The following is a 115,343-nucleotide window of genomic DNA, read 5'->3' as shown; positions in this document are numbered from 1 at the left end:
GCGAGGAGGCGGACCGTCCCCGCCAGGCAGGGGCGCCGGCGCATGGACATGATGGAGGCCACCGTCACCGACGGCACCGGCCGCCTGCACCTGACCTTCTTCAACCGGGGCTCGTACCACCAGAACGCGCTCGTCCCCGGGCGGCTGGCCATGTTCTCCGGGCGGGTGTCCACCTTCAAGGGCCGCCGCCAGCTCGACCACCCCCAGTACGAGCTCCTCGACGAGGAGGGCGACACGGAGGAGCGGGCCCAGGCCTACGCCGACGAGCTCATCCCCGTGTACCCGGCGGTCAAGGGCCTGGACTCCACGACGATCGCGCGCACGGTCGCCACCGTCCTCGCCGACGTCGACAGCCTCCCCGACCCGCTCCCCCCCGGGCTGCGCGGGAGCCGCGGGCTGCTCGGCGTCGCCGACGCGCTGCGCCGCATCCACCGGCCCGCGGAGTGGGCCGACGTCGGCGCGGCCCGGCGCCGCCTCAAGTGGGACGAGGCGTTCGTGCTCCAGCTCGCGCTCGCCCGCCGCCGCAGGCAGGCCGAGGAGCTGCCGGCCAAGCCCCGGCCCGGGGTGGACGGGGGGATCCTCGACGCCTTCGACGCACAGCTCCCGTTCACGCTCACCGACGGCCAGAGGGAGGTCGGCGAACGCCTCGCCCGGCGCCTCGACGCCTCCCACCCCATGCACTGCCTGCTCCAGGGCGACGTGGGCGCGGGCAAGACCCTGGTGGCGCTGCGCGCGATGCTCCGCGTGGTCGACTCCGGCGGCCAGGCGGTCATGCTCGCCCCCACCGAGGTCCTCGCCCAGCAGCACCACCGCTCCGTCAACGCCATGCTCGGCGCCCTCGGACGCGCCGGGCAGATCGACGGGGCCGACACCGCGACCAGGGTCGCCCTGCTCACCGGTTCCATGAACGCGGCCGCCCGCAGGGAGGCCCTGCTGGACGCCGCCTCCGGCGCCGCGGGGATCGTCGTCGGCACCCACGCCCTCCTCCAGGAGCACGTGTCCTTCGCGGACCTGGGGCTCGTGGTGGTGGACGAGCAGCACCGGTTCGGTGTGGAGCAGCGCGACGCCCTGCGGGAGAAGGCCGTGGACGGCCGTCCGCACGTGCTCGTGATGACCGCCACGCCGATCCCGCGCACCGTCGCGATGACCGTCTACGGGGACCTCGACGTGGTCGCCCTCACACAGCTGCCCTCCGGGCGGGCCCCCGTCTCCACGCACGTGGTGCCCGCCGCGGAGAAGCCGCACTTCCTGACCCGGGGCTGGGAGCGCATCAGGGAGGAGGCGGCCGAGGGCCACCAGGCCTTCGTGGTCTGTCCGAGGATCGGCGACGACGACGCCGGGGAGGCCGGCGAGGAGGTCGGCGCCGCCCCGGAGGGGGACGCCCCCGGCGGGCGCCCCCCGCTCGCCGTGCTGGAGGTGGCGGCCCGGCTCGCGGAGGGCCCGCTCTCCGGTCTGCGTGTGGAGAGTCTGCACGGCCGGATGGCCCCGGACGACAAGGACGCCGTCATGCGCCGCTTCTCCGCGGGGGAGACCGACGCGGTCGTCTCCACCACCGTCATCGAGGTCGGCGTGGACGTGCCCAACGCCACTGTGATGGTCATCATGGACGCGGACCGGTTCGGGGTCTCCCAGCTCCACCAGCTGAGGGGCCGGGTCGGGCGGGGCGGGCTGCCCGGGCTGTGCCTGCTGGTCACCGACGCGGAGGAGGGCTCGCCGGCCCGGGAGCGGCTGGCGGCCGTGGCGGCGACCACCGACGGGTTCGAGCTGTCCCGCGTGGACCTGGAGATGAGGCGCGAGGGCGACGTCCTGGGCGACTCCCAGTCGGGGGCCCGCTCCAGCCTGCGGATGCTCACCCTGCTCAAGGACGAGGAGTTGATCGGCGAGGCCCGGGAGGAGGCCACCGCCTACGTGGCCGAGGACCCCGGGCTGGAGGCCCACCCCCCGCTGGCCGAGGCCCTCGAGGCGCTCCTCCCGGAGGAGCGGGCGGAGTACCTCGACAAGACCTGACCGGGGAGGCGAGGGGCCGGGCGCGAGGCGGCCGGGGCTGTCCGGGGTTCTCCTGCCCCGGACGGGACACTCCGCTCCGCCGCGCCCCGGCCCCGTGTCCGGCGCGACCCGCCGGGCGTCCGGGCCCGCCCCCGTGGGGTTCCGGGATCCGGCTCCGCCCCGGCGGAGTCCCGGCCCCTGCGGCGCACCGGGCCCCGCCCGCCGACCCGCCCGTCCACAGGCGGGCGACGGGTCTGGCGGGCCCCGCCGACCGGCCTACCGTGGTATCAGGGGGCCGCCGGCTCCGCCCGCACCGTGCTGCCCCCGGTCGGCACCGCGGCCCGCCGCCCCCGGCCGCTACCGTGGGGGCATGACCCGCATCATCGCCGGGACGGCCCGCGGACGGCGCATCTCCGCGCCCGACGGCCGCAACACCCGCCCCACCAGCGACCGCGCCCGCGAGGCGCTGTTCTCCTCCGCCCGGTCCGACCTCGGCCCGCTCGACGGCCTCCGCGTCCTGGACCTGTACGCGGGCTCCGGGGCGATCGGCCTGGAGGCCCTGTCCCGCGGCGCCGCCCACGCGCTGCTGGTGGAGGCCGACCGCAAGGCCGCCCAGGTGATCCGGGACAACATCGCGGTGCTCGGGTTCTCCGGAGCGCGCCTGGCGTCCGACCGGGTGGAACGGGTCGTCGGCCAGGACAACCCCGGCGCGCCCTACGACCTCGTGGTGGCCGACCCGCCCTACGCCGTCACCGACGACGAGGTCGCCGGAGTCCTCGGTGACCTCGCCGGGCGCGGCTGGCTCACCCCGGACGCCCTCGTCGTCGTCGAGCGCTCCAAGCGCGGCGCCGAACCCGCGTGGCCCCCGGGGCTGGAGCTCGACCGCAGCCGCGGGTACGGGGAGGCGGTTCTCTGGTACGCCCGCCCGTCACCCTCCACCGCCCTCGACTGACGCCTGCGGCGCGGTTCCTCCAGGGCCCGTCACCCACACGCCCCCGCGCCCGCCTGCGGCGCCCCGCCCCCGGTCCCCGCGGTTCCGCGCCCCTCCCCGGTGCGTTCCCGCACACCCCCGTCCGCCCCCCACGAGCGCCTCCGGCCACGACGAGAACCGGTCGAAAGCGGGCAGAGTGTCTGTTTTCGCACATGCGGGGTAGGGGTCCCCGGGGGCGGGGGGTGAGTCCGGGGCGGTTGTCGTGCGACAAGCGCACGAGAGTCCGGACCGTGCGTGAATGCGGACACTAAGTGGGTGTTGCCCGGATTGGCGCAGGAGTGAGCCCCTACCATCGCGTTACCCGAAGGTAGTTCTTGAGAGGGGCGATCCACCGTGCGCCGTGTCGTCTGTCCGGGGTCCTTCGACCCGGTGACCTACGGTCATATCGACATCATCGGCAGGGCGGCCAAGCAGTACGACGAGGTCGTCGCCGCCGTGCTCAACAACGTCAACAAGCGCGGGCTGTTCAGCGTCCCGGAGAAGCTGGACATGCTGGAGGAGGGCACCGCGGAGTTCGACAACGTCCGGATCAGCGAGTTCGACGGCCTCCTCGTCGACTTCTGCCGCGAGAACGGCATCGAGACCATCGTGCGCAGCCTGCGCTCGGTCAGCGATTTCGACTACGAGCTCCAGATCGCCCAGATGAACTACCGCCTCTCGGGTGTGGAGACGGTGTTCATGACGGCGAACCCCCAGTACTCGTTCCTGTCCTCCAGCCTGGTGCGCGAGATCGCCCAGCACAGGGGCGACGTCTCCAGCCTGGTCACCCCCTACGTCCAGGGCCGCCTGCGGGAGAAGTACGCGAAGAGGGACTCCCAGGGCTGAGGGGCTCCGGCCCGCGGATCCGCCGCACGCGCGGGTCCCGGTCCCGCCCCGCGGCGGCGCGGACGGCGCCCGACCCTGTTCCGGAAGGCCCTGGCACAGCGCTGATCGGGGCCTGATTTGGGTGGTCGGGGACATGATAGGTAGGATCAGGGTTTGACCATGGGCGTCGCCGGTTCTCGGTGTGCGCTCGCGCTGGTCGCGGCCGTCGTCACGACGCCTTCCGCGCGCCCGGCGACCCGTCTTCTCGTGAAAGCGCGATTACCCTGTCTCGTCTAGATCCTCGCGACCCGTTCGTGGTCGACACCCGCCAGCTGGGCCGCCAGCCGGGGTCGATGCGGACCGTCAACCGCATCGTGACCGTCCCCGAGGCGTTCGCGACGGCGATGGCAGCCGTGCCCGAGGGCAGCGAGGTCGAGCTGGACCTGCGGCTGGAGGCGGTGATGGAGGGCGTCCTCGTCACCGGCACCGTGCGCGGCCAGCTCACCGCGGAGTGCTCGCGCTGCCTCGACCCCCTGTCCGACGACATGGAGGCGGGCTTCCAGGAGATGTACCGCTACCCCGGCGACGAGGACGACAAGGTCTCCGGGGCGGACGAGGACGCGGCCGACGAGGATGAGGACTACTATCTAGAGGGCGATCTGCTCGACCTCGAACCAGTGGTCCGAGACGCCGTCGTGCTGGCGCTCCCACTCTCACCGCTGTGCGGACCGGACTGCCCCGGCCTGTGCTCCGAGTGCGGGGCCAAACTCGCCGAGGTCGGCCCCGACCACGGCCACGGTGACAACGTCGACCCCCGTTGGGAGGCGCTCCGCGATCTCGCGGACGACCCCGGCGAACGATGAGCTCGTGAACCGATCGCGGACGGCGCCTGTCGGCGCCGGCGACGACCGGAGCACACCCTCCCCGCCACAGCGCGCGGGGTGACCAGATAAGCGACCTCCCGCGACCGCGCGGGGGTGACCCAGGAGGATTGAAGTGGCCGTCCCGAAGCGGAAGATGTCGCGGAGCAACACCCGGACCCGCCGTTCCCAGTGGAAGGCTTCGCGCCCGGTGCTGGTCAACTGCCCGCGCTGCCGTGACCCGAAGCAGCCCCACATCGCGTGCCCGACGTGCGGCACCTACAACAACCGCCAGGTCATCAACCCGGCCTAGGCGCGGATGACAGGCTTCGGGTCCCGGTACCCGATTCCCGACTCATCTCGGGGCGGACCCTCCACGGGTCCGCCCCGTCGTGCTTGCCGGGGCGGGGAGGCCGCCGGCGCCCTGACCGGGCGGGCGCTCGCGAGACAGCGCGGCGCCGGGGTTTGTAGAGTGATCCCAGAGACAGCGGGCACACGACGACAAGCAACAGGAACACCGAGCACCACACCAGAGATCCGGGCCCCTCGGGTTCCCGAGTTCGTGGTGGTTGCCGGGGGAGCGGACGCTCCCGCGACGGTCACCTCGTTTTCGAGCACCCCTGACGGGCCGCGGGGTCCACACCCGACTCCAGCCGTCCGCGCGCCGCTCCACGGCGCGTACGAACAGGGAAGTGAACGAGTGGCTAGCCAACTCTCCGTCTCCGAGGCCCGGGCTTTCCATCGGGCCATCGGGGTCGAGGTCGACTCGAAGATCCTGCTCCGGGCCCTGACCCACCGCTCCTACGCCTACGAGAAGGGCGGGCTGCCGACCAACGAGCGCCTGGAGTTCCTGGGCGACTCCGTCCTCGGCCTGGTGGTGACCGACACCCTCTTCCGCAAGCACCCCGACCTGCCCGAGGGGCAGCTCGCCAAGCTGCGGGCCGCCGTCGTCAACATGCGCGCGCTCGCCGACGTGGCCCGCGGCCTGGGCATCGGCGCCTACATCCGCCTCGGCCGGGGCGAGGAGGGCACCGGGGGCCGGGACAAGTCCTCGATCCTCGCCGACACCCTCGAGGCCATCATTGGCGCCGTCTACCTGGACAGGGGTCTGGACGTGGCGTCGGAGTTCGTGCACAGGCTCTTCGACCCGCTCATCGCCACCGCCTCCGGGCTGGGGGCGGGCCTGGACTGGAAGACCTCCCTCCAGGAGCTCACCGCGGCCGAGATGCTCGGCGTCCCCGAGTACCACGTGGACGAGAGCGGCCCCGACCACCAGAAGACCTTCCGGGCCACGGTCCGCGTCGCGGGGGAGAGCTACGGCCTGGGCGAGGGCCGCAGCAAGAAGGAGGCCGAGCAGCAGGCCGCCGAGTCCGCGTGGAAGGCCATCAAGGCCAGGTCCGAGGCACGGGCCGCCGAGACCGCCGGGGACAACACCTCCGGCGAGGGCCGGGGCTGAGGCGGCCATGCCCGAACTGCCCGAGGTCGAGGTCGTCCGCCGCGGACTGGCCGAACACGCGGTCGGCCGTTCCATCGGCGCCGTCGAGGTCCTGCACCCCAGGTCGGTACGGCGCCACGAGCCCGGCGCCGCCGACTTCGCCGCCCGTCTGGAGGGCCGTGTCCCCACGTCGGCACGCCGGCGCGGGAAGTACCTGTGGCTCGTCCTGGACAGCGGCGAGATGCTCCTCGCCCACCTGGGGATGAGCGGGCAGATGCTGGTCCAGCCCGCGGGCAAGCCCGACGAGCGTCACCTGCGGGTGCGCCTGCCCCTCTCGGACGGCGCCGAACTGCGCTTCGTGGACCAGCGGACCTTCGGCCACGTGATGGTGGACGTTCCCGGCGAGCGCGTCGACGTGCCGTCGTCCGTGGACCACATCGCCCTGGACCCGCTGGACCCCGCGTTCGTCCCGGAGGCGTTCGTGCGGGCGCTGCGCGCGAGGGACACCGAGGTCAAGCGGGCGCTGCTGGACCAGTCGCTCATCAGCGGCGTCGGCAACATCTACGCGGACGAGGCGCTGTGGCGGGCCGGCCTGCACTGGGCGCACTCCACGCGGGCCCTGTCGGGCGGCCGGGCGACGGAGCTGCTGGGGCACGCGCGCGACGTGATGACCGAGGCGCTGGAGGTGGGAGGGACCACCTTCGACGGCCTGTACGTCAACGTCAACGGGGAGAGCGGCTACTTCTCACGCGGGCTCAACGCCTACGGGCGGAGGGACCGGCCGTGCGGCCGCTGCGGCACGGCCATCGTGCGCGAGGCGTTCATGAACCGCTCCTCGTTCAGCTGTCCGCGCTGCCAGAAGCGGCCGCGACCGCGCTCCTGAGGGGACACGGGACCAGGGCACGGGCCCGGCGGGTGACCCGGTGGATTCCGGGAGCACTCTTGCCGTGCTCCTGACGGAGTCCTGGACGTCCCGGTGCCGGACCTTGGGCGTGTCGGTGAGAGAACTCTGTCTGTCGGGTAAGGAAGCAGGTCGGACCGTGGGGAACGAGAGCGCATCCGTGCGGATGACCGCCTGGGTGCGGGGACACGTCCAAGGAGTGGGTTTCCGCTGGTGGACGCGTGCTCGCGCCCTTGAACTGGGGTTGACCGGGGCCGCCACGAACCTCGAGGACGGCCGGGTCGAGGTGGTCGCCGAAGGCCCGAGGGATGCCTGTGAACGCCTTCTTGGCCATCTCCGGGGCGGCGGTACACCCGGTCGTGTGGACTCCGTGGTCGAACGTTGGGCTCCGGCTGGGGGCAGGTTCACCGGTTTCGTCGAGCGGTGAGTATGCTGGAGGCGTAACGCGATTCGAGCACACCGCGGAACCGCGGCGGCCCAGAGGGCTCGTGGCAAGGGTTCCGGGGGGTGTGGGGCGATCATCGTGCGGGACCCCTGGAGGCCCGCACACGCCGGCGGAGCCGGGGGTCGTCACGTTTGAATCGTGCGCCACCACGTGCCCAGATCGTCTCTCGCTGGGTTGTGGTCGTTACGTACTGTCGTAATCCAATCTTGACCGGCGGCGCGCAGAGTGAGACTCTGGAAGGCACATCGCGCAACCTTCCACCCGCGTAGAGGACAACTCCAGTTGGAAATCCCGCGGGACATCGCATGCGCAGAATCCACTGGTCACTCAGTGTGGAGGACCTACATCATGGCGAAGGCTCTGTTTGGCCACGTCGGCGGCTCCGACCCTCGGATGGTCTCGGAGATGCGGCGGCTGCAGAAGCGGGTACGCGACCTCGAGGACGAGATCAGCCGCCTTCAGGCACAGAACGACCAGCTCAACATGGCCGTCACCGATGTCGCCGCCGGCGCGACCGACCGCGAGCCCGCGCTCGCCTGACCCGCGCCACCGACGTACCGGCCGACAGGCCGACCGTTTCCGGGATGTTCCGTTCACCGGCGGGGGCGCCGAACGCGTCATCCAGGCGTCCCTGAGGAACCCGTCGGCCACCACGGTCCGGCGAGAGCCCGCACGCCGCAGATTTTCCTTTCCCTTGCGGCTTCCTTTACCGTTGTACCCGGCGGACCCTGTCACAACCCTCCGTGTCCGCCGGACATCCCCCCTCCCCCGATCCCGGCCCCGACCCAGGTCAGCGGCCGATTCCATCGGAGGACGTCGGCCGGAACCACCCCCCGCGGTCACCGCTTCGTGGCACCCTTGGATGGTCGTGCCGTGAATGGCAGGTGAGCGCCGTGGGAGGTGTGCGTGTATCTGAAGAATCTGACGCTGCGCGGCTTCAAGTCGTTCGCGTCGGCCACCACCCTGCGTTTCGAGCCCGGGATCACCTGTGTGGTCGGTCCCAACGGCTCGGGCAAGTCCAACGTCGTTGACGCGCTCTCCTGGGTGATGGGGGAACAGGGGGCCAAGTCCCTGCGCGGCGGCAAGATGGAGGACGTGATCTTCGCGGGCACCTCCACCCGCCAGGCGCTGGGCCGTGCCGAGGTCAGCCTCACCATCGACAACACCGACGGCGCCCTGCCCATCGACTACACCGAGGTCACCATCAAGCGGACCATGTTCCGCAACGGCGGCTCGGAGTACGCCATCAACGGCGACACCTGCCGCCTCCTCGACATCCAGGACCTGCTCAGCGACTCCGGCATCGGCCGCGAGATGCACGTCATCGTGGGCCAGGGGCAGCTGGACACCGTCCTGCACGCCGGCCCCGAGGAGCGCCGCGCCCTCATCGAGGAGGCGGCCGGCATCCTCAAGCACCGCAAGCGCAAAGAGAAGGCGATCCGCAAGCTCAACGCGATGCAGGGCAACCTCGACCGCGTCAACGACCTGACCGCCGAGCTGCGCCGCCAGCTCAAGCCGCTGGGCCGCCAGGCCGAGCTGGCCCGCAGGGCCGCCGTCATCCAGGCCGACCTGCGCGACGCGCGCCTGCGCCTGCTGGCCGACGACATCGTCACCCTCACCGAGCAGCTCGCCAAGGAGGAGGCCGACGAGAAGGAGGTCCTCACCCGGCGCCAGGCGGCGGAGACGGCCCTCGCCCGGACACAGGAGCGCGAGACCGAGCTGGAGGCCCAGGCCACCGCGGCCGCGCCCGCCCTCGCCCAGGCCTCCGAGACCTACCACGCGCTCTCCCGCCTCACCGAGCGGCTCGACGCCGTGCGCGGCCTCGCCGACGAGCGCCACCGCAACCTGGCCGACGTCGCGGACGAGCCCGTCCACCGCCGCGACCCCGAGGAACTGGAGACGGAGGCCGAGGAGGCCGCCGCCCAGGAGGAGGAGCTGCTCACCCGGCTGGAGGAGGCCCGCGAGGCCCTGGAGGCCACCGTCACCGAGCGGTCCGCCGCCGAGGACGCGCTGCACCGCGAGGAGAAGCGGCTGGAGGCCGCCGCCCGCGCCGCCTCCGAGCGCCGTGAGGGCCTCGTCCGCCTGTCCGCCCGGGTGGAGGGCCTGCGCGGCCGGCTGTCCTCCGACGAGGACGAGACCACGAGGCTGGAGGAGTCCGCCCGGCAGGCCGCGGAGCGCGCCCGACAGGCGCAGGCGGAGTACGAGATGGCCGCCGAGGAGTCCGCCGGGCTGGACGAGGGCGACGCCGAACTCGACTCCGCACAGGAACTGGCGGCCCGTCAGCTCTCCGCGGCCGACACCGACCTCAACCGGCTCCGCGACGCCGAGCGCACCGCCGAGGGCGAGCGTTCCGCCCTCTTCGCCCGCAAGGAGGCCCTCGAGCTGGGCCTGGCGCACAAGGACGGCGCGGGCCCCCTCCTCGACTCCGGCCTGCCCGGCATGCTGGGCGGGTTCGCCGCACTCGTCCAGGTCGACCCCGGACACGAGACCGCGGTCGCGGCGGCCTTCGGCGCGGCCGCGGGAGCCGTCGCGGTGGAGTCCCCCGACACGGCCGTCGCCGCCCTCGAACTCCTCCGGGCCCGCGACGCGGGCCGCGCGGGCGTCGTCGTCGCCGACGCCGTGCCCTCCGCGCCCCGCGAGACCTGGCCCGTACTGCCCGCCGGCGTCCGGTACGCCGTCGACGCCGTCGTGGTCCCGGACCACCTCCGGGGAGCCGTCACCGCGCTGCTCGACCGGACCGCCCTGGCCGACGACGTCCACGCGGCCCGCGCCCTCGTCGCCGCCCTGCCCGGGGTCCGGGCCGTCACCCCCGAGGGCGACCTGTTCACCGAGGCGCTGGTGCAGGGCGGCTCCGCCGGGGCGCCCAGCCTCCTGGAGGTCCAGGCCGCGGTGGACGAGGCGGGGGAGAGGTTGGAGGCGGCCACCGAGAGCGCCAAGCGGATCGCCGCCGAACTCGAGGCCAAGAAGCGCGAACGGGCCGATCTGGCCGCCCGGGCCGACGAGCTCACCGCCCGCCGCCGCCAGAGCGACCGCAAGCGCAACGAGTCCGCGCAGAGGCTGGGCAAGCTCGGCGGCCAGGCGCGTTCGGCGGAGGCGGAGTCCGAGCGCTACGCGGCCGCCGCGGCCACGTCCTCCGCCGCGAGGGACGAGAACGCCGAGAAGCTGGCGCGGCTGGAGGAGGAGCTGGCCGAGGCCGAGGAGGTGGCCGCCTCCATCGAGGAGGACGCCCCCGACGCGCAGACCCGCGACGAGCTCGCCGTCCGGGCCTCGCGGTCCCGGGCCACCGAGATGGAGCGCCGCCTGGCGGTGCGCACCGCCGAGGAGCGGGCCCGGTCGATCGCCGGGCGCGCCGAGCAGCTGCGCGCCCAGGCCTTCGAGGAGCGGCGTGCCATGGAGCGCGCCGTCGAGCGCCGGCGGGCCCGCGCCGCGCAGGCCACCGTCGCCCGGGCGGTGGCCGAGAGCGCGCGGCTGGCCCTGGAGCGGATCGCCGTGTCCCTCGCGGCCGCCGAGAACGAGCGGGCCGTCGCCGAGGCCGGGAAGGAGGCGCGCGACGGCGAGCTGAGGACCGTGCGCGCACGGGTCCGCGAGCTGTCCGTCGACCTGGAGAAGCTGACCAGCTCGGCGCACAGCGGCGAGGTGGCCCGCGCCGAACGGCGCCTGCGCCTGGAGCAGCTGGAGACCAGGGCGATGGAGGAGCTGGGCGTCGACGTGCCCACACTCGTCGCCGAGTACGGTCCGCGCGTGCCCGTGCCGCCGCCCGCCGACGCGGGCGAGGAGGCCGTGCCGCTGCCGTACGTGCGCGAGGTGCAGGCCAAGCGGGCCAAGGCCGCCGAGCGCCAGCTCAACCAGCTGGGCAAGATCAATCCGCTGGCCCTGGAGGAGTTCGCCGCCCTGGAGGAGCGGCACGCGTTCCTCAACGCGCAGCTGGAGGATCTCAAGAAGACCCGGCGCGACCTGATGGACATCGTCCAGGAGGTGGACGCCCGCGTGCAGGAGGTGTTCGCGTCCGCCTACCTGGACGTGGAGCGCGAGTTCGCGGCGATCTTCGGCCGCCTGTTCCCGGGGGGCGAGGGGCGCCTGCTCCTCACCTCGCCCGAGGACATGCTGACCACCGGCATCGAGGTCGAGGCCCGGCCGCCCGGCAAGAAGGTCAAGCGGCTGTCCCTGCTGTCCGGCGGGGAGCGGTCCCTGACCGCGGTGGCGTTCCTCGCGGCGATCTTCAAGGCGCGCCCGTCGCCGTTCTACGTGATGGACGAGGTCGAGGCGGCCCTGGACGACACCAACCTCCAGCGGCTGCTGGTGATCTTCGAGGAGCTGCGCGCCTCGTCGCAGCTGATCGTCATCACCCACCAGAAGCGCACCATGGAGGCGGCCGACGCGCTGTACGGCGTCACGATGCAGGGCGACGGCATCTCGCAGGTCATCAGCCAGAAGCTCGTGCGCCCGGCCTGAGGCCGGTTCCGGCCGCGCACCCCTCTCCGCCCGCCCGTGGCGTCCCCGCGGCCCGGGGGCGGTCGGACGGCGGTCGTCGCCGTGGTGCCCGCGTTCGTGTCCCGGCCCGGTCAGCGCCGGCGGGCCGGGGGCCGGACACGGCGGAGGCCGCCCTCCCCGGGGGGAGGACGGCCCCGTGGCGCGTGCGGGACTACCCGCGGTCGATGGTGATGACCGGGGAGGTCCAGGTCTCCCAGTGGTCCGGGTTGTCGGGGTCGCCGAGCGCCTTGAGCGCGCGGGCCTCCAGCCGGTAGGAGCCGTCCCTCACGTCGGTGATCCGGCCGTGCCTGTCCACGACAGTGCCGTCCCACGGGTAGCTGAAGAACGACGTCCTCGTCGCGCTGCGGTGCACGTAGTCCACCGACACCCCCACGTTGCGGTCGGGGTGGACGGGGCGGCCGGTGCGCTCGTCGATGACCACCATGTCGAGCCTGGTGACGTGGTGGTCGAAGTGCGCGATCACGTACGGCACGTCGGGAAGGCCGTCGACCCACTCCATCGTGTAGGAGGCGCCGTCCGGCTGGTTCTCGAACGTGCCGCCGCTGTCGCTCGCGCAGTCCAGGCCGGAGAAGGCCTCGCACTCCGTGATCCTGGTCAGCCACGGCAGGTCCGCGACCACGCCCGACCCGTCGCTGATCGGGGTCATGGCCTCGATCTCCTGGTAGTCGCCGTTGTAGGCGGCGTACGGGACCCGGTAGGTCTCCCCGCCGGTCTCGGACACGGTGACGTACCCGCCGTAGATCATCTGCTCGAAGTCCTGGGCGGGCGGGGTGACGGTGACCCGCACCTCGGCCGACCCCCCGGCGGGGACGGTCACCGAGTCGCTGTCGAAGGCCACCTCGGCGGAGCCGTCGTTGTAGCCGGGCGCGAAGGTGTCGCCGTGGGTGCCCAGGGCGGCCTCGTGGGAGAGCTCGTACGTGGCCTCCCCGTCACCGTCGTTGGTGATGGTGACCGTCTCGGTCACGGCCTCCCCGGTGGCGCCGAGGGACAGCTTGCCGGGGGTCACGGTGGTGGTGGCGAGCACGGAGCCGGGGACGTCCAGCATGCCCGCCCCCTGGCGGTGCACGTTGTCGGGGTGGCCCAGGCCGGGGTTGCCCCACCACGCCTTCGGGTCGGCGCTGTTCTGGAGGACGGTGCGCACCTCGTGCGAGTCCAGGTCGGGGCGCGCCTGCAGCAGCAGTGCGACGCCGCCCGCCACGTGCGGCGACGACATGGAGGTGCCGCTGATGGTGGCGTAGCCGCCCTGGTCCATCGGGTACGTGGAGTTGATCAGGCCGCCGGGGGCACCGATGTCCGGCTTGAGGGACAGGTCGGCGGCCAGGCCGAAGGAGCTGAAGGAGCTGATCAGCCCGCCGGTCGGGTTGGGGATGGTGATGTCCTCGCCCGTCCAGGTGAGGGTGACGGGCTCGTCGCCCTCCAGGAGCTCCAGCAGGTGGGCGCCGGCCTCGTCGGAGACACCGATCGAGAAGGCGCCCCGGTCGACGATGCCGCCGCCGGCGAACATGCCGGGCACGTTGTTGTACATGACGACGCCGGTGGCGCCGGCGTCGAGGGCCGCGTCGTACTTCTCGGCGAAGGTGCACTCGCCGCGCACCATCAGGGCAGTCCGGCCCTCCAGGTCCGCGACCTCGTCGCCCAGGGCGGTGCAGCCCCGTCCGACGTGGACGAGCTCGTCGGTGTCGCCGGAGGCGGGCGGCGGCTCGGCCGCGCCCATCTCCATGTAGGCGAGGGCCTCGCCGCTCGGGTTGGCGGTCACGGACGCGGCCTGGATGTGCGTGTTGTCGAAGGAGGCGACGCCGATCACGTCCTCGCCGAGGCCGGGGGCGCCCGCCGAGTACAGGCCGGTGGCGCCCTCGTTGCCGATGGAGGCGACGACGACCATGCCCTCGTCGACGAGGTTGTCGGAGGCGACGGCGGTCGGGTACTGGGGCCAGGAGTGCGAGGAGCCGATGCTCATGTTGAGCACGTCCATGTCGTCCGCGAGGGCCTGCTCCATGGCGGCGATCATGATGTCGGAGGTGGTGGACCCCGTGCAGCCGAACACCTTGTAGGCCCCGAACTCGACGGCGGGCGCCACACCGGTGACCCCTCCCTCGGCGCCGACGATCCCGGCGACGTGCGTGCCGTGCCCGTTGCAGTCCTGGGGGTCGTCGTCGGGGACGGGGACGGACGCGGGGTCGCCGGCGTTGAAGTCGTCGCCCACGAAGTCGTGCCCGACGACCACGCGGTCGTTGGGGAACCCGCCCCCGCCCAGGTCGGGGTGGGTGTAGTCGACGCCGGTGTCCATGATGGCCACCCGGAGCCCCTCGCCCGTCAGCCCGAGTTCGTTCTGGGCGATGTCGGACCCCGTCATGGGGAGCGCGGTGTCCAGGTCGGGGACGTTCTCGCCGGTCTCGGGGATCCGGTAGGTGAGGACGGGGTGGATGGCGCTCACGCCGGGGATCTCCCGCGCGGTGCCGACCTGTGTGTCGTCCATGCGGACGGAGAGGCCGTTCCACAGCTCGCTGAACGAGTGCCGTTCGGTGTACTCCAGGCCGTGTTCCTCGGCCTCGGCCCGGAAGTCCTCGTGCTCGCCGTCCACCGTCGCCGGGGAGGTGCCCTCGGTGGTGGGCGGGCTCTCGAGCTCGATGAACCACAGGCCGTTGGCCTGGTGGGTCAGTTCACCGTTCTCGGAGGAGGGCGCGGGATGGAGGGGGGCGAGTTCGGAGACCTCGTCGGCGTTCGCCGGTGTGGAGGCGGCGAGGCCCGCCACGAGTGTCAACCCGGCGAGCGCCGCCAGGCGTGATCGGTGGGGTACCACCTTGTCAACACATCCCTTCTCGGTGCACGCCGCTGGACACCGGGGGAGCGGAATACCCCACTAAGGACATATGTGGTGCTCAGGGGGATACGCCGCTTCATGTCCTTGTTCGTTTGATCGGCGCGCATAGCAACGAGATCATTGCCGTGTGCCATGAAAGTGTCAATGTTCGCGAAGACTCAATATGGCCACATGGTGGAGCCAAGTTGCACTAGGGGTTGATGTTTCGCGAGGGGTTCATAAACGGACATGAATTCACTTTTCCCGCGTATTGGTATAAAAGGAATTCTGGTACGGAGTTCCGTCGCCCTGCGCAGGCCCCTGTCCGTGCGGGGCAGATGCGGGGAAGACGCAGGCCGGGGCGGCCACCGGCCCGCCAGCGAGGAGCCGGGGGGACGCGAGTAGGCTGGGGACGTCGGGCCGCCTCCGGGCGGCCCGTCCGGTGTCGAAGGAGCGAAGTCCGGTACAGCGGCCCTGCGGGGCCGTCCAATCCGGCGCTGTCCCGCAACTGTGGAGCCCCGCCCCGGCGGGGACGAGCCAGGTCGCCTCCCGGCATCGACTCACCCGTCCTCGTGGGAAGGACAGGCCAGTCTCCGCCAGGACCGTGCTCCTTCCCCCGTCCCGCAAGGAGCACCGTGCGGATCGCACGCCCCTTCCCCGCCGTCCTCCTCGGAGCCGCCCTCACCCTGACCGCCTGCGGCGGCGGGGCGGAGAACGGTGAGACCGAGGCCGAGCCGACGACCGACGCCGCGCCCGCCGCCTGCGGCGCCCCCGAGGCCGATCCCGACCGTCCCACCGTGGGCGACGGCACCTTCCCCGTCACCCTCACCGGCGCCACGGGCGACGTCACCCTCGAGGAGGAGCCCCGGCGGATCGTCTCCCTGTCGCCCAGCCACACCGAGATGCTCTTCGCCATCGGCGCGGGCGACCAGGTCGAGGCCGCCGACGAGTACTCCGACTACCCGGAGGAGGCCCCCACCACGGCGCTGAGCGGCTTCGAGCCCAGCGTCGAGGCCGTCACCGAGTACGACCCGGACCTGGTCGTCCTCGCCCGCAGCGCCGAGGACACCGCCTCCCAGCTGGAGACCGTGGGCATCCCCACCCTCGTCATCGACGCCGCCCAGGACCTGGAGGACACCTACGCGCAGATCCGCCTGCTCGGGGACGCCACCGGCCGCACCGCCGAGGCCGACGCCGAGGCGGACCGGGTCGAGAGAGAGTTCAACGCGGTCGTCGAGGGCGTGTGCGACACGGCCGACGGCGCCGGGCTGACCTTCTACCAGGAGCTCGACGAGACGTCCTTCTCCGCCACCTCCGAGACCTTCGTCGGGCAGATCTACCGGTCCTTCGGGCTGGTCAACATCGCCGACGCGGCCGACGACGGCTCCGCGGGCGGGTACCCGCAGCTGTCACAGGAGTACATCGTCGAGGAGAACCCCGACATGGTCTTCCTGTCCTACGGCGACGAGTCCACGGTCGAGGACGTCGCCGGGCGCCCGGCCTTCGACACCGTCACCGCCGTGCGGAACGACGCCGTCTACCTGCTCGACGCCGACATCGCCTCCCGCTGGGGACCTCGGGTCGTCGACTTCGCCGAGCTGGTCGGCGAGGCCGTGACCGAGAACGCGGGGAACTAGCGTGAAGGGCGGTGTCGGCGTCCCCGTCGGCTGGGCGGCCGCGGGAGCGGTCGCGCTGGTCGCGGCCGGCCTCTTCGGCATCTCCGCCGGAGCGGCCTCCCTGTCGGCGGCCGACATCGTCCGGCACCTCCTCAGCCTCCTGCCGTTCGGGGTGGAGTCGCCCCTGACCGAGCGGCAGGCGGCCCTGCTCGTGGAGCTGCGCCTTCCCCGCGTGGTGATGGGCGCGATCGTCGGTGCCCTCCTGGCCACGGCGGGCGGCGCCTACCAGGGCGTGTTCCGCAACCCCCTCGCCGACCCCTTCCTCCTCGGCGCCGCCGCCGGGGCCGGGCTCGGCGCGACCCTGGTCATGGTGTTCGGGCAGGAGCTCGGCGGCTCGCCGCGCGCCCTGGTCCCCGTCGCCGCCTTCGTCGGGGCCCTGCTCGGCGTGGCGGCCGCCTACCTGCTCGGGTCCACCGCGGGGGGCGGTGGCACGGCCTCCCTCGTCCTCGCGGGCGTGGCCGTGTCGTCCTTCCTCTCCGCCGCCCAGACCCTGGTCCAGCAGATGGGCGTCGACCAGCTCCAGCGCATCTACGCCTGGCTGCTCGGCGGGCTGGGCCGCGACGGGTGGAACGACGTCCGGCTGATCGCCCCCTACGCGGTGGTCGGCCTGGCCGTCCTCCTGCTGTGCGGCTACCTGCTCGACATGCTCGCCCTCGGCGACGACAAGGCGGTCAGCCTGGGCCTGAACCCGGCGGCGGTGCGCATCGTGGTGATCGGCGCGGCGTCGCTGGCCACGGCCGCCGCGGTGTCGGTGAGCGGGCTGATCGGCTTCGTCGGGATCGTCGTCCCGCACGTGGTGCGCCGGCTGGTGGGGTCCAACTACCGGGCGATCCTGCCGGTGACCGTGCTGTTCGGCGGGGCCTTCCTCGTCCTGGTGGACATCGTGGCCAGGACCCTGGTGTCCCCGGCCGAGCTCCCCATCGGCGTGGTGACCGCTTTTCTCGGCGCGCCCTTCTTCGTTCTCATCCTGCGCACCACGCGCCACCGCAGTACCTGAGGCGCGACGGCGCGGGCACTCGCGGACACCGGCCGCGGACCCCGCGCACCGTTCGTTCCCGGCACGCCACCCGGCCGTGACGCGAACGCGTCGAACACTCTGGGAGACTGGTGCACGCTATGGACATCACCTTGATCGCCGCCATCGTCATCGCCGTCGTGCTCCTGGCCGTCGGCGGGTTCTTCCTGGTCAGGACCCAACGCCCGGTCAAGCCGGGCAAGGAGGAACCCGGACCCGAGACCACGGGGGCCGCCGGGGCGACCGCCGTCGAGGAGGACCGGGACAGGGACTCCGGAACCGTCCGCACGCCTCCCTCGCAGGCCCCGCCGGAGGCCCCGGCCGCCGAGCCCGCCGCGCCGGAGCTGGAGACCCCGCCGCCCTCCGCGGGGCGCATGGTGCGCCTGCGCGCGCGGCTGGCCCGGTCGCAGAGCTCCTTCGGGCAGGGACTGCTCAACCTCCTCTCCTCCGACACCCTGGACGACGACGCCTGGGAGGAGATCGAGGACACCCTCATCACCGCCGACATCGGCGTGGCCTCCGCCTCCCAGATCGTGGAGAGCCTGCGCACCCGCGTCAAGGTGCTCGGCAGCCGCGGCCACGACGAGGTGCGGGCGCTGCTGCGCGAGGAGCTCCTCGCGCACATCCGCACGGACGCCGACCGCACCGTGCGCACCGAACCCCACAACGGCCGCCCCGCCGTGATCATGGTGGTCGGGGTCAACGGCACCGGGAAGACCACGACCACCGGCAAGCTGGCCCGGGTCCTGGTCGGCGACGGGCGCAGCGTCGTGCTCGGCGCCGCCGACACCTTCCGCGCCGCCGCCACCGAGCAGCTCCAGACGTGGGGCAGCCGCGTGGGGGCCCCGGTCGTGCGCAAGGAGGAGGGCGCGGACCCGGCGAGCGTGGCCTTCGACGCCGTCTCGCGCGGCATCGAGGAGGGCGCCGACACGGTCATCATCGACACCGCCGGGCGCCTGCACACCAAGACCGGCCTGATGGACGAGCTGGGCAAGGTCAAGCGGGTCGTGGAGAAGAAGTCGCAGGTCGACGAGGTGCTCCTGGTCCTCGACGCGACGACCGGGCAGAACGGCCTGCGCCAGGCCCGGGTGTTCGGCGAGGTCGTGAACGTCACGGGCATCGCGCTGACCAAGCTGGACGGCACCGCCAAGGGCGGCATCATCGTGCAGGTCCAGCGCGAGCTGGGCGTGCCGGTCAAGCTGGTCGGGCTCGGGGAGGGGCCGGACGACCTGGCGCCCTTCGACCCCGAGGTCTTCGTGGACGCCATCCTGGGCTGAGGCGGCTCCCCCGTCGCCGGGGCGGATCCGCGAGCGTGGCCGGCCACCCGACCGGGTGCCCGGCCACAGCCGTGTCCACACGGCGCGAACCCGGCCGTACCCGGACACCGGCGCCGCGACGGCCCGTTTCATGCGATCGACACGCCGGTGAAACACCGAACGCCGCCTACTTGACGGCGCCGTCCTCACGGGCGTGAGATCTGACCGAGAGTGACCATTTGGTCTCCCTCGGATGATGTGACGGGGGTCGCTCTGTGCCGGTGCACGTGCGTTCGGGCGTGCTGGGGGTTCGGTTCATGGTGCGTTAACACTTCTGGCTGTCCTTTTACCCCTGCGCAACACGTCGGGTCCCGGGGAGAAACACCCCGGTCGGACAGTTGCCTGCGTGGTGATCTGCATCGGGCCCGATGATGCGCTCGCTGACCGCCGCCCTCACAGACACAATCCCCCGCCCGTCCTACGGAGGCGACGTAATGATTGACACCGGCAACACGGCGTGGCTGCTCATCAGCGCAGCGCTCGTGATGCTCATGACCCCGGGCCTGGCCTTCTTCTACGGAGGCATGTCGCGGGCCAAGAGCGTCCTGAACATGATGCTGATGAGCTTCGCGAGCATCGCGATCGTCAGCGTCCTCTGGGTCGTGGTGGGCCACTCGCTCACCTACTCCGACGGCGGTCCGCTCAACGCGTTCATCGGTGGCTTCGACTACGTCGGGCTCAGCAACCTGATCGGCGAGATCGAGCCCGCGGCCGACGGCGAGGGCGGCTACCCGCTGCTCGTCGACGCCGGCTTCCAGATGATGTTCGCGGTGATCACCGTGGCCCTCATCAGCGGCGCGATCGCGGACCGCGCCAAGTTCGGCGCCTGGATGCTGTTCGCCCCGGTCTGGGCCCTGCTCGTCTACTTCCCCGTCGCCCACTGGGTCTGGGGCGACGGCTGGATCGGCGGCCTGACCATCGGCGGCTACGAGGTCATCGACTTCGCCGGCGGCACCGCGGTCCACATCAACGCCGGCGCGGCGGCGCTGGCCCTGACCTTCGTCCTCGGCCGCCGCAAGGGCTTCGGCTCCGAGTCGATGCGTCCCCACAACCTTCCGTTCGTGCTGCTCGGCGCGGCGCTCCTGTGGTTCGGCTGGTTCGGCTTCAACGCCGGCTCCGCCTACGCCGCCAACGAGACCGCAGCCCTGGCCCTGGTCAACACGCAGGTCGCCACGGCCGCCGCCACCGGGGCCTGGATGCTCGTCGAGCGCCTGCGCTACGGCAAGGTCAGCGCCCTGGGCTTCGCCTCCGGCGCCATCGCCGGCCTGGTGGCCATCACCCCGGCCGCCGCGAACGTCACCCCCCTCGGCGCGATCGCCGTCGGCGCGCTGTCCGGCGCCGTGTGCGCCTACGCCATCAGCTGGAAGTTCAAGTTCAAGTACGACGACGCGCTCGACGTCGTGGGCATCCACATGGTCGGCGGCATCATCGGGTCGGTGGTCCTCGGACTCGTGGCCGCGGGTGTGGTCGGCGGCTCGGACGGCCTGCTCTACGGCGGTGGCATCGGCCTCCTGGCCGTCCAGGTCGTCGCGGTCGTCGGCGTCATGATCTACTCCTTCGTCGTCACCTGGGTCATCGCCAAGGTCATCGACCTCGTCGTCGGGTTCCGCATCACCGAGGAGGTCGAGACCAACGGCCTGGACCACGAGCTGCACGCCGAGTCGGCCTACGCCTTCGAGGAGCTCGACGAGATCGAGGCAGAAGCTGTCTCCCCGCCGACGCCTCCGGGCGGGGAGGCGGCCTCACCGCAGGTCAAGGCCTAGTCCTCAGCGTGGAGGCCGGAGGCCCTGCACCGTTGACGCGGTGAGGTGCCAGGGACCGGCGGGGAGAGATCCCCGTCGGTCCCGTTTCTGTTTTCTATAGTGCTTCGTGGCATATATGGGCATTCATAGGCCGGTATTGGCCGTGGCCTGCGTGTTGGTTCGGTACCCTCTGAGCGGTGCGGCTGTCATGCCGCGGGACGGGTGCGCCCGGCCGGGGACGCCGGCCGAATCACAGGTGCGTATCGGCGCCCTTCGGGCGGCGCCGGGTTGAAACCAGGCGCCGCGCATCCGCGTCCCACGCCAATGACGGGTCTCGGGCCGGTCGTCCCGCCGCCCACCCGGAAACTCACGCTGATTCGTACAGTGCCCCACAGGTCGGGGTCAGGAGGCAAGATGGCGCCGGTTAGTCACTTCAGGGGTCGCAGGGCCAGGCGCTCCGCGCTTGCCGCGACGAGCGCGATCGCCGTTCTCGGCTTGACGGCGTGCTCCATCGACCTGAGCAGCCTGCGCCCCGGCGGGGGCGAGGAGGAGCCCAGTCCCGAACCCGCCGAGCCGGTGGCCGCGGCGCCCCTCCTGGAGAGCGCGCTGGCGGACCTGGCCGCCTACCCGGCGCTCACCGCCACCGGGCAGGTCGCGGAGACCGTCGGCTCCTCCGAGGTCCGTGACGCCTCGCTCACCGTCGCCGACACCGGCGCGACGAGCGGGACCATCCGGGCCAACAGCGTCGAGGCGGACGTGCTCGCCGCCGACGGCAAGCTCTTCATCCGCGCGGTCGAGGACTTCTGGCTCGACCAGGGCGTCTTCGGTCCGGACTTCGACGACTTCAACGAGAACTGGGTGCGCTCCTCGGCGGCCCAGGCCGGGCTCAACCCCAGCACCACCCTGGCCCCGCCGGAGCTCTCCGCGACCCTGGCCGCGATCGAGCTGGACTCGGAGGAGGCCGTCGAGGAGAACCTGGACGGCACGCTCACCTACCGGATCGACCTCGCCGGCGAGCGCAACCAGGTCTGGATCAACGCGGAGACCGAGCAGGTCCAGCGCATCGCCGTCGAGGAGCTCGTCCCCGAGGGCGCCGAGACCGGCCCCCAGGTCCGGCTGGACCTGGCCGAGGCCGACACCGCAGCCGTCGAGGAGCTCTACGACGGCATCATCACCACGGCCGAGGACGACCTGACCGGGTCCCGGGACGCCCGGATCGAGGTGGGCTGGGACGGCAACCCCGAGATGAACTGCGAGGACGGGCCCAACTGCACCTGGTCGGGAACGGTGCGGGACGCGGGCGGCGACGGCAGCGGCGAGGTGACCGTCCGCATGGACGTGACCTTCACCAACGCCGACATCGGCGAGCAGACCTGCGACGACGGCGGCACCCTGGAGGCGGGCGCGACCCTGGACCTCTCGTGCAGCGCCGACTACAACATCGTCAGCTCCACCCAGCAGACCTACACCATCGACGGTGAGGCCCAGCTCTCCACCCGCGGCCTGACCGGCGGCCAGCAGGAGGAGATGCTGGCGGCCCTCGCCGAGCAGCGCGAGGCCACGCTGGCCGGCGGCGCCGCCCCCTCCGAGGAGGAGTCCGCGGAGGACGGGGGCAACTAGCGCCCCGCGCCCCCGCCGGTCCGCGGACCGGCGGCCGGGTACGGGCGCGGTGGCGGAGACAGGCGACGACAGGGAGGGCGGGGCGCACGGGCCCCGCCCTCACCCCGTTCCCGGCCCCGCGGCCTCGGACTACTGTCCGGCGGCGGTGGGCGGGTAGGCTGGGAAACCACTTACGAGACGAAGGACTGGCCAAACTCGTGTTCGAGACGCTTTCCGACCGGCTGACATCGGTCTTCTCCTCGCTGCGCGGCAAGGGGCGGCTGTCCGAGGAGGACATCAACGCGACCGCGCGGGAGATCCGTCTCGCGCTGCTCGAGGCGGACGTCGCGCTGCCGGTGGTCCGCGAGTTCATCTCGCGGATCAAGGAGCGCGCCCGCGGCGAGGAGGTCTCCAAGGCCCTCAACCCGGCGCAGCAGGTCATCAAGATCGTCAACGAGGAACTCGTCGAGATCCTCGGCGGCGAGACCCGGCAGGTGCGGTTCGCCAAGAACCCGCCCACCGTGATCATGCTCGCCGGCCTCCAGGGCGCCGGTAAGACCACCCTGGCGGGCAAGCTCGCCAAGTGGCTGTCGGCGGACCGCAACACGCCGCTGCTGGTCGCCGCCGACCTCCAGCGCCCCAACGCCGTCACCCAGCTCCAGGTGGTCGGTGAGCGCGCCGGGACCCCGGTGTTCGCTCCCGAGCCCGGCAACGGCGTGGGCGACCCGGTCGAGGTCGCCCGGGCCTCCGTCGAGCACGCGCGCCGCAACAACCACAACGTCGTCATCATCGACACCGCGGGCCGCCTCGGTGTGGACACCGAGATGATGCAGCAGGCCGCCGACATCCGCGACGCCGTCAGCCCCGACGAGATCCTCTTCGTCGTCGACGCGATGATCGGCCAGGACGCGGTCAACACCGCCCAGGCCTTCCTCGACGGCGTCGGCTACGACGCGGTCGCGCTCACCAAGCTCGACGGTGACGCCCGCGGCGGTGCGGCCCTGTCCATCCGGCACATCACGGGCCGTCCGATCATGTTCGCGTCCACCGGCGAGAAGCTGGAGGACTTCGACCTCTTCCACCCGGACCGGATGGCGTCGCGCATCCTGGACATGGGTGACGTCCTCACGCTCATCGAACAGGCGCAGCGCACGTTCGACGAGGCCGAGGTCGAGAAGATGGCCTCGACCATGGCCTCGGACGACGACTTCACGCTGGACGACTTCCTCCAGCAGATGTCGATGGTCCGCAAGCTCGGCCCGATCGGGAACCTGCTCGGCATGATGCCCGGCATGGGGCAGATGCGCGACCAGATCGACAACATCGACGACAAGGACCTGGACCGCATCCAGGCGATCATCCAGTCGATGACGCCGGGCGAGCGGGCCAACCCCAAGTCGATCAACGGCTCGCGCCGGCTGCGCATCGCCAACGGCTCGGGTACGCAGGTCAGCGACGTCAACGGCCTGGTCACCCGCTTCTTCGAGGCGCAGAAGATGATGCGCAAGATGAAGAACGGCGGGATGCCGGGCATGCCCGGGATGCCCGGGGTCGGCGGCGGCAACCGCAAGAAGGCCAAGGCCCAGGCCAAGAAGGCCAAGAAGGGCAAGCAGCGCAGCGGCAACCCGATGAAGGCCCGCCAGCAGGAGGCCGAGCGCGCGGCCGAGCGCCAGAAGCGCCAGGAGGAGGGCGGCCAGCAGATGCCGCAGCTGCCCCCGGGCCTCGGCGGAGGCGGCGGCGGGCAGCCCACGCTCCCGCCCGGTTTCGGCGGACCCAACATGCCGGACCTGTCCAACTTCAAGCTGCCCAAGCAGTAGCGGAGACCACAGGCGGCCCGTCCCCGGCGAGGGGGCGGGCCGTTCGCGTCGGCGGGGCCACGCGGGCGCCTGTGTCCTGTCCGAGGAACACGCTCGCGTCTGGCACAATGAGTAGTCGACTAACGGTGGACGGGTCAGCCCTCTAACTAACCCGCCACCCACGTCTTGCCTTGGCGGGTACTGCAACCCCACGTGGTTTCGCCGCCGGGCGCCGAACACCGTTCATCGGGAGAAGACCACTCCAGTGGCTGTCAAACTGAAGCTCAAGCGTATGGGCAAGATCCGTACGCCCCAGTACCGCATCATCGTCGCCGACGCCCGCACCAAGCGTGACGGCAAGGCGATCGAGGAGATCGGCAAGTACCACCCCAAGGAGCACCCGAGCCTCATCGAGGTCGACTCCGAGCGGGCGCAGTACTGGCTGTCCGTGGGGGCCCAGCCCTCCGACGCGGTCAAGGTCCTCCTGCGCAAGACCGGCGACTGGCAGAAGTTCAAGGGCCTTCCCGCCCCGGCTCCGCTCCAGGTCGCCGAGGCCAAGGACCCCGAGGCCAAGGAAGCCGCCTTCCAGGCCGCGCTGAAGGAGCTCGTGCTCCCCGGCGGCGAGGGCAAGACCAAGGCCAAGAAGACCGAGAAGAAGGCGGAGAAGGCGGCCGACAAGCCCGCCGAGACCGCCGAGGCCGAGAAGTCCGAGGGCGAGGCCTGACGTGCTGGAAGAGGCGCTTGAGCACCTCGTGAAGGGGATCGTTGCGAACTCCGACGACGTCCAGGTGAGAGCCAAGCGGCTCCGCAAGGGCAAAGTCCTGGAGGTCCGGGTCCATCCCGACGACCTCGGCAAGGTGATCGGTCGCAACGGCCGCACCGCCAAGGCACTCCGGACCGTGATCGGCTCCCTCGCCGGGGGCCGCTACGTCCGAGTGGACCTGCTGGACCTGCACGAAGTGCGCTGACGCGCCTCTTGGGGCGCCGACCACGACCGGTCGGCGCCCCGTAGTTGTGCCCGGGGCACCTGCCCCGGGCACAGTTTTCCCGTCTCCACGGTGGGACGGGCGGAAGGACGGAACCTCCCATGCGACTCGTTGTGGGCCGGATCGGCCGCGCGCACGGTATCCGGGGCGACGTCGCCGTCGACGTGCGGACGGACGACCCGGCGGCCCGCTTCGCCGACGGCACCGTGATGGAGACCGACCCGGCCGGAGCCGGACCGCTCACCGTCGCGTCCAGCCGTCGCCACAGCGACCGGCTGCTGGTGCGCTTCAAGGGGATCGCCGACCGCGACTCCGCCGAGGCGCTGCGCGGCACCCTGCTGTTCGTGGACTCACGGGACATCGCCCCCCTGGACGACCCCGACGAGTTCCACGACCACGAACTCATCGGCCTGGCCGCGGTGACCACCGGGGGCGAGGCCGTCGGCACGGTCGACGACGTGCTCCACCACGCCCAGGACGTCCTGGTCGTCGCCACCCCCGGCGGCGGCGAGGTGCTGGTGCCCTTCGTCGCCGCACTGGTGCCCGAGGTCGACGTGGCCGGGGGCCGGATCGTCATCGACCCGCCGCCCGGCCTGCTCGACCTCGCCGACTGAAGGGGCGCGCAGTGCGCATCGACATCATCAGCATCTTCCCCGACTACTTCGCCCCCCTGGACCTCTCCCTGATCGGGAGGGCACGCGCCTCGGGCCTCCTCGACGTGCGGGTCCACGACCTGCGCTCCTGGACGCACGACAGGCACAACACCGTGGACGACACCCCCTACGGGGGAGGCCCCGGCATGGTCATGAAGCCCGAACCCTGGGGTGAGGCGCTCGACGAGGTCGTGGCCGGGGCCCCGGCCCGCCTGATCCTGCCCACACCCAGCGGCCGCCCCTTCCGGCAGGCGGACGCCGAGCGCCTGGCGGGGGAGGAGAGGCTGGTCTTCGGGTGCGGGCGCTACGAGGGCATCGACTCCCGGGTGGCCGCGGACGCCGCCCTGCGGATGCCGGTCGAGGAGGTCAGCATCGGCGACTACGTCCTCAACGGGGGCGAGTCCGCGACGCTGGTGATGGTCGAGGCGATCACCCGCCTGCTGCCGGGTGTTCTCGGCAACACCGAGTCGGCGGTCCAGGACTCCTTCGCCTCCGGCGGCATGGAGAACCTGGTCGAGGGGCCGGTGTACACCAAGCCCGTCATGTGGCGGGACCAGGAGGTGCCGCCCGTGCTGCTGTCCGGCAACCACGGGGCCGTGGACCGCTGGCGCCGCGACCAGGCGCTCCGCAAGACCGCGCGCAACCGGCCGGACCTGGTCGGCGCCATGCCGGAGGAGGCCCTCGACCGGCGTGACCGGGAGGTCCTCGCCGAGGAGGCCGTTCGGGAAGCCACCTGACATGTGGCAAACTGGGTGGGTTCCCCCTTGGTGACCCATGGCATCCGCATGCCGGCGGCACGACGTCGGCCTCTGTGACGGTCACCGGGTGGTCCGAATGTCCAGACCCGTACGGGCCCTCGCCCGCGCAACCCTCCCCGCACCACGCCGGGGACAGGGCGCGGAGCGCTATCGATGAGGAATCGCGAGATGCACACCGCCATCCAGGAGCTCGAGAAGGCTCAGCTCCGCACCGACGTCCCCGAGTTCCGCCCGGGTGACACGCTCAACGTCCACGTCCGCGTGACGGAGGGCACCCGCACCCGTGTCCAGGTCTTCAAGGGCGTCGTCATCCGCCGTCAGGGCTCGGGCAACCGCGAGACCTTCACCATCCGCAAGGTGAGCTACGGCGTGGGCGTGGAGCGCACCTTCCCGATCCACACCCCGGCCATCGAGAAGTACGAGGTCGCCGCCCGCGGCCGCGTGCGTCGCGCCAAGCTGTACTACCTGCGCGACCTGCGCGGCAAGGCCGCCCGCATCCGCGAGCGCCGCGAGCCCGTCTCCAAGTAGGCTTCCGCTCCCTTTCGGAGCCGAACGGCCCTCTTCCCGCACGGGAGGCAGGATAGGCTTCGGCTCGATGAGCAAAGACGAGAGGGATCCCGGCGCGGACGGGGTCCAGGACGAGGATTCCGCCCGGCCCGGCCCGGAGGAGCGAAGCTCCGCCACTGGCTCCCGAGTCCCTGAGGACTCGGGAGCCAGTGGTGTCTCCGAAGTCGTTGGTCAGGAGCCGGAGGAGAAGGCGGACGCCGAGATGAGCAAGTCCCAGAGCAGTGAGAAGAAGGGGTCGTTCTGGAAGGAACTCCCCATCCTGATCGTGATCGCCGTGGTGTTGGCGTTCGTGATCAGGACCTGGGTGATGCAGGCGTTCTACATCCCCTCCACATCGATGGAGAACACGCTGCTCGTCGGCGACCGGGTGCTCGTGAACAAGGTCGTCTACCAGATCCGCGACATCGAGCGCGGCGAGGTCGTCGTCTTCAACGGCAACGGGTCGTGGGACGACCCGAACACCGTGACCGTGCCCGAGCCGACCAACCCCGTCGCCGGCGCCTTCAGCTGGGTGCAGCAGCAGTTGGGCGCCGCGCCCACGGGCAAGGAGTACATCAAGCGGGTCATCGGGCTCCCCGGCGACACCGTGGAGTGCTGCGACGAGCAGAACCGCATCCTGGTCAACGGCGTCCCCCTGGAGGAGGACGCCTACCTGTACCCGGGAAGCGTGGCCAGCCACACCGAGTTCGGCCCGGTCGAGGTGCCCGAGGGGCACCTGTGGCTGATGGGGGACCACAGGGCGATCTCCTACGACTCCCGCCTCAACCAGAACAACCCCGGTGGCGGCGCCGTCCCGATCGACCACGTGGTGGGCCGGGCGTTCGTCATCATCTGGCCGTTCAACCAGGTCGGCGGTCTGGGCGTTCCGGAGAGCTTCGAGGCCGTCGACACCGCGGCCGGGTGACGCCGTGACGGGTCCCGGTCCGAAGACGGATCGGGACCTCCGGAGGGTTCCGGTGACCGATCCGTCGAAGGAAATCTGTTCCACGGGGCCCAGAAGTCCGTTCCGTGACGCATGATGGATCTCGGAGCGTCTTGATGTCCCCCCGACGCGTGGGTCCTCCCACGCGGGGAACAACCGGGGCGGTGGCGGTGTACACGTGATGAGGAGACCGGCACACCACGACCGGAGAGTGCGACGAAAGCGAGCGCGTGGATGAGTTCTGAGGACCTGGAGAAGTACGAGGCCGAGATGGAGCTCCAGCTCTATCGCGAGTACCGGGACGTCGTCGGGCTGTTCAGCTACGTCGTGGAGACCGAGCGCAGGTTCTACCTGACCAACAACGTCGACCTCCAGCCGCGTTCGACCGAGAACGGGGAGATGTACTTCGAGGTCGTGATGGAGGACGCCTGGGTCTGGGACATGTACCGCCCGGCGCGGTTCGTCCGCAACGTGCGCGTGGTGACGTTCAAGGACGTCAACGTCGAGGAGATCCAGAAGTCCGACCTGGAGATGCCTCCCGCGGACGGCGGCCGGGGCGGTCCCGAGCTGCCCTGACCCGAACCGTGCCCCGGGCATGACCGGTCCCCGGGGCGGCTCCCCGTCGCGGCCCTCGTGCCCGGGGCAGCGGCCGGTTCGTCCACAGGAACGAACTCCCCCTGGCGCGCCGGACGGCGATCACCCACCGTTGTAACGGGAGGTGGTCGACCGTGGACAGGTGGGCCGGATACCGGAGGGCACTGGGCGGACGCGGGGAGGACCTCGCCGCGGTCTTCCTGCGGAGCGCGGGCATGCGGGTGGTGGACCGCAACTGGCGGTCGCCGTCGGGGGAGATCGACATCGTGGCCCGCGACGGACCGGTCCTGGTCGTCGCCGAGGTCAAGACCCGGACCTCCGTGCGGTACGGGCACCCCGTGGACGCCATCACACCCGACAAGCGGCGCCGTCTGCGCCGCCTCGGGAGGGCGTGGGCGGCCCGGCACCGGGTCCCGGCCGCGTCGCTGCGGGTGGACGGCGTCTGCGTCCTGATCACCGGCGGGCGCGTGTTCGTCTCCCACGAGCGGGGGATGACGTGATGACCCTCGCCCGCGCCCACTGCATCACCCTGCTGGGGGTCCAGGGGCACATCGTCGAGGTGGAGGTGCACCTGGGCGGCGGCGACCCCGGGGTGACGCTCGTGGGGCTCCCCGACGCCGCGCTGCGGGAGGCCCGGGACCGCATCCGCGCGGCCGTGGCCAACAGCGGCGAGGAGTGGCCCAGCGGTCAGATCACCATCAGCCTGTCCCCGGCCAGCCTCCCCAAGGCGGGCAGCCTCTTCGACCTCGCCATCGCCGCCGCCGTGCTGTGCGCCACGGGCGCGGTGCCGCCGGACCGCCTGGCGGGCACCGTCCTCATCGGCGAGCTCGGACTCGACGGGAGGGCGCGCCCGGTGCTCGGCGTCCTTCCGGCGATGGTCTCCGCCACCGAGCAGGGCTACCGCGGGTTCGTCGTGGCGCGCGGCAACGCGGCCGAGGCCCGCCTGGTCCCCGACGTGGAGGTGACCGCGGTGGGCAGCCTGATGGACCTGTGCCAGTGGTTGCGCGGGGCGTTCTTCCTGGAGGAGGCCGCCGGGCCGGAGGCGCCCTGTGCCCGGGAGCCGGACGACCCCGGGCCGGACCTGGCCGACGTGCTGGGCCAGCCGGTGGCGCGCCGGGCGGTGGAGGTCGCCGCGGCGGGCGGGCACAACCTCATGATGCTCGGCTCCCCGGGCACGGGCAAGAGCCTGCTCGCCGAGCGCCTGCCGACCGTCCTGCCCGGACTGCGCCCCTCCGAGGCGCTGGAGGCCACCGCCATCCACTCGGTCGCCGGGATGCTCCCCCGGGGCTCGCCCCTGGTCACCCGGCCCCCGTTCGCCGCCCCGCACCACACCTCCTCCCGGGCGTCGATCATCGGCGGGGGCAGCGGCCACCCCGGGCCGGGCTGGGTGTCCAAGGCCCACCGGGGAGTGCTGTTCGTGGACGAGGCGCCCCAGTTCGGGAGGGGGGTGCTGGACTCCCTGCGCGAGCCGCTGGAGCGGGGGGAGGTGGTGCTGGCCCGCGCCTCCTCCACGGTGACCTTCCCCGCCAGGTTCCAGCTCGTGATGGCCGCCAACCCCTGTCCCTGCGCCAGGCCGGGCAGCATGTGCACCTGCCCGCCGGGGGAGCGGCGCAGGTACTTCTCCCGGCTGTCCGGGCCGCTGCTGGACCGGATCGACCTCAAGGTCGACCTGCAACCCGTGACGAGGGCCGAGCTGCTCGCCGACCGCGCGTTCGCGGAGTCCTCCGCCGTGGTCGCCGCCAGGGTGGAGAGGGCGCGCGCCCGCGCGCTCGCACGGCTGGCGCACACGCCCTGGACCACCAACGCGGCGATCCCCGGCGCGCGGCTGCGCCGGGACTTCCCGGTCGAGCCCGCCGCGCTGCGCGTCCTCGGACGGGCCATGGACGCCGGGCAGATCAGCGCCCGCGGGGTCGACCGGGCCCTGCGGGTCGCGTGGACGCTGGCCGATCTCGCGGAGCGGGACCGCCCGGGGGAGGAGGAGACCGCCTATGCCTTCGCGCTGTGGACCGGGCGGGCATGGTGAGGCGGGGCGGCGATCCGCGCCCCGGGGTGCGGGCCGGTGCGCTCCGGAGGGGCGCAGCGGACACGGGTGGAAGGGGAGCACGGTGACCGTACGGGACTGGCAGGGGGAGGCCGACGCCCGGGCGCGGGCCTGTCTGACGGCGGTCGCGCCGCCGGGGGACCTGTGGCTGGGGGCGATGCTCGCCGAGCACGGTGCGGCCGGGGTGTGGGCGGGGCTGGTGGCGGGGGAGCCCCCGCCGTCCGTGCCGGTGGAGGAGGACGAGGACCCCGACCCGGAGGCGTGGGCCCGGCTGCGCCGCCGCTGGGACGGGTGGAGCGCGGCCGCCGCCCGGGTCGACCCCGACGGGCTGCTCGGTGAGTCCGCGGCGGCCGGGATCCGGTTCGTGGCGCCGGGCGACCCCGAGTGGCCCGGCCGGCTGGACGGCCTCGACCTCCCCGGCGGTCGCCGCTCGCACGGACTGTGGGTACGCGGCGGCGGGGACCTGCGCAACCTGTGCCTGCGCTCGGTGGCCGTGGTGGGCGCGCGCTCTGCCACGGCCTACGGCGAGCACGTGGCGGCGGAGATGGCCTACGAGCTGGCGGAGCAGGACGTGGTCGTGGTCTCCGGCGGCGCGTACGGGATCGACGGCGCCGCGCACCGGGCCGCCCACGCCAACGGGAGCACCGTGGTGGTACTGGCCTGCGGGCTGGACGTGGACTATCCGCGCGGCCACGCGGGCATGTTCGCGGACATCGCGCGGACCGGGGTGCTGGTGAGCGAGAGGCCGGTCGGCGCCACGCCCCGGGCCAAGGACTTCCTGATCCGCAACCGGCTGATCGCGGCGCTCACCCCGGGAACGGTGGTCGTGGAGGCGGGCAGGCGCAGCGGCGCGCTCAACACCGCCTCGCACGCCGTCGAACTCCACCGGGTGCTCATGGCGGTGCCCGGTCCGGTCACCTCCGCCATGTCGGTGGGCTGCCACGTCCTCCTCCGCGACTGGCAGGCGGGCTGTGTCACCTGCGCCGACGACGTCGTCGCCCAGGTCGGCGCGGTGGGGGAGCTGCCTCCGGAGAGCGGACCGGTGCGGGTCTCGGCCCACCTCGACGCGGAGAGCGCCCGGGTGCTGGAAGCGGTACCCCGGGCGGGGGCCGGTCCCGCGGTGGTCGCCGCTGCGAGCGGGACCTCCCTGGACGTCGCGATGCGCTCCCTGGGGCTGCTGGCCGCGGCGGGGCTGGTCGAACGGTGCCGGGCCGGATGGCGGCTGCCGCGCTGACGGAGGAGGCCGCGGCTCCGTGCCCCGCAGCGGGGAGAGCCTTCGACCGTAGGGGGCGGCTGCCGCGCGGGGCCTGCCGTGCGGGGCCTGTGGTGGGGACCCTCGCGCCGCACGGCCCTTCTGCGGTGTGGGGCAGCCCGCCCCACGGGCTACCCGCCGACCGGGGCCTGCCGCTCGGGGCCGCCGCCGGGCGGGGCCCCGCTGCGGCGCCGCAGCGCGGGGCGGCTCGGCGGGCGCCGAACCGGGCACGGATAGCGGGGCGCGATGGCGGGTAGGGTTCCGCCATGGCCAAACCGTACAGTGACGTCGTGCTCGCGGACGGCCCGCTGCTGTTCGTCTCCGGACAGACCCCCGAGGCCCCCGACGGGGACGTCGCCGGAGGGGTCGAGGGACAGACCCGGCAGGTCTTCCGCAACATGGAGCGCGTCCTGGCCCGCCACGGGGCGGACCTGGGACACCTGGTGAAACTCACCTACTACCTCCGCCACATCGCCGACCTCGACGAGTTCCGCAGCGCCCTGGTCGACTGCCTTCCCGGGGAGCACCGCCCGGCCGGGACCCTGGTGGAGGTGAGCGGCCTGGTCAACCCGAGGTACCTGGTGGAGATCGAGGGCGTGGCCTGCCTGCCCCGGGAGTGAGCGTGCTGGACCGCTTCGCCGCCCACCTGTCCGGTGAGCTGGGCCGCTCACCCCACACCGTGCGCGGATACCTCGCCGACCTGCGCTCCCTGCTGGCCTTCCTGGAGGAGAACGGGTACCGGGTCGAGGACCTGGACGTGCTCCTGGTGCGCGGTTGGCTGTCCCGGTCCCGCGACGCGGGGGCGAGCCGAGCCACCGTCTCCCGCCGCGTGGCGGCCGTGCGCGCCCTCACCCGGTACCTGCACCGCGAGGGGGTGCTGGCGGCCGATCCCGGCCCGCGCCTGTCCGGCCCCTCCCAGCGGCGGTCCCTGCCAGCGGTGCTGGACGAGGGGCAGGCCGCCGCGGCCCTCTCCCGGCCCCCGGGGGACGCCCCCCTCGACCTGCGCCGCCGGGCGGTGGTGGAGGTGCTGTACGCCACCGGCGTGCGGGTCGCCGAGCTGTGCGCCCTCGACCTGGCCGACGTGGACCGCGAACGCGACACGGTGCGCGTCCTGGGCAAGGGCGCGAAGGAGCGCACGGTCCCCGTGGGCGCTCCCGCGCTGGACGCCCTCGACGCGTGGCTGTCCGGCGGACGGCCGGAGATGGCCTCGGCCGCCGTCGGCGCCGCGCTGTTCGTCGGCGCGCGCGGCGGCCGGCTGGGGGTGCGCCAGGCCCGTGAGGACGTGCACGCGTACCTGCGCGCCGCCGGCGCGGACGGGGCCCCGCACGGACTGCGGCACAGCGCCGCCACGCACCTGCTCAACGGCGGGGCCGACCTGCGCAGCGTGCAGGAGTTCCTGGGCCACGCCAGCCCGCGCAGCACGCAGATCTACACGCACGTGTCCGTGGAGCGCCTGCGCGACACCTACCGCCGGGCCCACCCCCGCGCCTGAGCGGACCACCGTGTCCGCCGGCCGCACCCGCGTGCGGGCGGAGGCTGCGTCCCGGCCGTGCCCGCCCTCATCACCCCGGCGATCGCATCCGCGCGCGGGCGGAGGGCGTCGTGGTGCGCGATGCCGGCCAGGACACCGATCGGCCGCACCCGCGTGCGGGCGGAGAGCCCTCTGCCCGTCTCCGGGGCGCGCCTCCCCGGGGCCCACCGGCGGGTGCGGGACGGCTGCCGCGCTCCTTCGCCTCCGGCCGACTCGCGGGACCGCCTCCTTCCAGGGGCCCAGGGGCGCCGGCCGGTGCGAAATCCGCCACTCCGCGCCCGCCGGGCCGGGAGCGCCTCCGGGACGCGCGCCCGCGCCCGACCCGTGTCCCCGGGGCCGCACCGCCGGAGCGGAGGCGGCAGGAGTGAAGGGCGCCGGCCGCACGGGGCCACCGGGCCGGCGGGGGTCCGGCCCGGGCCGGACCGAGGGGAAGGAGCCGGACCTCGCCGAGGCCGAGCAGGCCGAGCGGGTCGAGGTAGTCGTCGCCGCGGAGCAGGCCCCAGTGCAGGCAGGGGCGGTCACGGCAGTGGGGTGGGGCGGCGGCCAGGACGCCGAGGAGGTCCCCGGCGGAGACCGGGTCGCCGCGCGCCAGGTCGGACTCCACCGGGAGGTAGGTGGTGCGGAGGTCCCCGTGGGCGACGCTGACCAGGGGTGTCCCGGCCACCGTGCCGGCGAAGCGCACCCGGCCGGAACCCGCGGCGTACACCTCCTGCCCGGGCTCGGCGGCCAGGTCCGCGCCCAGGTGCCCCGGGAGCCAGCGCTGCTCGGGAGGGTCGAAGGGGCGCAGCACCCCGGGGGCCGGGGAGAGGGGCCAGCGCCAGCCGGTGTCCCCCGCCGCGGGGGAGGCGGGCGACCACAGGAGCGAGGCGAACAGCAGCGGGAGCAGGAGGCGGGAGAGGTCCATGCCTCCAGGGTCGGGGAGGGGGACGGGGGCCGCCAGGGGCTTGCCGGCAACTGTGGACAACCCCGGCCCCGGGGCGCCGGACGGGGGCGCGGGGTCACTCGTAGGCGCAGCACAGGTCCGGTGTGTGCCCGGCTGAGGATAGAATCGTCCGTGGCCCGTCGGGCCGATCACAATACGCACGTCCACGCGCCTCCTCACGGAGGGGTCGTACCTACGGTCCACCCCGTTTCGGCGGGATGGCGGTGCGGCCGGGGCGTCAGGCACAACCGACGGCGGAGAGACTCTCTCCGCCACCGCAAGGAGGACCAGTCATGGCCACAGTCGTGACGACTCGCCAGCTCCTGGAGAGCGGCGTCCACTTCGGGCACCAGACCCGTCGCTGGAACCCGAAGATGAAGCGCTTCATCCTCACGGAGCGCAACGGCATCTACATCATCGACCTCCAGAAGTCGCTGGCGCACATCGACCGCGCCTACGAGTTCGTCAAGCAGACGGTCGCCCACGGCGGCACCGTCCTGTTCGTCGGTACCAAGAAGCAGGCGCAGGAGGCCATCGACGAGCAGGCTCGTCGTGTCGGCATGCCCTTCGTCAACCAGCGCTGGCTGGGCGGCATGCTCACCAACTTCTCCACCGTCCACAAGCGGCTCCAGCGCCTCAAGGAGCTGGAGGAGATCGACTTCGACGACGTCGCCGGCTCCGCGCTCACGAAGAAGGAGCTCCTCAACCTTCGCCGTGAGAAGGAGAAGCTGGAGCGCACCCTCGGCGGTATCCGCGACATGTCCCGCGTGCCCAGCGCGGTCTGGATCGTGGACACCAAGAAGGAGCACATCGCGATCAGCGAGGCTCGCAAGCTGAACATCCCGGTCGTCGCGATCCTCGACACCAACTGCGACCCGGACGAGGTCGACTACCCGATCCCGGGCAACGACGACGCCATCCGCTCGGTCAGCCTGCTGACCCGCGTGATCGCCGACGCCGTGGCCGACGGCCTCATGGCCCGTTCCGGCGCCTCCGAGGGCACGGGCGAGCAGAAGGCCGCCGAGGAGCCCCTGGCCGAGTGGGAGCGCGAGCTCCTGGAGGGCAAGACCGAGACCGAGGCCGCCCCGGCCGCGGACGCGGACGCCCCCGAGGTCGACAAGGAGCTGACCGAGGCCCCGGTCGAGACCCCGAAGCCCGAGGTCGAGGCCGCGATCGAGTCCGAGGCTCCGGCTGAGGCCCCGGCCGAGGCCCCGGCGCAGGAGTCCACCGAGGGCTCCGCCGAGTAGTCAGCGGTCCCAGGGACGACGGAACACCCCCGGTGCCGCCCCGCCTCCGGGCGGGGCGGCACCGGGGGTGCACGTCCAGGCTCCGCTCCTCTTTCCGAACAGACTCTCCACTCCAAGGGAATCCGAGAACAGTCATGGCGAACTTCACCGCCGCGGACGTCAAGAAGCTGCGCGACATGACCGGCGCGGGCATGATGGCCTGCAAGAAGGCCCTGACCGAGGCCGACGGCGACATCGACAAGGCCGTCGAGGCCCTGCGCGTCAAGGGTGCCAAGGACGTCGGCAAGCGCGCGGAGCGCACTGCCGCCCAGGGCATGGTCGTCCTCAAGCAGGACTCCGAGGGCAAGGCGACCCTCATCGAGCTCAACTGCGAGACCGACTTCGTCGCGAAGAACGACCAGTTCATCGCGCTGGCCAACCAGGTCGCGGACTTCGTCGCCGCGCACGAGAGCGACGACCTCGCGACCGTGGCCGCCTCCGAGATCGAGCCGGGCACGAGCCTCCAGACCTTCATCGAGGGCAAAGGCGCCGTGATCGGTGAGAAGCTGGAGTTCCGCCGCTTCGCCAAGTTCGACGGCGTCTACGTCGCCAGCTACCTGCACAAGTCCGACCCGGACCTGCCCCCGACCATGGGCGTCCTGGTCGAGCTGGACAAGGCCGACGCCGAGGTCGGCAAGGACCTCGCCCAGCAGATCGCCGCCCTCGCCCCGCAGTACATCGGCAAGGACGACGTCCCCGCCGAGGTCGTGGAGAACGAGCGCCGCATCGCCGAGCAGACCACCCGCGAGGAGGGGAAGCCCGAGCAGGCCATCCCCAAGATCGTGGAAGGCCGCCTCAACGGTTTCTTCAAGGACGTGACGCTGCTCGGCCAGCCGTTCGTCAAGGAGAACAAGAAGTCCGTCCAGAAGGTCGTCGACGAGGCCGGCGTGACCGTCAAGCGCTTCGTCCGCTTCAAGGTCGGCCAGGCCTAAGAGCTTTGAGATGATGGAGGTGCCGGGGAGACTACTCCCCGGCACCTTCGGTGGATATGGGCGGATTTCGGAGCACGCGCTCCCTGTCCGCCCTCAGCAGGAACACTCGGGGGACCCTGTGCCACTCGGGGACGACAAGGGAGGCCACAGGCCGTGAACGAAGCGACGATCACCGAACCGGCGATGCACGATTCCGGTTGGAAGCGCGTGATGCTCAAACTCTCCGGGGAGGCGTTCGCCGGCGGAGGCGGACTGGGCATCGATCCCGAGGTCGTGCAGTACGTGGCGGAGTCCATCGCCGAGGCGGTCTCCGAGGGCATCCAGGTCGCCGTGGTCGTCGGCGGCGGCAACATGTTCCGCGGCGCGCAGCTCACCGAGGGCGGCATCGAGCGCGGACGCGCCGACTACATGGGCATGCTCGGCACCGTCATCAACTGCCTCGCCCTCCAGGACTTCCTGGAGCGGCTCGGTGTGGACACCCGGGTGCAGACCGCCATCCACATGAGCCAGGTCGCGGAGGCCTACATCCCGCGCCGCGCCATCCGCCACCTGGAGAAGGGCCGCGTGGTCATCTTCGGCGCCGGTCTCGGCGCCCCGTTCTTCTCCACCGACACCACCGCCGCCCAGCGCGCCCTGGAGATCGGCGCGCAGGCCGTCCTCAAGGGCACCCAGGTCGACGGGGTCTACGACTCCGACCCGCAGCGCAACCCGGACGCGGTCAAGTTCGACAAGCTGAACTACAACGAGGTCCTCACGAAGGGCCTCAAGGTCATGGACGCCACGGCGGTCAGCCTCTGCATGGACAACGGGATGCCCATCGTGGTGTTCGACCTGATGAGCCAGGGCAACATCCTGCGCGCGGTCCGGGGTGAGAAGATCGGCACCATCGTGGGGCCGACCACCGCCTGACACCGGCCCCAGGGCCGCCAAGAAGCCACGAACACCACAGCCGAGAACCGGGAGCGCCACATGACCGAAGAGACCCTCCTCGAAGCCGAGGAGAAGATGGAGAAGGCCGTGACCGTCGCGAAGGAGGACTTCGCGACGATCCGCACGGGCCGTCCCACCCCGGCCACGTTCAACAAGATCACCGTCGACTACTACGGTGCCCGGACGCCGATCAACCAGCTGGCCTCCTTCTCGGTTCCGGAGCCGCGCATGGTGGTCATCTCCCCGTTCGACGTCAACTCGCGCACCGACATCATCAACGCCATCCGCAACAGCGACCTCGGGGTGAACCCGTCCGACGACGGCCAGGTCATCCGCGTGGTGTTCCCGGACCTGTCCGAGGAGCGCCGCAAGGAGTACGTGAAGGTCGCGCGGACCAAGGCCGAGGACTCCAAGGTCTCGATCCGCAACGTCCGCCGCCGTGCCAAGGACACCTTCGAGAAGGCCGTGAAGTCGGGCGAGCTGGGCGAGGACGAGGCGCACCGCGCCCAGGCCGAGCTGGACGAGCTCTCCCAGAAGTACGTCGCGGCCATCGACGAGGTGCTGAAGCACAAGGAAGCCGAACTGCTCGAGGTCTAGCCGGTGACGACTTCTTCCAGCGGCTCCGGAGGCGATGACCACTCACCGGAGCACAGACCCGACGCGGGACCGCAGGACGATCCCGACAGGGCCGGCCAGCGCTTCGTGCTGCACAAGCCGGGGGGCGAGCCGGTCAAGACCGGCCGCAACCTCCCGGTGGCCATCGCGAGCGGGTGCGTCCTGGGCGCTCTCGTCTTCTTCTCCATCTTCCCCCTGCCCCAGCTGTTCACGATCATCACCTCCCTGGGGGTGCTGATCGGGCTGCGGGAGCTCAACCGGGCGTTCGCGGGCAAGGGCACGACCCTCGCCCTCGTACCCCTGGCCGTGGGCGGCGTCGCCATGCAGGTGGCCGCCTACTTCGGGGGGACCGAGTGGCTGGCGGGGACCACCGCCCTGACCGCGATCATCGTGCTGGTGTGGCGGCTGCGCGGCGGGGCGGACGGGTTCGTCGCCGACGCCTCGGCGAACCTGTTCACCCTGGTGTACCTGCCGTTCCTCCTGGGCACGTGGCTGCTGCTCGTCTCGCATCCCGAGGACGGCCAGTACCGGCTGGTGACGTTCATCGTGGTGACGATCTCCAGCGACATCGGCGGCTACTTCGCCGGGATCATGCTGGGCCGGCACAAGATGGCGCCGGTGATCAGCCCGAACAAGACCTGGGAGGGCTTCGGCGGCTCCGTGGTGGGGTGCGCGGTCGCCGGCGCCCTGTGCGTGACGCTGATGCTGGACGGCCCCTGGTGGGTCGGCGCGGTCCTGGGTCTGGCCGTCGTGCTCGCCGCGACGGTCGGGGACCTCATCGAGTCGCTGTTCAAGCGCGACCTGGGGGTCAAGGACATGGGCCGGTTCATGCCGGGCCACGGCGGACTGATGGACCGGCTGGACTCGCTCCTCATCGCGGGTCCCGTGGTGTGGATCGTGCTCAGCCTCCTCCTTTAGGGGAAGCGCGGAGGACCGTGTCGAGGGGGCGGACCCGGGGGGTCCGCCCCCTCGGCGTCCCCGGTCGGGAGTGGCCGGTGGCGGGGCGTGTGGATACGCTCGTCGGGTGGAAGAACCGCTGATCGAACGAATGCGCGTGTACGGCGAGACGATCTTCGCCGAGATGACGCGCCTGGCCATGGAGACCGGGTCGGTCAACCTGGGACAGGGTTTCCCCGACACCGACGGTCCCCGCTCCCTGCTGGAGGGCGCCTCCCGCCGCGTCCTGGAGGGGGTGAACCAGTACCCCCCGGGGCCGGGGAGGCCGGAGCTGCGGCAGGCGGTGAGCCGGTACCGGGCCCGCCACTACGGCATCGAACTGGATCCCGACAGCGAGGTCTACATCACGGTCGGGGCTACCGCCGGCATCGCCGCCGCGATGCTCGCCCTGGTGGAGCGCGGCGACGAGGTGATCGTCTTCGAGCCGATGTACGACTCCTACGCCGCGATGATCACCCTGGCCGGGGGTGTGCGCAGGTCGGTGACGCTGCGTCCCGACGCCGTCTCGGGGCGGTTCACCTTCGACCCGGAGGAGCTGCGCGCCGCCGTGGGGCCCCGTACCCGCATGGTGCTGGTGAACTCGCCGCACAACCCCACCGGCACGGTCTTCACCCCCGACGAGCTGGAGGAGATCGCGCGGGTGTGCCGGGAGCACGACCTGATCGCGTTCACCGACGAGGTGTACGAGTTCCTGACCTTCGACGGCAGGCCGCACGTGCCGCTGGCGACCCTCCCGGGTATGCGGGAGCGCACGGTGTCGGTGTCCTCGGTGGGCAAGATGTTCGCCGTCACCGGCTGGAAGACCGGCTGGGTGATGGGACCGGAGCCGCTGGTCAGCGCGGTGCGCACGGTCAACCAGTTCCTGACCTTCTCCGCCAACGGCGCGCTGCAGCTGGCGGTGGCGGACGCGATCGACGGCGAGTGGGAGTGGGTGGCGGCCCAGCGCGCGGCCCTCCAGGGCAAGCGCGACCGCCTCGCGTCGGGCCTGGCCGCCGCCGGGTTCGAGGTGAACGTGTCCGAGGGCACCTACTTCGTGATGGCCGACATCCGCCCCCTCGGGTTCGGCAGCGGGCTCGACGTGGCGAGGGCCCTGCCCGCCGGGGCCGGTGTCGCGGCGGTGCCCGCCCAGGTGTTCTACGACCACCAGGAGGAGGGGGCGCACCTGCTCCGCTTCGCGTTCTGCAAGAGGGACGAGGTCCTGGACGAGGCCGTCTCCCGGCTGACCGCGTGGCACGGGCGCGGGGCCTGAACCGCGACGGGGCGCCGCCGGACCCGGCACGCGGTCCTCCCGGCCGGGAGGACCGCGTCCTCATGTGCGGGGAGCGCCGGCGCGGGCGTCCATCGCCTCGACCAGGCGGCGCTCGGCGTCCGCGCCGGGGGCGATCCGGGGGAGGCGCCACAGGAGCGCGGCGCCCGCCGCCCACCACAGGGCGACCATGAGCCACTCGTGGGGCCAGCCCAGAGCGGCGGGCATGCCGGGCAGGTACAGCAGGAACAGCCCGAAGGACAGGACGAGGGCGGTCACGCCGACCGGCACACCGGCCGGGACGGTGAAGGGCCGCTCCATGGCGGGGTCGCGACGGCGCAGCACCAGGAAGCTCACGACCACCAGCATGTAGGCGGCGACGATGTTCATGCCGCCCGCGTTGGTGAGCCAGACGAGCATCGGGCGGCCGAAGAACGGGGCCGCCAGGGACAGCGCCCCGATGAACAGGACGGCGTTGGAGGGCGTGCGGAAGCGCGGGTGCAGGTGGCCGAACCAGGCCGGGAGCATCCGGGCCCCCGCCATGGCGAAGACGAGGCGGCTGCCCCCGATGAGGAAGGCGTTCCAGCTGGTCAGCAGTCCGGCGATGCCGCCGAGGACGAGCAGGTCGCCCATGGCGTCACTGCCCCACAGGGCGGCGACGGAGTCGGCGGAGGCCAGTTCGGACGCGGAGAGCTCGGCGGCGGACAGCCCGGCGCCGGCGGTGAGCACGACCATCACGTACCAGGCGGTCGCGCAGAACACGGAGACCACCAGCAGCGTGCCGACCATGCGGTGGGGGATCCTGATCTCGGAGGCGGACTGGGGGATGACGTCGAAGCCGACGAACAGGAACGGGACCGCCACCAGCACCACGAACACGCCGGGGACGCCGCCGGTGAACAGGGGTTCCATGTTCTCGGCGGAGCCGCCGACGAACGACCCGGTGAGCATGACCGCGCCGACGGCGACCAGGAACAGCACGGCCACGACCTGGAAGGCGCTGGCCGGCCTGATGCCGACGTAGTTGACCGCCGTCATCAGCACGGCGACGACGACGCCCACGGCGACGAGGTCGGCGTGCACGTCGTATCCCGCGACGGTCCACAGGTGCCCGACGCCCATGCCGGGGAAGAGGTGGACGAGGGTCTGGGGGACGGCGACGGCCTCGAAGGCGACCACGGACACGTAGCCCAGGACCATGGCCCAGGAGGCGGCGAAGGCGCCCCTGGGACCGATGGCGCGCATGGCGTAGTGGTGCTCGCCGCCCGCGTGGGGCATCGCGGAGACGAGTTCGGCGTAGGTGAGGCCGACGAAGGCCATGACGACGCCGCCGATGACGAAGGCGAGGGCGGCGCCGAGGCTGCCCGCCGCGCCGATGAAGTCGCCGACGAGCACGATCCAGCCGAAGCCGATCATCGCGCCGAAGCCGAGCGCGAGCACGTCACCCCTTCCCAGGACCCGGACGAAGTTCTGGCGCTTGTCGGTCATGGGCGATCCCAACGCTCGTGCCTGTGATGGGGGACACAAAAGCACGTCGGCGGATCAGAGTGAAGGTGTCGTTCCGGACATATTCTCCCGCCCTGTTGTCCAGGCAGTCGCAAGATCCGATGATCCTCTGTCATGCCTGACGGGGGAGGGCGGCCATGGAGTCACGCACAGTGGCCGGAGGTTCGGGTGTCGCGCCTGGTCGGTCGCGGGGCGCTCGGGGGCGGGGCCGTGCGGGTCACGGCGGGTGTGCGCGGAAGGGCGGTCGTCGGCGGCCCCGGACGGCCGCCGCGACGTGTCGGACCCGTGTGGCGGGCGAGGCCGGGCCCCGGCCGCCACACGGGCGGCCGGGGCCGTTCGGCGGAGCCGGCGCGCGCCTACCGCTCGGGCTCGAACCAGACCGCTCCCAGGGGCGGGAGGGTGATCGGCGCCGAGTGCGGCTGGCCGTGCCACGGGGTCGGCTCGGCGTCGACGTGCGCCGGGGCGGCGTGCCCGGAGCCGCCGAACCTCGTCTCGTCGGTGTTGAGGACCGCGTTCCAGCGGCCACCGGACGGCAGGCCGATCCGCCGGTCCCCACGGGGCACGGGCGAGAAGTTGACCGCGCAGGCCAGCACCGAGCCGTCGTCCCCGTGGCGCAGGTACGAGAGCGTGTTGCCCTCGTGGTCGCCGCCGTCCAGCCACCGGAACCCCGCGGGGTCGGTGTCCCGGGACCACAGCGCCGCCCTGGGCCGGTAGAGGTCGTTCAGGGTCTTGACCAGGCGCTGGACGCCCGCGTGGTGCTCGAACTGGAGGAGCCACCACGGCACGCCCTCCTCGTGCGACCACTCGTCCCCCTGGGCGATCTCCCCGCCCATGAACAGGAGCTGCTTGCCGGGGTGCGACCACATGAAGGCGAGGAGCGCCCTCAGGGTCGCCGAGCGCTGCCACTCGTCGCCGGGCGGCTTGTTGAACAGCGAACGCTTGCCGTGCACCACCTCGTCGTGGGACAGGGGCAGCACGTAGTTCTCGCTGTACGCGTAGACCATCGCGAACGTGACGTCGCCGTGGTGGTACTTGCGGTGGACCGGTTCCTTCTTGACGTACTCCAGGGTGTCGTGCATCCACCCCATGTTCCACTTGAACCCGAAGCCGAGCCCTCCGCGGTCCACCGGAGTCGTCACGCCCGTGTACGCCGTGGACTCCTCGGCGATCATCGCGACGTGCGGGTTGCGCCGGTACACCGTGGTGTTGAGCTCCTTGAGGAACCCGATCGCCTCCAGGTTCTCCCGCCCGCCGAACACGTTGGGCTCCCAGGCGCCGGAGTCGCGGGAGTAGTCCAGGTAGATCATCGAGGCCACCGCGTCCACGCGGAGGCCGTCGACGTGGAACTCCTCCAGCCAGTACAGGGCGTTGGCGACGAGGAAGTTGCGCACCTCGGTCCGCCCGTAGTTGAAGATCAGCGTGCCCCAGTCGGGGTGCTCGCCCCGCCGCGGGTCCGGGTGCTCGTACAGCGCGGTCCCGTCGAACCGGGCGAGAGCCCAGTCGTCCTTGGGGAAGTGCGCGGGCACCCAGTCCAGGAGCACGCCCACCCCGGCCCGGTGCAGGGAGTCCACCAGGTACCGGAACTCGTCCGGCGACCCGAAGCGCGGAGTGGGCGCGTAGTACGACGTCACCTGGTAGCCCCAGGAGCCGTCGAACGGGTGCGCCGTGACCGGTAGGAACTCCACGTGCGTGAACCCCAGGTCGGTCACGTACGCGACCAGCTGCTCGGCCAGCTCGACGTAGCCCAGGCCCGGGCGCCAGGAGCCCAGGTGCACCTCGTACACGCTCATCGGGGCCCGGTGCTGCTCCACCCCCTTGCGCTCGGCCGTCCACGCCTGGTCCCCCCAGGAGTACGACGACGTGGTGACCACCGACGCGGTGGCCGGCGGCACCTGCGTGCGGCGCGCCATCGGGTCGGCCTTGTCCCGCCAGTGCCCGTCCGAGCCGAGGACCTGGAACTTGTACAGGGCTCCGTCGCCCACCCCGGGCAGGAACAGCTCCCACACACCGGAGGAGCCCAGGCTGCGCATCGGGGATCCGACGCCGTCCCAGTGGTTGAAGTCGCCGATCACGCGGACGCCGCGCGCGTCCGGCGCCCACACGGCGAACTCCGTGCCGGGCACCTCGCCGATGGGGGTGCCCTCGACCCGGGTGTGCGCGCCGAGGGCGTTCCACAGCTCCTCGTGGCGGCCCTCGCCGATCAGGTGCAGGTCGAGCTCGCCCAGGGTCGGGGCGAACCGGTACGGGTCGGCGGCCACGTGCTCGGCGGCCCCCTCGGCGTAGCGGGCCGCGATCCGGTAGTCGGGCGGGGACCCGAGCCCCTTCCCGGACACCTCGCCGGAGAAGACCCCGCGGTGCAGGTGTTCGAGGCGCACCCGGGAGCCGTCCCGGAGCACGGCGTGCACGTCCAGCGCGCCGGGTCGCAGGGCCCGCAGCACGGTCCCGCGGCCCTCGGCGTGCGGGCCGAGCAGGGAGTGCGGGTCGTGGTGGCGGCCCTCGACCAGCCGGTCCAGGGCCGACAGGAGTGCGGGGTCCGGCACGGCGGCCCTCCGCCGGGCGGCGGGAGCCCCGGTCCCGGACCCGCGGGCCGCCTTCGCGGGGACCCTCCCCGTGCCCTTCCCGGCGGCCTTCGTCCCCCGGTTCCCCGGTGCGGGCTTCCCGCCGGAGGGCTCCGGCCCCGCGGAGGAGGGGGCCCCGGCCGCGGGGACGCGCGCGGCGGCCTTCGCCGCCCCCGCGGTCCTCCCCGTCCCGGACGCGGCCTTTCCGGCCTTCCCTGTGGTGGTCCTCGCCGCCGCGGTCCCCTTCGGGGCGGCGGTCCCCGCGGTCTTCGCGGAGGTCCCCGTCTTCGCGGCGGCGGGTGTGCTGTCGGCCGAGGTCATACGGCTCCGTAGTGCTCGTTGCGGTCGGTCGTCACGGGTCGTGGTCGTGTGTGCGGGCGGTCCCCCCCCGAACGGGAGGGGCCGCCCCGGGCTATCCGGGCACGGGCGGCGCCGCGGCCGCGGCGGCGATGGACTCCAGCGGCACCCGCAGCCAGTTCGGCCGGTTCCGGGCCTCGTACAGGACCTCGTACACGGCCTTGTCGAACTCGAACGCCCGCAGCACCGCCAGGTGCTTGTCCGGGTCAGGTCCGCCCCCGTCCGCGTAGCCGCGGCAGAAGGCCTCCCGGTTGTTCCGGGCCCAGGCGCGGGCGGCCCACTCCAGTTCGGGGTCGTCCGGGTGCCCCACCAGCAGGAACCCGGCCGCGTAGTCGAAGGAGCGGAGCATCCCCGCCACGTCCCTCAGGGGGCTGGACAGGCGCCGGCGGTCCCGGACCGGCATGGTGGGCTCGCCCTCGAAGTCGAGGAGCACCCACCCCTCCCCGGTGCGGACGACCTGGCCGAGGTGGTAGTCGCCGTGGATGCGCTGGATCGGCAGGGGCTCGTCCACCTCGGCGAAGTCGGCGTAGGCCGCCATCACACGGGGAGCGTGCTCGGCCAGTTCCGGTACCTCGGCGCCGGCCGTCGCCAGCCGCTCCACCATGGCCTGCGCCAGTTCTCCGGCCCCCGCCGGGGAGAGCACGTCCGTGGGCAGGGCCCCCGCGAGCGACCGGTGGACCCGGGCGGTGGTGCGTCCCAGCCGCGCCGCCTCCCCCGCGAAGGCGCTCTCGCGGTCGGTCCCCGCCCCCTCCAGCAGGGCGCGCGCGCCGGCGGTGGCGAGCACCCACCCGTCCGCGGCCTGCGGGATGAACGTCTGCAGCATGGCCAGGGTCGTGGGCGTCGCGTACCCGGGCAGGTCGGCCTCGATCCACCCGCACGGCCGGGCCGCGTACGGGGACCCGGACAGCGCCATGTTGAGCTCCAGGTCCGGGTTGGGGCCCGGCCAGAGTCTGCGGAAGGTCTTCAGGACGTAGTCCTGTCCGAAGACCAGCGACGTGTTGGACTGCTCCCCCGTGAGCATCCGCCCGGGCGAACCGGTGCGGATCCGCTCCCCGGGCAGGGTCCGGAACCGGACCTGCCCGGAGAGGCCGGGGGCCGCGGGCAGCGCGAACCGCTCCAGGAGGAGACCGGTCAGCTGTGCGTCGTGGGCCGCGTCGTAGACCGCCTTCGGCCTCCCGCAGGCGGCCCGGCACACGCCGATGGCGGCACGGGCCAGGTCCGGCGGCAGGGAGCCCGGCGGACGCGAGCCCAGGAGCACCTGGTAGCGGGAGCTGCGCCCGCGCTGGCCGGTCCGCACGACGAGGACGTCGAGGCCGGGGCCGTCCGGTCCCGTGGTCACCAGGGTGTGTCTGCTCTCGATCCGGATCTGCTGGATGGGGATCCCCTTGCCGGAGAACCAGCGCTGCCGGGGCAGCCAGGCTGCCAGGAGCTCTTCGAGTTGGGACATGTCAGAGAGGACCGTTTCCCTTCCCGCCACCGCCCCGGTCCGTCGGCTCCGGTACCGGGCCGGGGGCGGCCGGTTCGGCGGCGGGCCGGGCGGGGGTCCCGGGCGCGCCGTCGCGGAGCGCGGGCACGGTACCGGCCGGGGCGCTGGACGTCGTGGTGGCTGTGGCGCGGCGCTCCGCGCCGGGCGGGTCCGCCGGGCGTCCGGCGGCGTCGAAGGCGGTGCGCACGCTGACCCCGGCGGCCGGAAGGCCGTAGGAGGGCAGCCCGTCCCGTTCACCGTCCGTTCCCGCCGGCTCGTGGTCCGCGGGGAGCTGGAACCAGTAGAAGCCGTGGCCGGGCAGGGTGAGCAGGTACGGCAGTTCCCCGATCTCGGGGAAGCGCACGCCCCCCACGCACTCCACCGGGCTGACCCCGGCGTAGCGGGACAGGTCCAGCTCGACGGGCTGCGGGAACCTCGACAGGTTGTTCACACAGAGCATGCGGTCGTCGCCGTGCTCGCGGATGAACGCCAGGACGCCGGGGTTGGTGGCGTTCAGCTCGGTGAACTCCCCGGTGCCGAACACGGGGTGGCGCTTGCGGATCTGGATCATCCGGCGGGTCCAGTGGAGCAGCGAGCCGGGGTTGTCGCGCTGGGCCTCCACGTTGAGCGCCTGGTAGCCGTAGACCGGGTCCATGATCAGCGGCAGGTACAGGCGGGCCGGGTCGCCCTTGGAGAACCCGGCGTTGCGGTCCGAGCTCCACTGCATGGGCGTGCGCACGGCGTCGCGGTCGCCCAGCCAGATGTTGTCGCCCATGCCGATCTCGTCGCCGTAGTAGAGGACGGGCGAGCCCGGCAGGGACAGCAGCAGCGCGGTGAACAGCTCGATCTGGTTGCGGTCGTTGTCCAGGAGGGGCGCGAGCCGCCGCCGGATCCCCACGTTGGCGCGCATGCGGGGTTCCCTGGCGTATTCGGCGTACATGTAGTCGCGTTCCTCGTCGGTGACCATCTCCAGGGTCAGCTCGTCGTGGTTGCGCAGGAAGATCGCCCACTGGCAGTTCCGCGGGATGGGCGGGGTCTGGGCGAGGATCTCCGAGATCGGGAACCGCTGCTCCTGCCTGACCGCCATGAACATGCGCGGCATCAGCGGGAAGTGGAAGTTCATGTGGCACTCGTCGCCGCCGGACCCGAAGTCGCCGAAGTAGTCGACGACCTCGGAGGGCCACTGGTTGGCCTCGCTCAGCAGCACGCGGTCGGGGTAGAGCCGGTCCACCTCGGCGCGCACGCGCTTGAGGAACTCGTGCGTCTCCTTGAGGTTCTCGCAGTTGGTGCCCTCGCGCTCGTACAGGTAGGGCACGGCGTCCAGGCGGAACCCGTCGATGCCCAGGTCCAGCCAGTAGCGCAGAACCTCCAGGATGGCCTCCTGGACGGCGGGGTTCTCGAAGTTGAGGTCCGGCTGGTGGGAGAAGAAGCGGTGCCAGTAGTACTGGCCCCGCACCTCGTCGTAGGACCAGTTGGAGGTCTCGGTGTCGACGAAGATGACGCGGGCCCCGTCGTAGCGGTCGTCGGTGTCCGACCACACGTAGAAGTCCCCGTACGGACCGTCGGGGTCCTCCCGGGAGGCCTTGAACCACGGGTGCTGGTCGCTGGTGTGGTTCATGACGAGGTCGGTGATGACGCGGATGCCGCGGCGGTGCGCCTCGTCGAGGAGCTCCACGAAGTCGGCGGTGCGGCCGAACTCGGGGAGGATCTTGAAGTAGTCCGAGATGTCGTATCCGCCGTCGCGCAGAGGGGACTCGTACATCGGCAGCAGCCAGAGGCAGTCGATGCCGAGCCATTGGAGGTAGTCCAGTTTCTGCACCAGCCCCGCGAGGTCGCCGGTGCCGTCGCCGTTGGAGTCGAAGAACCCCCGGGCGAGTACCTCGTAGAAGACGGCGTGCTTGTACCAGTAGGGGTCACCGGTGCCGCCGGAGGACATGAGCGGGCCGGTGGCGGCCCCGGTGGCCGGGGCGAGCGGACCGTGTTCGGCGTGTACGCGTCCGCCGGGGCCGTGCTCGTCTTTGCTCATCTGCTGCTCCCCACCAAGAATGTTCGACATCGGGTCAACGGGCGTTCCGGGCACGGGCGGGGGCCGGCGGGGGTGGCCCGCCGGCCCCGGTCCGTGGTCCGGGGCCGCTATCTGCCGTTGACGGTGAACACGTGCGCCGGCCCGGTCGCGGGGTCGAGGCGGACGTAGTTGTCCGCGCCCCAGGTGTAGGAACGACCGGTCAGTTCGTCGGTCACCTCGAGTTCCTCCTCCCACGTGTGGCCGATGGACGGCAGATCCAGGTGCACGGTCGCCTCGTGGGCGTGGTGCGGGTCGAGGTTGACGACGGCGATGACGGCGTCGTCGGGGTCGTCGGGCCCCGCTCCGGGCCGGTGCTTGGAGAAACAGATCAGCTCGGGCCGGTCGACGTGGTGGAAGCGCAGGTTGCGCAGCTCCCGCAGGGCCGGATGCGAGCGGCGCAGCTCGTTGAGCCGCGTGATGAGCCCGCTGATGGACTCCCCGGCGGCCTCGGCCGCGGCCCAGTCGCGGGGCCGGTACTGGAACTTCTCCGAGTCCAGGTACTCCTCGCTGCCCGGGGCCGCCGGGGTGTTCTCGCACAGCTCGAAGCCGGAGTAGACGCCCCAGGAGGGGGAGAGCAGCGCCGCCAGCACCGCGCGGACCTCGAAGGCGGGCCGTCCGCCGTGCTGGAGGTAGGCGTTGAGGATGTCCGGGGTGCAGGGGAAGAGGTTGGGGCGCAGGTAGTGGGCGGTCTCCCCGGTGAGCTCGGTGAGGTAGTCGGTGATCTCTTCCTTGCCGTTGCGCCAGGTGAAGTAGGTGTAGGACTGGTGGAACCCGACCTTGGCCAGGGTGCGCATCATGGCGGGGCGGGTGAAGGCCTCGGCGAGGAAGAGCACGTCGGGGTGCTCCCGGGCCACGTCGGCGAGCAGCCGCTCCCAGAAGGCGACCGGTTTGGTGTGGGGGTTGTCGACCCGGAAGATCCGGACCCCGTGGTCGATCCAGTGCTGGACGACGCGCCGGATCTCCGTGTACAGGCCCTCGAAGTCGTTGTCGAAGTCGAGGGGGTAGATGTCCTGGTACTTCTTGGGCGGGTTCTCCGCGTAGGCGATGGAGCCGTCGGCCCGGGTGGTGAACCACTCGGGGTGCTCGGTGACCCACGGGTGGTCGGGGGAGCACTGGAGGGCCAGGTCGAGGGCGATCTCCAGGCCGTGCTCGGCGGCCTCGCCGACGAACGCGTCGAAGTCGGCGAGCGTGCCCAGGTCCGGGTGGACGGCGTCGTGGCCCCCCGCGGCGGACCCGACCGCCCACACCGAGCCGGGCTCGCCGGGGCCGGCGGACAGGGCGTTGTTGGCGCCCTTGCGGTGGCTCGTGCCGATCGGGTGGACGGGGGGCAGGTAGACGACGTCGAAGCCCATGCCGGCGATGGCGGGCAGGCGTTTGGCGGCGGAGGCGAAGGTCCCCGAGCGCTCCTGCCCGGGGGCCGTGTCGACCTGGGCTCCCTCGGACCTGGGGAAGAACTCGTACCAGGAGCCGAAGAGCGCCCGCTCGCGGTGGACGACGACCCCGGTGCGCCCGGACCTGGTGACCAGCTCGCGGATCGGGTGGCGTTCCATCCCGTCCAGGACCTCGGGGGTGATCGCCGCGGCGAAGCGGTCCAGCGGATCCGCCGAGGCGTCCCTCAGGACCTCGGCCGCCCTGGTGAGGGCGGGGTTGCGGGGCACGCGCCGGCCGGCGCGTGCGAGCAGCCGGGCCCCCTCCTCCAGTACGGGCCCGGTGTCCTGGCCCAGGGGGAGTTTGACCCGGGCGACGCGGTGCCAGGTGGTGAAGGGATCGGTCCACGCCTCGACCGAGAAGGACCACGTCCCCTCGGAGGGGAGGCTGATCTCGGCCTCGTAGCGGTCGGTGCCGGGCGCGTGCTCGCGCATGGGCACGAGGCGTTCGCGGCGGCCCCGGGGGGAGTACACGACGACCCCTGCGGCGAGGGAGTCGTGGCCCTCCCGGATGACCGTCGCCCCCACGGTGAAGCGTTCCCGGGGAACTGCTTTCACCGGACCGAGGTCGTTGTCTGGAGAGATGTCGAGGATGGGCAGGCGTCCGATCACTGGCTACACCGTAATTGTCGTGGTTCGGGCGTTTCTGGGCGCGAGCGGTTTATGGCAGGTAAAAATAACCTGTTGTTAATCCGACGCAAGGCGGAGTTAACGAAGATCCGGAACGGAAACTGTCCGGATTACGGCTTCGGTTCCCTCTGCTGTCTATCGTCTGCCCTCTTGTGGTGTTTGGCGGAGTGTCGGGGCCGGATAATTTGTGTGTTCCTCATCACACTGGCCGGAAGGCTTGAGGCCTGTTATTTGTCGGGTTTCACCTGGGTAAACCGTACATATCAGTCATAAGCAACCGGGGGATTCAGGTGCCTCTGTGGTTGTTTTCTGATGGTCTGTGGTGAAAGGACGGAAAATTCGTCGGTCGTGTTGGGTGGCGGGCCGTCCTGGGTAGGGATCACCGAATGCACCCGGGGTTCGCCGGGCTGTATTCCGGACATCCGGGTGTGTCGGAATGATCGCCCAGGGCCCTTTTGTCGCGAATTCGGGCATGCTCGCCTCGGGCGCCGTCCGCCGAGGTTGTTTCGCCCGGATGACGAGTGGACCGCGCACCCGTTTCGCGGCCTCCCGCGGGTGCGTCGGGGCCGGGCGCTTTGCCGCGGATTGGGCAAGCTTTTCGATGACACGCCCGATTCGGCCTCCCGGGCTTTGCGGTACCCCTGCGAGCGTGGAGGTCGCAGTGCCCTGTCTCCGCGCGCGCGACGCGGACGGGGCGTCACACGGCCGAGGGGGGCGACGTGACGGAGCCGAACCAGGACGGTCCTCCGCAGGGGGAGCGGGGCCAGGACGGGGGCCGGGCCCCGCGGCACGCGCGGGAGGCGGGAAGCCCCGGCCGCCGTGGCCGGGGGGCCGGCGGGCCCGCCGCGGCCGCCGGAGGCGCCTTCGGGGCGCCGCGCTGGAGGAGGTGGGCCGACCGGGCCGTCCTCCCCCTGGTGGACCGGCTCCGGGAGCGCGTGACCGCACTCGGCGACGCGGTGGAGCACGGGAGGGGCGCCGGTGACGGCGACCGCCCGGACGGAGGCCGCAAGGACGCCGTCCTGCGCCTCACGGGCACGGGAGCGGTCGCCGGTCTCCTGACCGCCGCGCTGGTCATGCCGTGGGTGGGCGGGTTGGGGCTGATCGGAAGGGACACGGCCGCCGCCTTCATGGCCCTCCCCAGCGACCTGGAGATCTCCCCGCTGGCGGAGCGCGTGCTCCTCACCGACGTCGACCACAACCCGATCGCGGAGGTCGCCGACCGCGAGCGCGAGGTGGTGCCCCTGGACGCGGTCAGCCCGTGGGTGCCCGCCGCTCTCATGGCGATCGAGGACGACCGGTTCTACGAACACTCCGGACTGGACCTGCGCGGCGTGATCAGGGCCGCCATGCGCACCGCGCAGGGGGACACCCAGGGCGGGTCCACCATCACCCAGCAGTACGTCAAGAACCTGCTCATCGAGCAGGCCTCCACCGAGGAGGAGGTGGAGCGCGCCAGTGAGCAGACCCTGGGCCGCAAGCTGCTGGAGCTGCGCCACGCCATCGACATCGAGGACCGCCTCACCAAGGACGAGATCATGGAGGGCTACCTCAACCTCGCCTACTTCGGGGCGGGGGCGTACGGCATCGAGGTGGCGGCCCAGCGGTACTTCTCCGTCTCCGCCGCCGACCTGGACCCGGCGCAGGCCGCCACCATCGTCGGGCTCGTGCGCAGCCCCTCGTTCTACGACCCGCTCAACAACCGCGAGGCCGCGCGCGAGCGCCGCGACCTGGTGCTGGAGCGGATGGGGGCGACCGGGCACCTGGACGCGGCGCAGGTCGAGGAGCACGCGAGCCGGGGGCTCGCACTGGACCCGACCCCGCGCGGAGGCAGCTGCTACCACTCGGAGCAGCCGTTCTTCTGCGACTTCGTCATGCGCTGGCTGCGCGGCTCCGACATCCTCGGGGAGCTCCAGGGGGAGCGCGACGAGGCGCTCACCAAGGGCGGCATCACCGTGCGGACCACGCTCGACGGGGAGACGCAGCGGGCCGCGGAGGAGGCCATCGAGCGGTACGTCCCGGCGGAGGAGTCCACCAAGTTCTCCGCCCAGGCCGTCGTCGAGCCCGGCACCGGCCGGATCCGGGGCATGGCGCAGAACCTGCGCTACGGGTTCGACGACGAGGCGCTCGGCACGACCTCCATCAACCTGGCGGTGGACAGCGAGGCCGGCGGTTCGCTCGGCTACCAGGCGGGGTCGACGTTCAAGACGTTCACCCTGGCCGCCGCCCTGCACTCCGGACTGGGCTACGGCACCAGCTTCTCCTCGCCCGAGAGCGTCTCGGTCGGAGGGCTCGAGAACTGCGACGGCGGCGTGATGTCCGGGTGGAGCGTGAGCAACGCCGGGGAGAGCGACGGCGGCCGGCACAACATGATCAGCGCGACCAAGGGGTCCGTGAACACCTACTTCGCGCAGCTCCAGAAGCGCGTCGGCCTCTGCGAGACCTCGGAGATGGCCGAGCGGGTCGGCATCCACCGCGCCGACGGCCAACCGCTGGGGGTCTGGAGCTCCTTCACCCTGGGGGACCAGGAGGTGTCCCCGCTGACCGTCGCCAACGCGTACGCCACGTTCGCCGCCCGCGGCACCTACTGCGAGCCCGTCCCGGTGGTCTCCGTGCGGATCGGCCGCGAGGGCGCCGAGGGCACCCGGGAGGTCGAGGCGCGCACCGACTGCGAGGAGGGCAGGGTCGAGCGCGACGTCGCGGACGGGGTCAACCACCTGCTCCAGCAGACGTTCAAGGGCGGCACCGCCAACGGCCTCGGCCTCGACCGCCCCGCCGCGGGCAAGACCGGCACCACCGACAACGCCGCCTACGCCTGGTTCGCCGGCTACACCCCGAACCTCGCGTCGGCCGTGGTCGTCGGCGACATGCGCGGAGGCGAGGAGAACCCGCTCCAGGGCGTGACGATCGGCGGGCGCTACTACGGCATCGTCTACGGCGGCACGCTGCCGGGCCCCATCTGGCAGGCCACCATGCGCGGGGCCACGGCCGACCTGCCGGCCGAGGGCTTCGCCCCCTCGCCGAAGGCTTTCGGCAACCCGTCGGCGACGCCTCCCAAGGGCGGGGACGACGAGGGCGACGCCTGACCGCGCCCGCCGGCGGGCGCGGTCGGACGGGGCGGGAACGGGGGCCGTGGGGAGGGAACACCCCGCGGCCCCCGTTGTTGACGCATAATGGAGGGAAACCGACAGGGGAGCGCGTGAGCGCTGAGAGTGCGGCACCCGGCCGCAGACCCTTACACACCTGATCTGGGTCATGCCAGCGAAGGAAGTCGTAGGAACCCGTCTCCGGCGGCGTGCTCCCGCGCACCCGGGACGGACCCGGCGCGCGGCACGTCCTCCGGCGTCGCTCTTGGCCACATGGGCCCTCGTCCACCCCGACGAAGGGACACCACCTGATGAGCACCGAGACCGGGCGTACCGGATTCTGGCGCGACGTCCTCGGACGGCTGCGCGGCTGGCGCACCGTCGACATCGTCGTTGCGGCCGTGATCGGCGTCGCCGTCGGCGTCGTCTTCTGGCTCTGGAACATCGTCTGGTCGGTCACGACCCCGCTCTTCGTGGGCTTTCCCCCCGCGCAGGCGGCGGTCTACGGAATGTGGCTGATCTCCGGCGTCCTCGGCGGACTGGTCGTCCGCAAGCCCGGCGCGGCACTGCTCACCTCGATCGCGGCCTCCCTGGTGTCGGCGGTGCTGGGGACGCAGTGGGGGGTCATGGTGATCATCGACGGGACGCTCCAGGGCCTCCTCCCCGAGCTGGTCTTCCTCGCCTTCGGCTACCGGCGCTGGGGCATGGGCGCGGCCGTGCTCGCGGCGGCCGCCGCCGGCCTCTCCCCGGCCGTCCGCGACAACCTCGTCTACAACGTGACCTGGCCCCTGCACTTCCAGCTCGTCTACGGCGTCATCGTCGTGATCAGCTCGGCGGTCATCGCGGGCGTCGGCGCCCGCCTCCTCACCACCGCGCTCGCCAGGTCGGGCGCGCTGGCCCCCTTCCCGTCGGCCAGGGGCTGACCCGTGGCCGACCACGACCGCCGCGGCCCCTCGGGGGCGACCGCGGAGCACCCCGCGGCACCGTCCCCCCTCCGGCCTCCCGGAGGGGGCGGCGCACGCGTCGAGCTGTCCGGCTGGGGGTGGCGCCACGCGGGCCGCGAGTCGTACGCCCTGCGCGGGGTGGACCTCACGGTCGAGCCCGGTGAGCGCGTGCTGCTGCTCGGCGCCTCCGGGGCGGGCAAGTCCACCCTGCTGCACTCCCTCGCCGGACTCACCGGCCCCGACGGCGCCCTCAACGGCGACCAGGAGGGGACGCTGCTGGTCGACGGCCTCCCCGCCGACCGGGGCCGCGGAGGCGTCGGCCTGGTCGGCCAGGACCCGGAGACGCAGCTGGTGATGGCCCGCGCGGGCGACGACGTCGCCTTCGGACCGGAGAACCTGGGGGTGGACCCCGCCCTGATCTGGCCGAGGGTGGACGACGCGCTCGACGCGGTCGGCTTCCCGTACGGGCGGCGCCACCCCACCGGCGCGCTGTCGGGCGGTGAGAAGCAGCGCCTGGTCATCGCCGGCGCGCTCGCCATGCGCCCGCGCCTGCTCCTCCTGGACGAGCCCACCGCCAACCTCGACCCAGCCGGGGCCGCACTGGTGCGCGGTGTCCTGGAACGCCTGCTCGCCGAGACCGAGGCGACCCTGCTCCTGGTCGAGCACCGGGTCGCCGACGTGGTCGGGCTGGTGGACAGGGTCGTGGTCGTCGAGCCGGGCGGCGGGGTGGTCGCCGACGGCGATCCGGCGGCCGTGTTCGCCGCGCACGGGCGCTCCCTCGCGGAGCAGGGAGTGTGGGTCCCCGGTGACGAGCCCTCCCCCGGCCCGGCCCCCGCGCCGGGCGGCGGCCCCCGCGTCGAGGCGGTGGGCGTCGCCGCGCGCACCCCCTTCCAGCTGGGGGCGGGCGCCCCGCCCCGGAGGACCGTGCTGGAGGGGGTGGACCTCTCCGTCGCGGCCGGTACGGCGACCGCCCTGACCGGCCCCAACGGTGCGGGCAAGTCCACGCTGCTGACCCTGCTGGCGGGGCTCTCCCGACCCCACAGGGGCGCGGTCCTGCCGCGCGGCCCCCTGGCGGAGGCCGACCGGCGGCCGCTGGCGCGATGGCCCGCCCGGCTCCTGTCCCGCCACGTGGGCACCGTGTTCCAGCACGCGGAGGACCAGTTCGTCACCGGCACCGTGCGGGACGAGCTGCGGTTCGCCCCGCGGCGGGCCGGGGCGGACGGGGCCGGGACCGAGCGGCGGGTGGACGAGCTGCTGGAGCGGCTGCGCCTGACCGGCCTGGCCGACGCCCACCCCTACACGCTCTCGGGCGGCGAGAAGCGGCGGCTGTCGGTGGCCACGGCGCTCAGCTCCGGCCCCTCGCACGCGCCCGGAGTCCTCGTCCTGGACGAGCCGACCTTCGGCCAGGACACCCGGACGTGGACGGAGCTGGTCGAGCTGCTGGGCGGGCTGAGGGCCGAGGGGTGCGCCGTCGTCGTGGCGACCCACGACGAACTTCTCCTGCGGCACTTCGCGGACGTGCGGGTGCGTGTGGCGGGGGGCCGCGCGGTCCCGGGCACGGCGGGAAAGGCGGAGCTGTGAGCGTCTCGGAGGACCGGGGCCGCAGGGGCGGCGTCCCCGCCCCGGACGCGCCGGGCGCCGGGGGAGCGCGCCACTGGCTCGCCCGGCTCAACCCGGCGGCCAAGCTGCTGGCCGCGCTGCTGCTGGGGCTCGGACTGGTCCCCGCCGTGGACGCGGTCACCGGTGGGGTGGTGCTGGCCGGCGTTCTGCTGGTCCTGCCCTTCAGCGGGATCGACCGGCACACCCTGCTCGTCCTCGGCGGCCCCTTCCTGCTCATGGGGCTCTCCAGCGGGCTGGTCAACTACCTGTACGGCGAGCACGGCGCGGAGGGGGCGCTGGGCGCCGCGGTGCGCCTGCTCGCCATCGCCCTCCCCGGCCTCCTCGCGGCCGTCAGCAGCGATCCGACGGAGATGGCCGACGGGCTCGTGCAGAGGTTGAGGGTGCCCGAGCGCCCCGCCATGGGCGTGCTGGCGGCGCTGCGGCTCATCCCCCTGCTGGCCGACCAGTGGCGGACCGTGACCCTGGCGAGGCGGGCCCGCGGACTGGAGGCCGGGCGCAACCCGGTGCGGATGGTCACGCTGTTCTTCGGCAGGCTGTTCGCGCTGCTGGTGCGGTCGATCCGGACGGGGACCCTGCTGGCGACGGCGATGGACGCCAGGGCGTTCGGCACCGGGCCCCGCACATGGGCCAGGGAGAGCCGCTGGCGGGTCGGGGACACGCTCCTGCTCGCGGGTGCGGCCCTGCTGCTGGCGGGGGCGTACGCGCTGTCCGCGCGGCTCGGCACCCTGGTGCTGCTGTTCTCCTGACCCGGGTGATTAGGTGGCCCGGACAGTGACGTCGAAGTGGAAGAGGTGGAGTTCGTGGGCGAGTTCGTGCGCGTGGAGACCGATCCGGACCACCCGGCGGTGGCCGTCATCCGGTTGGACCGGCCGAAGGTCAACGCGCTCAACGCCGTGCTGACGGCGGAGATCGCCGAGGCCGCCACGAGGGTCTCCGCGGACCCCGCCGTGCGCGCGGTGGTGCTCTACGGCGGCGAGCGCGTGTTCGTGGCGGGCGCCGACATCAAGGAGATGGCGGACCGCACCCACGCGGAGATGCTGGAGTACGGGCGCAACCTCCAGAACGCCCTCACCCTGGTGTCCCGCATCCCCAAGCCCGTCGTGGCCGCCGTCACCGGGTACGCCCTCGGCGGCGGGCTGGAGCTGGCGCTGGCCGCCGACTTCCGGGTGGTGGGGGAGGGGGCCCGGCTGGGCGTGCCCGAGATCCAGCTCGGCGTCATCCCCGGGGCGGGCGGCACCCAGCGCCTGCCGCGCCTGATCGGCCCCGCCCGGGCCAAGGAGATGATCTTCAGCGGCAGGCACGTGCGGGCGGAGGAGGCCGGGCGCATCGGGCTGGCCGACGAGGTCGTCCCGGACGGGGACGTCTACCGGGCGGCCGTGGCCCTGGTGGCCCGGTACGCGGAGGGGCCCGCCGTGGCGCTGGCCGCGGCCAAGGAGGCCGTCGACCGGGGCCTGGAGACGGACCTGGACTCGGGGCTGGAGATCGAGCGCCTGCACTTCGCCGGGCTGTTCGCCACCGAGGACCAGAAGAACGGGATGCGGAGCTTCGTCGAGCAGGGGCCGGGCAAGGCGGTGTTCAACGGGCGCTGACACGGGCCTCCGCGCAGTTCGGGGCGGGGGTCCCGGCCGCTCGGGCCGGTGCGCCCGCCCCTCCCTTCCCCAAAGCTTTGTTGTTTTTTGGCATGGTTTTAGTCATTTGTCAGGTTAAGTAGCGATACAGGACCTGCTCCGGTCGTCCGGATCCGGCCAGTCGAGACGAGCGGGGCGGAACCGCCCACGCCAGTTTTCCGTCATACTCGGTGGTGGTCGTCCGAGGGCGGACGGGCCGTCGGCCCCCCATGACCCTCCGGCGGTCCCGAACAGACCACACAGGTCCGAGACGGACCACACAAGCCAATGTTGACCCATCCCCCGGCCGATAAGCTGGACGTGGTGGTATGCGGTCTTTTGAGGGGATGAGTTCTCGATGGCAATGTCGGCAGGTTTCCCCACGGGTGAGGAGCTGCCGGAGCGCATCGGCCACTACGTGATCCGCCGCCGTATCGGGCAGGGCGGAATGGGCGTGGTGTACCAGGCCGAGGATCCCCGGACCGACCAGTTCGTCGCGCTGAAGGTCCTCAAGCCGGAGGTCGCGGGCGACCACATCGCACGGGCCCGGCTGGCCCGCGAGGTCGAGACCATGCGGCGGGTGCAGAGCCCCAACGTGGCAGAGGTCATCGACGCCGACACCCAGGCCGAGCTCCCGTGGGTGGTCACCGAGTACATCCCCGGGCCCACGTTGGACGCGACCGTCACCGACCACGGCCCGCTCCGGGGCCGCGCGCTCACGCGCTTCATCACCGGGCTCGCCCGGGCGATCCAGGACATCCACGCGGTGGAGGTGATCCACCGCGACCTCAAGCCGGGCAACGTGATCATCTCCAACGGCGAGCCGATCGTCATCGACTTCGGCATCGCGCACGCCGTGGACGGCGCCAAGCTGACGCAGACCGGCACGTTCGTCGGCACCCCCAGCTACCTGTCCCCGGAGGTCATCGAGGGCACCGACCTCGGCCCGGCCACGGACATCCACGCCTGGGGCGGCACCGTCGCCTTCGCCTCCACGGGACGCCCGCCCTACGGCGCGGGCTCCTTCGAGGTCATCTTCTTCCGCATCCTCAACGGCGAGATCGACATGGACGGGATGCACGAGGCGCTGCGCCCGCTGGTCAACCGCGCCGTCTCCCGCGACATGCGCAACCGCCCCACGGCCGCGGAGCTGGTCGCCGAGGCGGGCCGCCTCAACCTGGACCTGCCCTGGACCGAGGACCAGGAGGTCCGGTCCACCGGGCTCACCGGCGGCCACACCGTCCACAACCCCTCCACGGGCGTGGGACCGGAGGACTCCGGCACGGGCGGCGGACGGGGAGCGGGCGGGGCCGCGGCCGCGGGCGCGGCCGGCGCCGTGCTCGGCGGAGCCGCCGGATACCTGGCGGGACGCGGCGCCGGCGACGAGGGCTGGGGGCCCGCGCACACCGCCGGCGGCGCGAACCCCGCCTCCAGCGCGTGGTCCGGTCCCGGCGGGTCCCCCCGCTCCACCCACGCCGCCGAGGCGGGCGGGTGGCGCTCCGACGAGGAGGCCACGGACGACCTCTCCGGCGCGCGGGGCGCCCAGCGGTCCTGGGACGCCGACGAGGACCCGACGGACGACCTGTCGGGCGCGCAGCGGGGCTGGAGCGACCCGGAGTCGACCGACGACCTGGGCGGGCTCCGGGGGACCGGCCGGATCACCCCGGGCGGCCGCGAAGACCTCGACGACCCGCAGGGCACCATGCGGATCAGCCCCGTGGGGGACGACCCGGACGACGCGGGGAGCACCCGGCGCATCCGTCCCGGCGAGCCCCCGCGGGACGACCCGCAGGGGACGATGATGATGGACCCCGTGGAGCCCGGCCGGGGGCGCCCCCAGACGGCCGATCCGGAGGACGGGTACCAGGCGCCGCACACGCAGTTCTTCAACACGCCCCTGCACAAGGGCGATTTCGCGGACATCCTCACGCCGGTCGAGGAGGGGCGCAACAGCCGCAACACGCAGGAGTTCGGCGAGGACGACTACGAGGAGCGCGGCGGCTGGCTCAGCCGCTTCAAGCGGGGCAGCAACGACCGGGTGGGGGACTACTTCCGCGGTGACGAGGAGGGCGTCGACGCCGACGGCGACGGTTACATCGACGAGGAGTACGAGGCCGAGGCGTGGCGGATGCACCCGCTGGTGCTCATCCCCGTCATGGTCGCCCTCGCCGGCGTGTCCCTGTGGTTCCCCTGGTTCGGCGCCCTCCTGGGCGTCGTGATCATCGCGGGCCTGGGCGCGCTGGACGTGGTCAAGGCGGAGCACGCGCGCCGCCTCCAGACCCGGGGGCCGCGCAACTCCGACAGCATGGTGGTGGCGCTCAGCTTCCCCTGGGCGTTCGGGCGCATGGCGGTCCGCACAGCCGGGTTCGGCCTGATCTACCTGCTGGCCGGGATCCTGGTCGGCATGGTCTACGCGACGATCGTGGACGCGACCCCGGGCCAGGGCGCCAACTACACCGGCGCCTTCGCCATCTTCGTGATGGTCCTGCTCAGCTACATCATGCCGAGCGGCCGCGAGGCGCGGCACCAGGCGGTGTGGCTGGTGGAGCGGGCGCGGTTCCGGAGCCTGTACCTCTACATCGGCGTGATCGTCGGCATCGTCCTGCTGACCATGCTGATCCTGTCGATCGGGTTGTCCTCCACCCCCGACTGGGCGCCGTTCGGCGGGCCGTCCGACTGGTTCGACGGCGGATCGTCGTGACGAGCGGCCCCCTCCCGGCACGGGAGGGGGCCCTCGCGGTTCTCCGGTGGTTCCACCGGTGGTGCGACCGGTTCCGGACCGCCGTGCGCGACCTAGGGTGGTGGGCAGGCCGGCACCCCGGCCGCGCGGGCCGGCCCCGGCCGGGGCCGCGCTCGGCGGGGCCGCCGAATCCGGTGGCAGGGTGTTGGTTAGGGTTTCCTAAGTCACACTTGGGGTCGAGGGTTGGCCTTCAAGCTACTAGCCAGTAACATCTGGTGTACGGGCACATCGCGGGACCGTCCTTGACGTGAAAGGCGGACCCGCCGTCGAATGACCGAACGGCATTCGGCATTGTTGGCAGAACGGGGCGCACCGGCGTCCGCCCGCCACACGGCGGATCAGAGTGCAGGGAGGTCGGCCACCGGCCATGAATATTGTCGTTTTGGTCAAGCAGGTCCCGGACACGGCGACCGAACGGAAGCTCAACCCCGACGACAGGACGCTCGACCGCGCAGCGTCCGACGGCGTCATCAACGAGCTCGACGAGTACGCGATCGAGGAGGCCCTGCTCCTCAAGGAGAAGCACGGCGGCGAGGTCACCGTCCTGACGATGGGACCGGACCAGGCCACCGACTCCATCCGCAAGGCCCTCTCGATGGGCGCGGACAAGGCCGTCTTCGTCAACGACGACGCGCTCCACGGATCGGACGCCCTCCAGAGCGCCTACGCGCTCGCGCAGGCCCTGGGCACCGTCGAGTTCGACCTGGTCGTCCTCGGCTCCGAGTCCACCGACGCGCGCACCGGCGTCATGGGCGCCGCGCTCGCCGAGTACCTCGGCCTGCCGCAGCTCACGCTCGCCGGCAAGGTCGACATCGACGGCGGCGCCATCAGGATCCAGCGCCAGACCGACTACGGCTACGACGTGGTCGAGGCTCAGCTCCCGGCGGTCGTCTCCGTCGTCGAGAAGATCAACGAGCCCCGCTACCCGTCCTTCAAGCTCATCATGCAGGCGAAGAAGAAGCCGGTCGACAAGAAGTCCGCGGCCGACGCGGGCATCGACACCGGCCGGGTCGGCCTGGCCAACGCCACCACCGAGACCGTCGACTTCGCCGCGGCGCCGCCGCGCGCCGCGGGCACGATCGTCAAGGACGAGGGTGACGGCGGCGTGAAGATCGCCGACTTCCTCGCCCAGAAGAAGTTCGTGTAGGCCAGGCGAGAGACTCAGGAAGGTTCAAGGATTATGGCTGAGGTCCTCGTCCTCGTCGACCACGTCGACGGACAGGTCAAGAAGGTCACGACCGAGCTGCTGACCGCGGCCCGCCGCATCGGCGAGCCCGCGGCCGTGTGGATCGGTGACGGCGCGGAGTCGGGCAAGGCCGCGCTGGCCGAGTTCGGCGCCGAGAAGGTCTACGTCGCCCCGGCCGAGCTCAACGACTACGTCGTCGCTCCCAAGGCCGAGCTGCTCGCGAAGCTGGCCCAGGACAAGGGCGCCGCCGCGATCCTCGTCTCGGCGACCGCCGAGAACAAGGAGATCGCCGGGCGCACCGCCGTCAAGCTCGGCTCCGGTGTGCTCACCGACGTCGTCGACGTCGACGCCGACGTGGTCACCGAGCACAGCATCTTCGGCGGCGGCACCGTCACCCACGCCCGTGTGCGGACCGGAGTGCCGGTCGTCGCCGTGCGCCCGAACTCCGTCCCGGCCGAGGCCGCCGCCGGAGCGGCCGTCGAGGAGGCCGTCTCGGTGGACGTCTCCGACGCCGCCAAGGCCGCCAAGGTCGTGGAGCGCGTGGTCCAGGAGCAGGGCGAGCGCCCGGAGCTCACCGAGGCCGCGATCGTGGTCTCCGGCGGCCGCGGCGTCGGCTCCGACGACTTCTCCGTCGTCGAGGGCCTGGCGGACTCGCTGGGCGCCGCCGTCGGCGCCTCCCGTGCCGCCGTCGACTCCGGCTGGTACCCGAACCAGTTCCAGGTCGGCCAGACCGGTAAGACGGTCAGCCCGAACCTGTACCTGGCCCTGGGCATCTCCGGCGCGATCCAGCACCGTGCGGGCATGCAGACCGCGAAGAACATCGTCGCGGTCAACAAGGACCCCGAGGCGCCGATCTTCGAGCTCGTCGACTTCGGTGTCGTGGGCGACCTGCACTCGGTCGCTCCGCAGCTCACCGAGGAGATCAACAAGCGCAAGTAGGCGCACGCGCCGAACACGCCCAACGCCCGGCCGGGGTCACCCGGCCGGGCGTTCTCGCTGTGTCCGCAGAACCACCGGAAACCCTGTTACGGCCAGGCCGGTACTCCGTCCGGAGCCGCTGCGGGCCGCCGGGTTTTCCGCCGGGGAGGCCCGGGTAGGCGGGGCCCACGGAGCCGACCGGGGCGGGCGCCCCGGGGCGGCGGGACCTGGGAGGGGCGATGGCGGAACACGGGGGCGCGGTCCGGGTGCGCGCGGGCCGACGCGTCGTGGAGGTGCGCAAGCCGGACAAACCGCTGTTCGGCGAGGGCGGGCCGACCAAGGAGGACCTGGCCCGGTACCACGAGCGGATCGCACCGCTGATGCTGCCGCAGCTGAAGGGCCGCCCGATCGCCCTGGACCGGTACCCCGACGGGGTCGGTGCCGGCGGGTTCTTCGTGAAGCACCCCTCCACACCGGAGTGGGTGCGGACCGTGGAGACCAGCGGCGGCACGATGATGGAGTGCCGGGACGCGGCGACCCTGGTGTGGTGCGCCGACCAGGCGGCGATCACCCTGCACGCCTGGCAGTCGCGGGAACCGGACCTCGGCCTCCCCGACCGGATGGTGCTCGACCTCGACCCGGCGGGGGACGGGGAGGAGGCCTTCGCGGAGTGCAGGGCCGCCGCCAGGGACGTGCGCGAGGCGCTGGACGAGGTGGGGCTGGCCGCGTACGTGATGACGACCGGTTCGCGCGGTCTGCACGTGCGGTCGCCGCTGCGGCCCGAGGCCGACGACCAGGAGGTGCGGCGGCTGGCGGAGGGCGTCGCCGACCGCGTGGCGGCGCGGAGACCGGACGAGCTGACCACCGAGGTGCGAAAGGAGGCCCGGAAGGGGAGGCTGTTCGTGGACTTCCTGCGCAACGGCCGCGAGCAGCTCGCGGTCGCCCCGTACTCGGTACGGGCCAGGCCCGGCGCCCCGGTGGCGGCCCCGGTGACCTGGGAGGAGCTGGACGGCCTGGAGTCGTCGCGGGCGTTCGGCACGGACCTGGAGCGCGAGGCGTGCCCGTTCGCGGGCATGGGGCGCCACGCCCGGTCGCCGCGCAGGGCACTGGAGCGGTTGGAGCGGCTCGGCTGACCCCTCAGGACCCGGGGGCGCCCTCCGGCCACACGCAGGGCGAGGAGGCCCCGATGGACAGGCTGCCCTGGGCGCTCGACTGGACGGACATCCGGAAGGAGTCCTCCTCGTTCTCGACGAAGACCGCCAGGTCTTCGGGGCGTCCGTCGTCTGTCACCTGGTAGCCGTTGGCCGTCCAGTACTCGTGCAGGCGTTCGACGCTGGCCTCGTTGTCCTCAGCGGGAAGGCCGCGCAGCCAGTAGGTGCGGCCGACCGACGCGCGTCCGCTCTCACCTCCGTCGACCGTGTCATCACAGGGGTTGGCGATGTCGCCTCCCAGGGCTTCGAGCTCCGGGGCTTCGGGGAACACCGCCACAGCCGCGGCGATGTGCTCCTCCACCCTGGTGTAGGCCTCGTCGTGGGTCATTGCTGCTTCCTCCTCCGAGGTATCCGAGTCCACACCGGAACCGCAGGCGGTCAGAGCCACCACGACGGCGATGCCGCTGCATGCGCGTCCGAGAGCGTTGATATCCACTGTTCCCCTACTTCTGTCCGGCGATGACCTCACCCATGTACCGCAGGGACCTGGTGTCGGGATCGAAATATTCCGAGTGTGCGTCGTTGAGCGGCCACTGGCCCCCGTCGGTGCCCGGGTTCGATCTGAACTCCGTCGCTCCGAAGCCCGGATCCGTCGGGTCCATTCCGTGGGTGAAGCCGGTGAGGTGCGTGATGTTGTCGTTCTCGGCTGTGGAGACGTGGACGTTCTCAGGGGGGAGTCCCAGGTCGCTCACGTGGTCGGCATTGGCGCCGGGGCTGCCCACCAGCACGATGTTGTCCGCGTTGAGTCCTTCGTCGCCCTGCGCGGTGTGACCCACCACGGTGGAACCGTAGCTGTGGCCGATCACTGTGTTGTTCGACGGGGACGGATTCACGTGGGTCGCCCGCAAACCGTCCTGGAAACTGCTCAGCTCGTCGACCGCGTCCTCGGCCCGGCCCGCGCCGGCGGCTTCGACGGCGTTGGGGGCGTCGTATCCGATCCAGCTGATGACGGAGTGGTTGCTCTCCTCGTCCGCGATGGTGGCCGACTGCACGAGGGCGTCGGCCCGGTCCATCTGGGAGTCGACGCTCTGCCAGGTGGTCGTCGTGCCCGGGACGAGGGTGGCCACGTTGTCGGCGGTGTCGGGGTTGCCGTTCGCCACGATCGCGCGTCCCCCGCCCTCGGCGTCGAGGGCGAGCAGGTACCTGTCCGCGCTCTCGTCGTTGAGGCTGTCGCGCAGGGTGGTCAGAGTGGAGAGCTCTCCTTCGAGGTCCGTCAGGTCGGTCTGGGCGTTGTAGGCGCCCATGCCGCCGTCGGAGTCCGTCAGGGAGTCGAAGGCCTCGTCGCGTTCCTCCTGCGCGTTCGCGACCTCCTCCTCCAACCGCTCGATCTCGTCGTCCAGGTGTTCCCGGTTGAGCTCGTCGCGCACGGTTGAGGGGATGCCGTCGAGTTCGCGGAGCAGGTCGGGGTGGTCCCGCACGGCCTGCGCCTGCTCCTCCTCCGTCATGGAGGTCCACCACAGGTTGACGATGGACGGGTGCTCGTCGCCGGTCAGCTCGTCCGGGACCATGCCGGGAACGGCGTCGCCCAGGTACAGCAGCTGACTGCCGGACAGGAGGGCGGACTCGACCAGGCGCTCCAGGGTCTCCTGGCCGGGTCCGTCGCGCAGGTCCTTCTCCGCCTGTTCGGCCCGGTCCATCAGGGTTTCCCAGTGCCCGGCGTGCTCGGTGAGCAGCTCCTCGCGCAGCTCCTCCATGCGCGCGGCGGGCCTTCCGGTCGCCTCCTGGCCCGCGCTGCCGAGAATGGAGTCGTTGCCCGCATCCCTGATCGCGGACTTCTCCTCCTCCCACCGGGTCTCCAGCTTGGCCCGCTCGACCCGGTAGGCCTCGATGTCCAGGCCCCACTGGCGCAGGACGGCCGCCCCGTAGGTGAGGGCGGCGGCGGCCTCCTGCCAGGCGGCCAGCTCCTCCGACGAGCCGGAGACGATGTTCCAGGCGATGAGGTCGGTGAACTCACCGGCGGACGACTGGAACTGGCTGTGGGCGCCCTCGGACTGGCCGGTCATCTTCCGGCACACGGCGTCGAGGTCGTCGGCGCCCGACTCGATGGCGCCGACGTCGGCGTCGATGTCGGCGGGCAGGCCGAGGGACATGGAGGCGACGTCGCTCACAGGTGTCTCCGGGGGGTGGGTGGCGGGCGCGGGGTCAGAAGTTGATCTGGATGTCGAGGGCCTCCAGGCCCTCCTGGTACTCCTCGGCGCTCTCATGGTCCGAGTCGGTGATCGCCAGGTCGGCGCCCTGGACGTTCTGGGCCAGGTTGATGCCGTTCTGCGCGACCCGCCGGATGTGCTCCATGGCGTCCAGTTCGTAGTCGGCCAGACCGGACGAGACGTGTTCGGAGACCGCCGCGGCCAGCCCTTCGACGGCGGCCTCGAAATCGGTTCCGAGGAAGACCATGGCCTCGGCCAGCGCTTCGGCCTCCTCGGCCTCGGACATGGCCTCGACGGGGTTGACTCCGGTACCGCTGGACACGGGGACTCCCAGGGAGTGGGGAAGGGGGCAGGAGAAGCCTACAGACAGTGCCGGAACGGTGTCAGATCAGGACATGCGGGTCGCATGGCGGTCCGTGCGGCCCTGAACTGGGGATTCGGCCGGAGGCGGCGAACCGGCGCGAGGTTCTGGCCGTTTGTGGACACGTGGGGCGCGTGCGGTCGGAGGGGACCGGTGCAGCTGGTGCGACAGGTGTGGTGGCGGGGATTCCGGGAACGATGCCATCACCTCGGCCCGGTCCGGCCGCGGCACCGCTTCCGACAGAACCGCGGGGGAGACCCACATGGAGGGCTACGAGGCCCAGATCGGCCTCGTGCTGGTCCTGGTCGTCGTGAACGCCGTCTTCGCCGGCAGCGAGATCGCGCTGATCACGCTGCGGGAGGGGCAGCTCAGGAGGCTGGAGGCGAGCGGTCCCGGGGGCCGGGCGGTCGCGAGGCTGGCCCGCGACCCCAACCGGTTCCTGGCCACCATCCAGATCGGCATCACCCTGGCCGGGTTCCTCGCCTCGGCCACGGCCGCGGTGTCACTGGCCCGCCCGCTGGTCGAACCCCTCGGCTTCCTCGGTTCCTACGCCTCCCCGGTCTCCGTCGTCCTGGTGACCGTCGTGCTGACCTTCGTCACCCTGGTCCTGGGCGAGCTCGCGCCCAAGCGCATCGCGATGCAGCGCGCCGAGCCCTGGGCGCTCCTCGTCGCCAGGCCGATCAACGCCCTCGCCGTCCTCTCGCGGCCCGCAGTGTGGCTGCTCGGCGTCTCCACCGACCTGGTGGTGCGCCTGGGCGGGGCGGACCCCGGGACCGGCAAGGAGGAGGTCTCCGAGGAGGAGCTGCGGGAGATGATCTCGGCCCAGGGCGACATGACCCCCGAACAGCGGACGATCCTCTCCGGCGCGTTCGAGATCACCGGCCGCACGCTGCGCCAGGTCCTGGTGCCCCGGCGCGACGTGGACACCGTCCCCGCGTCCCTGCCCGCCGGCGAGGCCGCCCTGTTCCTCGCCGAGCGCGGGCACTCGCGGGCGCCCGTGGTCACCGAGGGGGACGTGGACGACGTCGTCGGGATCGTGCACTGGTCGGACCTGCTGCGGGGCGAGGGGGACGCGGGCGCCCTCGCCCGCGAGCCGCTGCTGCTGCCGGTCTCCCTGTCCGTGTCGCAGGCGCTCCACCGGATGACCGGCGAACGGCAGCAGATGGCGGTGGTGATCGGTGAGAACGGGGCGGTCGACGGCATCGTCAGCCTGGAGGACCTGCTCGAGGAGGTCGTCGGCGAGATCTACGACGAGACCGACGCGGACGCGCGCGTTCCCACCAGGGTCGACGGCGGAGCCCTCCGCGTGCCCGGCGCCTACCCCGTCCACGAGCTGGACGACCTCGGCGTCGTCCTCACCTCGCCCCCGGAGGGCAGCTACGTCACCGTCGCCGGGATGGTCCTGGTCGTGCTCGGCCACATCCCGGAGGGCCCGGGGGAGAGCGTCGACCTGGGCGGGTGGACGGCCACGGTCACCGAGGCCGACGGCCGGGTCGTCGGCGAGCTGCTGCTCGTCCCCGACGCCTGACCGCCGGCCCGCGCCGCCCGGGGAGCGGCGCGGCCGTACGGGCCCCGAACGCCACCGGCTCCCTGAACACTTCGCCAAGGAGCGGCACGCCCCTTTGCCCGAGGGGCGTTTCCGGGGCACGGTGGCGGAGAGTGACGCCGACACCAGGGGGAGCCCGATGCACGCCGACCAGACACCCACCCCCTACACGGGACTGGACCGGATGACCATCGGCGGCGAGTGGCGCCACGGTTCCTCCGGCGAGGTCCACCACGACGTGGACCCCTACGACGACACGGTCCTCGCGGAGGTCCGCCTGGCCGACGCCGGTGACGTCGACCTCGCCTACCGGGCGGCGGAGCGGGCCTGGCCGGTCTGGGCCGCGACGCCCGCCTACGAGCGGGCCGAGGTGTTCCGCCGTGCGCTCCGCATCCTCGACGCGCGCCGTGCCGAGGTGGCCGAGTGGCTCGTCCGCGAGGCCGGGGCCGTCCGCGACCGCGCCGAGTTCGAGATCGACCTGGTCCGCAGCGGCATGGCCGAGGCCGCCTCCTACCCCACCCGGGTCGAGGGCCGCATCCTGCCCGGGATCACCCCGGGGAAGGAGAACCGCGTCTACCGCGAGCCCCTGGGCGTCGTCACCGTGATCAGCCCCTGGAACTTCCCGTTCCAGCTCTCCCACCGCTCCGTCGCGCCGGCCGTCGCCCTCGGCAACACCGTCGTCCTCAAGCCGGCCGAGAACACGCCCGTCACCGGGGGCCTCCTCCTCGCCCGTGTCTACGAGGAGGCGGGGCTTCCCCCCGGCGTCCTCAACGTGGTCCTCGGCAAGGGCGGGCAGATCGGCGACGCGCTCGCCACGCACGAGTCCTCGCGGATGGTCTCCTTCACCGGCTCGACCGACGTGGGCCGCCACATCTCCCGGCTGATCCCGCTCAAGAGGCGCACGCTCGAACTCGGCGGCAACAGCCCCCTCGTCGTGCTGGACGACGCGGACCTGGACCTGGCGGCCGACGCCGCCGTGTTCGGCTCCTACTACCACCAGGGCCAGATCTGCATGGCCACGAACCGGATCATCGCCACCACCGGCGTCCACGACGAGCTGGTCGACCGGATCGTCGCGCGCGTACGCGCACTGCGGGTCGGGGACCCGGGCGACCCCGCGACCCAGGTCGGCCCCGTCATCGACGACGACCAGGCCGAGGGCATCCGCGACCTGGTCGACCGGTCGGTCGAGGTCGGCGCGCAGCTGCTGCTGTCCGGCGAGCCGGGCGGACCGGCGGGAAGGGTCCTGCCGCCCTACCTGCTGCTCGCGGGCAACCACGCCCCGTGCGCCGCCGAGGAGGTGTTCGGACCGGTGGCCACGGTCATCCGGGCGACGGAGGAGGAGGACGCGCTCCGCATCGCCAACGACACCGAGTACGGGCTCTCCAGCGCCGTCCACACCCGTGACGCCGAGAAGGGGGTGCGATTCGCCCGACGGCTGCGGGCGGGGATGACGCACGTCAACGACTCCACGCTCAACGACGAGGCCAACACGGCGTTCGGCGGGGAGGAGCACTCCGGCCACGGGAGGTTCGGCGGCGAGTGGGTGGTCGAGGCGTTCACGACCGACCACTGGGTCAGCGTCCAGCACGTCCCCCGCACCCTGCCGTTCGGCTTCGGCGGGCGCTGAGGGGGCGGAAGGCCCGCGTCACCGCTTGCGCAGCACCAGCAGCAGGTTCCAGGTGACGACCTCGCGCAGGAAGGGCACGTGCACGACCGGCTTCGTCCACGTCGGCAGGTAGCGGGGCCGGACGTCCACAGCGTCCACGTCGGGGCGCCCGCGCGCCCAGCGCAGCATCTCCCCGGCGTACGCGGCGTACATGCTGCGGCCGAAGTCGTTCTTGGGCCGGCGCCCGTTGCGCCGGGCGAACCGCTCCGCGGCGTACGGACCCCCCAGGTAGTGCCACGGGGAGGTCTCGTGCCCGCCCCAGGGGGACAGCCACAGCGTGTACGACAGGTAGACCAGCCCGCCGGGCCTGGTCACCCGCACCATCTCGTCGGCCATCCGCACGCGGTCGGGCACGTGCTCCAGGACGTTGGAGGAGAAGCACACGTCCACCGAGCCCGTGCGCAGCGGCAGGTCCAGGGCGCTGCCCCGGACGCCGTACGCGTCGGCCTCGCGGCCGTGCAGGGTCATCTCGCGGGCGTCGGAGTCCACGCAGAGGCAGCGTGCCCCGGCGGAGCGGAGCTCGTCGGCGAAGTAGCCGGGGCCGCCCCCCACGTCCACGACGAGGCGGCCGTCCAGGGGCGTGTAGGAGCGCAGCTGGGCGACGGTGTCGCGGGCCAGCGTGCCGTAGAAGAACGCCGGATCGGACTGCTCCCTGCGGAACGCGGAGAACAGGGCGACCGAGCGCCCCAGGGTGGCGCGGAAGGGCGTGGTCCCGTCGTCGCGGGCTGCGGCGGGGGTCACGCGGTCCCCCCTCCGGCCGGTGCGGCCCCGTCCAGCACCACGAAGTGGCGCAGGTGCCGCCAGTGGTCGCCTCCCCAGTACTCGTCCGAGGCCGCGATCCGGCCGCCGGGCACCAGCTCGGCGATCCGCCCGGTGCGCAGGGTGTGCATACGCATCGGCGCCGGGTAGCGCAGCACCACCCTCTGCGCCAGCGCGACCAGGGGCCACGGCACGTACCGGAACACCATCCCCTTGAAGGTGCGGCGCTCCGTCTCGGGCACGCCGAGCACCATCACGCCGCCGGGGCGCAGCACGCGGGCGAACTCGCGCACGTACCCCTCGGCCAGCGCGGTCGGCAGGTGCTGGAGGACGAGGTCGGTGTACACCAGGTCGAACGAGTCGTCGCCGAACAGGGACAGGTCGGCCCGCTCGTTCAGCGTGAACGCGATCCGTCCCCCCGAACGGTCCAGGCGGCGGGCCTCCTCCAGCATCGGCGCGGAGATGTCCACCCCCACGACCTCGTCGAAGTGCGCGGCCAGCGCGTTGGACAGCCGTCCGGCGCCGCAGCCGAAGTCCAGGACCCGGCCGCCCCCGGGGCGGATGCCCAGCTCGTCCATGCGGGCGACCGCCGGGTCGACGTCGGCCCGGCCCGAGGCGAGGAACTCGTCGTCGTCCCACCCGCCGTCGCGCTTGTCCGGGTCCACGCACACCGCCCACAGCGGTTCGGCGGAACCCAGCCGGGTCCAGTCACGGCGGACCTGTTCGAGCCCCACCGGCATCACCTCCACGGTGCTCACGACCCCGCCGGAACATGGTTCTGCATCATGTTCCTGTTCTGGGCTGCCAGGCCTTGGAGACCTGCGCCCGAGGTCAAGGAAGAAAGTGGAACGTGTTGTATTCTGGCACCCATTTTCCGGGTTGGCCAACCTACGGCGGGAGAGAACCGATGCCGCCTGTTCCCCCCACGGCGAGTGGACACGACGGCGCGGAGGCACAGGCGCCCGGCGGGACGGCCGGGGTACGCCGCCCGGCCGGGGGCCCCGGCGGGGAGGGACCCGGCCGGGGCGGACCGGTCCGCGACGCCCTCGCCGTCCTGGGCCTCCTCGCGCGCGACCGGCTGGTCCTGGCGGGGCTGCTGGTCGTCGCGGCGGCGGTCGGCCTCAAGCTGTACGTGCTCACGCAGTCCTACTTCGTGGAGGACGACTACCTCTTCTTCGCCTCCGCGTACGCGAGCGACCTGGGCCCGGACTACCTCCTCACCCTCCACAAGGGGCACCTGATGCCGGGAGCCCTGTTCCTCGTGTACCTCCAGACCACGTTCTGGCCGTACGAGTGGTGGGTCAGCGCGGGCAGCATGCTCGCGTTCCAGGCCGCCGCGCTGCTGGGGTTCTTCCGCCTGCTGTGGGAGCTGTTCGGCCGCCGCCCGGCCCTCCTCGTCCCCCTGACCGTGTACGCGCTGGCCCCGTTGACCGTCCCCGTCCTCGGGTGGTGGTCGGCTGCGCTCAACGCCGTGCCCTTCCAGCTCGCGCTGGTGCTCGCCGCGCTGTGGACCGTGCGCCACCTGCGCACCGGCGACGCCCGGTTCGCCTGGTGGGCGTCGGGCGCGGTCGTGTTCGGCATGCTCTTCACGGTCAAGGCGATGTTCCTGCCCCCCGTGCTGTTCGCGGTGGCCGCGGCCTTCCTGTACCCGGGCGACCCGCTCGTCGCGGTCCGCAGGGCCTGGGTGGTGCACCGCCCCCTGTGGACGGCGATGGGCGCCCTCTTCGCCGCCTACGCGGTGTTCTACCTGGCGCGGATGCGCGCGGGCGAGGGCGGCGAGGGCGCGGGCGTCCCCGAGAGCGAACCCGCCCTGGCCATGCTGCGCGGGCTCCTCACCGAGGTCTTCCCGGTCGGCGCCCTGGGCGGCCCGCCGGAGTGGGGGCCGGTCACCCCCACGGGTGGGCTCGTCGACCCGTCGGGGCCCGTGGTGCTGGGGGCCTGGGCGGTGTTCGCGGTGATCGTGCTGTCGAGCCTGTGGCTGCGGCGCCGGGCGTGGCGTGCCTGGGCGCTCCTGCTCGGCTACCTGGTCGTCGTCGACATCGTCCCGACCGTCATCGCGCGCGGCAGGTTCCAGGAGGTGGCCGCCGCCGACCCCCGCTACGTGGCCGACGCGGCCCCGGTGTTCGCGCTCTGCCTGGCGCTGGCCTTCCTGCCGACGCGTGAGGAGCGGGCGCGGGCGCTGACGGGCGGCGCGGGGGAGCGCGCCGGCTCCGCGGCCGACGCCTACCGCGTGCGTCCCCGGCGGGCCGCCCGGACCGCCGCCGTGCTGGCGACGCTGGCGTACACGGCGTCGGCGGTGTGGTCCACGCACGCCTACGCGGGAACGCTCGGCGGCGACCGCCTCCAGTGGTACCTGGACACGGTCCGGGCCTCCCTGCGGGAGGTCCCGGAGGAGGGCGGCCTGTACGCGCGCCCCGTCCCGGAGGACGTCGTGCTGGAGTGGAACGGCCAGCGCCGCCTGAGCTCCTGGGTGCTGCCGCCGCTGGCCGAGCCCGACGTCGCGGAGCGGATGGTGGAGCCGGAGGAGTCCGGCGCGGCGTACGTGTTCAACGACGCGGGCTACCTGGTCCCGGCGCGGCCGTCCGACAGCAGCTACGTCTTCGGACCCGGGGGAGGGGACCGCTGCCTGGAGCCCTGGGAGGGGCTCATGTCGTGGCCGGTGCGGGTCCACGGCGGCCTCGCCCAGGTCGTCACCCTCGGCTACACGGCGGAGGAGGACGTGCCGGTGGTGGTCGCCCTGGGCGACGACTGGATCGAGGTGGAGCTGCCCGCCGCGGAGGAGAACGGGACACGGTACGTCCCGGCGGGGGCGCCCGGCGAGCAGCTGTCGGTGTTCGTGCCGGAGGACCCCGACGACCGCGGCGGGCTGTGCCTGAGCTGGGTGTCCGTGGGCGGCATGGCCCCCGCGGTCGAGGGCAACCCCTGGGCGCCCGAGGAGGACGACCGCACGGGCGGCGGCGCGGAGGCGGACTAGCCGCTCTTCTCCGCGTCCTTCCGGGACCAGCGCCGGCTCGGCTCCTCCACCCAGTGGAAGGTCGCCGCGGCCAGGAGGACCGTCCCCGCCGTGACCGGCACCATGTCCAGCCAGAACGACCCGGTGAAGATCTCCTGCCCGGTGAAGTCGCGCCACAGGTACAGGACGACGAACTGCCACAGGAACACGCCGTAGGAGATCCGGGCGAGGAACTGGCACACCCGGTGCCGCAGCAGCGAGTCCAGCCAGCGGCCGTCCCGCCAGGCCGCGGCACTGCGGAGGGACGCGGGCGGGGAGGTGGGGCGGGGGGCCAGGGCGGCCGGGGCCACGACGAAGAACGCGAAGCCCGTGCCGGCCAGGGACGCCGCGGCGGAGGTCCAGATGTCGCCCGAGCCGATGAACCGCCCGCCGGTGGCCTCGGTGGCGGTCAGGGCGAGGAAGCCGCCCGCCACCAGCCAGCACACCCCGGGCGACGCGGCCACGGTGCGGCAGAAGCGGCGCACCGGGCCGTCGGCGCCGGGCTCGCGCCACGCCCACTCCGACAGCACGGCCAGCGCCATCCCCGCGGCGAACAGGCCGAGCGCGCGCGGGAGCCAGGCGTGCATGTACTCGCGGGGCTCGGGATGGAACTGCGGCACCAGCGCGGCCAGGGCGAGCACCCCCATGGCGGCGAGCCCGGCGAGGAGCCGTCGGCCGCGGGCGTCCACGGTCCTCCCGCCCCTCGCCCACAGGGTCAGGAGCAGGGCGAACACCGGCAGCAGCAGGTAGAAGGACACCTCGACCGACAGACTCCACATCTGGCCGAGGCCGTAGGGGCCGGTCCCCACCCACGGCGGGTCGGTGTCGAAGGGGAAGGCCAGGGTCAGGACCTGGAGCCAGTAGGAGGGCGAGCCGAGCTCCTCCCGGGAGTAGAGGAGCAGCGCGGCCACCGCCACGACCCAGTAGGCGGGGAACACGCGCACGACCCGGCGCCACAGGTAGGGGCGGGCCCGGGGGCCCCGCGTCCCGTCCAGGGCGGCGCGCGCCCAGGGCCGGTACAGCAGCACGCCGGAGAGCGTGAAGAACAGGGGCACGGCGAGGTCGAACGCGGACACCAGCCCGCCCAGGACGCCCGGGGCGAGGGAGTCGCCGGTCTCCGTGGCGACGTGGAAGACCAGGACCATCAGGGCGGCCGCGGCGCGGATGCCGTCGAGGGTCTCGTGGCGTCCGTCGACCTGGGGCAGGACCAGCGCCGGATCGGGGTCCCGCGGCGGGGGCCGCGTGCCGGTGGAGGGGGAGCCGGGGAGGGTGCCGTCGGAGGTGCTGCCGGTGGGTGCGCCGGTGGGGTCCTCGGGCGCGGAGGGAGTGGGCGCCATGGGCCTTCCAGAACGGGGGAGCGTTGAAACGCGCTTCACTAGAACGTGTTATAAAAATTCAGACACGCCCTGGTGACGTCGTTCACTACTGGGCAGTACTCTACCCGGAACTGGACCTAGTTCCACTAGACGCAGTTTCAGATCTGGACTCTCATCCGCCCAGGAGGGCACATGCGCCGTACCGTTGCGGTCGTTCTCATCGCGTTTGGAGTCTTCTTTCTCGCCGCCGCACCCATGATGCGCACGTGGATGTCGAGCTCCCTGATGAAGACTCCCCTGGACTACTACAGCGAGACAGTCAACGTCGCCGAAGGTGCCACCTACTTCAACATCGAGGACGTGGAACTCGTCGAGGACGCCACCCTCGAGGCCCACGCGACGATCCGCGCGGACGTGGCCTCCAGCACCGACGAGATCGTGGTGTGGGACCAGTTCACCTGGCTGAAGGACGCCGAGACCGACTTCGGCATCAGCTCCACGAGCCGCCGCGCCGGACACGACCGCGTCACCGGCGAGGCCGTCGACTGCTGCGACTCCATGGTCAACGAGGAGTCCGTCGTCCAGAGCGGGCAGGCCTGGAAGTTCCCGTTCTTCACCGAGCAGCGGGACTACGACTTCTACGAGACCACCGTCCAGGAGGTCGTCCCCATGGAGTTCCAGGGGGTCGAGGCGGTCGAGGGCGTCGAGGCCTACCGGTTCGTCCAGACCGTCGAGCCGACCGTCATCGACGAGCGCACCCTCCCGCGCTCGGTCGCCGGCCTGGAGGGCGACGGGGACGTCACCGGGGACGAGGTCTTCTCCATCACCCGCACCTACTGGATCGAGCCCACCACCGGATCGCCCCTCAAGGTCAGCGAGGACCAGAACCGCGTCGTGGTCGTGGACGGCGAGGAGGTCCTGACCCTGCTGGACGCCGAGCTCGTCTTCGACGACGAGTCGGTCCGCAACGCCGTCGCCAACTCCGAGCAGGGCCGCACCGTGCTGCCGCTGCTGCACACCACCCTCCCGATCGCCTTCCTCGTCGTCGGCGTGGGCTTCGTGGGCATCGCCGTCGTCCTGTACGTCTCAGGCCGCCGCAGTGACCACCACAACTGACCCCCGCCCCCCACTCCGCCCCCGGCCCTCACCGGCGTGCCCGAGAGGGTGCGCCGGTGCGCCCGTCCCGGAGCCGGGGCGCCCGTGACGCGGAGCGCGGAGCGGACCGGGCACGCGGGCGACGGCACACCCGGAGGCCCCGATGTCCAGGGGAGCCCGCGCGACCTCCTGGGCACGGCCCGCGCGCTGGTCCGTGCCTGCCGGCCCCGGCAGTGGATCAAGAACCTCCTGGTCCTGGCGGCCCCCGGAGCGGCCGGGGCCCTGGGGAGCCCCGACGCGCTGCTGACCTGCGCCGCGGTGTTCGCGCTGTTCTGCGCGGCCGCCAGCGGCACCTACCTGCTCAACGACGTCCACGACGCCGACCGCGACCGCGCGCACGCGCGCAAGCGCCACCGGCCCGTCGCCTCTGGCGCGCTCCCTGTCCCCGTCGCCGTCACGGCCGGAGCCGTCCTGGGCGCAGCGGCCCCGCTGGCCTCCCTGGCCCTCGGCGATCCGCTCCTGACGGGCCTGGTCACCGGATACGTCCTGCTCACCCTGGCCTACACCCGCCGACTCAAGGACGTGGTGGTGTGCGACCTGGTCGTGGTCGCCGCCTGCCACGTGCTGCGCGCCGCCGCGGGCGGAGCCGCGGTCGGCGTGCCGCTGACCTCCTGGTTCGTCATCGTGGTGTCGCTGGCCGCACTGCTCGTCGTGGTCGGCAAGCGCGAGGCCGAGCTGCGGGCGTTCCGCGACGCGGGCGCGTCGGCCGCCGCACCGGTGCGGGAGACCCTGCGCGGGTACACGGTCACCTACCTGGCCCAGACCCGCACCATGGCGTCGGCGGCGATGATCGTCACCTACTGCCTGTGGGCCCTGGACCGGGGCGACGCGTCGCAGCCCGTGTTCCACGCGGTGAGTATCGTTCCGTTCATCATGTTCGTCCTGCGCTACAACCTGCTCGTGGACCGGGGGGCCGGGGAGGAACCCGAGGAGATCGCCCTGCGCGACCGCCCCCTCCAGGTGACCCTCGTGTCGCTCGCCGCCCTCGTCGGACTGGGGATCCACCTGTGAGTCCACCGCCGCCGGACCGTGCGCCCGCCCACGGCGGGACGCGCCCCGCCCTCCTCACAGGCTGGGGCCGCACCGCCCCCACCGCCGCGCGCGTGGCGCGGCCGCGCACCGCCGAACAGGTCGCCGAGGCGCTCTCGCGGGCCGGAGCGCGCGGAGCCCTCGCCCGCGGACTGGGCCGCTCCTACGGCGACGCCGCGCAGGCCGCCGGCGGGCTGGTCCTGGACTGCACCGCGCTGACCGGCCCGATCCGGCTCGACACCGCGCGCGGCGAGGCCACCGCCCCGGCGGGGACCACCCTCGGCGGGCTCGTCGCCCACCTCCTCCGGCACGGGTACTTCGTCCCCGTGGCCCCGGGGACCGGCCAGGTCACCCTGGGCGGGGCGGTCGCCGCCGACGTCCACGGCAAGAACCACCACGCCGACTCCTCGATCGGCGCCCACGTGCGCGCGCTGACCCTGGTGACCCCCGACGGGAGTGCGCGCGCGCTGGGGCCGGAGGGCGACGGGTCCGAGCTGTTCTGGGCGACCGTCGGCGGCATGGGGCTGACCGGTGTGGTCACCGAGGTCACGCTGGCCGTGTTCCCGGTCGAGACGGCGTACATGAGGGTGGACACCGACCGGACCGCCGGACTCGACGCCACCCTGGAGCTGATGTCGCGCCCGGCATCCGACCGCCGCTACTCGGTCTGCTGGGTCGACCTGCTGGCCGCGGGCGGCGCGATGGGCCGGGGCGTGTTCACCCGGGCCGACCACGCGCGGATCGGCGACCTCCCCTCCACGCTCCGGCGCGAGCCGCTGAGGCACCGGCCGGGCACGGTCCTGGCGGCGCCGCCCTGGGCGCCGCCGGGGCTGCTCAACCGGTGGACGGTGGGGGCCTTCAACGCCGCCTACCTCCGCGCCGCGCCCCGGCGCAGGCGCGGCGAGGCGCAGCCGCTCGCCGGGTTCTTCCACCCGCTCGACGCGGTGCGGGGATGGAACCGCATGTACGGTCCGCGCGGGCTGGTGCAGTACCAGTTCGTCGTCCCGTTCGGGGCGGAGGGCACCCTCGCCGCCGTCATGGAACGGCTCTCCCGGGCGGGCGCCCCGTCTTTCCTGGCGGTCCTCAAGCGCATGGGGGAGCCCACCCCGGGTCCGCTGTCCTTCCCCCGGCCGGGATGGACCCTCGCCGTGGACCTGCCCGCCGACCTGCCCGGCCTCGGCCGCCTGCTCGACGCCCTCGACGAGAGGCTGCTGGAGGCCGGAGGCCGCCTGTACCTGGCCAAGGACAGCAGGGCGCGCGCCGAGACCGTGCACGCGATGTACCCGGAGCTGCCCGCCTGGCGGAGGGTGCGGGACCGGGCCGACCCCGGGGGCGTGCTCGTCTCCGACCTCGCCCGCCGCCTGCGGCTCGTCTGACCGCCGGGCCCGGCGCCGACGCGGGGCCGTGCGGACACCGGACGCCCCCCGCACACCACGACACCCCACACGACCGGAGGGAACCCATGCGCGACTCGGTGGGACGGGTACGCACCGTGCTGCTGCTCGGCGGACGCAGCGAGATCGGCCTCGCCATCGTCGAGCGGCTGGTCCGCGACGGCGCCCGGGAGGTGGTGCTGGCCGCGCGCGGCGGGGCGGAGCCCCCGCCGGGCGCGCTCACGGAGCTCGGCGCCTCCGTGTACTCGGTGGAGTTCGACGCCGGCGACCCCGACGCCCACACGGGCACGGTCGCGGAGGCCGTCGGCCTGGTCGGCGACCTGGACGTGGTCGTGGACGCGTTCGGCGTGCTGGGGGACCAGGCGGCGTACGAGGCGGACCCGGCCTCCGCGGCCCGGGCCGCCGCCGTGAACTACACGGGGCACGTCTCCGCGGGGCTGGCCGTCGCGGCCCGCCTGCGCGAGCAGGGGCACGGCGCCCTGGTGGTCCTGTCCTCCGTCGCCGGGGTGCGGGTCCGCAGGTTCAACTACGTGTACGGGTCGGCCAAGGCCGGTCTGGACGGCTTCGCCCAGGGGCTCGCCGACTCCCTGCACGGGTCCGGCGCGCGGGTGCTGGTGGTGCGGCCGGGATACGTGCCCACCCGTATGTCCGCCCACGTGGACCCCGCGCCGTTCCCGGCCACGCCGGGCCAGGTGGCGGAGGCGGTGGCCTCCGGACTGCGCTCGGGGGCGACCACCGTGTGGGCGCCGCGCGTGCTCCGGCCGCTCTTCGCGGGGATGCGGCTGATGCCCCGCGCGCTGTGGCGGCGCCTGCGGCGCTGAGCCGGGGGGAGGCGCGCTCCCGGCGGGGAAGGCCGGGAGCGCACCCGGGTCAGGGGCCGGAGGGGGCCGGCGGGTCGGACCGGGCGTCCCCCGGTTCCGACCGGAGCCCGTCGGCGGTCAGCCGGTAGAACGCCAGGGGGACCAGGCAGCACAGCATGACCGCGGCGGGCACCAGGGTGCTGCCGACCAGCATGCCGCGCAGCGCCTCGTCGCTCTGGCGCACGGCCTCGCCCGCGCCCGACTCCACGTAGCCGCTCAGCGCCAGGGACAGCGACAGGAGGCCCGTCCCGACCGCCTGCGCCATCGCCTCCCCCGAGGTCCACACGCCCGACAGCACACCGCTCTGGCGCCGCCCCGAGCCGTGCGTGTCCGCCATGCAGTCGGCCAGCATCGACCACGGCAGCAGGGTCGTGCCGGACAGGCCCACGCCCACCAGCACGGAGGAGAGGACCGCGCCGGGGAGGCCCCAGACCGGGATGAGCAGCAGTCCGAGGCCGCCCAGGGAGAACACCGCCGCCGCGAGCCCCGCGGCACGGCGCTTGTCCACGCGCACGGACAGCCGCTTCCACAGCGGCGCCGACGCGATCAGCGGCACCAGGACGCACACCATCAGGACGCTCGTGTAGCGCGGCTCGCCCATGACGTTGGCCGTCACGTACGGAACCCCGGCGACCATGGTGCCGCCCGCCGCCGCCATCAGCAGGTTGGCGGGGAAGAGCACGCGGAAGTGCCGGTGCGCGAACGCCGCGCGCAGCTGGGCCGGGAGGCCCTCGGTGCGGTGCGGGAAGACCGTCCGCGGCGCCCTCCGGGTGCCGATCACGGCGCCGAGCATCGACACCAGCACCACGGCCCCCATGACCAGGCCCATGAGCCGGTACCCGGCCACCTCGTCGCCGGGGGCCGACTGGAGGACCGGCGCCAGCGCTCCGCCGAGCATCAGCGCGAGCCCCACGAACGCGGTCCGCCACGTGTTGAACGTGGACCGCTCGTGGTAGTCGGAGGTGATCTCCCCGGGCAGGGCGGCGTGCGGGACCTGGAACACGGAGGACGCCAGGGCCGCGGCCACGAACACGACCGCCACGTACAGGGCGGCGGCGTTCCCCTCCAGGGGAGGGCCGGCGAACATGGCGCCGAACAGCACGGGCAGGGTCAGCGCGCCCGCCAGCATCCAGGGGCGGCGCGGCCCCCAGGAGGAGCGGGTCCTGTCCGACCGGATACCGATGTACGGGCTGACCAGGAGGTCGACCAGTTTGGGCAGGAGGACCACCAGCCCCGCCAGGGCGGGGCCCACCGCGAGCGTGTCGGTCAGGTAGATGAGCAGCAGCAGCCCCGGGACCGTGTTGAAGATGCCTGTGGCCACGGCGCCGCTGCCGTACCAGGCGTGCACCGAGCGGGGCAGCGCCCCGGTCCCCCCGGCGGGCGCGGCGCCGGGGGCGGGGCCGACGGCCGTGGTCACGCGCGTCCTTCCGCGGAGGCGGGCGCCGGGCCCTGCCCGGAGGCGGTCCCGCCGCCGGCCGCCCCGCCGTCCCCGCCGTACAGCTCGGCGTGGCCGACCGGGTCCACGTCGTGCGCCACCGGGCACCCGGCCGGGAACGTGCCGATGCGGTCGACGTCGTACCCCTCGGGGTAGCTGCGGATGTTGGGGTTCATGTCCGCCCACAGCGGCTCCTCGCGCGGCCTCATGCGGCGCACGACCTTGGCGCGGAGCTTCAGCGCCAGGTCGGCCGACCTGCGCCAGGCCCGGCTCGGCGGCTCGTACCGGAAGGCCTCGATGAGCGAGTCGTCCAGGATCGCCATCGAGAACCTGCGCGCCAGGCCGGCCACGCGCGGCGGGTAGAACGTCACCATCAGGTCGAGGGTGGAGTCGGAGACGGCGCGCCCGGCGTCGGTGTAGGCGAAGTGTTCGCGCTCGTAGGAGTCGAGGAGGTCCCGGAACTCCTCGTAGGTCCCGGGGATGTCCTTGATCCCCATGTACTTGCCGAGCCTGCGGTAGTAGTGCGTGATCGCGGAGACCTCGTGGTCCGACAGCCTGCGCCAGCCGTAGCCGTAGTCGTTGAGCCAGCGCACGGGCATCACGACGAAGGTGCTGAGCACGTACCGGTAGTCGTCGTTGCCGATGTCGTAGGAGCGGTGCATCTGGTTCATCCGGCGCAGGGAGTCGCGTCCCTTCCCGGGGCCGAACCCGTGCCGCATCATGTTGCCGAGGATGAGCGCGGTGTCGTCGTAGCGCTTCTGGGTGCTGCCGGTGAACTCGTTCGTCCTGCCGAGCAGCCCGCCGATGCTGGGGACGGCGTAGGTGCGGTACAGGGCGATCCCCAGGGCGCGTCCCATGTCCCACGGGAACTCGTGGGAGTTGAGGATCTGCATGATGCGCACGCAGTCGGCCTCGGCGTCCAGGCGGTGGATCTCGTCGCGGAAGTCGAAACGTTTCAAGGGAGGTTCCTTCGGGAGGGGGCGGGGGGCGGGGCGGCGGCCTGGGGCGCGAGGGGGCGCGCGGACGGGCGGGTGCACTCCCGGACGGCTACTGCCCGGGGGTTCCCGCGGCCCCGGCGGGGCCGGGGGCCTCCGGTCCGTCGACGGCTCCGGGGGCGGAGCCCGCCGGGGCGACCGCCTGGTCGGGCGCCGGGACCCGTGCCCCGGTGGGGGCCACCTCCCGGGTGAGCATGCCGTGCGGGACCGGGCACCCCTGGGGGAAGGTGCCGATCCGGGAGGGCTCGTAGCCTTCCGGGTAGCTGCGGACGTTCGCGCTCTCCCGGGCCCAGCGCGGCTTCTCGCGCGGCGGCATCAGCCGCACCACGCGTGCCCGCAGTTTCAGCGCGCCCGAGCCGAGCCGGCGCCACGCGGCCGACGGCTCCGGGTAGCCGAAGGCCTTGATCAGCCGGTCGTCCAGGAGGGCCTTGGTGAAGGGGCGCACCAGGGGGCGCTGCCAGGCGGGGTAGAAGTCCGCCATCAGGCCGAGCGTGGAGTCGGAGACAGCCCGGCCGCCCTCGGTGTAGGCGAAGTGCTCGCGCTCGTAGGAGTCGAGGAGGTCCCGGAACTCCTCGTAGGTCCCGGGGATGTCCTTGATCCCCATGTACTTGCCGAGCCTGCGGTAGTAGTGCGTGATCGCGGAGACCTCGTGGTCCGACAGCCTGCGCCAGCCGTAGCCGTAGTCGTTGAGCCAGCGCACGGGCATCACGACGAAGGTGCTGAGCACGTACCGGTAGTCGTCGTTGCCGATGTCGTAGGAGCGGTGCATCTGGTTCATCCGGCGCAGGGAGTCGCGTCCCTTCCCGGGGCCGAACCCGTGCCGCATCATGTTGCCGAGGATGAGCGCGGTGTCGTCGTAGCGCTTCTGGGTGCTGCCGGTGAACTCGTTCGTCCTGCCGAGCAGCCCGCCGATGCTGGGGACGGCGTAGGTGCGGTACAGGGCGATCCCCAGGGCGCGTCCCATGTCCCACGGGAACTCGTGGGAGTTGAGGATCTGCATGATGCGCACGCAGTCGGCCTCGGCGTCCAGGCGGTGGATCTCGTCGCGGAAGTCGAAACGTTTCAAGGGAGGTTCCTTCGGGAGGGGGCGGGGGGCGGGGCGGCGGCCTGGGGCGCGAGGGGGCGCGCGGACGGGCGGGTGCACTCCCGGACGGCTACTGCCCGGGGGTTCCCGCGGCCCCGGCGGGGCCGGGGGCCTCCGGTCCGTCGACGGCTCCGGGGGCGGAGCCCGCCGGGGCGACCGCCTGGTCGGGCGCCGGGACCCGTGCCCCGGTGGGGGCCACCTCCCGGGTGAGCATGCCGTGCGGGACCGGGCACCCCTGGGGGAAGGTGCCGATCCGGGAGGGCTCGTAGCCTTCCGGGTAGCTGCGGACGTTCGCGCTCTCCCGGGCCCAGCGCGGCTTCTCGCGCGGCGGCATCAGCCGCACCACGCGTGCCCGCAGTTTCAGCGCGCCCGAGCCGAGCCGGCGCCACGCGGCCGACGGCTCCGGGTAGCCGAAGGCCTTGATCAGCCGGTCGTCCAGGAGGGCCTTGGTGAAGGGGCGCACCAGGGGGCGCTGCCAGGCGGGGTAGAAGTCCGCCATCAGGCCGAGCGTGGAGTCGGAGACAGCCCGGCCGCCCTCGGTGTAGGCGAAGTGCTCGCGCTCGTAGGAGTCGAGGAGGTCCCGGAACTCCTCGTAGGTCCCGGGGATGTCCTTGATCCCCATGTGTTTGCCGAGCTTGCGGTAGTAGTTGGTGCCGGCGGCGATCTCGTGGTCGGTCAGCCTGCGCCAGCCGTAGCCCCAGTCGTTGAGCCAGCGCACCGGCATCACGACGAAGGTGCTGAGCACGTACCGGTAGTCGTCGTTGCCGATGTCGTAGGAGCGGTGCATCTGGTTCATGCGCCGCAGCGCGTCCCGGCCGCGCCCCGGGCCGAACCCGTGCTCCATGATGTCGTTGAGGATGAGGGCGGTGTCGTCGTAGCGGTGCTGGGTGCGCTCCGTGAACTCGCGGGTGTGCGCGAGGAGCTCCCCGATGCTGGGGACGGCGTAGGTCCGGTACAGCGCCAGGCCCAGGGCCTGTTCGAAGTCCCACGGGAACTCGTGGGCGCCCAGGATGCGCACGATGCGCTCGCAGTCGGCCTCGGCGTCCAGGGCCTGGATCGTGTCTCGCCACTCGAACCGCTTCATGGAGTACTCCAGTCGCCTTCGTGCGGGCCCGCCCGAGACGGGTCCATGGTCTGCGGGTGCGCAGCGCACGACGGCGCTCCACGGGGCGCACTTTACCCGGGGAGCCCGTGTGTACACCGGGCCCGGTGCCCTCCGTGCCGGTCCGGATCCGAACCGTGTCCGGACCGTTCCCCGATCAGTGCCGTGCCGGCGTCCGCCGGTACGCGGAAGGGGCGGAGGGCGACCGCCCCCCGCCCCTTCCGCGTCCGCGCGCCTCAGGCCGCCATGCGCTCGGCGACCCGGTTGACCAGCGTCAGCAGGACCTGTTTGGACGACTCCCGCTCGCGGGCGTCGCACAGCACCACCGGGATCGCCGGGTCGAGGCTCAGCGCGTCGCGGACCTCGCCCGGCTCGTAGGCGTGGGAGTCGTCGAAGCAGTTCACCGCCACGATGAACGGCACGCCGCGGCGCTCGAAGAAGTCCACCGCGGCGAAGCACGTCTCCAGGCGGCGGGTGTCGGCGAGGACGACGGCCCCCAGCGCGCCCTCCGACAGCTCCTCCCACATGAACCAGAAGCGCTCCTGGCCCGGGGTGCCGAAGAGGTACAGCACCAGGGCGGAGCTGATCGTGATGCGGCCGAAGTCCAGCGCCACCGTGGTGGTCGTCTTCGATTCCACCCCGGACAGGTCGTCGACCCCGTAGCTGGCCTCGGTCATCACCTCCTCGGTGCTCAGCGGGGCGATCTCGCTGACGGACCCGACCAACGTGGTCTTTCCGGCGCCGAAACCTCCGGCGATCAGGATCTTCAGCGCGGAGGGAACGATCGTCTGCGTGTCGTCAGAGTCGCTGGATGCCATCGAGAACCGCCTGGAGTACGTCCCGGCTCACCGGGCTCTTAGCTGTGTAGGGGGCACGGGCCAACGCGAGGCCGCGGTTGAGGAGGTCGCTCAGCAGAACCTTGACCACGGCCACCGGGATGTCCAGGTGCGCGGACACCTCGGCGACCGACTGCGGCCGGCGGCACAGCTCCAGGATCCGGAGCTGCTCCGGTTCCAGGGCCATCTCGTCGACCTCGGCCCGCTTGGCCGCGATCACCACGCTGATCATGTCCAGCCGCACGGTGTCCGCGTGCTCGCGGCCCTGCGCGATCACGTACGGGCGGACGAGCGGACCGGCGTCCTGGTGGCCGGGCGCCCCGGGCCCCGCCGGGGTGGCCGCGGGGCCGGGGCTCCCGGGCGAACCCGCGCCGTACCCGCCGACCGCGTCGCGTCCCGGCAGGCCCTGCGGTATCCCGCCGTGCGGGATCTCGTTGTGCGCTTGCATGGCCGTCCCCTATCGCGTGGCTTCCCCGGAGGCGCCCTCGTGCCTGGGGGCGGCGTCCAGATACCGTCCCACCTGCTCGACCAGGACGTTCATCTCGTAGGCGATGAGCCCGACGTCGGCGCTCTCGTCGGCGAGCACCGCCAGGCACGCCCCGCGGCCCGCGCCGGTGACGAACAGGTAGGCGCTCTCCATCTCGACCACGGTCTGGAGGACCTCGCCGCCGCCGAAGTGGCGGCCGGTGCCGCGGGCCAGGCTCTGGAACGCGGAGGCCACCGCGGACAGGTGCTCGGCGTCCTCCTTGACCAGGTCGTGGGAGCGTCCGATCAGGAGGCCGTCCGCGGACAGCACGATCGCGTGCCGGGAGCCGACGGCGCGGTCGAGCAGCTCGTCGAGCAGCCAGTCGATGTCCTTCTTGGCAGCGCCGTTTCCGTTGTCGTGCGCGGCGCCTTCGGGAGTACTCGTCACGGTTAGGCGTCCTTGTCGGTGTCGTTGGTCTGCTGCTTGCCATCGCGCCGTCCGCGGTCCGTCCCCTTCTGGAACGCGGACATGTTCCGGCGCAGACGCGCCAGTCGCTCCCCGCTGTCGGGGGCCTCACCGGGGGAGGCGCCGGAGGCGGGCCCGGTCCGGATGTCGGTCCCGGGGTCGGTCGCCAGCTGCGGTGCCAGGTTCTCCTGGGGGCGCCGCTTGGGCAGCGGGGGCCGTCCTCCGCCGGCCTCGACGGCGGTCTCCGGGGCGTCGGCGGGGGCGGCGCCGGGGGCGGGGACCGCGCTGATGTTCTTCCTGCGGGTCGGGAGGGCCGGGCGGTCGTCGGCGGGCGGGGCGGTGAGGAGGGCGTCCCCGCCGTCGGGGCCCAGGAGGTCGTCGGGCATGCCGCCGTCCGCGGGGCCGCCGTCGTCCGGGCCGTCCCCGCGGTCCGTCGCGGCGTCCTCGCCCGTGGAGGAGACCGAGGTCAGGACCGGCTTGGCGCCCACGGGAGCGGACTCCAGCTCGCCGGGGACGCGGTCGATGATCTCCCGCACCTCCCAGATGTCCTCGCCGGAGGACTCGGAGGAGGGCAGCGGGGTGCGGTCTCCGGAGATCAGCTCGTGCGGGAGCAGGACGATCGCCTGCACGCCCCCGTACGGCGACGGGCGCAGGTGCACCTTGATGCCGTGGCGGTGGGCCAGGTGCGAGACGACGAAGAGGCCGAGGCGCATCTTCTCGTTCAGGCGCATCACGTCGAACTCGGGCGGGCTGGCCAGGAGCGCGTTCGCGGAGGCGAACTCGCTCTCGGTCATGCCGAGGCCCCGGTCCTCGATCTCGATCGTCACCCCGTTGGGCACGTCGTCGCTGCTCAGGCGCACCTGCGTGTGCGGCGGCGAGAACATGGCGGCGTTGTCGACCAGCTCCGCGACCAGGTGGATGACGTCGGCGACGGCCGGCCCGTTGAGGTGGACGCGGGCGATCCGGTCGCGCTTGACGCGCGTGTAGTCGCCGGACTCGGAGATGGCGCCGCGCAGCACGTCGATCAGCGGCATCGGCCGGTGCCATGTACGGCCCGGGGCCTCGCCGCCGAGGATGAGCAGGTTCTCCGCGTTGCGGCGCGACCGGGTGGCCAGGTGGTCGAGCTTGAACAGCTGGGCCAGCTGGTCCGGGTCCTCCTGCTCGCGCTCCATCTTGTCCAGCAGGCGGAGCTGGCGGTGGACCAGCGTCTGGCTGCGGTGCGCGATGTTGAGGAAGACGCGGTTGACGCCCTGGCGCAGCTCGGTCTGCTGCACCGCCTCGTCGATGGCGGCGCGCTGGGCGGCGTTGAACGCCCGGGCGACGTCGCCGATCTCGTCGTCGGTGGTGCGGAGGTCGGCCAAGGAGGTGTCGGTGTCCACGCGCTCGCCGTCGTGCAGGCGGCGCATGAGGTCGGGGAGCCGGTTCTCGACGAGGTCGTTGGAGTCGTCGCGCAGGCGCAGCAGGCGCTCGGTGAGGACGCGCGAGGAGCGGCGGGCCAGCAGGAAGGCGCCCAGGATGACGGCGGCGACGCCGAGGCTGCCCCCGACGGCCAGGAGGACGGCCTGGTTGGCGGACTCCCGGGTGAGGGAGGCCGCGTGCATGGCCTCGTCGGCGCCCAGCGCGGTGAGCTCGGCCAGGACGTGGTCGTAGTCGGCCCGCCACGCGTCCTGGTCCACGGGCATGGCGAGGTCCTCGACCTCGCCGGGCACCAGGGTGACCGGGTCGGTGACCGTCTCCGTCGAGATCCGGCGGTCGATGATCTCCTGCTGCATCTCCAGGAGCCGCGCGTACTCGGGGCCCTCCAGCACGGCCCGCAGACGCTCCTCCTGGCCCTCGCCCTCCAGGTAGTGGCCGTTGCCCTCGAGGAGGTTCCGGTAGGCGCCGACCAGCTCGGTGAACTCGCGCTGGTCGTCCGCGGTCAGCTCGTCGGAGGCGAAGGCGCGGGCGATCTGGGCGTCGGACCGCGCGAAGACGTCGACGGTCCGGAACATGTACACGGCCGTGAAGGAGGGGCTGGTCGAGTCGCCCGCCATCCCCCTGCGGGCCTGGCTGTCGAAGCTGTCGGCGCCGTGCAGGACGAGTTCGTTGTAGTAGTCGAGGACGTCCTGGCGCGAGGCGTCCCCGGAGTCGATCGCCTCGCGGAGCGCGCCGATCTCCTCGTACTGCTCGTGCAGCATGCGGATGTGGTGGCCGCCCTCGCCGGGGGCGAGGTCGGCGAAGCCGATCAGCTCCCCGATGACCACGCCCATGGTGCCGTCGGTGCGTTCGCGGGCCTCGGCGAGGTCGCCCGTCAGCTGCTCGTCCCCGGGGTTCTCGATGTAGGCGATCGACTGGGACCGCTCCTGCATCACGTCCACGAGGCCGACCGCGGCGGGGGTCACCAGGTCCTCGGTGGCCCGGGCGCGGATCAGCTGGACGACGGCGTCGCCGGTCAGGGCGATGGTGAGGATCAGCCAGAGCGCGAAGAGCGCGGTGGTGGGGATCATGACCATTGCGCGAATACGGGCGGTGATCGTCCGTCCGCGTCGCTTCGGTACTGCCTGCACGGTTCTCCTGTCGATCCGCGTCTTCGGTCTGGGGTTGCGGTGCGGGGCCCCGGGGGGCCGGGTTCCGCCGGGGCGGCACCTCGCGGCCCGCGTGCGCGCGGCCTCCTGCCCCGCGGGCGGCGTCCGTCGGGGCCCTGGACGCGGGACGTACCGCAGGGTAACCACAAACGCGGCTTTTCGGCGTTGGGGATCGTATCTCGCACGTGAAGCGCCGAAATATCCGGGTTGGTGAAGGCAGTCTGCCATGAAGGCCGAGAATGTCCACCCTCCGGCCGGAGGTGCTCGTGTTGCCTGCTGTGAATAAATGGTGACAATGGGACAAACGTCACATATGGCGGAGAGTGCGCGGCCACCCTGCTTCGCGTGACGTTCCCGGGCCTCCCGGGCCGGAGCGGTGGAGGCGCCCCGGGAGCCGGGCGGAACGGCGGACGAAGTCGGAGGTTCGGTCCCCGCCCGACGACAGAGCGTACTAGCGTTGCGTCCCCGGGGCGGGAACGGCCGCGCGGACGGGGGAGCGGGGCGCCGGGACACCGCGCCCGCCGGAGCACGGGGGGAAGCACCATGGGTCGACCGTTCGGCGGGGGACAGGCCGCCGTCGAGGTGGCGCTCGCCGTCGTGCCGCTGCTGGTGGTCGCCGGCGCCGCGCTGTACCTGCGCGGGCAGCACCGGCGCTACGGGCGGCCGCACGGGCTGCCGGGCCGCCTCACGACGGCCGCCCTGGTCACGGGGGTCGCCCTCGCGGCCTACGCGGTCTGGCCCCTGCCCGCGTCCGCCGACGGCCTGTGCACCGGGAACGGCTCCGCGGGCAGCGGCCCGCCGCACACGGCGTGGGACGCCGCCCTCGCCCTCGGACTCTTCACGGCGGTCGGCCTCCTGGCCCGCCACCGCTTCCGCCGGGGAGCGGTGGAGACCCTCGTGATCGGGGCGGCGCTCGCCGCCTCCGTCGCCGCGGTGCGCGCGACCGGCGTGCTCGGCCTGTACCCGTGCGCCTATGCGCCCGCCTCGGCCCTGCTGGTCGCCCTGGGCGTCGTGGGGACCCTGGCCGGATGGACGGCCGCCCGCCGGCTCCTGCCCCTGTGGCCAGGCGGCCCCGCCCGGGGATGGCCCGCCGCGGTGCCCGACCGCGTCGACCCCGCACTCGACCGGCGCATGACGGGGGCCCTGATCGACCTCGGCCTGTGGTGGTTCGGGGCGTCGGCCGTGACCGCACTGCTGCACGCCTACGGCGTCGTGCTCCCCCTCGCCGGGGGGCGGACCGGGGAGGTCGCGCTCCTGGGCCTGGCCCTCGTGTGCGCCGTCCTCCTGCCCCAGCTGCGGAGCGACCGCGCCACGCCGGGCCCGGCCGCCGTCGGGCTGGCCCTCGGGGAACGGGGGAGCCCCCGCCCCGCGTCCCGGTGGCGGGTCCTCCTGCGCACCCTCCTGCTCCAGGCCCCGGTCGCCGTGCTCGTCGCCCTGGGCCTGCCCTGGGCCGCTCTCGCCGTGGCCGCGCTGCACGCGTGCACCGCCCTGGTCCGGCCCGACCGGGCGGGCCTGGCCGACCTGGTGTGCGGGGTGCGCGTGCGCACCCGTTCCAGCCTCGACGGCGGGCTGCCCTCACAGCTGGTCCGCTACTCCGAGCCCCGGGCGCAGGCCCGGGCCGGAGCCTCCGCCGGCCCCGCCCGGCCCCCGCGGGAGCCGGTCTAGCGCCAGGCGAGGTAGCCCAGGAGGAGGCCGGTGAGCATCAGGATCGCGCCCAGCCCGCCGAACAGCCCCCGCACCCAGTGGCTCAGCCACGGCGCGGACACGATGCGCGCCCTGGCGGGCTCGTCCGGGTCGTAGGCCACCGTCACGATCTCCCCGGCGCGGGAGGCCGTCCACCCGGTGTTCTCGTGCTCGGCGTGCACCTCCTGCCCGTCCTCGGTACGGAACTGCACGATCATGCGCGAGGCGGTCGAGGTCTCGTTGTAGCCGATCACCCGGCCCTTGGCGCGCATGCCGTGGCGGACGAGCCGCAGTTCGAGGCGCGTGTCCCGGGCGACGATCCAGAGGATCACGGCCCCGGCCAGGAAGGGGAGCAGGGGGTACAGGTCGGCCACGGGGGCGTCCTCTCAGGCGTGCTCCGGTGCGGACGACGATGCGCCGACCAGGCCGTCGGTCATGTGGGCCAGGGTCGCGTGGATCTCCTCGACCGGCCTTTCCGGTTGGAGGGTACGCCAGTCCAGGGCCACGGTGACCACCATGCCGAACAGGGCGGATCCCGCGAGCCCCGTGTCCACCCCCTGTCGAAGGGCCCCCTCCGCGGCCAGCCGTTCCAGCTGGCCGGAGATGACCCCGATCGCCTCGGTGCGGATCTGGCGGACGGTGGCGTACCAGGCCTGGTTGGTCCGCCAGGCCTCGGCCATCAGGAGCCGGGCGAGCGCCTCGTGCTCGCCGATGAACACCACCCCCGCGCGCAGGACCGCGGTGAGCGCCTCGGCGGGCGGGGCGGAGGGGGGCGCCGCGTCCTTCAGCGTGTCGGCGAGCCGGGACACCCCCCACTCCATCAGCGCCGTGTACAGCTCGCTCTTCCCGCCGAAGTTGTAGTAGACGGTGCCCTTGGCGACCCCCGCGCGCTCGGCGATCTCGTCCACGGTCGTGGCGCCGTAGCCCTGTTCGGATATCAGGCCCACGGCCGCCTCGAACAGGCGGTGCCGGGTCGCCTCTCGGCGACCGCTCCTCGGCCGTTCGGTGCTCGTGCTCATCCGGTCCATTCTGCCGCTGTCGGCGCCGGTCGCGCCACGGCGGGCCGTCACAGCTTCAGCGCGGGGTAGAGGGAGGACATCGTCCACACCCGCTTGCGCTCCACTGCCAGCCACGTGAGGAGCAGCGGTACCACCAGCCACAGGCCCATCACCCCGAAGGCACTCCACACGAGGTCCGGGTCCCCGCCCCCGAGCAGGACGCGCATCGCCGTCACGCCCCAGTGCAGCGGCAGGTAGGGGCCGACGGCCTGGAAGAACGCCGGGCTGGTCTCGATCGGGTACGTGCCGCCCGCCGACGTCAGCTGGAGCACCAGGAGGGCGAGGGCGACGACCCTTCCCGCGGCCCCGAACCGCACGTTGAGGTACTGCACGACGGCGGTGAACGCGACCGAGGTCAGCACCAGGAACGCGACGAGCAGGGGCCAGTTCCGGGCCTCCAGCCCCAGGAACAGGTGCAGCGCGCCCAGGGTGACCGCCACCTGGCCCACGCCGAGCAGCAGCGGGACGACCCGGCCCGCCAGGGCGACCCGCCACGACGGGGCCGAGGACGCCAGGGCCCGCGAGGACAGCGCGGGCAGCACCATGAACACCACCATCGCCCCCACCCACAGGGACAGCGGGACGAAGAACGGGGCGAACCCCGTCCCGTAGTTCGGGGCCTCGTTGGAGATCTCGCTGTCCAGCCGGATCGGCTCGCTCATCACGGCGGACGCGTCGGACCGGCCCCGGTCGGAGTAGGTGGGGATCTCCCCTGCGCCCTCGTCGAGCCCCTCGGCGAGTTCTCCGGACCCCGACGCCAGCTGGCCCAGCCCCTCGTGGAGGTCGCCCGCGCCGCCGCTGAGCAGGCCCAGGCCGGAATCCAGCTCCGAGGCGCCCTCGGAGGCGTCCGCCAGCCCGTCCCGCAGGGCCGCGGAGCCCTCGGCGAGTTCGGCCAGCCCCTCGTCGAGCTCGTCGACCTTGTCTCGGGCCTCCTCCGCCCGGTCCACCATGTCGGGAAGGTCCTCGGAGAGCGCGGCCGCGCGCTCGCTGAGGGCGGCGGCCTCCTCGGCGGCCGACCCGATGTCGTCCCTGTTCCCGTCGACGTACCCGGCGACGGACAGGGCGGTGTCCATGGCCCCCTGGAGGTCGCGCAGCAGCGTGTACAGATCCGGGTTCTCGGTCTCCAGGCCGGGGTTCTCCCGGAGGAAGGCGGCCAGCCGGGCGTCGACCTCGGAGAGCCCGGCGGTGTCGATCTCCTCGGGCAGCTCCTCCAGGGCCGTGGACAGGGCGCCGGTGACCTCGGCGGCGGTGTCGGCGCGCTCCTGGATCGCGGGGATGTCCTCCTCCAGCTGGGGAAGCCATTCGTCGGCCAGCCCGTCCAGCTTCTCCACCTGGGTGGAGACCTCCTCGGACGCGGTGCCGGCGCCCGCGGCCAGGGACCGGGAGCCCGTGTACAGCTCGTCCAGGCCGCTGCTCAGCGATCCGGCCCCGGTGTGGGCGTCGTCCACGCCCGTCGACAGCTCACCGGCCCCCTCCTCGGCGCTGTCCGCGCCGCCGGACAGCTCGTCGGCGCCCTCGGCCGCCTCCTCGGTCCTGCCGTGGATCTCGTTGAACCCCACGAAGATCTCGTCGAGGTAGTCGCTGATCGCCGACGCCGCGGCGGCGTCGCGGACCTCCTTGAACGCGCTCCCCGCCAACTGGCGCACGATGAAGCTGTTGGAGTCGTTGTAGTGCGCCTCCAGCATGGCCTGGACCGGCGCCTCCCGGTCCCGGGAGGGCGAGGACAGGTCCTCGCTGAAGTGCGAGGGGATGGTGAGGGAGACGTAGTAGTCCCCGTCGGCGACCCCGCGCGCGGCCTCCTCCGCGCCGACCGGGCGCCAGTCGAGGTCCCCGCGCTCCAGGAGCGTGTCGGTGAGCTCGCCGCCGGCGTCCATCTCCCGGCCGTCCACCTCCACGGGCCGGTCCTCGTTGACGAGCGCCACCGGCAGGTGCTGCATCCTGCCGAACGGGTCCCAGAAGGACCACAGGTACATGCCGGAGTAGAGCAGCGGGATGAGCACGAGCGCCGCCAGCGCGGCCGCGGGCAGCGGGGAGCGCAGGAAGGAGCGCACGGTGAGCAGCCCGAGCCGGGGCACGGCGAAGGGCCGCATGCGCGGTCTGCCCCTCTTATGCCTGTTCACTGCCGTCACCGTCCTTCCCGCGGTCGAGGAGGTCGTCGATGCGCGCCCGGGCGGGGCCGGTGTCCGCGCCGCCCTCGTGCTCCGCCGGGTCGTCCGGCCCGTGCGCGGGGTCCTGCCGGATCGGGACGGGGCCCTGGGTGTCCGGTCCGGCGACCCGGTCCAGCGCGTCGGCGTCGGCGCAGGTGGCGATCACCGTGGGCCCTTCCCCGGCGAGGCGTTCGAGGGTGCGCCACATGGCGGCCTGGTGCTCGCCGTTCAGGCCGCCGTCCACGTCGTCCACGGCCAGGAGCCGGGGCTCGGCGAGGAGGGCCAGGGCGACGCCCAGGCGGCGCCGTTCGAGCATGGACAGGTCCTTGACCATGGTGCGGCGGTCCAGCTCCCCGAGGTCGGCGGCCTCCATGGCCTCGTCGGCCAGCCCCCTCGCGGCGGGCCGCATCCGCAGGAGCAGGCCCTCCGAGAGGTGTTCGCGCACCCGGAGGCGGTCGTCGAGGGCGTTGACGTCCTCCATCAGTCCGAGCGAGCTGATCCGGCGGACCCGGCGGGCCCGGCGGGGCAGCTCGTGGCCGTCCACGTACACGGTTCCCTCCGACGGCCTCATCCTGCCGGTCAGGGTCAGGAGCAGCGCGCTGCGACCGCCGCCCGAGTCGGCCTGGAAGACCGTGAGCGTGCCGGGCCGGGCGACGAAGCCGACCCCGGTGTAGACGGGGCCCTCGCGTGTGGCGAGCGTGACGCCCTCGGCCTGGACGCGCGCTCCGGTGGCCCGACGCATATCTGCGCTCCCCACTTTTTAAACTGACCAGTCAGTGCAAAACCAGCGGCTCCACGCTACTGCGCCCGGGGTCCCTGTCCGAGCATCCGCCGCTGTGGGGTGTCGCACAGCGCGACGCGCCCGGCGGCCGCTTCGCACGGGGTTGGAGGCGAGTTTGTGTGTAATTCCGTATGTACGTAAACTATGGAAAAACGAGGGGCGGTCCCGTGCCGCCCGGAGGAGGGATGCCATGCGGACGGCGGCCGGAGTGTGCTCGCTCCTGTTCCTGTGGAGCGGTGCGGCGCTGCTGGGGGTGGTCCTGGCCCGGGAGCTCCTCGACCTCTCCGGGTGGTGGAACGTGGCCGCCCTGGCGGCTTTCGGAGTGCTCGCGGCGCTGAACCTGCTGTTCGGCCGCCTGGCGCGCGGGGGGCCGCCCCCGCGCGCGGTCGAGGTGGCGCCGCCGGTCGCCGGGGCCTGGACCGCCCTGAACAGCCCGGCGGACCGCGTCCCCAGCCACGGCACCCGCGCCTACGGCCAGGAGTACGCGATCGACGTCCTGAAGGACTCCGAGGAGCGCCCGGCCTTCGGCTGGTGGCCCCCGGTCCGGGGGAACCGGGACTTCCCGGCCTTCGGGGAACCCCTGCTGACCGTGGCGGACGCCGTGGTCGTCCGCGCCTGCGACCGCCGTCGCGACCACCTGAGCCGCAACTCCTACCCGGCGCTCGCCTACCTGTTCGCCGAGGGGACGGTGCGCAGCCTCGGCGGGGCGGGACCCGTGATCGGCAACCACGTGGTGCTCGACCTGGGGGGCGGCGTCTTCGCCCTCTACGCCCACGTGCAGCGCGGTTCGCTCAGGGTGCGCGAGGGCGACCGCGTCCGGGCGGGCCGGACGCTCGCCCTGTGCGGCAACTCCGGCAACACCACCGAGCCGCACCTGCACTTCCAGCTGATGGACCGGGCCGACCCGAACCGCGCCCGGGGCGTTCCCTTCACCTGGCGGGGGGTCGGCGTCCCCGCGAACGGCGAGCGTTTCGAGGCCCCCGGGCCGCCCCGGGACTGAGCCGGGGCCGTGCCGTCCCGGCGCGCGCCCGCACCCCGGTGCGCGTACGGTTGGACGGGTGGACCGATCGGAACCGCGAGAACGGGGGAACACGGTGTCGGAGATCGCCGAACGGGTCGCGCGGGTGCTGGACGACCCCGAGAACTGGCCAGACGACCCCAAGGAGGCCGTCGCGCGCCAACGCGTGCTGGCGGACCGCGTGCGCGTCGAGCCGCTGGACGTGGACGCGGTGCGGCTGGTGGCCGGGCTGGACGTCAGCTACGCCACGGACAACTCCGCGCTGTCGGCGGCGGCCGTGATCCTGGACGTGCAGACCCTGGAGGTCGTGGAGTCCGTCGCGATCTCCTCCGAGCCCACGTTCCCCTACATCTCCGGGCTGTTCGGCTTCCGCGAGCTGCCGCCCGTCCTGGAGGCCCTGGGCGCGCTGCGGACGACCCCCGACGTGTACCTGTGCGACGGGTTCGGGATGGCGCATCCGCGCCGCTTCGGGATCGCCTCCCACCTGGGGGTCCTGCTGGACCTGCCGGTGGTCGGGTCGGCCAAGTCCGTGCTGTACGGCAAGCACTCCGTGCCGGGGAACGAGCGCGGGTCGTGGACGCCCATGGTGGCGGGACGCTCCGAGGTGGTCCCCGACTCGCCCGCGCTGGCCCGGGAGGGCGCGGAGGTGATCGGGCGCGTCCTGCGCACCCGCGCCGGCGTCAAGCCCGTCTACGTGTCCGTGGGGCACCGCGTGGACCTGGAGGGCTCGGCCGAGCTGGTGCTGCGCCTGTCGCCGAAGTACCGCGTCCCCGAGCCGGTCAGGCACGCCGACCGGCTGTGCGGCGAGCACCGCAAGGCGGTCCTCGCCGCCAAGGGGTAGGCCGCGCCGGGGGCGCCCCCGCGAGGGGACGCGGACGGAGGCTCGCGCGGGCCGTCGGAACGGCGGTGCGGACCGCCCCGCCCGTGGGGCGTGCGTCCGCGCGCCCCCGGGCGTCCGGGCTACCAGCTGGTGGGAACCGGGCGCCCCTCGTTGTACCCGGCGGCGCTCTGCACGCCCACCACGGCCCGCTCGCGGAACTCCGCCAGCGACGTGGCCCCCGCGTACGTCATCGAGCTGCGCACGCCCGCGATGATCTGGTCGATCAGGTCCTCCACGCTGGGCCGCTCCGGGTCCAGGTACATGCGGCCCGTGGAGATCCCCTCCTCGAACAGGGCCTTGCGCGCCCGCTCGAACGGGGAGTCGTCGGCGGTGCGCAGGCGGACCGCGCGGGCCGACGCCATGCCGAAGCTCTCCTTGTACTGCCTGCCCTCGGCGTCGCGCATCACGTCGCCCGGGGACTCGTAGGTCCCGGCGAACCAGGAGCCCACCATCACGTTGGACGCGCCCGCGGCCAGGGCGAGGGCCACGTCGCGCGGGTGGCGCACGCCGCCGTCCGCCCACACGTGCTTGCCCAGGTCGGCCGCGGCCTCGGCGCACTCCAGGACGGCGGAGAACTGGGGCCGGCCGACGGCCGTCATCATGCGGGTGGTGCACATCGCGCCCGGGCCCACGCCGACCTTGACGATGTCGGCGCCCGCCTCGATGAGGTCGCGGGTGCCCCGGGCGGTGACGATGTTGCCGGCCACGATCGGCACCTTCGGCGCGAGGGCGCGGACCGTGGCGATGGCGGAGAGCATCTTCTCCTGGTGGCCGTGCGCGGTGTCGATGACCAGGGTGTCGGCGCCGGCCGCCAGCAGGTCGGCGGCCTTGCCCGCCACGTCCCCGTTGATGCCGACGGCGGCGGCCACGCGCAGGCGGCCCCCCGCGTCCACGGCGGGCGTGTACAGGGTGGAGCGCAGCGCGCCCGTTCGCGTGAGCACGCCGACCAGGGCGCCCTCCCCGTCCACGACCGGCGCGAGCCGGTGGCGGAAGTCGTGCAGCCTCCCGAAGGCCTCCTGCGGCTCGGTGTCCGCGGGGATGGTCAGCAGCTCCGCGGACATCACGTCGCGCAGCTGCGCGAAGCGGTCCACGCCCGCGCAGTCGGCCTCGGTCACCACGCCGACGGGGCGGCGGGCCCCGTCGATCACGATCACGGCGTTGTGCGCCCGCTTGGGCAGCAGGTTGAGGGCCTCGCCGACGGTGCTGGTCGGGTTGAGGGTGATGGCGGTGTCGTGCACCAGGTGCCGCTGCTTGGTCCAGGAGACGACGTCGGACACCACCTCGATGGGAATGTCCTGCGGGATGACCGCGATGCCGCCGCGCCGGGCGACGGTCTCGGCCATGCGGCGCCCGGCGACCGCCGTCATGTTCGCCACGACCAGGGGGATGGTGGTGCCGGTGCCGTCCGGGGACGACAGGTCCACGCTGAGCCGGGAGCCCACCGCGCTCCGGTTCGGGACCATGAACACGTCGCTGTAGGTCAGGTCCTGCTGCGGGACCTGGTCGTTGAGAAAACGCAATGCCTCTACCTCGGTCGAGACCGAAGGGGGTGGACCATCCGCTGCTCCCGCACACGGCCGCCTGTTGATCCCCCTCTTACCAGTCAAGTATGCCGTCACCGATTAGGTCGGACGACCCTCGATCTGGCATGATGACTCGATTCCCGCCGATACAGCCCTCTCCCCTGCCCTGGTCAGCGCTTCGTTGAACGGTGGAGCGGCCGGGGCTCCGGGGGGAGTGTGCCCTCCTGGAGAGCCCGCATGCCGCGTTTCACGTTCGCGCAAGTCAAGGAAGAGACCTACAAGGCGAAGGACGCCTGGTGGACGGTCTTCCTGGTCGATCCCCTCGCAGGGCGTCTCGTGGTCTGGACCGCGAACCGCACCGGCATCACCCCCAACCAGCTGACGCTGGGCGCCGGCGTCCTCGGTCTGCTCTCCGCCCTCTGCTTCGTCGCCCCGGCCTTCGTCGAGGGGACCGGTTGGGGCTGGCTGGTGCTGGGCGGGCTGCTGTTCCACCTCAGCTTCGTGCTGGACTGCATGGACGGCAAGATCGCCCGCCTCAAGGGCAACGGCTCGGTCTTCGGCAGCTGGGTCGACTTCGTGTTCGACCGCATCCGGTTCTTCGGCTGCGTCATGGCGCTCCTCGTCACCCAGTGGGCGGTCACCGGGAACGCCGCCTACCTGATCGTCGCGCCGGTCGTGGTCTTCTTCGACCTGCTGCGCTACCTCAACGGCTCCCAGGTCGCCAAGACCCGCCGGGCCATGCACCAGACCATCGCGGAGCTCTCGGGCGAGACGCGGCCGGGACAGCCCGCGGCGGGCCTGGGCGACGGGGACCCGGAGGACGACGAGATGGCGGACGCCCCCGCGCGCCCGGACGCCCCGGCCCCGACCGGCTTCTACCCGCGTGTGCGCGACTTCCTGCTCCGGAACAGGGTGCGGCCCCACCTGTTCAGCGGCATCGAGTTCGAGATGTTCCTGTGCGTGGTGGCCCCGATGACCGTCGTGGTCGCCCTGTTCACGCCGCTGAACAGCCTGATCATCCCGACCGCGGTGTTCTCCGTCCTGGCGCTCGCCCTCTTCGAGGTCGTCCTGGTCCTGCGGCTGTGGAAGGACACGCGCAGGTTCGAGGCCCGCCGCCGCCAGCTGCTCGCCTCCGGCGCCGTCGCGGCGGCCCCCGCGGAGACGGCCTCCGGCGGGAGCTGAACCCGGCCGGTTCCGAGGACGAAGAAGGGGCGGTGCGCGAAAGCGCACCGCCCCTTCCCCGTATCCGATTCCCTGTGTCCCCGTGTTCCCCTCGCGCCCCATGGCAACCGACGGACGGCCCGGCCTCCGCGATCCCGCTCCGCGGCGGCCCGGACGCCGTCCTGTCGGGCCGGCGGGGCCCGCCTCAGACCCCGGCGGTCTCCTTCTTCTTCGGGTCGCCCGGGCCGCCGTCCTTGCGCGCGCGCTCGCGGTTCTCCGGGCGGAGCGTGGAGTCCTTGCGCAGGAACCACGTCAGCTGGGGTTCGACCGCCCACTGCATGCACTTGCGCACCCACGGGGTGCACAGCAGCAGTGTCAGGGCCGCCGCACCCGCGGCGGTGATCGCCGTGCCCGTCGGCCCGCCCACCACGTCGTACCAGGGCGAGGCCTTGAGCAGGAGCAGGACCACCGAGTGGCCGAGGTAGATGTAGAGGGTGTACGCGCCCAGGGAGGTGAACCAGGTGCGCTGCTTGGGCGTGAGCGCCAGCACCGCGACGGTCATCAGCAGGGCCAGGCCCATGAAGGCGAGCCGGATCCCGAAGCTGGGCAGGAGCGGGTCGATGTCCCGGTCGGTGAGGCTGTCCTTCCAGAAGAGCCAGTCGCGGCTCAGCCGGTCGGAGATGGGCACGGCCAGCACGGCCGTCATGCCGAGCACGAACACGGACAGGATCCGCACCCACAGCCGGTCCAGGAGGGCGAAGTGCTCGCGCCGCAGGCTCAGCCCCAGCACGAAGAAGGGGAGGAAGCTGACGACGCGGCCCATGGAGAGCGTCTCGCCCAGGCTCGCGGTGGCGCCGAACATCGAGACGACCACGGCGATGAGCACGGGCCAGCGCAGCTGCTTCCAGACCGGCACGCTCAGGCGCCAGAGGAAGAGCGCGACCAGGAACCACAGGGTCCAGGTCGGCTTGAGCACCGAGGCCGCGTCGGGAAGGCCGCCGCGCTCGAAGAAGTAGATGGTCTGGTGGATCGTCCAGAAGATGAGGTACGGGACGGCCACCGTCAGGACCAGCTTCTCCACGCGGTTCGACGAGGCGTCGAAGGACCGCGACAGGTACCCGCTGATCATGATGAACGCGGGCATGTGGAAGAAGTAGATCCAGTAGTACAGGGCGCCCGTGGGCCCGTGGTCCCTCAGGGGCTCGATCGCGTGGCCGACGACGACCAGCGCGATGAGGATGAACTTGGCGTTGTCCAGCCGGGCGTCGCGCCCCGGTGCCTGGACGGTCTCGGGGGCGGGACCCCCGGTGGTCGCGCCCTGCCCGGGTTCCGGAGGGCGGGAGGCCGGACTGGTCATGGATGAGGCCACGAGTGGACTCCGTAGATCACTGTTTTCTCGGGCGGGTTCGTGGTCCGACGGACCCCGTGGAAGGGGTCTGGGCCGGCCTCGGGGGCCGGGGCTCGGATGAGAGGGTGCCGCTTGGCGCGCGAGGGGAGGCACCGGAAGGTCGGATGAATCAGCATGTGCTGCGTTACCTTACTGTGATGTTGCAAGGTACGCCAGCGGTTCTCCCAAATCTGTGGAAAGTTCCCCGGGTCCTTCCGTACGCACGGTGAGGACGGGACGAGCGGGACACACGTAATGTGACCGGCTCGGGCGGGGATGGCTTTCCGTGTGCAGACCCTAACCCATCTGCGGGACCGTGGCGGACGCTGGGTGAACGTGTCGGTGTGTGGCCGTGACGACCGCGCCGCTAGGCTGAGCCGTCAGGCAGTGCCCGTCCAGTCGAGATACGGAAGAAGGCGGTGGAAACCGTGCCGCACGCGGTGGACCCCGACCGTGCAGCCCAGCACGGGAGCGTGGTCATGCGACTCCTCGACGAGCTCTTCCCGCTCGTGGAGGGGTTCTACGTCGATCTGCACAAGAACCCGGAACTCTCCCACGCCGAGCAGCGGACCGCCAGCGGCGTCGCCGAGTGGCTCACCCGGACCGGGTACGAGGTCCACAAGGGGATCGGCGGCACCGGTGTCGTGGGCATTCTCCGCAACGGCCCCGGACCCACGGTGATGCTCCGCGCCGACATGGACGCGCTCCCCCTGGAGGAGAAGACCGGCCTCCCGTACGCGAGCACGACCCGCGCCCCCGACGAGGACGGCGTCGAGGTCCCCGTCATGCACGCCTGCGGACACGACGCCCACACCGCCTGCCTCGTGGGAGCGGCCGACCTCCTCTCCGAGACCCGCGACGAGTGGGCCGGCACCGTCATGATCGTCGCCCAGCCCGCCGAGGAGACCCTCGACGGCGCCCAGGCGATGCTCGCCGACGGCCTCTACGACCGCTTCGGCCGCCCCGACGTCATCCTCGGCCAGCACCTCGGCCCGCAGCCCGCCGGACTCATCTCCCACCGCGCCGGGATCATCCTGGGCGCCTCGCGCGCCTACCGGGTGCGCGTGCACGGCGAGGGCGGCCACGCCTCCCAGCCGCACACCACCGTCGACCCGGTGGTCATCGCCGCGAACATCGTCACCCGCCTCCAGGGCGTGGTCTCCCGGGAGATCAGCCCGAGCGAGATGGCGGTCCTGACCGTCGGCAGGATCCAGGCCGGGACGAAGGCCAACATCATCCCCGACGAGGCCTACCTGGAGATCAACACCCGGGCCCTCAACGACAACGTCGCGGACCAGCTGGAGTCCGCCATCGAGCGGATCGTGCGCGCCGAGGCCGCGGCGTCCGGGGCCGCCCGCGAGCCCGACATCGAGATGTTCGTCTCCTGCGGCGTCACCCGCAACGACGCCACCTGCTCGGCGGAGGTGGCCGCGGCCCACCACGCCTACTTCGGCGAGGACTACGTGATCCACCTGCCGGACCCCTCGCCCGGCACGGAGGACTTCAACTACTTCGGCCTCCCCGGCGACCCCCAGCCCATCCCGTACGTGTTCTGGTTCGTCGGCGCCACGCCCCACGACGTGTGGGAGGCGGCGCCCGGCGACACCCCGTACGAGAAGATGGGCAACGTCCCCAGCAACCACTCGCCGTTCTTCGCGCCCGCGCGCGAACCCACCCTGCGCGCGGGGCTCGCGGCGATCACCGTCGCCGCCCTGTCCTACCTGGGCGCCGACGGGGCGCGGGGCGGGGCCTCCTCGGCCCCGGCCGGCGCGGCCTTCCCGGGGCCGGCCCCCGACGCGGTCCACGAGCCGCGCGCGGTCGCCGGAGACCCGGTCGACCCGTTCGGCGGCGCCCCCGCCCGGGGCGAGACCGCCCCGCAGCCGGCGGCCCCGCTCTCCGACCCCCTGTCCGACCCGTTCGGTCCGCCGCAGGGCCTGCCCGCCCCCGGGGGCCGCCCGGCCCAGGCGGGGCCGCCCGAGCCCAACGACGCCTACGACAGCGCGTTCCTGGCCTCCTCCTGGCCCGACCCCGCGCAGGACCCGGCCAAGTCCACCTACGACGCCGACATGGACGCCGTGATGGGGGCGCAGGACGACGAGCTGCGCGACGAGTGGCGCAGCGACAAGGCCGAGGAGTCCACCCTGTCGACGGACATGGCCTCGATCCTCGACGACGACGGCGTCCCGCAGGGCCCGCCCCAGGGACCTCCCGCGGGACCGTCCTACGGCGGTCCGCCGCCCCGGGGCAGCGCCCACCACGCTCCGCCGCCCCACGGGCCCGACGACGACCTGCCCGACGCCGAGTACCGTCTCTGACGGCGGATGGGGCACGGCCCCTGGCGGTGGGCCGACCGCCGCCTGCGCGGGTCCCTGCGCCACCCCCGGGAGATCCCCGTCCTCGTGGCCTGCGTCGCGGTGACCGTGTTCGCCGTGGTGGGCGCGGTCAGCCGCGCCTACTCCGGCGACCCGAACGAACCGCTGCTCCTGCTCAGCCTGCCCGCGCTCGTGTACTTCGTGCGCGGGCAGCTGTACGCCAGGCAGAGGGTCAACGGGGTCCGCATCACCGAGGACCAGTTCCCCGAGGCGTACCGGATGGTCGTCGAGGCCGCCGCCGCGTTCCGCATGCCGCAGGCGCCCGAGGCGTACGTCGTGCTCGGCAACGGCGTGATCAACGCCTACGCCTCCGGGCACGGGTTCCGCCGCTACGTGGCGATCAACAGCGACCTGTTCGAGGTGGGCGGACGCCTCGCCGACCCCGACGCCCTGCGGTTCGTGATCGGGCACGAGGTGGGGCACATCGCGGCGGGCCACACGTCGTTCTGGCGGCACTTCGGCGTCTCGGTGGCGAACGTGATCCCCGGCGTCGGCAGCTCCCTGGGACGCGCCCAGGAGTACACGGCGGACAACCACGCCTACGCGTTCTGCCCCGAGGGCATGCAGGGGCTGAGGGCCCTCGCGGTGGGCAAGTACCTGTACCCGTCGGTGGACTTCGACGACATCGCCGCGCGGGCGCGGACCGACACGGGGTTCTTCGTGCTCCTGGTCAACCTCCTGTCCAGCCACCCGGTGAACACGTTCCGGTTCGCGGCGCTGGCCGACCGCAGCCGCCCGGGGCGCGTCTTCTAGGCGCCGTGCCGTTCCCCGGCCCCGAGGGGCGTCCGGGCCCGCCCGGCGGGGAGGCGGTCCGGCCGCGTGCGGCGGCGCGGGCGCCCGTCCGCCCCCGGGGAGGGGCCGCCGCGCGTCAGCCCCGGCCGGCCCGGGACAGCCTCGCCGCCGCCTGCGGCGGCAGCGGCTCGTGGCGCAGGTACTCCCGGGTGAACACCCCGGTGCCGTGCGAGACCGACCTCAGCTCCACCGCGTACCGGGTGATCTCCAGCTCCGGGACCTCCGCCCGCACCACCGCCCTGCCGCCCGACGCCGTCCCGGTGCCGACCACCCTGCCCCGCCGGGCCGACAGGTCGCTCAGGACCGGGCCCAGGTAGGAGTCGTCCACCTCCACCGCCACATCGGACACGGGCTCCAGCACCGCCAGCCCGCCGGCCGCGGCGGCGTCCCTGAGCGCCAGGCGCCCCGCCTTCTGGAAGGCCGCGTCCGAGGAGTCCACCGGGTGCGCCTTGCCGTCGTACAGCGTCACCCGGATGTCCACCAGCGGATACCCGGATTCCACGCCGTCCGCCATCTGGGCGCGGACGCCCTTCTCCACCGACGGCACGAACTGCCGGGGCACCACGCCGCCGACGGTCTCGTCCACGAACTCCAGGCCCGAACCCGGGGCCAGCGGCTCCACCCGGATCCGGCAGACGCCGAACTCCCCGTGCCCGCCGCTCTGCTTCACGTTGCGGCCCAGCCCCTGGGCCGGGACCGCGAAGGTCTCCCGCAGCGGGACCCTCACCCCACCGGTCTCCACCCGCACCCCGTGCCGGTGCTCCAACCGGTCGAGGGCGGCGTCGAGGTGCGCCTCGCCCAGGCTCCACAGCACCATCTGGCGGGTCTCCGGGTTCACCTCGACCCGCAGCGACGGGTCCTCCGCCACCAGCCGCGCCACCGCCTGCGAGAGCTTGTCCTCGTCGGCGGAGGACGCGGCGGCCAGCGACACCGGCAGCAGCGGCTGCGGGAACCGCCACGGCGACACCCGCAGCGGGCGGCCGGGATCGGAGAGCGTGTCGCCGGTGCGTGCGTCCGGAAGCCTCGCCACCAGGCACAGGTCCCCGGCGACGGCCCGTCCGACGGGTCGGCTCCCCCGCCCCAGCGGGACCGCCAGGGCGCCCGCGCGCTCGTCGTTGCCGACCCGGTCCAGCTCGACCGTGCCCGTGAGCCCGCAGGGGACCCCGTGGCCGTGCAGGTGGACGGCGGAGTCCGGGGTCAGCGTCCCCGAGAACACGCGTACCAGGCTCACCCTGCCCACGTACGGGTCGGCCGCCGTGCTGAGGACCTCCGCGACGAGCGGGCCGCCGGGGTCGCAGGACAGCCCGGGCACCGGCCTGCCCTCCGGGGTCGCGACCGAAGGGAACGGGCGCCGCGTGGGGTCCGGGCACGACAGCGGCAGCTCGTGCAGCAGCTCCCGCACGCCCACGCCCGTGGTGGTGCTGACGGCGATGACAGGGTGGAGGCCGCCCGCGGCGACGGCCTTCTGGAGGTCCGCGACGAGCAGGTCCGGGTCGAGTTCGCCGCCCTCCACGTAGCGGTCCATGAGGACCTCGTCCCCGCTCCCGGTGATCACCTCCTCGACCAGGGCCTCCCGGAGCGGTCCCGCGGCCTCCCGGACCCGGTCCGGGACCGGGCGCGGGGCGGGGGACGGCGCCGTCCCGCCACCGGTCCCGCTTCCCGCAGGGGAGCCCTGGCAGTCGTGGTAGCGCTCGGAGACGAGCCCCCAGAGGCCGACCACGCGGCGGTCGTCCCCGCTCCCCTCGTAGGCCGGGAGGTAGGCGGGGCGGACGCCGGGGCCGAAGGACTCCCGGCACCGGGCGACCACGTCGTCGTAGTCCGCGCGGGGGTGGTCGATCCTGGTGACGGCCACGGCCCGGGGCATGCCGATCGCGGCGCACTCCTCCCAGAGCACGCGCGTGCGGCCGTCCACGCCGTCCAGGGCGGAGACGACGAACAGGGCGGCGTCCGCGCCGCGCAGCCCCGCGCGCATCGCCCCGATGAAGTCCGCGTACCCGGGGGTGTCCAGCAGGTTCACCTTGACCCCGTCGACCGTCACCGGGTTGAGCGTCAGGTGGACCGACCTCTTCTGGCGGACCTCGACGCCGTCGTGGTCGCTCGCCGTCGTCCCCTCCTCCACGCTGCCGGGGCGGCCGATCTCCCCCGCGGCGACGAGCAGCGCCTCGACCAGGCTCGTCTTCCCGGCGCCGGGCGGACCGACCAGCGCGATGTTGCGGATGTCCTGGGGCCTGTCGGCCTCCGGCACGTGTACGGCTCGGTCTGCCATCCCTGCTGCCCAGCCCTTCGGGATCCGTGGGGCGGTGGTCACGGCGGGCCGGACGTCACCGTCCGCAAGGTGACCTGTGACACTTCTACCGTCACTCTTCCCGGGCTCAACGGCAAGGGGGCGGCGGCTTCGGAATCCGGCATGTGCACTATGACGTGTTTCGGACCCCTACTATTGCCCCGTGCCATGGTCGGAGACTCTTCCTCACTTCAGTTTCGCCGGGACCGTCCTCACGGTCCTGCTGCTCCTCTTCGCGGCGGTCGGCGAGCCCCTCCTCGGCAGGAAGGCCTTCACGTGGCTTTCCGGCAGGCGGGGCGGTGACGTACGCGCGCTGACACAGGTGCACGCCGTCACCATGGCGGTCCACGTCCTCTGGGGCCTGGTCGTCCTCCTCGTCCTGCTGCTCTCGCCGGACCTGCTCCCCTCGGACCTCGGGCTGAGGCTGCCCGACGCCTGGGGGCCGGTCGTCGGCGGCGCGGTCGGGGGCCTGGTCGCCCTCGCCGCGATGTGGGTCCTGGTCAACGGGCTGCCCGTGAACCTGCCGGGGACGGCCGGACGCTCCTCGCGCAAGGGCGGGGGCCGACGGGCCGCGGGCGGCCGGCGGGGGCGCGGGAACGGACGCGCGGACCTGCCCGGAGCCCGGGAGGGGGCCTCTCCGGGAGACCCGGAGGGGCCTGAGGACGCGGAGCGGACCGGGCCCGGCGCGGACGCCGGGAACCCGGCCGCGGGCCGACGGGCCACCGGACACCGGGGGCGCAGGGCCGCCGCGGCCCCGATGACCCTCCCCGAGCCGGAGCGCGGGCGCGGGCTCCTCGTGCCGCGTACCACCGCGGAGCGGGCGATGGCGGGCGGAGTCGCCGTCACCGGGGGCGTGTTCGGGGAACTGCTGTACCGGGGCCTGTTCATCGCCCTCGTCGCGGGTCTGGGGGCGCCGCTGTGGATGGCGGCCGTGCTGTCGGTCGCCCTCTTCTCCGTCGCGCACCTCTACCAGGGCTGGTGGGGCCTGGTCAGCGCCGGCACGTCGGGAACCCTCTTCACGGTCCTGTACCTGGGCACGGGCAGCATCTGGGTGCCGGTCGTCGTGCACGTGGCGCTCGACCTGCGCTCGCTGGTCTTCCCGCCCCCCGCCGTCCGGGAGGAGGGCGAGCGCCTCCACGAGGACTACGGCGACGACTACGAGGACGACTACGGCGACGACTACGAGGACGGGTACGGGGACGCCGGCTACGAGGACGGGTACGACGGGTACGGGGACGGGCCCGCCTCCGGCGGCACCGGGGCGGTGCCCCCGGTCGGCGACGAGCTCCCGGCCCCCTCGGAGCACCACCACCTGACCCCGCCCGGCGGGCACGGAGGCACCCCGCCGCACGGCGCCCGCGCCTTCGGGGCGCCCCCCGCGCAGGGCCACCGGGCGGACGGCTCCGCGCAGGGCGGGCCGGGCCCCGGCGGCCCGCCGCCCCCCGGAGCGGCGGCAGGCGCAGGTGGGACCGCACTGAACGGTGGGCCGTACGGTGACGCGTCGGGCGGGTGGGAGGGTCCGGCTGTCGGCGGGACCCCCGCGCACGGCGCCCCGTCCTGGGACGGTCCGGTCCAGGGCGGGCCGGTCCAGGGCGGGCCGCGGCACGGCGGCGACCCGGCCGGACAGGGGTGGAGCGGGCCGTACGGCGGCGGGCCAGCGCACGGAACCCCCGCATGGGGCGGGCCCGCGCCGACCGGCGGCGCCGCGCACGGCGCCCCGTCCTGGGGCGAGGCGTCCGGGCACGGCGGACACGGTCCGTCCGCCGCGGACCCCTACCGCAGGGACCCCGGCCCCCACGGCGGGCCGGGCGGCGCGCACGGCCGCGCCCCGGAGGCCCCGGAGCACGGCGGACGACACCTGTACCCCGACGAGTGGATCGAGCACAGGTACGGCGACGGGGGCCACAACCGGGGGCCGGACGCCGGCCCCCGGACGTGATCGGGCACGATGGAGGGGTGTCCGATGCCATTGACGCCCCCGTCGACCGTCCCCGCGAGAGCCGGTTCCGGCTGACCACGGCGGACGGGGTCGGGATCGACGCCGTGCTCCTGCACGGCACCGGGTCCCGCACCGCGGCGGTGGTCCTCGCCAACGGGTTCACCGGTACCCACCGGAGCCCGTACACGCGCGCCATCGCGGAGGCGTTCCTCCCCGTCGGCGACGTGATGACCTTCGACTTCCGCGGCCACCACGGCTCCGGCGGGCGCAGCACCGTCGGCAACGAGGAGATCCACGACCTGGAGGCGGTCGTCGCCCGCCTGCGGGAGCTCGGCTACACGTCCGTCGCGGCCGTCGGGTTCTCCATGGGCGCCGCCGTCGTGGTACGCCATGCCGCCATCTACGGCGGGATCGCCGCCGCGGTCTCGGTCAGCGGCCCCAGCCGCTGGTACTACCGGGGCACGCGCAGGATGCGCCTGCTCCACCTCGGGATCGGGCGCGCCGCGGGCCGCTTCTTCCTGCGCAGCTTCCGCAAGGTGAGGGTCATCGACCGGGACTGGGACCCCAAGCCCGCCGAACCCCGCCAGCTCGCCGGGGAGGTCTCCCCGACACCGCTCCTGGTCGTGCACGGCGAGGCCGACAGCTACTTCCCCGTCTCCCACGCCACCGCCATCCACGACGCGGCCCGCGAGCCCCGCGAGCTGTGGCTCGTCCCGGGGATGGGGCACGCCGAGCGCGCCGTCACCCCCGAACTGGCCGTACGCCTCAGGGACTGGATCGGCGAGCGGATCGCCCCCGGGGACTGACCCCGCGGCCCCGGCGCGGGCCGCGCCGACCGGTCGGCGGCGGCATCGACAGGCGTCTGCCCGTGCACTACAAAGGACGGATGATCCGATCTGTTTCGTCCTCCTCCGGGAACGGGTCGACACCCGCCGAGTTCACCACCGCCGACCTGCCCGGCCTCCGGGGCAGGGGTTTCGCGCTGCTCATCGCGGCCACGGCCTTCGCCCTCTGCGGGTTCGCGGCGGTCCTCCCCCTGGTGCCCCTGTGGGCCACGCGCGGGGGAGCGGGCGAGTTCGGGGCCGGGAGCACCACCGGCGCCTTCATGCTGACGACGGTGCTCACCCAGCTCGCCATGCCCTGGTTGCTGGAGCGGGGCGGCTACCGCTGGGCGTTCCCCGTGGGGGCCCTGGTCATGGGCCTGCCGACCCCGCTGTTCGCGCTGACCGCGGACCTGGGGCCGCTCATCGCCGTCTCGGCGGTGCGCGGCGTCGGCTTCGGCATGGTCAGCGTCGCGGGCACCGCGCTCGCCGCGCGGCTGGTCCCGCACAGCCAGGTCGGGCGGGCCACCGGCTACTACGGGCTCGCGGTCGGCCTGCCGCAGGTGCTCATCCTGCCGGGCGGTGTGGCCCTCGCCCTCAACGCCGGGTTCGCCGCCGCGTTCTGGATCACCGGCCTGTGCTCGGTGGTGGGGGCCCTGCTGGCCTGGGGCGTCTGGTTCGCCGACGGCGGCCGGAACCGGGCGGCGCTGCGGAGCCCCGCGCGGGCCGCCGCGGCCACGGCGGACGCGCCCTCGGGGCTGCCGCTGCTGCTGGCGCTCGCCGCCCCGCTGGTCCTGATGCTGCTGACCGCCTCCGCGGCCAGTGCGGTCATCACCTTCCTGGCGATCCCGTTCGAGCAGGCCGCGTGGCTGGTCGGCGGGGCCCTGGCCGCCTACGCCCTGGCGGTCGTCGCGGGCCGGTGGACCGCCGGGATGCTGCACGACCTTCACCGGCGCACCCTCCTGCTGCTGCCGGGCACCGCGGGCGCGGCCCTCGGCATGGCCCTGGTCACCGCGGCGCTGTGGTCGCACGGCGACGGAGGGGGAGGGCTGGGCGCCGGGACGGTCCTGCTGGTGCTCCTGGGAGCCATGGTGTTCGGTCTCGGCTTCGGCGCCGTCCAGAACGAGACCGTCACCCTCATGTTGAACCGCGCCGGCCCCTCGGGCTACGGCCGGGCCAGCGCGGTGTGGAACATCGGCTACGACGCGGGCTCGGGAGCGGGGGCGATGCTCCTGGGGCTGCTGATCCAGCTGTTCGGCTACGTTCCCGCGTTCGCGCTGACGGCGGTGGCGCTCCTGGCGGCCGTCCCGTTCGCGTTCACGCGCCGCGGTCCGCGCCCCGCCGCCCAACGGGACTCGCCGGGTCCGAGGGGCTCGGCGCCGTAGCCGTCGGCGGGTGGGCGCTGTCGCCGCCGGAACCGCTGAGTTCCGGGTTCGGGCCGTGCCCCGCCGGTCGGCCGGGAGGCCGGCCCGCCACTAGTACGACGAGATGTGCACGTGGTCGTAGTGGTTCTGGGTGTTGTCGCCCCGGTCGCTCATCCAGGTCCACGAACCGGCCTGCCAGATCTGCTGCTCCCAGATGATGTACTTGACGCCCAGCCTGTCGGCGTTGTCGATCGCGTACTGGGAGATCTGGGTGCCGAGCGCCTGGTTCTCCGCCGAGGGGATCGCGCCCCCGGAGCTCATCATGAAGTCGCAGGCCTGGCCCACGCCGTGGTCGTCCGCGCTGGAGCGCAGGCAGCCCACCGGGTAGGGGGCGCCGAACCGCATGACGATCTCGTCGCGGATGGCGGCCATGCGCGGGGTCGCCCCGCTCCAGCCCCAGCCCATCGCACTGTCGGGGATGCTGCCGGTGCCCGGGGTCTCGGGGACCTGCTCCTCCTCGTACTCGGCGATGCGCTCCTCGACGTCCTCGCGCTGCGCCTCCAGGTCCTCGATGAGCTCCTCGGCGTCCGCCATCTCCGTCCGCAGGCCCTCGGCGACCTCCGCCGCCTCGTCGCGGGTGTCGATCAGCTCGGAGATCTGCTCCGACTGGCTCTGCCCCAGGTAGGACAGGGTCGCGGCGTCGCTGAACATCTCCTCCGGGTCGCTGGAGAACATGGCGTGGAGCGCGGGGTCGAGGCCGGTCTCGTTCTTGTACTGGGCGGAGGCGATGGTCGACACACCCGCCCGCGACGCGTCCAGGCGGGACTCGACCTCCTCCAGGTCCTCCTCGGCCTGCTCGACGCGCCCCTTGATCTCGGTGAACTGGATCAGTTCCCCGTCGTAGCTCTCCTCCAGCTCCTCGGCCCGCTGGGTCAGCTCGTCGATGTCCACCTCGTCGTCGCCGGGCTCGGCCTGCGCGGTGCCGGGCAGGCCGATGAGGAGCGCCGTCGTGACGGCGGCGAGGGACATGGCGGCACGGGTGCCGCGCGGGTTGCGGGGAGGAGTGGTCGTCATGTGTGCTCCGAGGGCGGTCCGGGTGCGTCCGGTGGGCCTGCGGCGCGGTGCGGGGGCGCCGCGGGGTGCCGGATGCTCAGCAGACCTTACGAGATCGTGGCGTGACGTGCCTAGTGCGTTGACTCACGTGACTGCGGGGGGTAGGGGGATGTGTCCGAAGATACCCGGAGCGGGGGACCGGACCGGCACCCCCTGCCGGTCCGGACCGCACGGCGGGGCGGCGGCCTCAGCCCGCTCCGCCGAAGGCGCTGGGGAGCCGGAGGCCGACGGGCGCCGGGGGAGCGTCCGGGGAGGCGGGCATGAACCAGTCGGAGCGGCGGATGTCACGCATCGCGCGCTTGCGGGTGTCGGGGTCGAGGCGCTCGACGTAGACCATGCCGTCGAGGTGGTCGGTCTCGTGCTGGAGGCAGCGGGCCATCAGCCCGGTGCCCTCCACGGTGACCGGCTCGTTGCGCAGGTCCACCCCGGTGACGACGGCGCGCTCGGCCCGCCTGGTCGGGTACCAGAGCCGGGGGACGGACAGGCAGCCCTCCTCGCCGTCCTGGACCTCCTCCGAGAGCTCCGCGATCTCGGGGTTGATCACGTAGCCGATCCGGTCCTCCACGTTGTAGCTGAAGACGCGGAGCCCCACCCCGATCTGGGTGGCGGCCAGGCCGGCCCGGCCGGGGGCCTCGACCGTTTCGAGGAGGTCCCGGACCAGTGCCTCGGTGTGCTGGTCGAACCGGGTGACGGGGGTGGTCGGAGTGACGAGGACGGGGTCGCCGAAGCGGACGATGGGGCGCATGGTCATGAATCCCAGATTAGTCGGGCGAGCCGGAAACGCGCCCACCGTCCCCCGGGACCGGTGCGAGCGGGGGAGTGGAGCGCTCAGGCGGCCAGGCCGGGGCGCAGGGAGTCGTCCAGGACCATCTCGATGTAGTCCAGGGCGGCCCGTCGGCGGGCGAGCGCGCTCTCGTACAGCGAGGGCGCGCCGGCGTTGCGGCGCACGCGCAGGCACTCGTTGACGATGTGCTGCCACTTCTCCGGGAAGGCGTGCAGGGCGTAGGCGCCCGCGCCCGACTTGGAGGTGATCTCCCCGGTCTTCAGGGTGAAGTGCAGGCGGCTGACGCTCAGCACGCTCCAGGAGGGCGCCAGGGAACCGAGGACGGCCAGGCCGCGCGGGGTGACCAGGCGGCCGGCCTTCTCGCGCCAGCGGCGCCACTGCTCGTCCAGGGAGCCCAGGGACCAGGCGCGCATGCTCTCGGGCTCGTCCCACACGTCCAGTTCGACCGGGTGGGGGCCCCGCATGGTCACGCCGTGCTCGGCGAGGATGTGCCAGGTCACGGGGTTGACGTCGGCGCTCGCGCGCGAACGGAACCGGCCGCCGATGACGGAGGGGACCGCTCCGCAGGCGGCGGGGTCGCGGGTCAGGTCGTCCCAGGTGACGTGGATGCCGTTGAACTGGGGGCGGGGGACGGCCGCGCGCGTGCGCGCGTGCGCGCCGCGCAGCAGCTCCAGCTCGTCGCCGTCCGGCGTGCTCCTCGTGACGATGACGAAGTCGACGTCGCTCGCGTGCGGGCGGAAGTCGCCGAGGGCGACCGAACCGGTCAGGTAGAGGCCTTCGACCAGGCCGGGGGCCTCCTGGTCCGCGTGGGCGAGGAAGGTCTGGGCCAGCGTCTGCACCCGAGGGTGGACGGCCATGCTCACTCCAGTCTGCACGGTGCGGTGTGGGTCGCGGGCCCGCTGCCGGTGGTGGATCCGGCGGGCGGTTGCCCGTGAACGGTCCCGGGGCGCGTGGGCCTGCCGGGATATGGTCCGCTCGGTTCCAAGTGTGGGCGGGCCCGTGGCCCATGGCAAGTGATCGCGCCGGACCGGCATCCTGTCCCCCCACGTCAGGTGGTGTGCGGCTATGACGCGGTAGGGGAGTGCGCACCCTTGACACGCGAGGGTCGCATGTGGCAGGAGTCGTCGTTCTCGCGATTTCCGGAGCCCCGGAACGCGGAACCGCGGAAACGACGACGAAAACGGCCCCGCGTCAGGCTGCGCCCCTCGGGGCACATTCCTCGGCACGTGCATCCGCACCGGGCGAATGCATAGGAAATTTTTTGCCGGGTATATCTCTACAGAACTTCGGGGTGAAATCGGTTTTCCCCCGGAGTGGCTATGGGGGTGTGGTGTCGGACATGTCCGACAGGTCGGAGGGTTCCGGCCCTGTCATGGCTGTCCGGCCGTCGGTCCTGGTGGGGGATGTCCTACCCGCGGTTCCGCCCGCCGACCCCTCTGTCGGGTGGTCGCACTGAGGCGCACGCCACTCCCCGGAAAAGTGGACACATCACAGTTTTTCCGAGATTGTTATGGTTCACCAAGACTCGTTCAGGCGATAACCATCATAGCCATTGTCTGCTGTTTTCCTCCATGTAACACGAGAGCACTCACCTGAAACGGTGCCCCTTTACTCTCGGCGGACAACGGTAGATCTCACCGCGATTCAAGGAGCCTTTCATGGTCCCGACGATGGTCCTCGTGGCCGACGACTCACGTGACGCCCACCGGCGTGAGGCCCTGTGCGGCCTGGCCGAGGCGGTGGCCGGACGGGGAGAGGCTCCGGTCGTCCCCGCCTTCGGCAGCCCCGCCGAGGTCACCGCCGCCATCCGCGCCGTCAGGGGCCCCAAGGTGGTGGTCCCCGCGTTCGTCGCGGGAGGTGACGTCGCCAGCGCCCACCTGCTCTCCAGGCTCGACCTCGGCCGTCTGGGGAACGCCTGGCACACACCGCCCCTCGGTGCCGTCCCGTCCATCGTCGCCGACCTCGCGGGCCGCCTCGTCGACTCGGGCCGCAGGCCCGGCGACGGCGTGGTGCTGGCCGCCGACGGCACGACCGGGACGGAGGAGCGCCAGGTCGTCATGGACGTGGCCCGCATGCTCAGCCGCCGCCTCGGCTCCCCGGTCCAGGTCGGCTACCTGCGCACCTGGGCGCCCTCGGTGTTCGACGCCGTCGACCGGCTGCGCCGGGACGGCCGCGACAACGTCGCCGTCGCGGCGTGGAGGCTCGTCGACGGGCCCGACTTCGAGCTGCTGCGCGGGCTCGACGTCACGGCCCTCACCACCCCGCTGTGGCCCTCGGAGCTGGTCGTGGACACGCTCCTGGCCCAGCACCGGGCGGCCAAGGGGCGGCTGGCCTGACCCGGGCCGCGGTCTCCGGAAGCCGGGAAGCGTACCCACGGGGGGTGACATGGCGACACCGTTCGGTAACGAAGGGGGCTCGGGGTGCGGCTGTTCCGTTACCGGGACCACCGGGACGGGTAGGGGTCGGAAGGGCGGGAACTCCCCGCACCCACAACGCGGTACCCGTACCCGACCGCACCGGAGCGGCGCGGAACGGCCCGGGCCCGGCCCCTCAGGAGCCGCGCACTCCCCGCCCGCGAGGCGGACTCCCGCGACCGGCCCGGTCCCGACCGGCGCCCGCGCGGTGCGGAGCGGACGGCCGCCGAGCCGCGACGGGGCTCGACCCCGACAGGCATCGTCGTGAGCGAACCTAAGGTGGATCTATGAACCACGGCACAGCGCAGTTCGTCGACAGCCGACAGCGCCGCCGTCTGGAACGGCGCTTCGGCAGCCACGTGGGCGAGTGGCTGGCCGAGCTCCCCGGGATCGTCGAGAAGCTCGCCGCCGAGTGGCGGCTGACGGTCGAGGGCCCCGCACCGCGCGGCCGTACGTCCGTGGTGATCCACGTGCGCGGCGCCGACGGGTCCGCGGGGGTGCTCAAGCTGTCCCCGGACAGCGGGCTCGCCGTCTCCGAGGCCCGGCTGCTGCGCATGTGGGGGGACTCCGGCCGCGTGCCGCTCGTGTGGGGTCTCGACGCCGAACGGGGGGCCGTCCTGATGGAGCGGGTCGACGGCATCACGGTCGCCGACAGCGGGACGGTGCCGCGGATGGAGACAGTGGGCGCGCTCATCGCCCAGCTCCACGCCACGGCCGTGCCCCGCGCGGAGCTCGACGAGCTCCGCCCGCTGACGTCGCGGGTGCAGTTCGTCTTCGACCTCTGGAACCGCGAGCGCGCCGACGGCCCCGCCGCCGAGGTGGTGCCCGTCTCCGCCATGCACCAGGGCTTCTGCCGTGCGCGGGACCTGGCCAACGGGAACGTCCACGTGGTGCCGGTGCACGGAGACCTGCACCCGGGCAACGTCATCGACGGGGGCGGGCGGGGCCTCGTCGCCCTCGACCCGCGTGCCTGCCTCGGCGACGGCGCGGTCGACGCCGTCGACTGGGCGCTGTGGAGGACCACCGGCGTGGCGGAGGTGGAGCGCCGTGTGGGCGTGCTCTCCGAGGCCATGGGCGTGGACGCCGACCGGCTGTTCGAGTGGGTGCGCGCCTTCGCCCCCTGCCGGGCGGTGGCCGAGGCCAACCGGGGACATGTCGGCACCGAGGAGTTCGACGCGCTCATGGAGCTGGCCGAGGGGGCCGCCGTCACCCGCTGACCCCGGCGGGGCGGGCGGCGGGGTCAGCCCGCCCCCTCGAAGCGGTAGCCCCGGCCCGCCTCCGTGATCAGGAACCGGGGACGGGCGGGGTCCGGCTCCAGCTTGCGGCGCAGCTGCGCCATGTACACCCGCAGGTAGTTCGTCTCGCTCTGGTAGGCGGGCCCCCACACGTCGTGGAGCAGCTGGCGCTGGCTCACCAGCTGTCCGGCGTGGCGTGCGAGGATCTCCAGGATGTGCCACTCCGTCGGGGTCAGCCGCACCTCCCCGCCGTCGCGCAGGACGCGTTTGGCGCCCAGGTCCACGGTGAAGCACTGCGTGCGCACGACCGGCGCCTCCTCCGCGCGGACCGACCGGCGCTCGGCGGCCCGCATCCGGGCGAGCAGCTCGTCCATGCCGAACGGCTTGGTGACGTAGTCGTCGGCGCCCGAGTCCAGGCAGCGCACCTTCTCCCCGGCCGAGTGCCGTGCGGACAGCACGATGATCGGCACCTGGGACCAGCCGCGCAGGCGCCGTATGACCTCCAGGCCCTCCATGTCGGGCAGCCCCAGGTCGAGGAGGACCACGTCCGGGTGGTTCTCGGCGGCCAGCCGCAGGGCCGTGGCCCCGTCGGCGGCCGTGTCCACGTCGTGCCCGCGCGCACGGAGGTTGATCCGCATGGCCCGGATGATCTGCATGTCGTCGTCAACGACCAGGACCCGCATGGGACCCCCTCTCGCCATCGATGTCCGTCATATCGAGTTCTGTCGCCCTCAGGGTGAAGACCATGGTCAGCCCGCCTCCAGGGGTGTCCTCGGGGTCGAGTCTGCCGTGCATCGCCTCAACGAAACCACGGGCGACGGCGAGCCCGAGCCCCACCCCCGTGCCCTGGGGGGCGTCGCCCAGGCGCTGGAAGGCCTCGAACATGCGCTGCTTGCCCTCGTCCGAGACACCCGGCCCCCGGTCCGCCACGCGCAGCTGCACGCTGTCGCCGTGCGCGCTCGCGGCGACCAGGACGGGCAGGCGCGGATCGGGGTTGTACCGCACCGCGTTGGCGACCACGTTCGCCACCGCCCGCTCCAGGAGTC

At 72.9% G+C, this 115,343-nt stretch carries 94 protein-coding genes and 1 riboswitch (2 of these 95 running past the window's edge); of the genes, 61 read left to right on the top strand and 33 right to left on the bottom strand.

From position 1 onward, the window contains the following. From recG to smc, 10 genes are all read left to right on the top strand, one after another. Positions 1 to 2,007: the 3' portion of an ATP-dependent DNA helicase RecG gene (gene recG / locus OUQ99_RS26310; protein ID WP_267946463.1), read on the top strand. The gene continues 201 nt to the left of window position 1, outside the view; 2,007 of the gene's 2,208 nt are visible here — the last part of the coding sequence; its start codon lies beyond the left edge, outside the window; the stop codon is at positions 2,005 to 2,007. Positions 2,008 to 2,356: 349 nt separating this feature from the next. Next, a complete protein-coding gene (rsmD, locus tag OUQ99_RS26305) occupies positions 2,357 to 2,938 on the top strand; it encodes a 16S rRNA (guanine(966)-N(2))-methyltransferase RsmD (protein ID WP_267946462.1) in 582 nt (193 codons plus the stop codon). Between the two features lie 372 nt (positions 2,939 to 3,310). After that, positions 3,311 to 3,802, top strand: coding sequence for a pantetheine-phosphate adenylyltransferase (gene coaD / locus OUQ99_RS26300; RefSeq protein WP_267946461.1), 492 nt, complete (start codon positions 3,311 to 3,313; stop codon positions 3,800 to 3,802). A 293-nt stretch (positions 3,803 to 4,095) separates the two neighbouring features. After that, complete coding sequence (locus OUQ99_RS26295) at positions 4,096 to 4,644, top strand: YceD family protein (RefSeq protein WP_267946460.1); 549 nt, start codon at positions 4,096 to 4,098, stop codon at positions 4,642 to 4,644. A 133-nt stretch (positions 4,645 to 4,777) separates the two neighbouring features. Continuing rightward, a complete protein-coding gene (rpmF, locus tag OUQ99_RS26290) occupies positions 4,778 to 4,954 on the top strand; it encodes a 50S ribosomal protein L32 (protein WP_121187691.1) in 177 nt (58 codons plus the stop codon). A 387-nt stretch (positions 4,955 to 5,341) separates the two neighbouring features. Next, entirely contained in the window at positions 5,342 to 6,097 is a 756-nt protein-coding gene (gene rnc / locus OUQ99_RS26285) for a ribonuclease III (protein WP_267946459.1), read from the top strand. Between the two features lie 7 nt (positions 6,098 to 6,104). Then, entirely contained in the window at positions 6,105 to 6,959 is an 855-nt protein-coding gene (gene mutM, locus OUQ99_RS26280) for a bifunctional DNA-formamidopyrimidine glycosylase/DNA-(apurinic or apyrimidinic site) lyase (protein ID WP_267946458.1), read from the top strand. 184 nt (positions 6,960 to 7,143) lie between these two features. Continuing rightward, on the top strand, positions 7,144 to 7,404 hold the full coding sequence (locus tag OUQ99_RS26275) for an acylphosphatase (protein ID WP_267950509.1): 261 nt from the start codon (positions 7,144 to 7,146) through the stop codon (positions 7,402 to 7,404). Positions 7,405 to 7,770: 366 nt separating this feature from the next. After that, on the top strand, positions 7,771 to 7,962 hold the full coding sequence (locus tag OUQ99_RS26270) for a hypothetical protein (RefSeq protein ID WP_267946457.1): 192 nt from the start codon (positions 7,771 to 7,773) through the stop codon (positions 7,960 to 7,962). A gap of 366 nt (positions 7,963 to 8,328) precedes the next feature. Beyond that, entirely contained in the window at positions 8,329 to 11,874 is a 3,546-nt protein-coding gene (smc, locus tag OUQ99_RS26265) for a chromosome segregation protein SMC (RefSeq protein ID WP_267946456.1), read from the top strand. Between the two features lie 190 nt (positions 11,875 to 12,064). Here smc and OUQ99_RS26260 read toward each other — a convergent pair whose 3' ends face one another. Beyond that, a complete protein-coding gene (locus OUQ99_RS26260) occupies positions 12,065 to 14,713 on the bottom strand; it encodes a S8 family serine peptidase (protein ID WP_267946455.1) in 2,649 nt (882 codons plus the stop codon). Between the two features lie 635 nt (positions 14,714 to 15,348). Between OUQ99_RS26260 and OUQ99_RS26255 the strand changes: the two genes are divergently transcribed. The 18 genes from OUQ99_RS26255 to OUQ99_RS26170 all read left to right on the top strand — a co-directional run bounded on the left by OUQ99_RS26255 (position 15,349) and on the right by OUQ99_RS26170 (position 33,122). Further along, positions 15,349 to 16,350 (top strand): ABC transporter substrate-binding protein, encoded by a 1,002-nt coding sequence (locus tag OUQ99_RS26255; protein WP_267946454.1) that lies wholly within the window; start codon positions 15,349 to 15,351, stop codon positions 16,348 to 16,350. Between the two features lies 1 nt (position 16,351). Beyond that, positions 16,352 to 17,386, top strand: a complete 1,035-nt coding sequence (locus tag OUQ99_RS26250; RefSeq protein ID WP_267946453.1) for a FecCD family ABC transporter permease — start codon at positions 16,352 to 16,354, stop codon at positions 17,384 to 17,386. 119 nt (positions 17,387 to 17,505) lie between these two features. Further along, positions 17,506 to 18,681 carry a signal recognition particle-docking protein FtsY gene (gene ftsY, locus OUQ99_RS26245; RefSeq protein WP_267946452.1) on the top strand — a complete coding sequence of 392 codons (1,176 nt, stop codon included), beginning with the start codon at positions 17,506 to 17,508 and terminating at the stop codon, positions 18,679 to 18,681. Positions 18,682 to 19,154: 473 nt separating this feature from the next. After that, the gene (locus OUQ99_RS26240; RefSeq protein WP_267946451.1) at positions 19,155 to 20,483 is read left to right on the top strand and encodes an ammonium transporter; all 1,329 of its coding nucleotides are present in this window, start codon (positions 19,155 to 19,157) and stop codon (positions 20,481 to 20,483) included. 393 nt (positions 20,484 to 20,876) lie between these two features. Then, the gene (locus tag OUQ99_RS26235; RefSeq protein ID WP_267946450.1) at positions 20,877 to 22,082 is read left to right on the top strand and encodes a hypothetical protein; all 1,206 of its coding nucleotides are present in this window, start codon (positions 20,877 to 20,879) and stop codon (positions 22,080 to 22,082) included. A 197-nt stretch (positions 22,083 to 22,279) separates the two neighbouring features. Continuing rightward, the gene (gene ffh, locus OUQ99_RS26230) at positions 22,280 to 23,878 is read left to right on the top strand and encodes a signal recognition particle protein (RefSeq protein ID WP_267946449.1); all 1,599 of its coding nucleotides are present in this window, start codon (positions 22,280 to 22,282) and stop codon (positions 23,876 to 23,878) included. 244 nt (positions 23,879 to 24,122) lie between these two features. Beyond that, complete coding sequence (rpsP, locus tag OUQ99_RS26225; RefSeq protein WP_267946448.1) at positions 24,123 to 24,581, top strand: 30S ribosomal protein S16; 459 nt, start codon at positions 24,123 to 24,125, stop codon at positions 24,579 to 24,581. Between the two features lies 1 nt (position 24,582). Then, on the top strand, positions 24,583 to 24,825 hold the full coding sequence (locus OUQ99_RS26220) for an RNA-binding protein (RefSeq protein ID WP_073704564.1): 243 nt from the start codon (positions 24,583 to 24,585) through the stop codon (positions 24,823 to 24,825). A 119-nt stretch (positions 24,826 to 24,944) separates the two neighbouring features. Then, complete coding sequence (rimM, locus tag OUQ99_RS26215; protein WP_267946447.1) at positions 24,945 to 25,457, top strand: ribosome maturation factor RimM; 513 nt, start codon at positions 24,945 to 24,947, stop codon at positions 25,455 to 25,457. Positions 25,458 to 25,468: 11 nt separating this feature from the next. Beyond that, positions 25,469 to 26,233: a tRNA (guanosine(37)-N1)-methyltransferase TrmD gene (gene trmD, locus OUQ99_RS26210; protein WP_267946446.1), complete on the top strand. Its 765-nt coding sequence runs from the start codon at positions 25,469 to 25,471 to the stop codon at positions 26,231 to 26,233. Between the two features lie 189 nt (positions 26,234 to 26,422). Next, positions 26,423 to 26,782 carry a 50S ribosomal protein L19 gene (gene rplS / locus OUQ99_RS26205; protein WP_267950508.1) on the top strand — a complete coding sequence of 120 codons (360 nt, stop codon included), beginning with the start codon at positions 26,423 to 26,425 and terminating at the stop codon, positions 26,780 to 26,782. A gap of 67 nt (positions 26,783 to 26,849) precedes the next feature. Next, complete coding sequence (gene lepB, locus OUQ99_RS26200) at positions 26,850 to 27,725, top strand: signal peptidase I (protein ID WP_267946445.1); 876 nt, start codon at positions 26,850 to 26,852, stop codon at positions 27,723 to 27,725. Between the two features lie 252 nt (positions 27,726 to 27,977). Further along, on the top strand, positions 27,978 to 28,319 hold the full coding sequence (locus OUQ99_RS26195) for a DUF2469 domain-containing protein (RefSeq protein WP_267946444.1): 342 nt from the start codon (positions 27,978 to 27,980) through the stop codon (positions 28,317 to 28,319). Positions 28,320 to 28,471: 152 nt separating this feature from the next. Further along, the gene (locus OUQ99_RS26190) at positions 28,472 to 28,837 is read left to right on the top strand and encodes a YraN family protein (protein WP_267946443.1); all 366 of its coding nucleotides are present in this window, start codon (positions 28,472 to 28,474) and stop codon (positions 28,835 to 28,837) included. Next, positions 28,837 to 30,360 carry a YifB family Mg chelatase-like AAA ATPase gene (locus tag OUQ99_RS26185; protein WP_267946442.1) on the top strand — a complete coding sequence of 508 codons (1,524 nt, stop codon included), beginning with the start codon at positions 28,837 to 28,839 and terminating at the stop codon, positions 30,358 to 30,360. The genes OUQ99_RS26190 and OUQ99_RS26185 overlap by 1 nt, the downstream gene beginning before the upstream one ends. 82 nt (positions 30,361 to 30,442) lie before the next feature. Then, the gene (locus OUQ99_RS26180; RefSeq protein WP_267946441.1) at positions 30,443 to 31,612 is read left to right on the top strand and encodes a DNA-processing protein DprA; all 1,170 of its coding nucleotides are present in this window, start codon (positions 30,443 to 30,445) and stop codon (positions 31,610 to 31,612) included. A gap of 284 nt (positions 31,613 to 31,896) precedes the next feature. Further along, the gene (locus OUQ99_RS26175) at positions 31,897 to 32,250 is read left to right on the top strand and encodes a RidA family protein (protein ID WP_267946440.1); all 354 of its coding nucleotides are present in this window, start codon (positions 31,897 to 31,899) and stop codon (positions 32,248 to 32,250) included. A 2-nt stretch (positions 32,251 to 32,252) separates the two neighbouring features. Continuing rightward, on the top strand, positions 32,253 to 33,122 hold the full coding sequence (locus OUQ99_RS26170; protein ID WP_267946439.1) for a tyrosine recombinase XerC: 870 nt from the start codon (positions 32,253 to 32,255) through the stop codon (positions 33,120 to 33,122). A gap of 70 nt (positions 33,123 to 33,192) precedes the next feature. Here the strand turns inward: OUQ99_RS26170 and OUQ99_RS26165 are convergent, their stop codons facing one another. Further along, positions 33,193 to 34,065 carry a M23 family metallopeptidase gene (locus tag OUQ99_RS26165; protein ID WP_267946438.1) on the bottom strand — a complete coding sequence of 291 codons (873 nt, stop codon included), beginning with the start codon at positions 34,063 to 34,065 and terminating at the stop codon, positions 33,193 to 33,195. 311 nt (positions 34,066 to 34,376) lie between these two features. On the opposite strand from OUQ99_RS26165, the gene rpsB reads away from it, so the two are divergent. The 6 genes from rpsB (at position 34,377) to OUQ99_RS26135 (ending at position 40,052) form a co-directional block, all read left to right on the top strand. Further along, the gene (rpsB, locus tag OUQ99_RS26160; RefSeq protein WP_267946437.1) at positions 34,377 to 35,330 is read left to right on the top strand and encodes a 30S ribosomal protein S2; all 954 of its coding nucleotides are present in this window, start codon (positions 34,377 to 34,379) and stop codon (positions 35,328 to 35,330) included. Between the two features lie 134 nt (positions 35,331 to 35,464). Then, a complete protein-coding gene (gene tsf, locus OUQ99_RS26155) occupies positions 35,465 to 36,301 on the top strand; it encodes a translation elongation factor Ts (RefSeq protein WP_267946436.1) in 837 nt (278 codons plus the stop codon). A gap of 183 nt (positions 36,302 to 36,484) precedes the next feature. Beyond that, positions 36,485 to 37,210 (top strand): UMP kinase, encoded by a 726-nt coding sequence (pyrH, locus tag OUQ99_RS26150; protein WP_267950507.1) that lies wholly within the window; start codon positions 36,485 to 36,487, stop codon positions 37,208 to 37,210. Positions 37,211 to 37,270: 60 nt separating this feature from the next. Beyond that, a complete protein-coding gene (gene frr / locus OUQ99_RS26145) occupies positions 37,271 to 37,828 on the top strand; it encodes a ribosome recycling factor (protein ID WP_267946435.1) in 558 nt (185 codons plus the stop codon). Between the two features lie 3 nt (positions 37,829 to 37,831). Further along, positions 37,832 to 38,764 carry a phosphatidate cytidylyltransferase gene (locus tag OUQ99_RS26140; protein WP_267946434.1) on the top strand — a complete coding sequence of 311 codons (933 nt, stop codon included), beginning with the start codon at positions 37,832 to 37,834 and terminating at the stop codon, positions 38,762 to 38,764. Positions 38,765 to 38,870: 106 nt separating this feature from the next. Then, positions 38,871 to 40,052, top strand: coding sequence for a pyridoxal phosphate-dependent aminotransferase (locus tag OUQ99_RS26135; RefSeq protein ID WP_267946433.1), 1,182 nt, complete (start codon positions 38,871 to 38,873; stop codon positions 40,050 to 40,052). A gap of 60 nt (positions 40,053 to 40,112) precedes the next feature. Here OUQ99_RS26135 and OUQ99_RS26130 read toward each other — a convergent pair whose 3' ends face one another. The 5 genes from OUQ99_RS26130 to OUQ99_RS26110 form a co-directional block, all read right to left on the bottom strand. Next, positions 40,113 to 41,537: an APC family permease gene (locus OUQ99_RS26130; RefSeq protein ID WP_267946432.1), complete on the bottom strand. Its 1,425-nt coding sequence runs from the start codon at positions 41,535 to 41,537 to the stop codon at positions 40,113 to 40,115. 374 nt (positions 41,538 to 41,911) lie between these two features. Next, entirely contained in the window at positions 41,912 to 44,434 is a 2,523-nt protein-coding gene (glgB, locus tag OUQ99_RS26125) for a 1,4-alpha-glucan branching protein GlgB (RefSeq protein ID WP_431061448.1), read from the bottom strand. Between the two features lie 91 nt (positions 44,435 to 44,525). Continuing rightward, complete coding sequence (locus OUQ99_RS26120; protein WP_267946430.1) at positions 44,526 to 45,917, bottom strand: maltokinase N-terminal cap-like domain-containing protein; 1,392 nt, start codon at positions 45,915 to 45,917, stop codon at positions 44,526 to 44,528. Between the two features lies 1 nt (position 45,918). After that, positions 45,919 to 47,961: a maltose alpha-D-glucosyltransferase gene (gene treS / locus OUQ99_RS26115; RefSeq protein ID WP_267946429.1), complete on the bottom strand. Its 2,043-nt coding sequence runs from the start codon at positions 47,959 to 47,961 to the stop codon at positions 45,919 to 45,921. 107 nt (positions 47,962 to 48,068) lie between these two features. Beyond that, entirely contained in the window at positions 48,069 to 50,039 is a 1,971-nt protein-coding gene (locus OUQ99_RS26110) for an alpha-1,4-glucan--maltose-1-phosphate maltosyltransferase (RefSeq protein ID WP_267946428.1), read from the bottom strand. A 974-nt stretch (positions 50,040 to 51,013) separates the two neighbouring features. On the opposite strand from OUQ99_RS26110, the gene OUQ99_RS26105 reads away from it, so the two are divergent. The 9 genes from OUQ99_RS26105 to ligD all read left to right on the top strand — a co-directional run bounded on the left by OUQ99_RS26105 (position 51,014) and on the right by ligD (position 63,288). Continuing rightward, a complete protein-coding gene (locus OUQ99_RS26105) occupies positions 51,014 to 53,140 on the top strand; it encodes a transglycosylase domain-containing protein (protein ID WP_267950506.1) in 2,127 nt (708 codons plus the stop codon). A gap of 93 nt (positions 53,141 to 53,233) precedes the next feature. Further along, positions 53,234 to 53,341, top strand: a riboswitch (TPP riboswitch). Between the two features lie 110 nt (positions 53,342 to 53,451). Beyond that, complete coding sequence (locus OUQ99_RS26100; RefSeq protein ID WP_267946427.1) at positions 53,452 to 54,063, top strand: ECF transporter S component; 612 nt, start codon at positions 53,452 to 53,454, stop codon at positions 54,061 to 54,063. A 105-nt stretch (positions 54,064 to 54,168) separates the two neighbouring features. Next, complete coding sequence (locus OUQ99_RS26095) at positions 54,169 to 55,665, top strand: ABC transporter ATP-binding protein (RefSeq protein WP_267950505.1); 1,497 nt, start codon at positions 54,169 to 54,171, stop codon at positions 55,663 to 55,665. Further along, positions 55,662 to 56,450: an energy-coupling factor transporter transmembrane component T family protein gene (locus OUQ99_RS26090; RefSeq protein WP_267946426.1), complete on the top strand. Its 789-nt coding sequence runs from the start codon at positions 55,662 to 55,664 to the stop codon at positions 56,448 to 56,450. The genes OUQ99_RS26095 and OUQ99_RS26090 overlap by 4 nt, the downstream gene beginning before the upstream one ends. 54 nt (positions 56,451 to 56,504) lie before the next feature. Then, entirely contained in the window at positions 56,505 to 57,293 is a 789-nt protein-coding gene (locus OUQ99_RS26085; protein ID WP_378553077.1) for an enoyl-CoA hydratase/isomerase family protein, read from the top strand. Positions 57,294 to 57,669: 376 nt separating this feature from the next. Then, positions 57,670 to 60,012: a protein kinase domain-containing protein gene (locus tag OUQ99_RS26080; RefSeq protein WP_267946424.1), complete on the top strand. Its 2,343-nt coding sequence runs from the start codon at positions 57,670 to 57,672 to the stop codon at positions 60,010 to 60,012. A gap of 406 nt (positions 60,013 to 60,418) precedes the next feature. Further along, a complete protein-coding gene (locus OUQ99_RS26075) occupies positions 60,419 to 61,198 on the top strand; it encodes an electron transfer flavoprotein subunit beta/FixA family protein (RefSeq protein WP_267946423.1) in 780 nt (259 codons plus the stop codon). A gap of 33 nt (positions 61,199 to 61,231) precedes the next feature. After that, on the top strand, positions 61,232 to 62,176 hold the full coding sequence (locus OUQ99_RS26070) for an electron transfer flavoprotein subunit alpha/FixB family protein (protein ID WP_267946422.1): 945 nt from the start codon (positions 61,232 to 61,234) through the stop codon (positions 62,174 to 62,176). A 218-nt stretch (positions 62,177 to 62,394) separates the two neighbouring features. Next, positions 62,395 to 63,288: a non-homologous end-joining DNA ligase gene (ligD, locus tag OUQ99_RS26065; protein WP_267946421.1), complete on the top strand. Its 894-nt coding sequence runs from the start codon at positions 62,395 to 62,397 to the stop codon at positions 63,286 to 63,288. A 4-nt stretch (positions 63,289 to 63,292) separates the two neighbouring features. On the opposite strand, the gene OUQ99_RS26060 is transcribed toward ligD, so the two are convergent. From OUQ99_RS26060 to OUQ99_RS26050, 3 genes are all read right to left on the bottom strand, one after another. Further along, a complete protein-coding gene (locus tag OUQ99_RS26060) occupies positions 63,293 to 63,694 on the bottom strand; it encodes a hypothetical protein (RefSeq protein WP_267946420.1) in 402 nt (133 codons plus the stop codon). Between the two features lie 115 nt (positions 63,695 to 63,809). Next, positions 63,810 to 65,474, bottom strand: a complete 1,665-nt coding sequence (locus OUQ99_RS26055) for an alpha/beta hydrolase (RefSeq protein WP_267946419.1) — start codon at positions 65,472 to 65,474, stop codon at positions 63,810 to 63,812. A 34-nt stretch (positions 65,475 to 65,508) separates the two neighbouring features. Continuing rightward, complete coding sequence (locus OUQ99_RS26050) at positions 65,509 to 65,835, bottom strand: hypothetical protein (protein WP_267946418.1); 327 nt, start codon at positions 65,833 to 65,835, stop codon at positions 65,509 to 65,511. Between the two features lie 301 nt (positions 65,836 to 66,136). Here OUQ99_RS26050 and OUQ99_RS26045 point away from each other — a divergent pair, with 301 nt between their 5' ends. Together OUQ99_RS26045 and OUQ99_RS26040 are read left to right on the top strand one after the other, a co-directional pair. Continuing rightward, positions 66,137 to 67,402 (top strand): hemolysin family protein, encoded by a 1,266-nt coding sequence (locus OUQ99_RS26045; RefSeq protein WP_267946417.1) that lies wholly within the window; start codon positions 66,137 to 66,139, stop codon positions 67,400 to 67,402. Between the two features lie 157 nt (positions 67,403 to 67,559). Beyond that, complete coding sequence (locus OUQ99_RS26040; protein WP_267946416.1) at positions 67,560 to 69,050, top strand: aldehyde dehydrogenase family protein; 1,491 nt, start codon at positions 67,560 to 67,562, stop codon at positions 69,048 to 69,050. 18 nt (positions 69,051 to 69,068) lie between these two features. Here OUQ99_RS26040 and OUQ99_RS26035 read toward each other — a convergent pair whose 3' ends face one another. Beyond that, positions 69,069 to 69,830, bottom strand: a complete 762-nt coding sequence (locus tag OUQ99_RS26035; protein WP_267946415.1) for a class I SAM-dependent methyltransferase — start codon at positions 69,828 to 69,830, stop codon at positions 69,069 to 69,071. Further along, on the bottom strand, positions 69,827 to 70,606 hold the full coding sequence (locus OUQ99_RS26030; protein WP_346660218.1) for a class I SAM-dependent methyltransferase: 780 nt from the start codon (positions 70,604 to 70,606) through the stop codon (positions 69,827 to 69,829). The genes OUQ99_RS26035 and OUQ99_RS26030 overlap by 4 nt, the downstream gene beginning before the upstream one ends. A gap of 149 nt (positions 70,607 to 70,755) precedes the next feature. Between OUQ99_RS26030 and OUQ99_RS26025 the strand changes: the two genes are divergently transcribed. Continuing rightward, positions 70,756 to 72,822, top strand: coding sequence for a hypothetical protein (locus OUQ99_RS26025; RefSeq protein ID WP_267946414.1), 2,067 nt, complete (start codon positions 70,756 to 70,758; stop codon positions 72,820 to 72,822). On the opposite strand, the gene OUQ99_RS26020 is transcribed toward OUQ99_RS26025, so the two are convergent. Next, on the bottom strand, positions 72,819 to 74,177 hold the full coding sequence (locus OUQ99_RS26020; RefSeq protein ID WP_267946413.1) for an acyltransferase family protein: 1,359 nt from the start codon (positions 74,175 to 74,177) through the stop codon (positions 72,819 to 72,821). The two genes, OUQ99_RS26025 and OUQ99_RS26020, sit on opposite strands and share 4 nt — an antisense overlap. A gap of 171 nt (positions 74,178 to 74,348) precedes the next feature. Here OUQ99_RS26020 and OUQ99_RS26015 point away from each other — a divergent pair, with 171 nt between their 5' ends. The 4 genes from OUQ99_RS26015 (at position 74,349) to OUQ99_RS26000 (ending at position 78,555) form a co-directional block, all read left to right on the top strand. Continuing rightward, positions 74,349 to 75,272, top strand: a complete 924-nt coding sequence (locus OUQ99_RS26015) for a DUF3068 domain-containing protein (protein WP_267946412.1) — start codon at positions 74,349 to 74,351, stop codon at positions 75,270 to 75,272. 168 nt (positions 75,273 to 75,440) lie between these two features. Next, a complete protein-coding gene (locus OUQ99_RS26010) occupies positions 75,441 to 76,322 on the top strand; it encodes a decaprenyl-phosphate phosphoribosyltransferase (RefSeq protein WP_267950503.1) in 882 nt (293 codons plus the stop codon). Continuing rightward, positions 76,319 to 77,716 carry an FAD-binding oxidoreductase gene (locus tag OUQ99_RS26005; protein WP_267946411.1) on the top strand — a complete coding sequence of 466 codons (1,398 nt, stop codon included), beginning with the start codon at positions 76,319 to 76,321 and terminating at the stop codon, positions 77,714 to 77,716. Before OUQ99_RS26010 ends, OUQ99_RS26005 begins: the two co-directional genes overlap by 4 nt. An 86-nt stretch (positions 77,717 to 77,802) precedes the next feature. Beyond that, positions 77,803 to 78,555, top strand: a complete 753-nt coding sequence (locus tag OUQ99_RS26000; RefSeq protein ID WP_267946410.1) for an SDR family NAD(P)-dependent oxidoreductase — start codon at positions 77,803 to 77,805, stop codon at positions 78,553 to 78,555. Between the two features lie 49 nt (positions 78,556 to 78,604). Here OUQ99_RS26000 and OUQ99_RS25995 read toward each other — a convergent pair whose 3' ends face one another. The 8 genes from OUQ99_RS25995 to OUQ99_RS25960 all read right to left on the bottom strand — a co-directional run bounded on the left by OUQ99_RS25995 (position 78,605) and on the right by OUQ99_RS25960 (position 87,469). Next, positions 78,605 to 80,011 carry an MFS transporter gene (locus tag OUQ99_RS25995; RefSeq protein WP_267946409.1) on the bottom strand — a complete coding sequence of 469 codons (1,407 nt, stop codon included), beginning with the start codon at positions 80,009 to 80,011 and terminating at the stop codon, positions 78,605 to 78,607. Then, positions 80,008 to 80,988, bottom strand: a complete 981-nt coding sequence (locus OUQ99_RS25990) for an oxygenase MpaB family protein (RefSeq protein WP_267946408.1) — start codon at positions 80,986 to 80,988, stop codon at positions 80,008 to 80,010. Before OUQ99_RS25990 ends, OUQ99_RS25995 begins: the two co-directional genes overlap by 4 nt. Positions 80,989 to 81,076: 88 nt before the next feature. Beyond that, the gene (locus OUQ99_RS25985) at positions 81,077 to 82,090 is read right to left on the bottom strand and encodes an oxygenase MpaB family protein (RefSeq protein WP_267946407.1); all 1,014 of its coding nucleotides are present in this window, start codon (positions 82,088 to 82,090) and stop codon (positions 81,077 to 81,079) included. An 88-nt stretch (positions 82,091 to 82,178) separates the two neighbouring features. Then, on the bottom strand, positions 82,179 to 83,192 hold the full coding sequence (locus OUQ99_RS25980; RefSeq protein ID WP_267946406.1) for an oxygenase MpaB family protein: 1,014 nt from the start codon (positions 83,190 to 83,192) through the stop codon (positions 82,179 to 82,181). A 254-nt stretch (positions 83,193 to 83,446) separates the two neighbouring features. Next, a complete protein-coding gene (locus tag OUQ99_RS25975; protein WP_267946405.1) occupies positions 83,447 to 84,028 on the bottom strand; it encodes a GTP-binding protein in 582 nt (193 codons plus the stop codon). After that, on the bottom strand, positions 84,009 to 84,494 hold the full coding sequence (locus OUQ99_RS25970; protein ID WP_267946404.1) for a DUF742 domain-containing protein: 486 nt from the start codon (positions 84,492 to 84,494) through the stop codon (positions 84,009 to 84,011). Before OUQ99_RS25970 ends, OUQ99_RS25975 begins: the two co-directional genes overlap by 20 nt. Positions 84,495 to 84,503: 9 nt before the next feature. Beyond that, positions 84,504 to 84,959 carry a roadblock/LC7 domain-containing protein gene (locus OUQ99_RS25965; RefSeq protein ID WP_267946403.1) on the bottom strand — a complete coding sequence of 152 codons (456 nt, stop codon included), beginning with the start codon at positions 84,957 to 84,959 and terminating at the stop codon, positions 84,504 to 84,506. Positions 84,960 to 84,961: 2 nt separating this feature from the next. Next, positions 84,962 to 87,469: a nitrate- and nitrite sensing domain-containing protein gene (locus OUQ99_RS25960; protein WP_431061447.1), complete on the bottom strand. Its 2,508-nt coding sequence runs from the start codon at positions 87,467 to 87,469 to the stop codon at positions 84,962 to 84,964. A gap of 615 nt (positions 87,470 to 88,084) precedes the next feature. On the opposite strand from OUQ99_RS25960, the gene OUQ99_RS25955 reads away from it, so the two are divergent. Next, positions 88,085 to 89,206, top strand: coding sequence for an antibiotic resistance protein VanZ (locus OUQ99_RS25955; RefSeq protein ID WP_267946401.1), 1,122 nt, complete (start codon positions 88,085 to 88,087; stop codon positions 89,204 to 89,206). Here the strand turns inward: OUQ99_RS25955 and OUQ99_RS25950 are convergent. Genes OUQ99_RS25950 through OUQ99_RS25935 form a run of 4 tightly spaced genes read right to left on the bottom strand, consistent with a single transcriptional unit; the run spans position 89,203 to position 93,171 of the window. Then, entirely contained in the window at positions 89,203 to 89,598 is a 396-nt protein-coding gene (locus OUQ99_RS25950; RefSeq protein WP_267946400.1) for a DUF3592 domain-containing protein, read from the bottom strand. The two genes, OUQ99_RS25955 and OUQ99_RS25950, sit on opposite strands and share 4 nt — an antisense overlap. Positions 89,599 to 89,610: 12 nt before the next feature. After that, the gene (locus OUQ99_RS25945) at positions 89,611 to 90,243 is read right to left on the bottom strand and encodes a TetR/AcrR family transcriptional regulator (RefSeq protein WP_378552991.1); all 633 of its coding nucleotides are present in this window, start codon (positions 90,241 to 90,243) and stop codon (positions 89,611 to 89,613) included. Between the two features lie 47 nt (positions 90,244 to 90,290). After that, a complete protein-coding gene (locus OUQ99_RS25940) occupies positions 90,291 to 92,372 on the bottom strand; it encodes a YhgE/Pip domain-containing protein (protein WP_267946398.1) in 2,082 nt (693 codons plus the stop codon). Between the two features lie 16 nt (positions 92,373 to 92,388). After that, positions 92,389 to 93,171, bottom strand: a complete 783-nt coding sequence (locus OUQ99_RS25935; protein WP_267946397.1) for an ATP-binding cassette domain-containing protein — start codon at positions 93,169 to 93,171, stop codon at positions 92,389 to 92,391. Between the two features lie 229 nt (positions 93,172 to 93,400). Here OUQ99_RS25935 and OUQ99_RS25930 point away from each other — a divergent pair, with 229 nt between their 5' ends. Continuing rightward, positions 93,401 to 94,210 carry a M23 family metallopeptidase gene (locus OUQ99_RS25930; protein ID WP_267946396.1) on the top strand — a complete coding sequence of 270 codons (810 nt, stop codon included), beginning with the start codon at positions 93,401 to 93,403 and terminating at the stop codon, positions 94,208 to 94,210. Between the two features lie 94 nt (positions 94,211 to 94,304). Then, positions 94,305 to 95,069 carry an endonuclease V gene (locus OUQ99_RS25925; protein ID WP_267950502.1) on the top strand — a complete coding sequence of 255 codons (765 nt, stop codon included), beginning with the start codon at positions 94,305 to 94,307 and terminating at the stop codon, positions 95,067 to 95,069. A 119-nt stretch (positions 95,070 to 95,188) separates the two neighbouring features. On the opposite strand, the gene OUQ99_RS25920 is transcribed toward OUQ99_RS25925, so the two are convergent. Continuing rightward, a complete protein-coding gene (locus OUQ99_RS25920) occupies positions 95,189 to 96,628 on the bottom strand; it encodes a GuaB1 family IMP dehydrogenase-related protein (RefSeq protein ID WP_267946395.1) in 1,440 nt (479 codons plus the stop codon). Positions 96,629 to 96,868: 240 nt separating this feature from the next. On the opposite strand from OUQ99_RS25920, the gene OUQ99_RS25915 reads away from it, so the two are divergent. Further along, positions 96,869 to 97,813 (top strand): CDP-alcohol phosphatidyltransferase family protein, encoded by a 945-nt coding sequence (locus tag OUQ99_RS25915; protein WP_267946394.1) that lies wholly within the window; start codon positions 96,869 to 96,871, stop codon positions 97,811 to 97,813. Positions 97,814 to 97,997: 184 nt separating this feature from the next. On the opposite strand, the gene OUQ99_RS25910 is transcribed toward OUQ99_RS25915, so the two are convergent. After that, on the bottom strand, positions 97,998 to 99,149 hold the full coding sequence (locus OUQ99_RS25910) for an acyltransferase family protein (protein ID WP_267950501.1): 1,152 nt from the start codon (positions 99,147 to 99,149) through the stop codon (positions 97,998 to 98,000). 449 nt (positions 99,150 to 99,598) lie between these two features. Here OUQ99_RS25910 and OUQ99_RS25905 point away from each other — a divergent pair, with 449 nt between their 5' ends. Together OUQ99_RS25905 and OUQ99_RS25900 are read left to right on the top strand one after the other, a co-directional pair. Beyond that, positions 99,599 to 101,494 carry an amidohydrolase gene (locus OUQ99_RS25905; RefSeq protein WP_267946393.1) on the top strand — a complete coding sequence of 632 codons (1,896 nt, stop codon included), beginning with the start codon at positions 99,599 to 99,601 and terminating at the stop codon, positions 101,492 to 101,494. A 6-nt stretch (positions 101,495 to 101,500) separates the two neighbouring features. Next, positions 101,501 to 102,304 carry a M48 family metallopeptidase gene (locus OUQ99_RS25900; protein ID WP_267946392.1) on the top strand — a complete coding sequence of 268 codons (804 nt, stop codon included), beginning with the start codon at positions 101,501 to 101,503 and terminating at the stop codon, positions 102,302 to 102,304. A gap of 115 nt (positions 102,305 to 102,419) precedes the next feature. Here OUQ99_RS25900 and OUQ99_RS25895 read toward each other — a convergent pair whose 3' ends face one another. Then, positions 102,420 to 104,609, bottom strand: coding sequence for an elongation factor G-like protein EF-G2 (locus OUQ99_RS25895; protein ID WP_267946391.1), 2,190 nt, complete (start codon positions 104,607 to 104,609; stop codon positions 102,420 to 102,422). 181 nt (positions 104,610 to 104,790) lie between these two features. Here OUQ99_RS25895 and OUQ99_RS25890 point away from each other — a divergent pair, with 181 nt between their 5' ends. The 3 genes from OUQ99_RS25890 (at position 104,791) to OUQ99_RS25880 (ending at position 108,772) form a co-directional block, all read left to right on the top strand. Then, a complete protein-coding gene (locus OUQ99_RS25890) occupies positions 104,791 to 106,566 on the top strand; it encodes a CPBP family glutamic-type intramembrane protease (protein WP_267946390.1) in 1,776 nt (591 codons plus the stop codon). Between the two features lie 17 nt (positions 106,567 to 106,583). Then, positions 106,584 to 107,372, top strand: coding sequence for an alpha/beta hydrolase (locus OUQ99_RS25885; protein ID WP_267946389.1), 789 nt, complete (start codon positions 106,584 to 106,586; stop codon positions 107,370 to 107,372). A gap of 80 nt (positions 107,373 to 107,452) precedes the next feature. Continuing rightward, positions 107,453 to 108,772 (top strand): MFS transporter, encoded by a 1,320-nt coding sequence (locus OUQ99_RS25880; protein WP_267946388.1) that lies wholly within the window; start codon positions 107,453 to 107,455, stop codon positions 108,770 to 108,772. A gap of 90 nt (positions 108,773 to 108,862) precedes the next feature. On the opposite strand, the gene OUQ99_RS25875 is transcribed toward OUQ99_RS25880, so the two are convergent. From OUQ99_RS25875 to OUQ99_RS25865, 3 genes are all read right to left on the bottom strand, one after another. Then, a complete protein-coding gene (locus OUQ99_RS25875) occupies positions 108,863 to 109,825 on the bottom strand; it encodes a coiled-coil domain-containing protein (protein WP_267946387.1) in 963 nt (320 codons plus the stop codon). Positions 109,826 to 110,051: 226 nt separating this feature from the next. Next, a complete protein-coding gene (def, locus tag OUQ99_RS25870) occupies positions 110,052 to 110,615 on the bottom strand; it encodes a peptide deformylase (protein WP_267946386.1) in 564 nt (187 codons plus the stop codon). A 77-nt stretch (positions 110,616 to 110,692) separates the two neighbouring features. Beyond that, the gene (locus OUQ99_RS25865) at positions 110,693 to 111,505 is read right to left on the bottom strand and encodes a nucleotidyltransferase domain-containing protein (protein WP_267946385.1); all 813 of its coding nucleotides are present in this window, start codon (positions 111,503 to 111,505) and stop codon (positions 110,693 to 110,695) included. An 801-nt stretch (positions 111,506 to 112,306) separates the two neighbouring features. Between OUQ99_RS25865 and OUQ99_RS25860 the strand changes: the two genes are divergently transcribed. Both OUQ99_RS25860 and OUQ99_RS25855 read left to right on the top strand, forming a co-directional pair. Beyond that, the gene (locus OUQ99_RS25860) at positions 112,307 to 112,984 is read left to right on the top strand and encodes a sirohydrochlorin chelatase (protein ID WP_267946384.1); all 678 of its coding nucleotides are present in this window, start codon (positions 112,307 to 112,309) and stop codon (positions 112,982 to 112,984) included. A gap of 365 nt (positions 112,985 to 113,349) precedes the next feature. Then, positions 113,350 to 114,279: an aminoglycoside phosphotransferase family protein gene (locus tag OUQ99_RS25855; protein WP_267946383.1), complete on the top strand. Its 930-nt coding sequence runs from the start codon at positions 113,350 to 113,352 to the stop codon at positions 114,277 to 114,279. Positions 114,280 to 114,302: 23 nt separating this feature from the next. Here the strand turns inward: OUQ99_RS25855 and OUQ99_RS25850 are convergent, their stop codons facing one another. Continuing rightward, a complete protein-coding gene (locus OUQ99_RS25850; protein WP_267946382.1) occupies positions 114,303 to 114,980 on the bottom strand; it encodes a response regulator in 678 nt (225 codons plus the stop codon). Beyond that, positions 114,961 to 115,343 carry the end of an ATP-binding protein gene (locus OUQ99_RS25845; RefSeq protein ID WP_267946381.1) on the bottom strand. It continues 2,170 nt past the right edge of the window, so only the last 383 of its 2,553 coding nucleotides appear in the window; its start codon lies off the right edge, out of view; it ends in the stop codon at positions 114,961 to 114,963. The genes OUQ99_RS25850 and OUQ99_RS25845 overlap by 20 nt, the downstream gene beginning before the upstream one ends.

Source organism: Streptomonospora nanhaiensis (assembly GCF_026642255.1).
Classification (GTDB): domain Bacteria; phylum Actinomycetota; class Actinomycetes; order Streptosporangiales; family Streptosporangiaceae; genus Nocardiopsis; species Nocardiopsis tropica.
The sequence above is the reverse complement of the archived record's forward strand: the minus strand, read 5'-3'. Positions and strand labels throughout refer to the sequence as shown.

Bases quoted from the DNA above. Each gene is read 5' to 3' on its own strand.
- rsmD (WP_267946462.1), top strand. From the start codon at position 2,357: ATGACCCGCATCATCGCCGGGACGGCCCGCGGACGGCGCATCTCCGCG.
- mutM (WP_267946458.1), top strand. From the start codon at position 6,105: ATGCCCGAACTGCCCGAGGTCGAGGTCGTCCGCCGCGGACTGGCCGAA.
- OUQ99_RS26275 (WP_267950509.1), top strand. From the start codon at position 7,144: ATGACCGCCTGGGTGCGGGGACACGTCCAAGGAGTGGGTTTCCGCTGG.
- OUQ99_RS26270 (WP_267946457.1), top strand. From the start codon at position 7,771: ATGGCGAAGGCTCTGTTTGGCCACGTCGGCGGCTCCGACCCTCGGATG.
- ftsY (WP_267946452.1), top strand. From the start codon at position 17,506: ATGGACATCACCTTGATCGCCGCCATCGTCATCGCCGTCGTGCTCCTG.
- OUQ99_RS26240 (WP_267946451.1), top strand. From the start codon at position 19,155: ATGATTGACACCGGCAACACGGCGTGGCTGCTCATCAGCGCAGCGCTC.
- OUQ99_RS26235 (WP_267946450.1), top strand. From the start codon at position 20,877: ATGGCGCCGGTTAGTCACTTCAGGGGTCGCAGGGCCAGGCGCTCCGCG.
- rimM (WP_267946447.1), top strand. From the start codon at position 24,945: ATGCGACTCGTTGTGGGCCGGATCGGCCGCGCGCACGGTATCCGGGGC.
- rplS (WP_267950508.1), top strand. From the start codon at position 26,423: ATGCACACCGCCATCCAGGAGCTCGAGAAGGCTCAGCTCCGCACCGAC.
- lepB (WP_267946445.1), top strand. From the start codon at position 26,850: ATGAGCAAAGACGAGAGGGATCCCGGCGCGGACGGGGTCCAGGACGAG.
- OUQ99_RS26195 (WP_267946444.1), top strand. From the start codon at position 27,978: ATGAGTTCTGAGGACCTGGAGAAGTACGAGGCCGAGATGGAGCTCCAG.
- OUQ99_RS26185 (WP_267946442.1), top strand. From the start codon at position 28,837: ATGACCCTCGCCCGCGCCCACTGCATCACCCTGCTGGGGGTCCAGGGG.
- OUQ99_RS26175 (WP_267946440.1), top strand. From the start codon at position 31,897: ATGGCCAAACCGTACAGTGACGTCGTGCTCGCGGACGGCCCGCTGCTG.
- OUQ99_RS26165 (WP_267946438.1), bottom strand. From the start codon at position 34,065: ATGGACCTCTCCCGCCTCCTGCTCCCGCTGCTGTTCGCCTCGCTCCTG.
- rpsB (WP_267946437.1), top strand. From the start codon at position 34,377: ATGGCCACAGTCGTGACGACTCGCCAGCTCCTGGAGAGCGGCGTCCAC.
- tsf (WP_267946436.1), top strand. From the start codon at position 35,465: ATGGCGAACTTCACCGCCGCGGACGTCAAGAAGCTGCGCGACATGACC.
- pyrH (WP_267950507.1), top strand. From the start codon at position 36,485: ATGCACGATTCCGGTTGGAAGCGCGTGATGCTCAAACTCTCCGGGGAG.
- frr (WP_267946435.1), top strand. From the start codon at position 37,271: ATGACCGAAGAGACCCTCCTCGAAGCCGAGGAGAAGATGGAGAAGGCC.
- OUQ99_RS26130 (WP_267946432.1), bottom strand. From the start codon at position 41,537: ATGACCGACAAGCGCCAGAACTTCGTCCGGGTCCTGGGAAGGGGTGAC.
- glgB (WP_431061448.1), bottom strand. From the start codon at position 44,434: ATGACCTCGGCCGACAGCACACCCGCCGCCGCGAAGACGGGGACCTCC.
- OUQ99_RS26120 (WP_267946430.1), bottom strand. From the start codon at position 45,917: ATGTCCCAACTCGAAGAGCTCCTGGCAGCCTGGCTGCCCCGGCAGCGC.
- treS (WP_267946429.1), bottom strand. From the start codon at position 47,961: ATGAGCAAAGACGAGCACGGCCCCGGCGGACGCGTACACGCCGAACAC.
- OUQ99_RS26100 (WP_267946427.1), top strand. From the start codon at position 53,452: ATGAGCACCGAGACCGGGCGTACCGGATTCTGGCGCGACGTCCTCGGA.
- OUQ99_RS26080 (WP_267946424.1), top strand. From the start codon at position 57,670: ATGGCAATGTCGGCAGGTTTCCCCACGGGTGAGGAGCTGCCGGAGCGC.
- OUQ99_RS26075 (WP_267946423.1), top strand. From the start codon at position 60,419: ATGAATATTGTCGTTTTGGTCAAGCAGGTCCCGGACACGGCGACCGAA.
- OUQ99_RS26070 (WP_267946422.1), top strand. From the start codon at position 61,232: ATGGCTGAGGTCCTCGTCCTCGTCGACCACGTCGACGGACAGGTCAAG.
- ligD (WP_267946421.1), top strand. From the start codon at position 62,395: ATGGCGGAACACGGGGGCGCGGTCCGGGTGCGCGCGGGCCGACGCGTC.
- OUQ99_RS26060 (WP_267946420.1), bottom strand. From the start codon at position 63,694: ATGACCCACGACGAGGCCTACACCAGGGTGGAGGAGCACATCGCCGCG.
- OUQ99_RS26045 (WP_267946417.1), top strand. From the start codon at position 66,137: ATGGAGGGCTACGAGGCCCAGATCGGCCTCGTGCTGGTCCTGGTCGTC.
- OUQ99_RS26040 (WP_267946416.1), top strand. From the start codon at position 67,560: ATGCACGCCGACCAGACACCCACCCCCTACACGGGACTGGACCGGATG.
- OUQ99_RS26025 (WP_267946414.1), top strand. From the start codon at position 70,756: ATGCCGCCTGTTCCCCCCACGGCGAGTGGACACGACGGCGCGGAGGCA.
- OUQ99_RS26020 (WP_267946413.1), bottom strand. From the start codon at position 74,177: ATGGCGCCCACTCCCTCCGCGCCCGAGGACCCCACCGGCGCACCCACC.
- OUQ99_RS26015 (WP_267946412.1), top strand. From the start codon at position 74,349: ATGCGCCGTACCGTTGCGGTCGTTCTCATCGCGTTTGGAGTCTTCTTT.
- OUQ99_RS26000 (WP_267946410.1), top strand. From the start codon at position 77,803: ATGCGCGACTCGGTGGGACGGGTACGCACCGTGCTGCTGCTCGGCGGA.
- OUQ99_RS25980 (WP_267946406.1), bottom strand. From the start codon at position 83,192: ATGAAGCGGTTCGAGTGGCGAGACACGATCCAGGCCCTGGACGCCGAG.
- OUQ99_RS25975 (WP_267946405.1), bottom strand. From the start codon at position 84,028: ATGGCATCCAGCGACTCTGACGACACGCAGACGATCGTTCCCTCCGCG.
- OUQ99_RS25970 (WP_267946404.1), bottom strand. From the start codon at position 84,494: ATGCAAGCGCACAACGAGATCCCGCACGGCGGGATACCGCAGGGCCTG.
- OUQ99_RS25960 (WP_431061447.1), bottom strand. From the start codon at position 87,469: ATGGTCATGATCCCCACCACCGCGCTCTTCGCGCTCTGGCTGATCCTC.
- OUQ99_RS25955 (WP_267946401.1), top strand. From the start codon at position 88,085: ATGGGTCGACCGTTCGGCGGGGGACAGGCCGCCGTCGAGGTGGCGCTC.
- OUQ99_RS25945 (WP_378552991.1), bottom strand. From the start codon at position 90,243: ATGAGCACGAGCACCGAACGGCCGAGGAGCGGTCGCCGAGAGGCGACC.
- OUQ99_RS25940 (WP_267946398.1), bottom strand. From the start codon at position 92,372: ATGCGGCCCTTCGCCGTGCCCCGGCTCGGGCTGCTCACCGTGCGCTCC.
- OUQ99_RS25935 (WP_267946397.1), bottom strand. From the start codon at position 93,171: ATGCGTCGGGCCACCGGAGCGCGCGTCCAGGCCGAGGGCGTCACGCTC.
- OUQ99_RS25930 (WP_267946396.1), top strand. From the start codon at position 93,401: ATGCGGACGGCGGCCGGAGTGTGCTCGCTCCTGTTCCTGTGGAGCGGT.
- OUQ99_RS25915 (WP_267946394.1), top strand. From the start codon at position 96,869: ATGCCGCGTTTCACGTTCGCGCAAGTCAAGGAAGAGACCTACAAGGCG.
- OUQ99_RS25910 (WP_267950501.1), bottom strand. From the start codon at position 99,149: ATGACCAGTCCGGCCTCCCGCCCTCCGGAACCCGGGCAGGGCGCGACC.
- OUQ99_RS25900 (WP_267946392.1), top strand. From the start codon at position 101,501: ATGGGGCACGGCCCCTGGCGGTGGGCCGACCGCCGCCTGCGCGGGTCC.
- OUQ99_RS25895 (WP_267946391.1), bottom strand. From the start codon at position 104,609: ATGGCAGACCGAGCCGTACACGTGCCGGAGGCCGACAGGCCCCAGGAC.
- OUQ99_RS25880 (WP_267946388.1), top strand. From the start codon at position 107,453: ATGATCCGATCTGTTTCGTCCTCCTCCGGGAACGGGTCGACACCCGCC.
- OUQ99_RS25875 (WP_267946387.1), bottom strand. From the start codon at position 109,825: ATGACGACCACTCCTCCCCGCAACCCGCGCGGCACCCGTGCCGCCATG.
- def (WP_267946386.1), bottom strand. From the start codon at position 110,615: ATGACCATGCGCCCCATCGTCCGCTTCGGCGACCCCGTCCTCGTCACT.
- OUQ99_RS25865 (WP_267946385.1), bottom strand. From the start codon at position 111,505: ATGGCCGTCCACCCTCGGGTGCAGACGCTGGCCCAGACCTTCCTCGCC.
- OUQ99_RS25860 (WP_267946384.1), top strand. From the start codon at position 112,307: ATGGTCCCGACGATGGTCCTCGTGGCCGACGACTCACGTGACGCCCAC.
- OUQ99_RS25855 (WP_267946383.1), top strand. From the start codon at position 113,350: ATGAACCACGGCACAGCGCAGTTCGTCGACAGCCGACAGCGCCGCCGT.
- OUQ99_RS25850 (WP_267946382.1), bottom strand. From the start codon at position 114,980: ATGCGGGTCCTGGTCGTTGACGACGACATGCAGATCATCCGGGCCATG.